Annotated in this window: 113 protein-coding genes, 3 tRNA genes and 1 pseudogene (2 of these 117 cut by a window edge); 73 read left to right on the top strand and 44 right to left on the bottom strand. The window is 36.2% G+C overall.

What is annotated here, in order from left to right:
- Both MLC52_RS07065 and istA (MLC52_RS07060) read right to left on the bottom strand, forming a co-directional pair.
- A protein-coding gene (locus MLC52_RS07065; RefSeq protein ID WP_434579788.1) for a Mu transposase domain-containing protein crosses the window boundary here: on the bottom strand, positions 1 to 313 show its 5' portion. 236 nt of this gene lie to the left of the window's left edge; 313 of the gene's 549 nt are visible here — the first part of the coding sequence; the start codon lies at positions 311 to 313; the stop codon falls past the left edge of the window.
- Positions 314 to 420: 107 nt separating this feature from the next.
- Positions 421 to 1305 carry an IS21 family transposase gene (gene istA, locus MLC52_RS07060; protein ID WP_434579786.1) on the bottom strand — a complete coding sequence of 295 codons (885 nt, stop codon included), beginning with the start codon at positions 1303 to 1305 and terminating at the stop codon, positions 421 to 423.
- A 369-nt stretch (positions 1306 to 1674) separates the two neighbouring features.
- Here istA (MLC52_RS07060) and MLC52_RS07055 point away from each other — a divergent pair, with 369 nt between their 5' ends.
- From MLC52_RS07055 to MLC52_RS07020, 8 genes are all read left to right on the top strand, one after another.
- Complete coding sequence (locus MLC52_RS07055; RefSeq protein WP_434581629.1) at positions 1675 to 2208, top strand: IS1634 family transposase; 534 nt, start codon at positions 1675 to 1677, stop codon at positions 2206 to 2208.
- A gap of 284 nt (positions 2209 to 2492) precedes the next feature.
- The gene (locus MLC52_RS07050) at positions 2493 to 2942 is read left to right on the top strand and encodes a hypothetical protein (RefSeq protein ID WP_434579784.1); all 450 of its coding nucleotides are present in this window, start codon (positions 2493 to 2495) and stop codon (positions 2940 to 2942) included.
- Positions 2932 to 3600, top strand: a complete 669-nt coding sequence (locus MLC52_RS07045; RefSeq protein WP_434579782.1) for a nucleotidyl transferase AbiEii/AbiGii toxin family protein — start codon at positions 2932 to 2934, stop codon at positions 3598 to 3600. Before MLC52_RS07050 ends, MLC52_RS07045 begins: the two co-directional genes overlap by 11 nt.
- Positions 3601 to 4164: 564 nt before the next feature.
- The gene (locus MLC52_RS07040; RefSeq protein WP_434579780.1) at positions 4165 to 5292 is read left to right on the top strand and encodes a tyrosine-type recombinase/integrase; all 1128 of its coding nucleotides are present in this window, start codon (positions 4165 to 4167) and stop codon (positions 5290 to 5292) included.
- A 13-nt stretch (positions 5293 to 5305) separates the two neighbouring features.
- The gene (locus MLC52_RS07035) at positions 5306 to 6088 is read left to right on the top strand and encodes a hypothetical protein (protein ID WP_434579778.1); all 783 of its coding nucleotides are present in this window, start codon (positions 5306 to 5308) and stop codon (positions 6086 to 6088) included.
- A gap of 219 nt (positions 6089 to 6307) precedes the next feature.
- Positions 6308 to 6514: a helix-turn-helix domain-containing protein gene (locus MLC52_RS07030; RefSeq protein ID WP_434579776.1), complete on the top strand. Its 207-nt coding sequence runs from the start codon at positions 6308 to 6310 to the stop codon at positions 6512 to 6514.
- Positions 6511 to 6711: a hypothetical protein gene (locus MLC52_RS07025; RefSeq protein WP_434579774.1), complete on the top strand. Its 201-nt coding sequence runs from the start codon at positions 6511 to 6513 to the stop codon at positions 6709 to 6711. The genes MLC52_RS07030 and MLC52_RS07025 overlap by 4 nt, the downstream gene beginning before the upstream one ends.
- Complete coding sequence (locus MLC52_RS07020) at positions 6693 to 8138, top strand: hypothetical protein (RefSeq protein WP_434579772.1); 1446 nt, start codon at positions 6693 to 6695, stop codon at positions 8136 to 8138. The genes MLC52_RS07025 and MLC52_RS07020 overlap by 19 nt, the downstream gene beginning before the upstream one ends.
- A gap of 226 nt (positions 8139 to 8364) precedes the next feature.
- On the opposite strand, the gene istB is transcribed toward MLC52_RS07020, so the two are convergent.
- The 9 genes from istB to MLC52_RS06975 form a co-directional block, all read right to left on the bottom strand.
- Complete coding sequence (gene istB / locus MLC52_RS07015) at positions 8365 to 9117, bottom strand: IS21-like element helper ATPase IstB (RefSeq protein WP_434579771.1); 753 nt, start codon at positions 9115 to 9117, stop codon at positions 8365 to 8367.
- A gap of 41 nt (positions 9118 to 9158) precedes the next feature.
- Positions 9159 to 10700 (bottom strand): IS21 family transposase, encoded by a 1542-nt coding sequence (gene istA / locus MLC52_RS07010; RefSeq protein WP_434579769.1) that lies wholly within the window; start codon positions 10698 to 10700, stop codon positions 9159 to 9161.
- Positions 10701 to 11030: 330 nt separating this feature from the next.
- Complete coding sequence (locus tag MLC52_RS07005) at positions 11031 to 13883, bottom strand: UvrD-helicase domain-containing protein (protein ID WP_434579767.1); 2853 nt, start codon at positions 13881 to 13883, stop codon at positions 11031 to 11033.
- Between the two features lie 2 nt (positions 13884 to 13885).
- On the bottom strand, positions 13886 to 14062 hold the full coding sequence (locus tag MLC52_RS07000; protein ID WP_434579765.1) for a hypothetical protein: 177 nt from the start codon (positions 14060 to 14062) through the stop codon (positions 13886 to 13888).
- 180 nt (positions 14063 to 14242) lie between these two features.
- Positions 14243 to 15064 (bottom strand): HNH endonuclease, encoded by an 822-nt coding sequence (locus MLC52_RS06995; protein ID WP_434579764.1) that lies wholly within the window; start codon positions 15062 to 15064, stop codon positions 14243 to 14245.
- A 3-nt stretch (positions 15065 to 15067) separates the two neighbouring features.
- Positions 15068 to 15733: a DNA/RNA non-specific endonuclease gene (locus MLC52_RS06990; protein WP_434579762.1), complete on the bottom strand. Its 666-nt coding sequence runs from the start codon at positions 15731 to 15733 to the stop codon at positions 15068 to 15070.
- Complete coding sequence (locus tag MLC52_RS06985; protein WP_434579760.1) at positions 15733 to 16074, bottom strand: hypothetical protein; 342 nt, start codon at positions 16072 to 16074, stop codon at positions 15733 to 15735. Before MLC52_RS06985 ends, MLC52_RS06990 begins: the two co-directional genes overlap by 1 nt.
- A 44-nt stretch (positions 16075 to 16118) precedes the next feature.
- Positions 16119 to 16442, bottom strand: a complete 324-nt coding sequence (locus MLC52_RS06980) for a hypothetical protein (protein ID WP_434579759.1) — start codon at positions 16440 to 16442, stop codon at positions 16119 to 16121.
- Between the two features lie 183 nt (positions 16443 to 16625).
- A complete protein-coding gene (locus MLC52_RS06975; protein ID WP_434579758.1) occupies positions 16626 to 16895 on the bottom strand; it encodes a hypothetical protein in 270 nt (89 codons plus the stop codon).
- A 94-nt stretch (positions 16896 to 16989) separates the two neighbouring features.
- Between MLC52_RS06975 and MLC52_RS06970 the strand changes: the two genes are divergently transcribed.
- From MLC52_RS06970 to MLC52_RS06955, 4 genes are all read left to right on the top strand, one after another.
- The gene (locus MLC52_RS06970) at positions 16990 to 17250 is read left to right on the top strand and encodes a helix-turn-helix domain-containing protein (protein ID WP_434579756.1); all 261 of its coding nucleotides are present in this window, start codon (positions 16990 to 16992) and stop codon (positions 17248 to 17250) included.
- Positions 17251 to 18304: 1054 nt separating this feature from the next.
- On the top strand, positions 18305 to 18841 hold the full coding sequence (locus MLC52_RS06965) for an antirestriction protein ArdA (protein WP_434579755.1): 537 nt from the start codon (positions 18305 to 18307) through the stop codon (positions 18839 to 18841).
- Positions 18842 to 19034: 193 nt separating this feature from the next.
- Entirely contained in the window at positions 19035 to 20147 is a 1113-nt protein-coding gene (locus MLC52_RS06960) for a leucine-rich repeat domain-containing protein (protein WP_434579753.1), read from the top strand.
- A gap of 91 nt (positions 20148 to 20238) precedes the next feature.
- On the top strand, positions 20239 to 20499 hold the full coding sequence (locus MLC52_RS06955; protein ID WP_434579751.1) for a hypothetical protein: 261 nt from the start codon (positions 20239 to 20241) through the stop codon (positions 20497 to 20499).
- Between the two features lie 130 nt (positions 20500 to 20629).
- Here MLC52_RS06955 and MLC52_RS06950 read toward each other — a convergent pair.
- Positions 20630 to 20704: transfer RNA gene (locus MLC52_RS06950), tRNA-Gln, on the bottom strand.
- 20 nt (positions 20705 to 20724) lie between these two features.
- Positions 20725 to 20801 (bottom strand) — tRNA-Met (locus tag MLC52_RS06945).
- A gap of 166 nt (positions 20802 to 20967) precedes the next feature.
- Here MLC52_RS06945 and MLC52_RS06940 point away from each other — a divergent pair.
- Entirely contained in the window at positions 20968 to 21996 is a 1029-nt protein-coding gene (locus MLC52_RS06940) for a bifunctional 3,4-dihydroxy-2-butanone 4-phosphate synthase/GTP cyclohydrolase II (protein WP_346388838.1), read from the top strand.
- A 3-nt stretch (positions 21997 to 21999) separates the two neighbouring features.
- Positions 22000 to 22932, top strand: coding sequence for an FAD:protein FMN transferase (locus MLC52_RS06935; protein WP_434579749.1), 933 nt, complete (start codon positions 22000 to 22002; stop codon positions 22930 to 22932).
- On the opposite strand, the gene MLC52_RS06930 is transcribed toward MLC52_RS06935, so the two are convergent.
- From MLC52_RS06930 to MLC52_RS06910, 5 genes are all read right to left on the bottom strand, one after another.
- A complete protein-coding gene (locus MLC52_RS06930) occupies positions 22922 to 24025 on the bottom strand; it encodes a multiheme c-type cytochrome (protein WP_434579747.1) in 1104 nt (367 codons plus the stop codon). The genes MLC52_RS06935 and MLC52_RS06930 overlap by 11 nt on opposite strands.
- A gap of 18 nt (positions 24026 to 24043) precedes the next feature.
- Entirely contained in the window at positions 24044 to 24490 is a 447-nt protein-coding gene (locus MLC52_RS06925; protein WP_434579745.1) for a hypothetical protein, read from the bottom strand.
- Complete coding sequence (locus MLC52_RS06920) at positions 24474 to 24956, bottom strand: hypothetical protein (RefSeq protein WP_434579744.1); 483 nt, start codon at positions 24954 to 24956, stop codon at positions 24474 to 24476. Before MLC52_RS06920 ends, MLC52_RS06925 begins: the two co-directional genes overlap by 17 nt.
- On the bottom strand, positions 24957 to 25478 hold the full coding sequence (locus MLC52_RS06915; RefSeq protein WP_151900178.1) for an FMN-binding protein: 522 nt from the start codon (positions 25476 to 25478) through the stop codon (positions 24957 to 24959).
- Positions 25479 to 25586: 108 nt separating this feature from the next.
- Positions 25587 to 26792 carry a porin gene (locus MLC52_RS06910; protein ID WP_151900179.1) on the bottom strand — a complete coding sequence of 402 codons (1206 nt, stop codon included), beginning with the start codon at positions 26790 to 26792 and terminating at the stop codon, positions 25587 to 25589.
- A gap of 157 nt (positions 26793 to 26949) precedes the next feature.
- On the opposite strand from MLC52_RS06910, the gene MLC52_RS06905 reads away from it, so the two are divergent.
- Genes MLC52_RS06905 through nspC form a run of 5 tightly spaced genes read left to right on the top strand, consistent with a single transcriptional unit; the run spans position 26950 to position 32183 of the window.
- Positions 26950 to 27672, top strand: coding sequence for a DUF695 domain-containing protein (locus tag MLC52_RS06905; RefSeq protein WP_434579742.1), 723 nt, complete (start codon positions 26950 to 26952; stop codon positions 27670 to 27672).
- Positions 27665 to 29494, top strand: coding sequence for an MFS transporter (locus tag MLC52_RS06900; RefSeq protein ID WP_151900181.1), 1830 nt, complete (start codon positions 27665 to 27667; stop codon positions 29492 to 29494). The genes MLC52_RS06905 and MLC52_RS06900 overlap by 8 nt, the downstream gene beginning before the upstream one ends.
- Entirely contained in the window at positions 29481 to 29846 is a 366-nt protein-coding gene (locus tag MLC52_RS06895) for a diacylglycerol kinase (protein ID WP_151900182.1), read from the top strand. Before MLC52_RS06900 ends, MLC52_RS06895 begins: the two co-directional genes overlap by 14 nt.
- An 11-nt stretch (positions 29847 to 29857) precedes the next feature.
- The gene (locus MLC52_RS06890) at positions 29858 to 31039 is read left to right on the top strand and encodes a saccharopine dehydrogenase family protein (RefSeq protein ID WP_151900183.1); all 1182 of its coding nucleotides are present in this window, start codon (positions 29858 to 29860) and stop codon (positions 31037 to 31039) included.
- 4 nt (positions 31040 to 31043) lie between these two features.
- The gene (gene nspC, locus MLC52_RS06885; RefSeq protein WP_434579740.1) at positions 31044 to 32183 is read left to right on the top strand and encodes a carboxynorspermidine decarboxylase; all 1140 of its coding nucleotides are present in this window, start codon (positions 31044 to 31046) and stop codon (positions 32181 to 32183) included.
- A 4-nt stretch (positions 32184 to 32187) separates the two neighbouring features.
- Here nspC and MLC52_RS06880 read toward each other — a convergent pair whose 3' ends face one another.
- Positions 32188 to 33144: a hypothetical protein gene (locus MLC52_RS06880; protein WP_434579738.1), complete on the bottom strand. Its 957-nt coding sequence runs from the start codon at positions 33142 to 33144 to the stop codon at positions 32188 to 32190.
- A gap of 130 nt (positions 33145 to 33274) precedes the next feature.
- Between MLC52_RS06880 and MLC52_RS06875 the strand changes: the two genes are divergently transcribed.
- Complete coding sequence (locus tag MLC52_RS06875; protein WP_151900188.1) at positions 33275 to 33829, top strand: class I SAM-dependent methyltransferase; 555 nt, start codon at positions 33275 to 33277, stop codon at positions 33827 to 33829.
- A gap of 34 nt (positions 33830 to 33863) precedes the next feature.
- On the top strand, positions 33864 to 34466 hold the full coding sequence (locus tag MLC52_RS06870) for a 3-methyladenine DNA glycosylase (protein ID WP_434579737.1): 603 nt from the start codon (positions 33864 to 33866) through the stop codon (positions 34464 to 34466).
- Here MLC52_RS06870 and recO read toward each other — a convergent pair.
- Positions 34461 to 35078 carry a recombination protein RecO gene (gene recO, locus MLC52_RS06865; protein WP_151900190.1) on the bottom strand — a complete coding sequence of 206 codons (618 nt, stop codon included), beginning with the start codon at positions 35076 to 35078 and terminating at the stop codon, positions 34461 to 34463. The two genes, MLC52_RS06870 and recO, sit on opposite strands and share 6 nt — an antisense overlap.
- 178 nt (positions 35079 to 35256) lie before the next feature.
- Here recO and gltB point away from each other — a divergent pair, with 178 nt between their 5' ends.
- From gltB to MLC52_RS06820, 9 genes are all read left to right on the top strand, one after another.
- Positions 35257 to 39696 (top strand): glutamate synthase large subunit, encoded by a 4440-nt coding sequence (gene gltB / locus MLC52_RS06860; RefSeq protein WP_151901508.1) that lies wholly within the window; start codon positions 35257 to 35259, stop codon positions 39694 to 39696.
- A gap of 1 nt (position 39697) precedes the next feature.
- Positions 39698 to 41083, top strand: a complete 1386-nt coding sequence (locus MLC52_RS06855; protein ID WP_151900191.1) for a glutamate synthase subunit beta — start codon at positions 39698 to 39700, stop codon at positions 41081 to 41083.
- A 130-nt stretch (positions 41084 to 41213) separates the two neighbouring features.
- Positions 41214 to 42059, top strand: a complete 846-nt coding sequence (accD, locus tag MLC52_RS06850) for an acetyl-CoA carboxylase, carboxyltransferase subunit beta (protein ID WP_151900192.1) — start codon at positions 41214 to 41216, stop codon at positions 42057 to 42059.
- A gap of 1 nt (position 42060) precedes the next feature.
- Complete coding sequence (locus MLC52_RS06845; RefSeq protein ID WP_434579734.1) at positions 42061 to 42624, top strand: thiamine phosphate synthase; 564 nt, start codon at positions 42061 to 42063, stop codon at positions 42622 to 42624.
- A complete protein-coding gene (locus tag MLC52_RS06840) occupies positions 42621 to 43079 on the top strand; it encodes a 23S rRNA (pseudouridine(1915)-N(3))-methyltransferase RlmH (RefSeq protein ID WP_151900194.1) in 459 nt (152 codons plus the stop codon). Before MLC52_RS06845 ends, MLC52_RS06840 begins: the two co-directional genes overlap by 4 nt.
- A 13-nt stretch (positions 43080 to 43092) precedes the next feature.
- Complete coding sequence (dksA, locus tag MLC52_RS06835; RefSeq protein WP_151900195.1) at positions 43093 to 43443, top strand: RNA polymerase-binding protein DksA; 351 nt, start codon at positions 43093 to 43095, stop codon at positions 43441 to 43443.
- An 11-nt stretch (positions 43444 to 43454) separates the two neighbouring features.
- Positions 43455 to 44474, top strand: a complete 1020-nt coding sequence (locus MLC52_RS06830) for a hypothetical protein (protein WP_151900196.1) — start codon at positions 43455 to 43457, stop codon at positions 44472 to 44474.
- A 2-nt stretch (positions 44475 to 44476) separates the two neighbouring features.
- On the top strand, positions 44477 to 45433 hold the full coding sequence (dusB, locus tag MLC52_RS06825; protein WP_434579732.1) for a tRNA dihydrouridine synthase DusB: 957 nt from the start codon (positions 44477 to 44479) through the stop codon (positions 45431 to 45433).
- On the top strand, positions 45433 to 46587 hold the full coding sequence (locus MLC52_RS06820; protein WP_434579730.1) for a hypothetical protein: 1155 nt from the start codon (positions 45433 to 45435) through the stop codon (positions 46585 to 46587). Before dusB ends, MLC52_RS06820 begins: the two co-directional genes overlap by 1 nt.
- Before the next feature lie 4 nt (positions 46588 to 46591).
- Here MLC52_RS06820 and MLC52_RS06815 read toward each other — a convergent pair whose 3' ends face one another.
- The 3 genes from MLC52_RS06815 to MLC52_RS06805 are packed head-to-tail and all read right to left on the bottom strand — an operon-like array spanning position 46592 to position 48223.
- Positions 46592 to 47494, bottom strand: coding sequence for a hypothetical protein (locus MLC52_RS06815; RefSeq protein WP_434579729.1), 903 nt, complete (start codon positions 47492 to 47494; stop codon positions 46592 to 46594).
- Complete coding sequence (gene fliN, locus MLC52_RS06810; protein WP_151900200.1) at positions 47491 to 47805, bottom strand: flagellar motor switch protein FliN; 315 nt, start codon at positions 47803 to 47805, stop codon at positions 47491 to 47493. Before fliN ends, MLC52_RS06815 begins: the two co-directional genes overlap by 4 nt.
- Entirely contained in the window at positions 47798 to 48223 is a 426-nt protein-coding gene (locus tag MLC52_RS06805; protein ID WP_346388824.1) for a chemotaxis protein CheX, read from the bottom strand. The genes fliN and MLC52_RS06805 overlap by 8 nt, the downstream gene beginning before the upstream one ends.
- A gap of 105 nt (positions 48224 to 48328) precedes the next feature.
- Between MLC52_RS06805 and MLC52_RS06800 the strand changes: the two genes are divergently transcribed.
- Genes MLC52_RS06800 through MLC52_RS06790 form a run of 3 tightly spaced genes read left to right on the top strand, consistent with a single transcriptional unit; the run spans position 48329 to position 52846 of the window.
- Positions 48329 to 49060: a sulfite exporter TauE/SafE family protein gene (locus tag MLC52_RS06800; RefSeq protein WP_151900202.1), complete on the top strand. Its 732-nt coding sequence runs from the start codon at positions 48329 to 48331 to the stop codon at positions 49058 to 49060.
- Between the two features lie 7 nt (positions 49061 to 49067).
- Complete coding sequence (gene uvrA, locus MLC52_RS06795; RefSeq protein ID WP_434579726.1) at positions 49068 to 51896, top strand: excinuclease ABC subunit UvrA; 2829 nt, start codon at positions 49068 to 49070, stop codon at positions 51894 to 51896.
- Between the two features lie 29 nt (positions 51897 to 51925).
- Positions 51926 to 52846 (top strand): manganese-dependent inorganic pyrophosphatase, encoded by a 921-nt coding sequence (locus MLC52_RS06790; RefSeq protein ID WP_434579724.1) that lies wholly within the window; start codon positions 51926 to 51928, stop codon positions 52844 to 52846.
- Here MLC52_RS06790 and MLC52_RS06785 read toward each other — a convergent pair.
- Positions 52843 to 53253 carry a hypothetical protein gene (locus MLC52_RS06785; RefSeq protein WP_230973317.1) on the bottom strand — a complete coding sequence of 137 codons (411 nt, stop codon included), beginning with the start codon at positions 53251 to 53253 and terminating at the stop codon, positions 52843 to 52845. The genes MLC52_RS06790 and MLC52_RS06785 overlap by 4 nt on opposite strands.
- A gap of 105 nt (positions 53254 to 53358) precedes the next feature.
- Positions 53359 to 55032, bottom strand: a complete 1674-nt coding sequence (locus MLC52_RS06780; RefSeq protein ID WP_434579722.1) for an AMP-binding protein — start codon at positions 55030 to 55032, stop codon at positions 53359 to 53361.
- 149 nt (positions 55033 to 55181) lie between these two features.
- On the opposite strand from MLC52_RS06780, the gene MLC52_RS06775 reads away from it, so the two are divergent.
- Positions 55182 to 55562, top strand: coding sequence for a DUF6394 family protein (locus tag MLC52_RS06775; protein WP_151900213.1), 381 nt, complete (start codon positions 55182 to 55184; stop codon positions 55560 to 55562).
- Positions 55563 to 55568: 6 nt separating this feature from the next.
- Complete coding sequence (locus MLC52_RS06770) at positions 55569 to 57221, top strand: NAD-binding protein (protein WP_151900214.1); 1653 nt, start codon at positions 55569 to 55571, stop codon at positions 57219 to 57221.
- Here MLC52_RS06770 and MLC52_RS06765 read toward each other — a convergent pair.
- Together MLC52_RS06765 and MLC52_RS06760 are read right to left on the bottom strand one after the other, a co-directional pair.
- Positions 57218 to 58279 (bottom strand): sensor histidine kinase, encoded by a 1062-nt coding sequence (locus MLC52_RS06765; RefSeq protein WP_434579720.1) that lies wholly within the window; start codon positions 58277 to 58279, stop codon positions 57218 to 57220. The genes MLC52_RS06770 and MLC52_RS06765 overlap by 4 nt on opposite strands.
- Positions 58266 to 58919 (bottom strand): response regulator transcription factor, encoded by a 654-nt coding sequence (locus MLC52_RS06760; RefSeq protein ID WP_418640371.1) that lies wholly within the window; start codon positions 58917 to 58919, stop codon positions 58266 to 58268. The genes MLC52_RS06765 and MLC52_RS06760 overlap by 14 nt, the downstream gene beginning before the upstream one ends.
- Before the next feature lie 207 nt (positions 58920 to 59126).
- Here MLC52_RS06760 and MLC52_RS06755 point away from each other — a divergent pair, with 207 nt between their 5' ends.
- Positions 59127 to 60815 (top strand): YgiQ family radical SAM protein, encoded by a 1689-nt coding sequence (locus MLC52_RS06755; protein ID WP_434581628.1) that lies wholly within the window; start codon positions 59127 to 59129, stop codon positions 60813 to 60815.
- Here the strand turns inward: MLC52_RS06755 and MLC52_RS06750 are convergent.
- The gene (locus tag MLC52_RS06750) at positions 60812 to 61753 is read right to left on the bottom strand and encodes a class I SAM-dependent methyltransferase (RefSeq protein ID WP_434579718.1); all 942 of its coding nucleotides are present in this window, start codon (positions 61751 to 61753) and stop codon (positions 60812 to 60814) included. The genes MLC52_RS06755 and MLC52_RS06750 overlap by 4 nt on opposite strands.
- 60 nt (positions 61754 to 61813) lie before the next feature.
- Here MLC52_RS06750 and MLC52_RS06745 point away from each other — a divergent pair, with 60 nt between their 5' ends.
- The 6 genes from MLC52_RS06745 (at position 61814) to MLC52_RS06720 (ending at position 67411) form a co-directional block, all read left to right on the top strand.
- Complete coding sequence (locus MLC52_RS06745) at positions 61814 to 63664, top strand: EAL domain-containing protein (RefSeq protein ID WP_434579717.1); 1851 nt, start codon at positions 61814 to 61816, stop codon at positions 63662 to 63664.
- 106 nt (positions 63665 to 63770) lie between these two features.
- A complete protein-coding gene (locus MLC52_RS06740) occupies positions 63771 to 64019 on the top strand; it encodes an RNA-binding S4 domain-containing protein (RefSeq protein WP_151900218.1) in 249 nt (82 codons plus the stop codon).
- Positions 64016 to 65002 carry an anthranilate phosphoribosyltransferase gene (gene trpD / locus MLC52_RS06735; RefSeq protein ID WP_434579716.1) on the top strand — a complete coding sequence of 329 codons (987 nt, stop codon included), beginning with the start codon at positions 64016 to 64018 and terminating at the stop codon, positions 65000 to 65002. Before MLC52_RS06740 ends, trpD begins: the two co-directional genes overlap by 4 nt.
- Entirely contained in the window at positions 64999 to 65415 is a 417-nt protein-coding gene (tsaE, locus tag MLC52_RS06730) for a tRNA (adenosine(37)-N6)-threonylcarbamoyltransferase complex ATPase subunit type 1 TsaE (RefSeq protein ID WP_151900220.1), read from the top strand. Before trpD ends, tsaE begins: the two co-directional genes overlap by 4 nt.
- Positions 65403 to 66125: an LPS export ABC transporter ATP-binding protein gene (gene lptB / locus MLC52_RS06725; RefSeq protein ID WP_434579715.1), complete on the top strand. Its 723-nt coding sequence runs from the start codon at positions 65403 to 65405 to the stop codon at positions 66123 to 66125. Before tsaE ends, lptB begins: the two co-directional genes overlap by 13 nt.
- Positions 66126 to 66139: 14 nt before the next feature.
- A complete protein-coding gene (locus MLC52_RS06720) occupies positions 66140 to 67411 on the top strand; it encodes an RNA polymerase factor sigma-54 (RefSeq protein ID WP_434579714.1) in 1272 nt (423 codons plus the stop codon).
- Between the two features lie 24 nt (positions 67412 to 67435).
- On the opposite strand, the gene MLC52_RS06715 is transcribed toward MLC52_RS06720, so the two are convergent.
- Positions 67436 to 67669: a hypothetical protein gene (locus MLC52_RS06715; protein ID WP_151900223.1), complete on the bottom strand. Its 234-nt coding sequence runs from the start codon at positions 67667 to 67669 to the stop codon at positions 67436 to 67438.
- A gap of 150 nt (positions 67670 to 67819) precedes the next feature.
- Between MLC52_RS06715 and MLC52_RS06710 the strand changes: the two genes are divergently transcribed.
- From MLC52_RS06710 to MLC52_RS06635, 16 genes are all read left to right on the top strand, one after another.
- Positions 67820 to 68107 (top strand): hypothetical protein, encoded by a 288-nt coding sequence (locus MLC52_RS06710; protein WP_434579713.1) that lies wholly within the window; start codon positions 67820 to 67822, stop codon positions 68105 to 68107.
- Complete coding sequence (locus MLC52_RS06705) at positions 68077 to 68850, top strand: patatin-like phospholipase family protein (RefSeq protein WP_346388815.1); 774 nt, start codon at positions 68077 to 68079, stop codon at positions 68848 to 68850. Before MLC52_RS06710 ends, MLC52_RS06705 begins: the two co-directional genes overlap by 31 nt.
- Positions 68847 to 69398, top strand: a complete 552-nt coding sequence (locus tag MLC52_RS06700) for a YqiA/YcfP family alpha/beta fold hydrolase (RefSeq protein ID WP_151900225.1) — start codon at positions 68847 to 68849, stop codon at positions 69396 to 69398. The genes MLC52_RS06705 and MLC52_RS06700 overlap by 4 nt, the downstream gene beginning before the upstream one ends.
- A gap of 83 nt (positions 69399 to 69481) precedes the next feature.
- Positions 69482 to 69913: a type II secretion system major pseudopilin GspG gene (gspG, locus tag MLC52_RS06695; protein ID WP_151900226.1), complete on the top strand. Its 432-nt coding sequence runs from the start codon at positions 69482 to 69484 to the stop codon at positions 69911 to 69913.
- 12 nt (positions 69914 to 69925) lie between these two features.
- Positions 69926 to 70444, top strand: coding sequence for a type II secretion system protein (locus tag MLC52_RS06690; protein WP_418640367.1), 519 nt, complete (start codon positions 69926 to 69928; stop codon positions 70442 to 70444).
- Positions 70441 to 71655, top strand: coding sequence for a type II secretion system F family protein (locus tag MLC52_RS06685; protein WP_418640366.1), 1215 nt, complete (start codon positions 70441 to 70443; stop codon positions 71653 to 71655). The genes MLC52_RS06690 and MLC52_RS06685 overlap by 4 nt, the downstream gene beginning before the upstream one ends.
- Complete coding sequence (locus MLC52_RS06680; protein WP_434579711.1) at positions 71656 to 72567, top strand: hypothetical protein; 912 nt, start codon at positions 71656 to 71658, stop codon at positions 72565 to 72567. It begins immediately after the preceding gene.
- Positions 72551 to 73474, top strand: coding sequence for a hypothetical protein (locus tag MLC52_RS06675; protein WP_434579709.1), 924 nt, complete (start codon positions 72551 to 72553; stop codon positions 73472 to 73474). Before MLC52_RS06680 ends, MLC52_RS06675 begins: the two co-directional genes overlap by 17 nt.
- A complete protein-coding gene (locus tag MLC52_RS06670; protein ID WP_151900231.1) occupies positions 73471 to 73878 on the top strand; it encodes a hypothetical protein in 408 nt (135 codons plus the stop codon). Before MLC52_RS06675 ends, MLC52_RS06670 begins: the two co-directional genes overlap by 4 nt.
- Positions 73872 to 74405 (top strand): hypothetical protein, encoded by a 534-nt coding sequence (locus tag MLC52_RS06665; RefSeq protein WP_346388809.1) that lies wholly within the window; start codon positions 73872 to 73874, stop codon positions 74403 to 74405. The genes MLC52_RS06670 and MLC52_RS06665 overlap by 7 nt, the downstream gene beginning before the upstream one ends.
- A complete protein-coding gene (locus MLC52_RS06660) occupies positions 74389 to 75201 on the top strand; it encodes a hypothetical protein (RefSeq protein ID WP_434579707.1) in 813 nt (270 codons plus the stop codon). Before MLC52_RS06665 ends, MLC52_RS06660 begins: the two co-directional genes overlap by 17 nt.
- The gene (locus MLC52_RS06655) at positions 75188 to 77044 is read left to right on the top strand and encodes a secretin N-terminal domain-containing protein (protein WP_434579705.1); all 1857 of its coding nucleotides are present in this window, start codon (positions 75188 to 75190) and stop codon (positions 77042 to 77044) included. The genes MLC52_RS06660 and MLC52_RS06655 overlap by 14 nt, the downstream gene beginning before the upstream one ends.
- Complete coding sequence (locus MLC52_RS06650; protein WP_151900235.1) at positions 77044 to 78552, top strand: GspE/PulE family protein; 1509 nt, start codon at positions 77044 to 77046, stop codon at positions 78550 to 78552. The genes MLC52_RS06655 and MLC52_RS06650 overlap by 1 nt, the downstream gene beginning before the upstream one ends.
- Positions 78527 to 79021 carry a type IV pilus modification PilV family protein gene (locus MLC52_RS06645; protein WP_418640361.1) on the top strand — a complete coding sequence of 165 codons (495 nt, stop codon included), beginning with the start codon at positions 78527 to 78529 and terminating at the stop codon, positions 79019 to 79021. The genes MLC52_RS06650 and MLC52_RS06645 overlap by 26 nt, the downstream gene beginning before the upstream one ends.
- The gene (locus tag MLC52_RS06640) at positions 79018 to 79521 is read left to right on the top strand and encodes a PulJ/GspJ family protein (protein ID WP_434579703.1); all 504 of its coding nucleotides are present in this window, start codon (positions 79018 to 79020) and stop codon (positions 79519 to 79521) included. The genes MLC52_RS06645 and MLC52_RS06640 overlap by 4 nt, the downstream gene beginning before the upstream one ends.
- A gap of 365 nt (positions 79522 to 79886) precedes the next feature.
- Positions 79887 to 80189, top strand: a complete 303-nt coding sequence (locus tag MLC52_RS06635; protein ID WP_151900238.1) for a nucleotidyltransferase family protein — start codon at positions 79887 to 79889, stop codon at positions 80187 to 80189.
- 62 nt (positions 80190 to 80251) lie between these two features.
- Here the strand turns inward: MLC52_RS06635 and MLC52_RS06630 are convergent.
- From MLC52_RS06630 to MLC52_RS06620, 3 genes and pseudogenes are all read right to left on the bottom strand, one after another.
- Positions 80252 to 80488, bottom strand: a pseudogene (locus MLC52_RS06630) (IS3 family transposase); the annotation flags it as partial.
- Positions 80457 to 80738 carry a phage integrase central domain-containing protein gene (locus MLC52_RS06625; RefSeq protein ID WP_434581627.1) on the bottom strand — a complete coding sequence of 94 codons (282 nt, stop codon included), beginning with the start codon at positions 80736 to 80738 and terminating at the stop codon, positions 80457 to 80459. The pseudogene MLC52_RS06630 and the gene MLC52_RS06625, both read right to left, overlap by 32 nt.
- Positions 80739 to 80751: 13 nt before the next feature.
- On the bottom strand, positions 80752 to 80964 hold the full coding sequence (locus MLC52_RS06620) for a hypothetical protein (protein ID WP_151900242.1): 213 nt from the start codon (positions 80962 to 80964) through the stop codon (positions 80752 to 80754).
- Between the two features lie 165 nt (positions 80965 to 81129).
- Here MLC52_RS06620 and MLC52_RS06615 point away from each other — a divergent pair, with 165 nt between their 5' ends.
- The 7 genes from MLC52_RS06615 (at position 81130) to MLC52_RS06585 (ending at position 88328) form a co-directional block, all read left to right on the top strand.
- A complete protein-coding gene (locus MLC52_RS06615; RefSeq protein ID WP_151901512.1) occupies positions 81130 to 81561 on the top strand; it encodes a CoA-binding protein in 432 nt (143 codons plus the stop codon).
- Positions 81562 to 81563: 2 nt separating this feature from the next.
- Complete coding sequence (gene ilvA / locus MLC52_RS06610; protein WP_346388804.1) at positions 81564 to 82766, top strand: threonine ammonia-lyase; 1203 nt, start codon at positions 81564 to 81566, stop codon at positions 82764 to 82766.
- A 2-nt stretch (positions 82767 to 82768) separates the two neighbouring features.
- The gene (locus tag MLC52_RS06605) at positions 82769 to 84895 is read left to right on the top strand and encodes a WD40 repeat domain-containing protein (protein WP_434579700.1); all 2127 of its coding nucleotides are present in this window, start codon (positions 82769 to 82771) and stop codon (positions 84893 to 84895) included.
- A gap of 80 nt (positions 84896 to 84975) precedes the next feature.
- Positions 84976 to 86673, top strand: a complete 1698-nt coding sequence (locus MLC52_RS06600; protein WP_346388802.1) for an acetolactate synthase large subunit — start codon at positions 84976 to 84978, stop codon at positions 86671 to 86673.
- Positions 86673 to 87149, top strand: coding sequence for an acetolactate synthase small subunit (ilvN, locus tag MLC52_RS06595; RefSeq protein WP_151900246.1), 477 nt, complete (start codon positions 86673 to 86675; stop codon positions 87147 to 87149). The genes MLC52_RS06600 and ilvN overlap by 1 nt, the downstream gene beginning before the upstream one ends.
- Positions 87150 to 87153: 4 nt before the next feature.
- Positions 87154 to 88104, top strand: a complete 951-nt coding sequence (gene lpxD, locus MLC52_RS06590) for a UDP-3-O-(3-hydroxymyristoyl)glucosamine N-acyltransferase (protein WP_346388801.1) — start codon at positions 87154 to 87156, stop codon at positions 88102 to 88104.
- A gap of 20 nt (positions 88105 to 88124) precedes the next feature.
- Complete coding sequence (locus tag MLC52_RS06585) at positions 88125 to 88328, top strand: hypothetical protein (protein ID WP_151900248.1); 204 nt, start codon at positions 88125 to 88127, stop codon at positions 88326 to 88328.
- 8 nt (positions 88329 to 88336) lie between these two features.
- Here the strand turns inward: MLC52_RS06585 and MLC52_RS06580 are convergent, their stop codons facing one another.
- From MLC52_RS06580 to MLC52_RS06535, 10 genes are all read right to left on the bottom strand, one after another.
- Positions 88337 to 89509, bottom strand: coding sequence for a pyridoxal phosphate-dependent aminotransferase (locus tag MLC52_RS06580; protein WP_434579697.1), 1173 nt, complete (start codon positions 89507 to 89509; stop codon positions 88337 to 88339).
- A gap of 77 nt (positions 89510 to 89586) precedes the next feature.
- Entirely contained in the window at positions 89587 to 90288 is a 702-nt protein-coding gene (gene cysE, locus MLC52_RS06575) for a serine O-acetyltransferase (RefSeq protein ID WP_151900250.1), read from the bottom strand.
- An 8-nt stretch (positions 90289 to 90296) separates the two neighbouring features.
- Complete coding sequence (gene speA / locus MLC52_RS06570) at positions 90297 to 92126, bottom strand: biosynthetic arginine decarboxylase (protein WP_151900251.1); 1830 nt, start codon at positions 92124 to 92126, stop codon at positions 90297 to 90299.
- An 8-nt stretch (positions 92127 to 92134) separates the two neighbouring features.
- Entirely contained in the window at positions 92135 to 93862 is a 1728-nt protein-coding gene (locus MLC52_RS06565; protein ID WP_434579695.1) for a glutamate synthase-related protein, read from the bottom strand.
- Positions 93863 to 95077, bottom strand: coding sequence for a histidine--tRNA ligase (gene hisS, locus MLC52_RS06560; RefSeq protein WP_434579694.1), 1215 nt, complete (start codon positions 95075 to 95077; stop codon positions 93863 to 93865).
- A gap of 6 nt (positions 95078 to 95083) precedes the next feature.
- Positions 95084 to 95677 carry a dTMP kinase gene (gene tmk, locus MLC52_RS06555; RefSeq protein WP_151900254.1) on the bottom strand — a complete coding sequence of 198 codons (594 nt, stop codon included), beginning with the start codon at positions 95675 to 95677 and terminating at the stop codon, positions 95084 to 95086.
- A complete protein-coding gene (coaD, locus tag MLC52_RS06550; protein WP_434579692.1) occupies positions 95677 to 96159 on the bottom strand; it encodes a pantetheine-phosphate adenylyltransferase in 483 nt (160 codons plus the stop codon). The genes tmk and coaD overlap by 1 nt, the downstream gene beginning before the upstream one ends.
- Positions 96146 to 96688: a UbiX family flavin prenyltransferase gene (locus tag MLC52_RS06545; RefSeq protein WP_151900256.1), complete on the bottom strand. Its 543-nt coding sequence runs from the start codon at positions 96686 to 96688 to the stop codon at positions 96146 to 96148. Before MLC52_RS06545 ends, coaD begins: the two co-directional genes overlap by 14 nt.
- Positions 96685 to 97560 (bottom strand): flagellar basal body P-ring formation chaperone FlgA, encoded by an 876-nt coding sequence (gene flgA / locus MLC52_RS06540; RefSeq protein ID WP_434579690.1) that lies wholly within the window; start codon positions 97558 to 97560, stop codon positions 96685 to 96687. Before flgA ends, MLC52_RS06545 begins: the two co-directional genes overlap by 4 nt.
- 38 nt (positions 97561 to 97598) lie before the next feature.
- Positions 97599 to 97682 (bottom strand) — tRNA-Leu (locus MLC52_RS06535).
- Between the two features lie 149 nt (positions 97683 to 97831).
- Here MLC52_RS06535 and MLC52_RS06530 point away from each other — a divergent pair.
- The 4 genes from MLC52_RS06530 to acnB all read left to right on the top strand — a co-directional run bounded on the left by MLC52_RS06530 (position 97832) and on the right by acnB (position 105185).
- Entirely contained in the window at positions 97832 to 99892 is a 2061-nt protein-coding gene (locus MLC52_RS06530) for a flagellar biosynthesis protein FlgL (RefSeq protein WP_434579689.1), read from the top strand.
- 51 nt (positions 99893 to 99943) lie between these two features.
- Positions 99944 to 102118 carry a DNA translocase FtsK gene (locus tag MLC52_RS06525; RefSeq protein WP_434579688.1) on the top strand — a complete coding sequence of 725 codons (2175 nt, stop codon included), beginning with the start codon at positions 99944 to 99946 and terminating at the stop codon, positions 102116 to 102118.
- The gene (locus MLC52_RS06520; protein ID WP_434579686.1) at positions 102118 to 102510 is read left to right on the top strand and encodes a putative quorum-sensing-regulated virulence factor; all 393 of its coding nucleotides are present in this window, start codon (positions 102118 to 102120) and stop codon (positions 102508 to 102510) included. Before MLC52_RS06525 ends, MLC52_RS06520 begins: the two co-directional genes overlap by 1 nt.
- A 125-nt stretch (positions 102511 to 102635) precedes the next feature.
- A complete protein-coding gene (acnB, locus tag MLC52_RS06515) occupies positions 102636 to 105185 on the top strand; it encodes a bifunctional aconitate hydratase 2/2-methylisocitrate dehydratase (RefSeq protein ID WP_151900261.1) in 2550 nt (849 codons plus the stop codon).
- Positions 105186 to 105320: 135 nt separating this feature from the next.
- Here the strand turns inward: acnB and lolA are convergent, their stop codons facing one another.
- The gene (gene lolA, locus MLC52_RS06510) at positions 105321 to 105836 is read right to left on the bottom strand and encodes a LolA-like outer membrane lipoprotein chaperone (RefSeq protein ID WP_151900262.1); all 516 of its coding nucleotides are present in this window, start codon (positions 105834 to 105836) and stop codon (positions 105321 to 105323) included.
- A 131-nt stretch (positions 105837 to 105967) separates the two neighbouring features.
- On the opposite strand from lolA, the gene secA reads away from it, so the two are divergent.
- Together secA and MLC52_RS06500 are read left to right on the top strand one after the other, a co-directional pair.
- Positions 105968 to 108559, top strand: a complete 2592-nt coding sequence (secA, locus tag MLC52_RS06505; RefSeq protein WP_418640353.1) for a preprotein translocase subunit SecA — start codon at positions 105968 to 105970, stop codon at positions 108557 to 108559.
- Positions 108556 to 109758: an FtsX-like permease family protein gene (locus MLC52_RS06500; RefSeq protein ID WP_434579684.1), complete on the top strand. Its 1203-nt coding sequence runs from the start codon at positions 108556 to 108558 to the stop codon at positions 109756 to 109758. Before secA ends, MLC52_RS06500 begins: the two co-directional genes overlap by 4 nt.
- Positions 109759 to 109767: 9 nt before the next feature.
- Here the strand turns inward: MLC52_RS06500 and MLC52_RS06495 are convergent, their stop codons facing one another.
- A complete protein-coding gene (locus MLC52_RS06495) occupies positions 109768 to 112911 on the bottom strand; it encodes a YhdP family protein (RefSeq protein WP_434579683.1) in 3144 nt (1047 codons plus the stop codon).
- Between MLC52_RS06495 and mltG the strand changes: the two genes are divergently transcribed.
- Positions 112841 to 113785 carry an endolytic transglycosylase MltG gene (gene mltG, locus MLC52_RS06490; protein WP_434579681.1) on the top strand — a complete coding sequence of 315 codons (945 nt, stop codon included), beginning with the start codon at positions 112841 to 112843 and terminating at the stop codon, positions 113783 to 113785. The genes MLC52_RS06495 and mltG overlap by 71 nt on opposite strands.
- 131 nt (positions 113786 to 113916) lie before the next feature.
- Positions 113917 to 115343, top strand: the 5' portion of a protein-coding gene (locus MLC52_RS06485; RefSeq protein WP_434579680.1) for an NADP-dependent isocitrate dehydrogenase. It continues 751 nt past the right edge of the window; only the first 1427 of its 2178 coding nucleotides appear in the window; it begins with the start codon at positions 113917 to 113919; its stop codon lies beyond the right edge, outside the window.

Genomic DNA, 115343 nt, shown 5'->3' with positions numbered 1-115343 from the left:
GTGGTGGATACTCTACTGATGCAAATACATCCTCCACAAACACACTACTGAATTCACCTATATTTTTTGCCCAAGAACGCACTCTTTGCGGATTCATACTCTCGTTTACATACTGATGTTTACTTGGCATATGTTCATGCAGTGTCGAACACTCACCAACTCTTCGCAGGCGTGGATGTGTAGCGATGAGTCTGTTCTTGTGGTAGATATAGACACTTTGTGTGGAGTATCGTACCTCTACCTCCTCTTTGATATATTTGTAAGGTACAGAGTAGTTGCATTTCTCAAGGCTTATATGGTAATCCTGATGCACTTTTGCGATCTTAAACTGTTTATAGGTATAGCTGTTTGCAGGCAGTGGATTAAGATAGGGTGCATCGAGCTCATTAAAGAGCTCTGTTCTACTCTTTTGGAGATGTTTTATAACTTATTATTGTATCTATCGAGCAACTCCGCTATAGCTTCGTTGAGCTCATCGACACTGAAAAACTTATGGTGACGAAAGCGTGCGAGAATGTAGCGTTGAATCGCTTGGACACCCTGTTCTGCTTTTGGCTTGTCTTTTGGCTTTCTTGGGCGTGCTGGATTTACTATGACGCCATAGTGACGATTGAGGTCTGCATAGCTCTCATTGACGACGATACCGTTTTTATTATTGGAGATGATGGCACTTTTGAGATTATCGGGAACTACCACTCTTGGCACTCCGCCAAAGAACCCATAGCACTTGACATGGGAGTAGATGAAGTCCTCCTGTTTTTGACTTGGGGTAGCATGAACAAAGGTGTATCCACTAGCCCCTAGTACGGCTATAAATATCTGTGCATACTCCACTTCACCGGTTCTTTGGTTGTGTATTGGCATAGTAACACCGCTGTAGTCTACAAACATCTTCTCACCCGCAAGGTGTGTCTGGCGCATGGAGGGGTTGAGTTTTTTGACGAAGCGGCGGTAGTATACGCGAAACTGGGTGTACTGATACCCATCCGGATTATCCTCTTTATACTCTTCCCACAACAGATAGAGGGTCACTTTGGTTTTTTTGCGCAGTTTGAGCTCTTGGTGGATATAGTTGAAGTTTGGCATCGCTTTGCGTGAGACAACGACACTGGCTACATCGGGGAAAAACTGTAGTTTGAGTGCATCATCATCTAAAACATCAATCTGCTCTATTGACAATCCAAGCTCTTTAAACCGTTTGATATAATCTGCAACGGTACTTTTGGCTACTCCTGTAGCGTCATGTATCTTTCTGATTGACAAGCCCATACTATGGTACTTTACAATATCACGAACTGATCTCATAGATATAATCCTCATTTTCAACACCCTTGTAAATAAATTTACAAAGAGTGTATTTGAATTTAGAAAATATCTCTTTCTTAAACGAATCTGTGTTGACGCTTTTTTAGTAAAAGTGTCCGAATCATTTCCGTCATCACTGTCCGATTTAAAACCGTCACGGGTGTCCGAACTAAAACGTTATGGGTGTCCGATTAGGTGCGTTTTTTGCACCAAACAACCCTTTTACTGTGAAGCTGATGCAAACAAGGCACTTCAAACATATCAAGAGAAGCTAACAACAGTTGCTATTGCAACAGCAAAGCTCTATCAAAAACCAAAATTTAATTCAAAAGGGAGACCAAAAAAAGATGCTGCAAAGATGCCAAACCTATAGGGTATGAATATTATTGGCACATTGCTATAGCAATGGATAAAGAGCAACTCAAACAAGAGATTGAAGCAGAGGCTGGAGTCTTTATTCTTACAACTAATGATCTTACACTCTCACCCAAAGAGCTTTTAGAAAACTATAAATCGCAACAAAGGGTTGAAAGAGGCTTTAAATTTTTAAAATCACCAGAGTTTTTAAGTGATGCTATGTTTTTAAAAAATCCAAAAAGGATAGAAGCAATGCTTATGATTATGACCCTCTCTTTGCTTGTTTATGCAGCACTTGAATACAAAATAAGAAAAGAGCTCAAATCTCAAAATAAAACCTTTCCAAATCAACTGGGTAAACCTATACAAAACCCAACGACACGATGGGTATTTGAGTGCTTCTTCTCAATTCATATCCTTCTTATGGAAAATCAAAAGATGGTAGTTGGTTTGGATCAAAACCATAGGTTGATTTTAGATCTATTAGGGGAGCGTTTTTGGGAGTTTTATAGGTTTAAAAATATTGGAAAAGTTACTGCGGAATGACGGATAATACTATTTTTCAATTAGATAGTAGTGAATATATTGTTAAATACAGTATCAAATAAGATTTATTTTTTCAATCTTTATCAAAAATATGCAAATTTCAAACCATTTGTTGTAAAAAATTGTTGTAAAACTTTAAAATTCCAAACCTTAAAGCCCTTAAATAAGGGCTAAACTAAAAAAGAAGAGACTAATCCAATAAGTCCTCCAAAGATTTATATATTACTATATTGACATTTAGGCGATATTCGCCTACAATATAAAAAACAAAAAAAGGTTTATCTATGACTCAACAGCAAATTAGCAGATTAATAGATGTACCAGATAGAACTCTGAGGGATTGGAAAAAAAATCGACATAGATTGTATAATCTCTTGGAATCCTTAGAGTATGATGAAGTAAAGCAAAAGATAGGTGCGGTAGATACTGATGATGTAGTTGTTTTTGACCCTAAAGCTTATTCTACTAATCTTTTTTGGCAGACAAACCAAACAAGTGAGCAAAAAGTATATGCTATCATTTCTAATTATCTATCCACTTTAAATAAAGATGATATAAAAATGTTGTGTGATCAGTTTGGTAAAAATTTGGTAAAGAGTGTTTTAGTAGATAAATATAAAAAGATCTATAAAAAAGGCTACCTATCTACAAGTGGTATAGATATACCTCTAAGTGGTGATTTTACCCAAAATGAGGGCTACAAACAAATATTAAGTATTATAAATGACTGTTAATGTAAAAAAAGCTCTCCAAAAGATTTGCGATAATGATATATTAGAAGATGAGTTGTACTTTGTAGGAGGTACAGCTCTTAGCTTCTATCTAAATCATAGAATTTCTGAAGATATCGACATAATATCGAGCAAAACATTAAACCATAAAAAAATTATACCAAGTATGAGTGTTTTGGGGGCAAAACAGCTTCAAGATGAAAATGTGACCGCTCTAAGAATGGCAGGACTTTTTCCTGATGAGTATATGATAAAATTTGTACTAGATAATGTCAAATTGGAGTTTTTTCAAGCTTCTAGACCTATTCAAAGAGAGATATTAAAAGATGCTACTTTTACCAATTTTGAAAACTCAAAACTAAAAATACTTGATCTAAAGTCTATCGCAAAATTAAAACTTGTTGCACTCATTATGAGGGATAAATCAAGAGATTTGTTTGACTTTAGCTCTATTTTGGAAAATAGTGTATTAAGCAATGAAGAGCTTATTGTATTGTTTAACAAGATTGATAATAAAATAAACTCTGTAGAGGATATTATAAATTTTATAAATAAAAAAGAAGAGTCAAAAGATGATGAAGCTGTTTATCTTAATGAAACAAATAGAATTGATTTAAGTTTTGAGGAGATTAAACATAGAGCAGTAGAATTACTACAATAAGCTCAATCTCGATTATTGTCTCACTCAAAGATGCTCTAGTAACTTTTTAAATTGCAATATTCTTATATCTATCTAACAAATCATTATACCACTGTATCATCTCTGCTCTCTCTTTTAGATACAAAGCTATATTGTAAGCCTGTGATACTTTTCCTACAGTATGAGCTAATTGAGTCTCTATTACATCATGGGAAAATACTCCAGCTTCATGAGCTATGGTAGAAAATATACTGTCTTATAACAGACCACGAAAAGCTCTTGGATCCTAAATTGCACTTGATATTAGAATTTGGAGGATAAATATTTAATCAGTTAGACCTAAAGTGAGACCTGATATAATCTTAAGTGATATATTGCCGTGAAATAGGGATTATTTGTGGATGGGGTAGAGGGATTCGAACATTGTAATTCTAGATTTCTTAAAATTCATATTAGTTCTTTTGAAGGCTATTTTAGGTACTATTAGAGAATTTAAAGTTCCTCTTAATTCTCGTTAATTGATTCAATTTGGACAAAAATTGGACAATTTGGACAGAAAATGGACAGGAATATCAAGGATTTAATATGAAGAATGACCTATCAAGTTATAAATTAGATGATTTTAAAGCAACAAAATCTAAAGGTATTAAGATACATAAAAGTGGTCTTGTATTTTTATTTGACTTTCGTGTTGATGGTAAAAGATACCGTATTAAATGGAAAGCAAATCCAAGCCATTCCCCATCTGATAAACTCAGGACTGCTCAGAGTCAATTTAATGAAGTGTATGAAGAGAAAAAACGAGAACACTCTATATCTGCTGATGTTAATGCAACAGTAGGAGACTATTGGGTAAAAGTCAAGAAGTTGAAAAATTGGAAGCCATATATGGTGGAAAAGTATAATTATTACTACAATAAGCACTTGATGAAGTTAGATCCTCTGAAAATTAAAGATGTAAAACCTGCCCACATCACAGAATTAAATATATCATTGCAACATCTGAAACCATCCACCATACAAAAAGCATATGAGATACTAAAACCAATTTTTAATTTAGCCATTGAAGATGAGATTATAGTTCGAATGCCAATCAAGGATTCACACCTTCCAAAGCGGAAACAGATAGAAGAAAAAAAGGTTATTACAGATGCTGTCAATAAATATAAAATAGTGCATGGAGCGATACACCGTTTATTTAACTCTAAAGAGATTGTTCAAGTTGGAGATAAAAAAATAAAATGCAGTGTCAATAAACATCACTTAGCACTATTTTTATTTGGTTTTCATGGTAGAAGACGGAATGAAACAACCAGTCTGCAATGGGAAGATATAGACTTTAATAATGATAAGTATATAGTAAGGGCTGAAACCTCTAAAATAAATACAGATATGGTTTTTTCTTTGCCAAGTGAAATAAAAGAGGCATTAAAGACTTTTCGAGATACCACAGGCAATGTTTTTAATGTAAAAAAAGTTTATAAGCATTATGATAAGATTAGGCTTTTAACGGGTATAGAGGAATTTAGCTATCATTGGATGCGAAATCTTGCAGTCTCTGCTTTAAGTAGTACAGGGGCTTCTTTAACAGATTTAACAGCAATGCTTGGTCATCAGGATAGCACAACTTTAAAGAAATATCTATCGTTACAGCGTGATGCAAGCACTAAAAGAACAGATATGTTATCCGCTCATATATTGAAACAAGCATAAAGGAGACAGACATATGGCTACGCCTCCTTTAACTAAAGAGCAAAAAAAATTAAATGATCTCATTAAAAGACGACATAGTGCTTTTAAAAAGTTTACATATTACGATTACAATAACAAGATTCAAGAAGCACAATATCTTCTTAAATTATACCATGAGTTTAAAAATTCTTCGGATAAAAATGATATTGGTAAATTATGGAAATTGCAGGCTACAATAGACACATACTTGGAACAATATTGTCCTTCGTACAAATATGAAATACCATCATCAGATTTTAGAGGTGACATAATAGCAGATAGACAGTCTTTAGAGAACAAGCTTGATGATTTTAATGAAGATTCCAATAGTGTACTACAATCGAATCCTTTGTATAAAATAACATTGGTGCAAATAAAAAAACTATTTGGCATAGATGATACATTAGCAACCAAATTACTTCATTCAGGCTACATGAGAACCACACAATATGAAAAGCAAATAGAAGAATGGTGTAGATACAGCCAGTTTGTCAGAAGGATCATAAAGTATATTAAAGAGAATCAACCTCGCTGGGAACACATGACTAAAAAAGAGAAGAAATCGGCAATCAGTGCATACGATATTTTACAAAGTAACTATTTTAGTGATAACGATGCTGAACTCCTCAAATATTATCCAGATTTTATAGACAAATATGGACTTAACAATAAAAATAAAGCTATTGCCGATAAGCTCTTCTCTTACAATTTCCCAAAAATGACACCACTAATCGCAAAACAAATCACAGAACAATCCACAAAAAATAAAAAAATTTAACTCTTTTTTTTAGCTAAATGGGAGTTTTTATCCCCTTTGGGGTATGGAAATACCGTACTCTTCTTATGTAATCTACATCATTTTTTACCTTTTTAGTTTTAAAGCAGGGATAGGTGTAAGATGAGATTATACTGTTAAGAATTAAAAAACAGTTCGACGGAACTTAATTCTGGTGCTAAGGCACCGAAGCGCGCTTCATAACATCATAAAAGGATTGTTATGAAAACAATACTTAACAAGAGATGGCTAACCCCATCAGAACTGGAAGCAGAGTATGGCTTTAGTAAAAGCACTCAGGCAAAGATGAGAATGGCGAGCAGTAGCTCTAACATCCCGTTTAGCAAGATTGGGAAATATGTCCGTTATGACCGATATGCGATAGATGCATGGCTAGAGGAACATCAGGTTCAAGGAATTGCTTCATGAAAGAAGAAGTGGCAACTAGACTTGCAGAGGTGATACATCTTCTTCACCTTGAAGACAACTACTTTTATACAAATGCTCAATTGGCAAATATAATAGGAGTGTCACTTTCAACTATAAAGAGATACAAGGAATATATCAGGCTATTGGATAAAGCCTTACAAATAAAGGAGAAGGAACTATGCAACAAGCACACATAAGTAATGAACCACAAAGGTGGGATCATATGAAGGGGGCTATATATTCCCGAAGTAGAGGTTCAAACCTCATATACAAGACCCCTCTCGAGTTAAAAGATGGGAGTATAATTTTTAACGACGAAGATACCTACATTACAGATTATAATGAGTCTTTTACTCTAAAGGGCAATATATTTACTTATAGAGGGTTATCTATTGCTCTGCCTGTAAATAGAAATATTACTCCTATTCAGCGAATCTATATGGCTCTTGGTTACTCATTTGATAAACACAGCGATTATGATATAGATATAGAAGAGGTAGATTTTAAATCTCTTCTTCATGTCCTTACTATGATGGCACTCAGAGATGAAAAATTTCTAAGGGGTAATTTTACCCAGCATAAGCAACTCCGCTATGGAGAGCATATTTTTGAGGCTTATGTAAAGGCTGTTTCAGGCTCAGGGAATATAAAAGCCAAAAATAAACACATTCGATGGCTCAATGAGCAGGATACGCTCCAGCTTAAGACAAAACTATTTGATACCGCGAATTATCAAGCTGGAGTGCACTCTATGAAATATACTCCTACTGTTATAATGGATAAAATTATAACAAAAGTTTATAAATATGTTAAACTTTTAAAATTTAAAGAACATAGTGTAAAACTACAGCCATTAGATTTTAAATTTAATCTCTCCAAAATAGACAAGATAAGAATGAGAGACGCCTTGCTTTTACTAAACAACAGTATCGGCTTTAGTGATGGCTCTTTTATTATAAGACCCACCCTGCAAGATACTCAGCACTCAAGGGTTTATAGTGTTTTTACAAGCATAAGCAGTGACACAAGGAAATTACTTGGATTTACAAATTATGATATAGGGTCAGCTCTTCAAACTATCTGCCTACAATTAGTGGATAACCCTAAAAACTTCCCGCTCCATAAAGAGCTTGCGGATAATAAAGTAGCTTTTAGAACAAAGGTAATGTCTGAAACTGATATGGATATGGAATGGGTAAAAAAAGAGTTATCAAAAATAGATAATCTTGATAACATGCCAAAGAAGTACAAACTGTACCCAACACTTGAAGCATACTATAAAGAGGCACTAAAGCTTAGAGTAGAGATCCTTGATAATACGGAAGAACTCACATATTCAAGGGCACATGAGTATGCAAAACCGAATTGGAAAGCTATCTGGAAAGTTGGTAAAAAAGAGCCTGATTTTGTTGAAGACGGCAAGAAAGAAGTAAGCATCTTTTTCTTTATATGGACTCAGTATGAGAGAGAGATACGAGAAGCTATGATGAGTTGTTTTAGTACTCCTGAAGCCTGTCATCAGGTGCATGACGCTGTATATTCTAAAGAAGATATTGATTCTAAAATTATAGAAGATTATGTACTGGATCAGACTGGATTTGAAGTGAAAATTAGTAAGAACTGAGTATAGAGCCATAAGGTGCAAAAAAAAATGCACCAAGGCTCATGCTGTACTTTAGACCGTTTATAAAATTCATTTATATAAAAACCTCTAAGAAACCCCTCACGCAAAGAAAAACATTAGCTGCATATGACGGAGCATCCGGCCACCCAACGCGTTTTAAATCGGACACCAAGAAAGGGAATATTTTCTGTAACGCCATTTTAGCATAAAGTGTCCGAATGATTTTTTAATATTCGTCAGTTTTGATGCTCGATTTGAGTTTTCGCATCGATGGACCACTCAGTTCTATCCTATGGGAGGAGTGAACAATTCTGTCTAAAATTGCATCTGCAATGGTGTTGTTGTTGAGATAGTTATACCACTCACTTACAGGAAGCTGTGAAGTGATAATTGTAGAATTAATCTGCGTTCTGTCCTCTATGATCTCAAAGAGATTCGTTGCATCATCTTCACCCATAGGTATCACACCGAAGTCATCAAGAATCAGCAGTTTAAATCTTGAATACTTTTTAAGCAGATTAGTATAAGTGCCATCCAACCTTGCAATTTTTATCTCCTCAAGCAATGAAGGGGTTCTTACATAGTAGGCTTTGTACCCATCAAATATAGCCTTATTGGCAAACGCTTGAGCGAGATAGCTTTTCCCAGTCCCAGTTTTACCGGTAATGATGATGTTCTGTCTGGCATCGATGAAGTTGAGTGAAGATAGTGATCTGATCTGTGCTTTGTTGATCCCTCTTTGTGGTGTGTAATCTATAGCATCGAGTGCTGCTTGCTTATCTTTGATTTTTGAGAGTCTGTGATTCATGATGATGCGTTTATTGCGTAAAAATATATCCTGCGCATCAAGAAGCTGATAGAGTCTTTCACTAAACCCCATAGAATCGTAGTTGATATCCTCCATCTGTTGCAAATATGCCTCTTTAAAGCCCTTATAACCAAGTTCTGTCAGTTTGTTGATAACGGTAGTGTGATTCATTCTTTTGTCCTTGTTTTCTTTTTATTATTTGATTATTATTTCTATTTGTACTCATCTGCACCGCGGATATTGGAGTGGTTGTTAAAAAGTGCGTAGTGTGATGATGGTTGCACATTATTGGCACTCTCACTCAGATAGAGCTTTTTATCGAGTATCGATCTGATCGACTTTGTGGTTGTGGTGTTGTGCTTTGTGGCATACATCAGCGCCAACTCCAGCTCTGTATTACCATAGAGTTTTGCCAACGATAAGATGGCTACTATTTTATTATACGCCTGTGGTGGATACTCTACTGATGCAAATACATCCTCCACAAACACACTACTGAATTCACCTATATTTTTTGCCCAAGAACGCACTCTTTGCGGATTCATACTCTCGTTTACATACTGATGTTTACTTGGCATATGTTCATGCAGTGTCGAACACTCACCAACTCTTCGCAGGCGTGGATGTGTAGCGATGAGTCTGTTCTTGTGGTAGATATAGACACTTTGTGTGGAGTATCGTACCTCTACCTCCTCTTTGATATATTTGTAAGGTACAGAGTAGTTGCATTTCTCAAGGCTTATATGGTAATCCTGATGCACTTTTGCGATCTTAAACTGTTTATAGGTATAGCTGTTTGCAGGCAGTGGATTAAGATAGGGTGCATCGAGCTCATTAAAGAGCTCTGTTCTACTCTTTTGGAGATGTTTTATAATCTTATTATTGTATCTATCGAGCAACTCCGCTATAGCTTCGTTGAGCTCATCGACACTGAAAAACTTATGGTGACGAAAGCGTGCGAGAATGTAGCGTTGAATCGCTTGGACACCCTGTTCTGCTTTTGGCTTGTCTTTTGGCTTTCTTGGGCGTGCTGGATTTACTATGACGCCATAGTGACGATTGAGGTCTGCATAGCTCTCATTGACGACGATACCGTTTTTATTATTGGAGATGATGGCACTTTTGAGATTATCGGGAACTACCACTCTTGGCACTCCGCCAAAGAACCCATAGCACTTGACATGGGAGTAGATGAAGTCCTCCTGTTTTTGACTTGGGGTAGCATGAACAAAGGTGTATCCACTAGCCCCTAGTACGGCTATAAATATCTGTGCATACTCCACTTCACCGGTTCTTTGGTTGTGTATTGGCATAGTAACACCGCTGTAGTCTACAAACATCTTCTCACCCGCAAGGTGTGTCTGGCGCATGGAGGGGTTGAGTTTTTTGACGAAGCGGCGGTAGTATACGCGAAACTGGGTGTACTGATACCCATCCGGATTATCCTCTTTATACTCTTCCCACAACAGATAGAGGGTCACTTTGGTTTTTTTGCGCAGTTTGAGCTCTTGGTGGATATAGTTGAAGTTTGGCATCGCTTTGCGTGAGACAACGACACTGGCTACATCGGGGAAAAACTGTAGTTTGAGTGCATCATCATCTAAAACATCAATCTGCTCTATTGACAATCCAAGCTCTTTAAACCGTTTGATATAATCTGCAACGGTACTTTTGGCTACTCCTGTAGCGTCATGTATCTTTCTGATTGACAAGCCCATACTATGGTACTTTACAATATCACGAACTGATCTCATAGATATAATCCTCATTTTCAACACCCTTGTAAATAAATTTACAAAGAGTGTATTTGAATTTAGAAAATATCTCTTTCTTAAACGAATCTGTGTTGACGCTTTTTTAGTAAAAGTGTCCGAATCATTTCCGTCATCACTGTCCGATTTAAAACCGTCACGGGTGTCCGAACTAAAACGTTATGGGTGTCCGATTAGGTGCGTTTTTTGCACATTAGCCTTACTTCTTTAATAATATTTTATTCTTTCGTTTGTCTAAATTCTTCAATTTTACTATAACAAATTCCATTTGTTATTCCTTGCTTTTATTACTGTCAATATATAACAATAATGTCAAATTTTCCATGTATTTTTACATTGATCACCTGGAATTCCATAGCCAGTACAACCCCAGAACTCTCCAAATCTACCATTCCTCCTTTTCATAGGTCTTCCACATTTGTCACAAATTTTTATGCTGTTGAGACAATTTGGGTTTTGGCATATACTCTCTTTTTCATAATCAATTGAAGGAGCACCACATTTTTCACATATTCGAGGTTTCGATTTACAAACTGCTCCAGAAGTACAACTATAAAAATTACCGTACTTCCCTTGTTTTAATTTATAATACCCATTTGTACATTTATTACATTTGAAAATTTCTCGATATCTTTGATTAAATGTTTCAGACACAACATCTATGTCAAATTTTGGGGCAAGTAATTCATTTATAAAGACAGATGTAGCTCTTGGATCTGCAACAAGATAGCATTTCTTTTTAGCTCTAGTAATCCCAACATATAAAAGTCTTCTCTCCTCTGAGTGTGGAAAAGTATCAAGGGAAGGAAGAAGTGCTTCTACAACAGCATCTTCTTTATTTTCATTAGGAAACCCTGTCTTACCTTGAAAAAAGCCAATTAAAATACAGTAATCAGCTTCTAAACCTTTAGAACTATGAAATGTCCAAAACTTAATACTAGAGTTTTTTATATGTTTATATACAACTTCTTTAGTATCTTTTAGTAGATATCTATATCGTGCAATAACAGCAATAGATGCTTTAGAGTTTTGTTTTAAAATCTCTTGAATAAGATGTAGGGTTTTTAATTCAAGATTTTCTTGATTATCTACTTGGCTATCATACAAATAAACTTGAGGTGAAGATACTTGTGTATGTGTAATAACCTTTTTAATATATTGTTCAGGGTTTTGCATGACAAACTCACCAGCTGTGTGTGCAATACTATTGTTATATCTAAATGTCTTTTGTAATATTGTTTGAGAAGAAGATCCAACTCGAGATTCAAATTGTGTTGTTAATTCAAGTTTACCACCTGAGAATCGATAAATAGATTGCCAATCATCTCCTACAACAGTCAATCGAGGATTCGGTCCATTTTTAATAAGAGCTTTTAAAAATTCCATTCTCGCAGCAGAAATATCTTGAAATTCATCCACAAGTATATAAGTCCATTTAGGTTTAAAAGAACCATCATCTACAGCTGTAATAGCTTTAATAATCATATCATCAAAATCAATGGCATTTTGTTTATTTAGCTCACCAATATAGGCTTTATGTAAGTCAGATAAAAGTTCTTGATACTGTTTAGAGTTTGCAATTTTATAGTCTTCTAAACGATTTAATATAGCATCATCTGATAGCCTCTCTACCCGTATTGCTTGGAGGCATTTTAAATATTTTTTTATTCCAGCAATTAAAAAGCCACTTTCATTGAGTTTTTGAAAAATCTCCTCGGATGATCTCTGTTTTATTGTAATATCATGATCTTTCATGTGTTGTAGTAAAGTATCTTCTAATTTACCTTCGACCCAATTATAATGATATGTTTCGATAAGAGTTGTGTTTTGCTCTTTATGTAGCTCTCTTTTTCTCTGTATTTCAAAATTATATTGTTGACTATCAATACCTACTCTAGTATTTCCTTTTCTGTCAATACCAAAATGTTCTAAATATATGTCTGCTGAACTCAAATAGAAGTCAGGTTTATAATCAAAACCTACTTCTAACCTTCGTTTAGTTACATAAGAGGGTTCATACTCATAATCTACACAGTTGAGATATAACCAGTTTGCTATGCATAGCTCTTGATAGCCTTTAACTACCTCATTTTGTAGTGTTCTATATTCATTATCTCTGATGTAGTTATCGTATTCCTCTTTTGTTTTAAAATCAAAAGGGTTAATAGGCTGGTAACTCAAATCGATAAATGTCTGCATAAACTTTGGATCAGACTGTATTTTATGTATAAACCATTCAGATATCCACATATCCAACTTTATTTGATCTTCACTAAAAACGGATATTGAAACAGATTGTTTGCCATCAAGAAGAATTTGTCTTCCAAGTGCATGAAAAGTTTTTACCTTTGGTCTATTATTTTTATCAATTGCAACAGCAGTACCTCTAATACTTAATCGTTTTTCAAGCTCCTTTGCCGCATCACGATTATAGGCAAGTATTAAAATCTCTTCAGGATTTGCTAATCCTCTATCTATTAAATCCAGAGCCTTTGCCACCATTACTGAAGTTTTTCCTGTTCCTGCTGCTGCAAGGACTAAGTTTCTATCATTATCACGGATTACAGCAAGTCTTTGTTCCTCTGTTAATGGGTTTGCTTCGATATTGTCATAAAATTTTGCTCGTGAAGAGAGGATAGTAGCTTCAAATTGCTTTCTCAAGATATTAATTATCTTATCTGTGAGAGGAATATAATCCGATAAAGTATCTAAAAATAAAAGAAGGTCTTTAGAAACATGTTCTTTCCATTCAGTAGTATTTGCTTCATATAACTTTAGTAAAGGAAGTATTTCATTATTTAAATAATTCACTTTTGAATCTCGTAAATATTCTAATTGTGTATATTGTTGAAAGATTTGTTGCTGAGATACAATTTTATTTTCTATGATAGGTTTGAGTATTTTATTAATTACTTGAATGTTATTCTTACATTCTAATGATTTTAAGAGTTTGATTTTTATTAGCTGAGAGTTAAATGAAAATTGAAGACTTGAACCAAATAAACCAGAAAAAATTACTGCAAAACTATCAGCATTAATCCAATTAAAGCTTTTTTCAAGACTACTTTTTTTAAATAAATATAGTTTTTCGTCATCATATTCTAATTTAGAATAATTACCGAAAAATTTACCAAAAAGAGAGGTTTCTATTGTTCCTTGAAACATCTTTATTGCACCTCTCTTTTTTCTTTCAAACTACTTGAACTTTTATTTCTACCATGATCCAAGACTTTTCTTTTTTCTGATAACATCCACTCCTCTAAAAATGGTATCTCTCTAGTTTGTGGGGAGTTGATTTTCTGAGAATTAAATATTTGAAACATCTTTGTAATCCAAGATAACATTATATACTACTCCTTCTTATTTTAACTATTACGGCTCTTCAGGTTTAAACAACATAAGTGCTTTAATGGTATTTTCTTTCTGATATACATACGGATTTCCATCGAGAAATGAAGGTGTTTCAAACTCTACTGTTTTTATTTTAGAGTTACTTTTTATACTCTTAGGTTCCTTTATTGTTATTAGATATTATATTTCTTCGGATTAGCAATCATATTTAACTTTTTAATATCAGAAGGTAAACTTAATGTATGCATTTTTCTATGGCAATTAGGGCATAACGCAACAGCATTATCAGTGGTATCTGGTCCTCCCTTTGCAAGTTGCTTTATATGATGCACTTCAAGATATGGTGTGCCATCTTTCTTTTTAAAAGGAGCTTCTAAGTCACATAGTTCACAGATACCTTGTGCTCTTCTCAAAACTACTTCAACAACATAAACTGAGCGTTGATAGCATTTAGCTTTTGTATATGAATATCCAGGTGTACTTTGTTCTGTTTGTTTTGCTTTATCATATACTTCCGCGTCCGTGAGTCTCTTAACCTTATTATACTTTTTCTTCTCTATGTTTTGTAATGCTTCCTGGTCATTAAGAGCAGCTATACGATCTTTGAGTTTTAATGGAAAAACATATACATTGCGAAAATTATCATCTTCGTCAGGTTGTCTTTCGATAAAAGGCTCATTGATTAATTCCACTTCACCTTTATATGTATACTCTGTCTTTGCAAACACTTCAAATAAAAAGACTGTTGTGTTAGATTGTTTAGATTTAAGTAAACGTCTATTCGCTCCGGTTAATGTTTGATTACCTTTCCTACCTTCACCAGTGTAATATAAAATATCTCCTTCTTGTTTATCTTCATAAATGCTTTTTACATGATTTCGAATCAGAACTAGTCTATTCGTATCCTTTTTATAGTTCATCCCTCGCATAACTGTACAGCTGAGTTCATCTTTAATATCCTGTTGCGAATATATCTTATTAATAATGAGTGCCATATTTTAGATTCCTTTGAGTAGTATGGAACAATCAACTAGATGGTTCTTTAATTTATCGCCTTTGCTATTGACATCTAAATCATTCTTGTAGTAAAAGCATTTTTTGTAATTTTTAATATCATTATATATTATTTTCCAGAATGCAGTAGGAACAGCTATTTTGTTTTTTCCTATTCGTTTAGGATTAGTTCCATAAACAACACCATTTATAACTGTAACGGAACCTAAACTAGATGCCACTTTTCTTTCTAGTTTTTCAGCTTTAATCCATGTTCTTCTGTTTACTTTTGGTGCTTGTGGAATAATATTCGCCATACTATAAGTTTTACGCAATGCTTTTTTACTATAATCGAAATCTGCATCATTAGCTAGATGGCCTCTATCATATCCAGAATGCACATAATCTTTAGATTTACTTCTGTATTTTACAGGTATTGTTTTCTCATTATAAAATCGTTCTCTTTTTTTAATATTTACAGCATTAACTTTATTTCCATCAAGTGTATAGGCTACATACTTTGCACCTTTCATTTTATAATCATAGCATATAGTAAATACTTGTTTGTCTATGATTTGGTTACAGTTGTTTTTATTGATATAGTCAGATAAATTTGTTGCTTGTAAGACTGTTGCAAATAATATAATAAAAAATTGTAATAGATTTATCATTATTCGTATAATTTTTGTCGTTCTTTGCGTAATCTTTCAGAATTGTCAGCACTAATAAAAGTTGTTCTATTTGCCTGATTTAATGTTAGTGTTGCAGTAACTTCTTCTCCATTAACTAACATCTCAACAGATAAACTTTCTCCACCATCATCCCATACTCGTATTTCTTCTCCACGTTTCTTTGCAAATCTTTTTGCATGAATCCATGGTATAGATGTTTGAAATATTTCTCCTTCATTTAAGTAAGCTTCACCTATTGCTTTTTTAATGTCATTACCACTGTCACTCTTAAAGAAACTCCATAAAACAATAACAACTATAATTCCTACAATAACTTCCATTTTACACTCTCCTATTGGCTTTAAACACATTCATATGATATATCCTAAAATGGAATCTCATCTTCATCAATATCGATTATAGGCACATTTACCTGTGATTTATTAGATATTTGTTCTTTTTTAAGGGCATCATATATATCTCTGATAGTTCTATTAAATGTTATCGAAATTTCTATATTTTTTGTATAATCCGACAAATCATATCCATCTGCTCTTAAAGCCAATATCAATAATCCTGCAATTCTTTCTTCTGCTTCTTCTTCACTTATACTGTTTAAATCTGAACCAACTGAAAATAGGGATGGACTTTTAAGGGCTTCAATCCTTACTTCCTGTAATATATATAGAATTTTTTTGCCTTTTGACATATGTTTTATTACGCCCCATACAAACCATATAATGATAATTCCTATTATTATTTCTATAATAAATTCCTATTAAAATTTAGTCTTACATAAACTTTTTTACTGCATAACACGGTACAAGTTTTATATTATGCAATGGTATTATTCATTAACTGTGAATCAACTAGTTTCTTTTTAATTAAATGCTTATCCAAATGGCTTTGGCATAGGTTTAGCACAAGTACAAGTTGGACTTAATGTACCATCGTTACATACAACTCTTCCACTACTTGAACAACCTGCTACACCTCCATGCCATGAGCAACACCCACTGCGCTGTACATCTAATGCTTTGCTGTTGTGACATACAGTTTTACTTTGAGATTCCTTGTTTTCTGCAATGTTTTTATCAACTGTATCAGATACACCAAAAGCCAATGAACTAAGTATTAATAACATCAATAATGTTTTTTTCATGATATACCCCTTTATTTAAACTAGTAAAGATTAGTTGATAGAAATATAATAACATCCTATCATTCAGTTAATCTTAAAAACTAGGTATAACTACTTGAGAAATGCTGATGAGCTACCATCTGAAACAATAGATAACTTCTATAAACAAATTGGATACAATGTTAAAAAACAACGAAAACTAAAAGGATATACACAACTTCAACTGGCTCAGGCACTTGGGCACAAATCTGTAGGTTTGGTTTCACAGGCAGAAATCTACCTAAAAAAACAACACTTCAATATCGAGCATCTCTATAAAATCGCCTATATTTTAGAGTGTGATTTATGTGACTTACTAAAAGATACAGATAATTGATAATTATTATTAATACCTCAATACAAATGAATCTCATTGTTTCATACTACCTCAAGCTATCTTCAAACCAAAAATCTTTATAGAGCGTCTCTATTTTTTTGCAAGAAGTCTTAGTTTTTAAATCCCCAAATACCGTTACATGTAATACCCCCGCCCATTAAAAAAACTACGAGGTATATTATAAGTGAACCACCTTTATGGGATCATATAGACACCCTCATATGTTACCGAGATTGTGGTTCATTCTACTATTACATTGCTTCACACTTTACACGTTACACCACACACCACTCCGTGAGCCACGGTCTCACTCCGTTCCTACAGCAGCCTTGGTCTGCTTTCGTTATTCGCCTACACGGTACGGCTCATATATTTTTTTATTATTTTCTTTGTTCTGCATGTTTATATTACTGCATTTCGTTTCTTTTTCTTCATTACATGTAAGCTCCGTTCGTTCCTCACTTCACTATTATTACACGGCTTGAAGCCTGTCATTCAAACGCCATTAAGGCTTACATCGGTATAGCTTTGGACGATTACTGACCTTGTCAACTATGAATGAGACGAGCAAGTTTATCTTCAGATAAATATGAAGCTAAAATTACTCCCTTACATTCACAGATGCCAAGCCAAGTAAATCTTTAGACATAACACACACTCTGTAAAAACTGAACTCTTCTCTGCGTTACGAGTAAAGTTTCCGCTACGCTTACAGAGTGTTGTGTTATGTTAACCATCCTACGGCACAGCTCTTATATCTATGTGACATCGTTCAATCGCCACAGGGCTCTCATCTAAGCAGTGACACTGCGTGTTTTTATTGTTTGTTTATCTTTTGTCACAACGCCTTTTAAATCCTTAGAGCATACACCACTATCTTCAAAATAAAATGAAAAGTAGTTCCAGTTTATTTTAAAGAGTAACAGTGCAAGCAGTCGGAAGTTAAAAGGCTTTTTGAGCCAAAAGAACTTGAATCTTAGAGGGATTTCAGTTTGAGAGTTTCGGTTAATACCGACAAATATTTTACGAAAACATTTGATAAAAGGATTAGATTATGCGAGTATATTTAACAGACCTACAGGCGTACAATGAAGGGCATTTAGTTGGAAAATGGCTAGAATTACCGATGAGTTCATTTGAACTTGCACAGGCTCTCTCAGAGGTGCTAAATGAGGGTGAAGCCGTTAGTGGCACAGATGGGCATGAAGAGCTTTTTATAACTGATTATGAAGCAGAAATAACTATAGATGAGTATGACGACATTTACAAGCTGAATGAGTTGGCAGAGGTACTTGATGCACTGCGTGAGGATGAGTTACTGAAACTAAAACTACTCTCACATGAGGGCTACAGTGAACGAGAAGTGTTACAAAACGGCATAGATAACTATGATGTTGATATTTATGATTATAGTAATGATGTCAGTTTTACTGATGTTTATGAGCTACTGGCATACGATATGGTGCAAGAGGGCTTATACGGTGCCATTCCCTCACATTTAGAAAACTATATAGATTATGGTGCTATCGGTAGAGATTTAAGTTATGATTATGTAGAATTTGAACATGGAGTTCTTGGAAGAGTAGCGTAAATGCTGCTCTTTTTTTTGCTTACATGTAAATAGGGCATGGCATTCTGTGCGGGATGGATTCAATCGTTGCCTCTGAACCCACCCACCCAGAACCTTCGCAGCATAGCTGCATCAGGACTGCCATAGCCCTTGGAATTGTTTCATCTTTAACTATAAAAATGATACTATTATAAAGACAGAGGGAGATAAAGTAATGAAAGCATCACACAACGAACAAACTTGGACAGAGAAGCTTTTAGCATGGGCAGACGAGTATAAAATAGATGACCTCATAGGCAAGAGTAAAGAGGAACTGCTCTCACTTGAAACTTTAAAGATCAGCTTTGAAGCATCAAAAAAACTAGACGGCTTTATAGCACCAGAGATAGAGTATCTGCAAAACCTCAAAGATCTGACACTTGATCATGTCTACACGCTAGAAGTTTTACCACTTGAAATAACAAGACTAAAAAATCTACAAAGTTTAAAACTTATATGGCTTCCTCTAAAAATAATTCCTAATGAAATTGCAGAATTACAAAATTTAAAAGAGTTAGTTATAGCTGTCTGTTCCAAGGTCAAGTCATTACCACTTAGTATTGTAGAAATGCCAAGTTTGGAAATACTTGTTATTGAGAACTGTTTAGCTCTTGAGGTTCTACCAATATCACAAAAACCGCTGCATAACCTTAAAAAGCTCGTTATACAATCTTTTAAAAGGCTTTGTATATTAGATTTTATCAAACAATTTCCGGAGCTTGAAGAGTTGGGCTTATGCAGAATACCTTTTGTGAATTTTCCAGTCTCATTGTGTAGTTTAAAAAATCTAAAAGACTTAACTATGCGTGATACAAAAATAAAACAACTGCCAGCAGAGATAGCAAATTTAAAACAATTGGAGATATTCATATGTGATTCTCTAACAGAGATATCAGAGGAGATATGTCACTTACCAAAGCTCAAAGAGTTTGATTATGGTGCTAGAGCGTTAAAGGATCTTCCACCATCAATAGATAAACTCATTGCTCATGGGTATATAAAGATAAAAAATTACGAAATTATAGAAACGATTGATACACTAAGAAATAAAGAGCTGTTAAAGAGAGGCTTTAAAATTGTTGATAGTTACGATGAATTTATACAAGAAATAAAAAATATGAAAATCATCACCCATCGCTATAAACAAGAGCCATTTGTCAAGTATGTTTCACATGAAGAGTTTGAACAAGAGTACAAAAAGATGGATAGATATATTGAGCAGGTTGTTAAAAAATTTCTGCATACTGACAAAGAAGAAGAGCTTGATGATTATAGAAGAGGATTATGACAAGGCAGAAGTGTTGCATGGGATGTTTGAATATGCTTAAAGAGGTATTTACCTTTGATACGAGATATGAAATTTATGAGGAGTTTATGAGATGATAGAGATTGATGAAAATGAACTTATAGAAAGTTTACAAGAGGGCTATGAACAACTGGAATTAGCTATAAAAAATAAATACAATAGAAAAGAGATAAGCAAATTAAAAAACTGGTGTGTATCTATGGAGATGATTATATTTACATTCGCACCTGAGTATAAACAGATAGTTTTAAATATGAGAAACAGAATTATTAAAAGTAAAAAAAAGAATACTATAGATGATAATTTAGATGTGCCTACTATTTTTAGAAAGTAGGTGCTGATTTCATATCGTGTCTTACATGTAAAAAACATCTTTGGTTGCCAATAGATAATAATAAATGGACAGAAATTGGACAAAATTTAAAAGCTTAAGTGATTTAGTGTTGTAAAATAGGGATTGTAGGTGGATGGGGTAGAGGGATTCGAACCCCCGAATGCCAGTACCAAAAACTGGTGCCTTACCGCTTGGCGATACCCCAATGCTTTGTAGATTAAAGATTGGTTGCGGAAACAGGATTTGAACCTGTGACCTTCGGGTTATGAGCCCGACGAGCTACCGAACTGCTCTATTCCGCGGTGTTTCAAACACTTTTACTCTGTGTTTGTGAGCGAAATTATAGACAAAAATTTCTTTTATGTCAAGAGTTTTTTATTAAAAGTATTAATTTTTTTTTTGAACTCTTTTTAATACTAATTTTCCTATAATAAAGAAAAGAAAAATATTAATAAATAAAGAGAAAATATGAAACCGATAGAAAGAGTTTTACAGGCTATAGAAGATATTAAAAAAGGTAAAATGGTTATTATGGTTGATGATGAAGACAGAGAAAACGAGGGCGATCTGGTCTATGCGGCCGCCTTTTCTACACCGGCACATGTAAACTTTATGGCAATGCACGCACGGGGGCTTATATGTGTTGCTCTTTCTAAGTCTATTGCCGACAGACTTGATTTGAATCCTATGGTGAGTTCAAATACTTCTTCGTATGAAACTGCCTTTACAGTCTCTGTTGATGCTAAAGATGCACTGACAGGAATTTCAGCTAAAGAGCGGGACGATACTATAAAAATATTAGCCAACCCCATTTCAAAGCCGGATGAACTGGTAAAACCGGGGCATATTTTTCCTCTCATTGCAAAAGAGGGCGGTACACTTGTAAGAACAGGCCATACGGAAGGCTCTGTTGATCTGTGCCGTTTGGCAGGGCTGAGTGAAGCGGGGGTAATTTGTGAAATAATTAAAGATAACGGTGAAATGGCCCGTCGCGATGATTTGGATATTTTTGCCAAAAAACATGATCTGCATACAGTATTTATTTCTGATATTGTTGAGTATAGACTTTCGAATGAAAGACTTGTAAAAGAGACAGAGGTGCAGGAGATAGAGTTTTTCGGTGTCAAAGTGCAGCAACATACATTTGAAGACCATGATGGTATAAAACATACAGCGATACTTTTTTACAATGCAGGTGAAGTTGCAAATGTACGGGTTCATAATGTAATTCCTGACTGTGAACTACTTTTGCAACAAGAGAAATACAATAATTTGATCAATTCTATAGAATATCTGAAGCAAAACAGCGGTTTGTTGGTTTTTATAAACAAAACACATCATCAGGACAATGCGGCCATAAAAGAGTTTGGAATAGGGGCGCAGATTATTAAATCATTTGGTATTTCAAAAATGAATCTTATTACTTCTATGAAAAAAACCGACTTTGTAGGACTGAGCGGATTTGGACTTGAAGTAAATGAGATTATTGATATTTAACTGATGTACAAATTTTTTCTTCTTGTCTCTGTATTTGTTACATGTAATGCAGATTCACAGATGATACAGCGTACAAAAGTATTGATGGGTACTTTTGTGTCAATATCTGTCGACAAGGAAGATAAAAAATTTCTTAAACCCTCTTTTGAGATTATCAAAAGGGTCGATAACTCGCTCTCTACCTATAAAAAGAATTCTCCAATATCTCAACTTAATCAAAACAGACATGCATCTTTAGACAAGTATTCTTATGAAGCTTTGACGCTTTCTTTAAAATACTATAAGCAAACACACGGGTACTTTAATATTGCGATAGGAACAATTACGAAAGATTTATACAGATTTGGTGCCAAAGAGCGTATTGCTTTGAAAAATGAACTTGAAAAAAGTTCTGTTTCTGTCAATGAGCTTAGATTTGATAAAGATGAGGCTTTTTTAGGCAATGCAGTAAAAATAGATCTTGGCGGTATGGGAAAGGGATTTGCAGCAGACAAAGTCAGTGAATTTTTACTGCAAAACAAGGTGAAAAAGGCAGTTGTTGCCCTGAGCGGAGACATTCGATGCATAGGCAGCTGTAAAATTGCCGTTAATAATCCTTTGGATGTGACACATCCTTTGGTTACATTTATAATACATAACAGCGGTGTAAGTACAAGCGGAAATTATAATCGTTATATAAAAAGCACAAAGTATAATCATCTCATTAATCCAAAAACAAAAGAATCAGAACAAAAATTTATCTCTATAACGCTTGTCTCAAAACTTCCATCAGCAACACTCGATGCATATGCAACGGCTGCGAGTGTTATGCCGATAAAAGAAACATATGCATTTTTAGATTCTAAGAAGATAGGCTACATTATTTTGCAAGCAGATAAAAAACTTGTTATAAGCAAAAATATAGCTGAATATACTGATATGTTTATTAAAAATTAAATGATTCAGTTTTTAGAATTCTTATTTTGGTAAGCTCTTTGTTATATTGCAGCTTTAACTCTTTTGCTGCTTTTTTTGAGATAAGCCGAAAACCAAGTGTTAGTACAATTTTATCACCTTTTTGCAGCTTTGTGTTGTAAATAATATTTTTTTTCGCATAAATAAGGGTATCTTTTAAAATATTCGTTGCTTCAAAAGGCATACTTTCTTTGTTGCCTTTTCCGAAAATACGTGTAAATATATAAGGTTCTTGAACTATTTTGTCTGCTCCGCGAATGATTGTAACATCGAGGACTCCTTCTCTGTAGGCCTGTCCGAACAGAGCATGATTGGCAAGATTTTCAATGCTTACCTGAAAGCCTTTTTCATGTTTTTGTACATGAAAATTGATATATTTTCCGAGACTTTTGCTGAGTTTGTGCAGACCTGCTATGCCATGATAGGCATGAGTCTTACTGTCGCTAAGTGTTGTTTTGCTGCCCATGGTTTGCGGCATATGACAGGATATACAGGTATTTTTGTCTTTTTTGTCAATATACGCATCAAGCATGATGATATCAAAATCATGCGCATTGTTTACATGTGAATGGCATCCCATGCAGACATTGCCGTTATAGTAGTTTTCATTGTTGTATTCAATTTGGTGATAAGGAGAATTTTTAGAGCGTTTGATAAGACCAAAAAAAGAAGTTGTTGTTTCATATGTAACTTTGGATCTGTTTCTTTTATCTTCTTGGGCACTAAAGAAGTCTTTTTTCTTTCCTGTTAAAATATTTTTGTTTGCTTCATCATATTTTTGAATATTTTTGATTGTATGGCAGTAGATACATGATATCGGTTCTTCTTTTTCCTGTTGCAGGTTTTTTGCGCTTGGTGCATGGCAGCTGTTGCATTTGCCTCTTTCTTTTTCTTTGTGTTCTTTCTCAAAGACCGCTCTATATATTGCATCATTAGCAAGCGATGACTTTCTGTGAATTGAATCATAATATTCTTTATAGATTAAAGGATGGCATTTTTGACACACTTTGTTGTCGTTTGCAAAGGAAGCATTACATGTAATAAGAAGTAATAAAAATAATAAAAGTGTTTTCATAACAAATATTGTAGCCAATTAATCATATAAAATACTTTTAAAGAGTATAAACAAAGTATACAATATGACAATTTCAAAGAAAAAAAATGAAAATATTTTTAAAAATGCAAGCGATTCAAAACCGTTTATAAGAGCAAATGGTGTAAAAATTTCTAAAAATGAGAGTATAAACAGAGCAGATGTAAGCAGTCGCAGTTCTTTTGTTCTTTTTTTGTGTGTAAAGAGCAAAAAGTGCACAGTAACCATTACGAAAAGTCCAAAGGCAAAAATATGCGGCAAGATGATTTTCAGTATGCCGCCTGGTGTTTTAGGTGCTATGAAAAGTGCTTCATTTCCAAGATAGTATGTTAATACACCTTCAGTCGTGAAGCCGATCTTGGATGCAAAAAGAATACTGTTGCTTATAAGAAGGAGTATTGAAAAGAGAATAAAGTAAAATATAGCAAAGTTATAGGCTTTTTGCAAAATTAAGGCTCCATAATGAATAAATAACCATGTAAAATGCACACAAATGCCATAAATAATATGTTACAAGATAAATATACACAAAAAAAGGATTTATATAATATGAAAGCGTAAGGGCAATGAGCATAATCAGTGCACTTGTCATCACACTGTTAAGACAAAAAAGTTTAAGAGTGTCATTTGCGGCTAAGCGGATAAATATAGCACTGAGTGTGAGAAGTATCATCATCATAAAAAATATTTTGGTATGAATATATTCCAAAAACGAGGCTTCGGAGATGGGTTCGAGGAAATTTTCTTCATTTCCAAAAAGTGTGAATTTTACCTGCTCATAAAAAAGACCAAAGTTGCTGGAATCTACAAAGACTTCAGCAGCAAAATACAAAAGCATGAAAACGAGCAAGCCGTTGAGCATAGGTTTGATCGATGAATCTTTCTTTAAGTCTTTTATAAGAGTAAAACGCAATTATTTATCCTTATAGAGCATATTGTATATGGCAAATGCTATACGCGAACCATCAGTAAGACTCTTTGCGCTCATTGTTGCACCTGAGATATTTGTTATTTCACGATTGAGTTTTAACAACTTGTCAGTTTTTTTGTTTTTAAACTGTTGCGTCCATCTTTTTGGCGGAAGATATTCCAATGTCTCATTAAATGCAATGACTTCTATCCCCTGTAAAACAGAGTCTTTGAAAAAATAGAGTGTTACTGCATTTTTGGAACGAACTTTTCTGTTAACAAGTATGCCGTATCCTAATATTTTTCCGTTTTTTTCGGCTATATATACTCTGTAGATTTTTGTAGTCAGTTTTACACCTGCATTTTTTTGTACTGTTTTAAATTTCTCATGGGTCAGAATAATATTCTTCTTGGTAATTGTTGCATTAAGATCAAAATTTTCTTTCATTGCATCAATAGGAGATACAAGGAGTTGGGCTGATAGCTGTTGTGTCAATAGCAGTATAAATAGTGAAATATATTTCATAGCTTAATTCTTTAAATATTTTATTTTTAAAATTCTAGCAAAATAATTGGGGTTTTGCAGTAAAATTGCTGCAAAACCTTATAAAGGAGAAAATATGTCCGAATGTTTTTAAAAAACAAAACCTAAAGATATGCCGGTAATGTTCCCTGTCGCCGCATTGTCTGAGACAACATACTCAGCTTTAAGGACTACCTGCTCATGTGGGAAAAAGTTAATCCCAAGTGTCACATCTGTTATGGCATCACCTGCAGTTCCGCCGTTGCTTACTTCTGATTGCGGGTTGTATCGTTCATATTGCACAAAAAGAGGTGTTTTTTTGTCTGTACCTATTAAAGAGGCAATATTGTAACTTGCATTTAAGAAACCGCCGTAATTTGCTGTAACCTGTTGACTTGCATTTGTATCAAGTCTTTTGTTTTGTGCATAGGTACCGTAAATTCTTGCTGCGCCTATTTTGTAGTCAAGATGAACATCTACCATAAGCAAATCTTTTGAAAAGTATGATGAAGCACCGATAAGCAAACCGCTTTTTCCGGTGTAGTCAACTCTTATCTGTCCTGCTGCATCCGGATTTTTCACTAAACGCCCGCTGCCGCGGCCGTTTCTTACCCACTTGTCCCCGGTATCCGTTATCTGCAGTGCTGTGACTATAGAGGCTTTATACTCTATGCCATCTGCAATTTCACCGTAAACCATTGCCCCTGAAGTATTCCATGTAGTCGGAATAATATACTTTGCTGTATTTGGACGCTGTATCGTTGTAAAGAGTGTCGGTTCGTGCTGTTCATTCATTAAACCCATCGGGAGCAAGAAGTTACCAAGACGTGCATTGAAGTTTTTGTTCCCGATGAAGTCAAGGTACATAAATTCAACAGCTACAGTATCACCGGTCGCACCTGTACTGGTAGCTTTTACTCCGCCGCCTTCATACTCAATTTCCGAGTTTAAAATGATATTGTCAGCAAACTTATATCCAAAATATGTTATAAATCTTTTTATCTGTGTTTCAGAACCAGCCTTTTGTGTACTTGAATAATACATTTCACCGTATCCGCCGATACTTAACGGTGATTTTGAGTAATAAACTTTAGAAGCAGCACTACCTAGACCGGTATAACGCTTTTTCTCATCAACTTTGGTATAATTAAAGCCGGTTTTTAAATCACTTGTTTCATCAACAAGAATCTGTGTCATTTCTTTGAGATCTTTCACTTCCTGTTGAAGCTTGAGAATATCTGTTTTGTCATCCCCGAAAGAGGCACTGCTTACCAGTAACATGCTTGCTAATACTAGTGATACGTTTGTTTTTTTCATTTTTTATCCTTTGTCTTGATTATGATATTTACTATCAAAATCTTTTTGATGCAGAAATTATATACTTTTTTTTTAAAAATATTCTTAATTTTAATAATTATTATCGATATTAAAGAATAATCTTTGATATAATAAAGAAAAAAAAGATTGAGAGTTTATGAGAGAAATATTTTTAAGAAATGAAGACGGTAATCAAGTGTCGATAGAAGTAGATTTAAATGCTTATGCATATAGTAACAAGTACGGATGGCTGCTTAGTGTATTTATAAAGTTTGATGCTTTGGATGAAAGCGCAGAGGGCTTTGAAGAGTTTTTGGATGTAAAAGAATCTTTGATTATAACTCTTGAACATGAAGACAAAGCAAAGTACGTCGGTTCAAGAGTTGTAGATGGATGGAGTGAGCTCTATTTTTACGCGGCTGACTCAAAAGGCTTGGATGCTGCAGTGGCAAATATGCTAAAACCAGCTCATTATATTTATGAAAGCAATGTAGTCCGTGATACAAAATGGGACTTTCATTATAAAAACCTTGCTCCAAATGAACTCGAACTGTGTCATATAGAGAGTGAAAAAATTATTTTTTTACTCAAAGAAGAAGGCGATAATTTAGAAATTCCAAGAGCAGTGGAACATTATGTTTCATTTACAACACCTACGCAAAAAAATAAATTTTTAAACTCTTTATCTCTTGAAGGCTTTAGTTTTAAAGACGAAATAAGCAGTGATGAATTTGAAAACGGTATTGCTCTTGTGAAAACACATGCAGTAACTACAGAGGAAGTAAGAAAAGTTGTTAATGAACTTTTTGAAGCAATAAAAAAAGAGCAGGGCTATTATGAAGGATGGAGTACGCTTTTAGCACAAGAAGAAAATGTTTAAAATAGCAGGTGTTATCAATTATCTTGCAGTGGTTTTTCTGAATGCTTTTACAGATCTCGGGCATAAAATCATTATACAAAACACGATATTTAAGGTTTATGACGGAAGTACACAAATTGTCTTGACGGCAATCGTTAATGCCTTGGTTTTACTTCCTTTTATTTTGATTTTTTCTCCTTCGGGTTTCTTGGCAGACAGATTTGCCAAAAACAAAATTATGGAGTATGCTGCTCTTTTTGCGGTGATTATTACCCTTGGTATTACCTATGCCTATTATCATGGGTATTTTGTTTTTGCTTTTATTTTAACCTTTTTGCTTGCCATGCAGAGTGCAATTTACGGCCCGGCGAAATACGGATATATAAAAGAGTTGGTTGGTGTGAAATTTCTCAGCAGTGCCAACAGTGCTGTTCAGGCAATCACAACCGTTGCGATCCTTGGCGGTATTATTTTTTATACGGTTTTATTTGAGGGAATGTACAGGGATACTTTGGTAACAGAGTCCCAAATTTTGCAAACTGTTGCGCCTCTGGGCTGGCTTTTGGTGATCGGTTCGATAATTGAGTGGTTTTTAGCCTCAAAACTGCCAAATAAAATGATAGAAGCGAGCAAACGGGATTTTCGCTTAAAAAAGTATGTGAGCGGTGTCTATTTGTTCAGAAACATTAAAACAGTCAGAAGAAACAGAGAAATCTTTGATGCGATTATCGCACTCAGTCTTTTCTGGTCAATATCACAGGTTGTTTTGGCTGTATTTGGCGAATATGCAAAAGATGAGCTACATGTAACCAACACTATTTATGTGCAAGGTGTGATGGCACTTGCAGGGATAGGCATTGTTGTCGGATCAGTTATGGTTGCAAAACTCTCAAGATTTTATATTAATGTCGGTTTGGCGGGGATAGGGGCAACCATTATAACGCTTATTGTTTTGAGTGTGCCGTTTTTGCATTCTATGACATTCATTGCAATTATGTTTACACTCTTTGGTATTTTTGCGGCATTTATTTTGGTACCGTTAAATGCAAGAATTCAGTATCTGGCTTCACGTGTACATCTTGGAATTATTTTGGCAGCAAATAATTTTATACAAAACATATTTATGTTTACTTTTTTATTGTTGACAACGGTATTCGCATATTTAGGGATGAATGCAGAACTGCTTTTTTATTTTATGGGGATGATAGGCATTTATCTGGTACGTAATTTATATAAAAGATATGTAGTAGAGATGTTTTTTTCACTTATGGGTCTTATTGCGGCATTGCGGCATAAATATATTTACATAGGATTAGAAAATATCCCGGAGGACAAAGCTGTTTTATTACTGGGAAATCATGTCAGCTGGCTTGACTGGATTTTATTGCAGTTGCCTATAGCAAGACGAATAAATTATATGATGGACAAAGATATTTATAACTGGAAATTTTTTCACGCTGTTTTTAAAAAGGGGGAAGCAATCCCGCTTTCGCCAAGAGCATTCAAAGATGCAATGAAAGAGGCACATAAAAGATTAAAAAAAGGCAGCATTGTCGCTTTGTTTCCCGAAGGCGAAATATCACAGGACGGAAATATACATGAGTTTAAGAGAGGGTATGAGCTGATTCCAAAAGATTATGAGGGTGTTATTGTTCCTTTTTATATAGATAAAGGTATATTTGGCAGTTCTTTTGCAAAATATAGGCCAAAAGGTGCCAAAAGGAATATTTTTAAGCGCAGAGTAGTTAAAATCTATTTTGGAAATCCTCTGCCGATTGATACAAAAGCAAAAGAGTTACGGGATATAATTTTACAAATGAGAGAAAAATATGAAGCTGAATAAACCAAAACATAATCTTTATAAAAATGGTATGTATGCAGTAGAGGGTTTTATAGATATAGTGAAAAATGAAACATCATTTAAGTGGCAGCTTTTTATGCTTGCGGTGATGGGTATTGTTGCCTGGAGTTTGCCGGTAGGTTTTGTACACTCAAGTATCCTTTTTATTTCACTGTTTATACCTGTTTTGGCAGAAGTTGCAAACAGTGCCATTGAAAGAGTTGTGGATTTGGTGACTAACGAGTATCATATTTTGGCAAAACAGGCAAAAGATGCCGGTGCGACTTTAGTTTTGTTAAGCTTATTGGTTACACTTTTGATATGGATTTTTACATTAGCTGACGCTTTAGTATAGGGAGAATTATAATGAATACAACGTTAATAATAGGTGCGGGCGGCGTAAGCCGTGTAGTTGTGCATAAATGTGTACAGAATGCAGAGGTATTTGGAAAAATAGTACTTGCAAGCAGAACAAAATCAAAATGCGATGATATTAAATCAGAACTGCCAGATGCAGATATAGAAACCTATGCGCTTGATGCCGACAATACGCAGGAGATAGCAGATTTGATAAATAAAGTGCAGGCGGATATTGTTATCAATGTGGCACTCCCTTACCAGGACCTAACAATTATGGACGCCTGTATTGCAACAAAAACAGATTATTTGGACACTGCAAACTATGAACATCCCGATGAGGCAAAATTTGAGTATAAACTGCAATGGGAAAAAGACGAAGCCTTCAAAGAAGCAGGTATTATGGGTTTGCTTGGCAGCGGTTTTGACCCGGGTGTGACAAATGTTTTTTGTGCCTATGCGCAAAAACACTATTTTGACGAAATTCATACTATTGATATTCTTGATTGCAATGCAGGTGATCACGGCTATCCTTTTGCAACAAACTTCAATCCTGAGATCAATCTTCGTGAAGTTTCTGCAAACGGGCGATACTGGGAAAACGGCAAATGGATAGAAACAGAGCCGATGGAGATAAAAATGGTCTGGGATTATCCTGAAATCGGACCTAAAGATTCTTATTTGCTTTATCATGAAGAGATGGAATCCCTTGTCAAGCATATAAAAGGGCTTAAGCGTATTCGGTTTTTTATGACCTTTGGCGAGAGTTATCTTACGCATATGAAGTGTCTTGAAAATGTAGGCATGCTGGGAATTGAGCCGATTGAGCATCAGGGGCAACAAATTGTTCCGATAGAGTTTTTAAAAACACTGCTCCCTGATCCGGCTTCTCTTGGTCCCCGTACAAAAGGAAAAACAAATATCGGTATTGTGGCAGAGGGCATAAAAGACGGCAAAAAGAAAAAAATCTATATTTATCAGGTAAGTGATCATGAAGCATGCTATAAAGAGGTGAACTCTCAGGCTGTCTCTTATACGACGGGAGTTCCTGCGATGATAGGTGCAAAGTTAATGCTTGAAAAAGTCTGGTACAAAACAGGGGTGCATAATATGGAAGAGTTTGATCCTGATCCGTTTATGGAAGAGCTCAATAAACAGGGATTGCCTTGGAAGATTCAAGAACTAGACTAAACAAATGAATCCAATTAAAACACCGTGTTATATATGCGAGGAAACCCTTTTAGAAAAGAATCTGCAAACTTTAGCGTATGTGCAAGAACAAAGCGGTGCCAAAATTATTTTGGCACTCAAGGGCTTTGCAATGTGGAGCACTTTTGAACTGGTGGCAAAATATTTAAAAGGCTGTACAGCCAGTGGTCTGTATGAGGCAAAACTTGCCCGTGAAGAATTTTGCAAATACAACCCGGATGCAGAAGTGCATACTTATTCTCCGGCATATAAAGATGATGAGATTGAAGAAATAGCCAAAATATCTGATCATATAGTCTTTAATTCCCCAAATCAATTGGAAAAATATATTTGGAAAGTCAAAGAAATCAATAAAAATATTCATGTTTCTCTGAGAATAAACCCTGAAGTCTCTTCTTCTCCAGTCGATATATACAACCCCTGCGGTTTGTACAGCAGACTGGGAACAACTCTGCAGAATTTTGATGAAAAACTGCTTGAAAAGATAGACGGACTCAATTTTCATGCGCTTTGTGAGCAAAATGCAGATGCGCTTGAACAGGTTTTAGCGGCTTTTGAAGATAAATTCGGAAGATATTTGAAAAATTTGCAATATATTAATTTTGGCGGAGGACATCACATAACCAAAAAAGGCTATGATATAGAGAAACTTGTTTGGTTAATCAAAGAATTTCGTAAAAAATATAATATTGATGTCTATTTGGAACCCGGAGAGGCCGTCGGTTGGGAAACAGGATATCTGCAGTCCACTGTTTTGGATGTTTTTCAAAACGGTATGAATATTGCCATTCTTGACACCTCTGCAGAAGCACATATGCCTGATACACTGGCAATGCCGTATCGTGCCCAAGTAAGAAATGCAGGCATGGCAAATGAAAAAAAATATACCTACCGTTTAGGCGGAAACACCTGTCTTGCAGGTGACATCATGGGGGATTACTCTTTTGATACACCTTTACATGTAGGAGACACTGTTATATTTGAAGATCAAATTCATTATACTTTTGTCAAAAATACCACTTTTAACGGTGTGAAACTTCCTTCTTTGGCGATAAAGCGCAAAAACGGAACAATTGAACTTGTAAAAGAGTTTGGATATGAAGATTACAAAAACAGACTTTCATGAACTTTTAGTCAAAATCGCCAAAATAAAGATTTATTAAAAATGCAATTGCATAATTTGCTTTGTAACTGTTTTCCTTGTGAAAGTTTACAGAGGGACTGATCTGATAAAAAAACCATTTTTTCCATATGTTTTTTCTAAAAGTCAAAACTGTAGCATAATTATTTATACCGCTGTACTTTTTAGAAGACTGTTCTGTTGTATATTCTGTATTACCGGAAAATATTTCAGATATACTTAGGATGTTTTTTTTGTTAAAGTTCCAATAGTATTGTGCCGAGATATCATAGTCCATTCCCTTTACCTTTGTTTTTGTTTCTCTGTGTAAGGTGAGCCTTAACAGTGATCTGTCTGTAAGTGTATTGTCGAAATAGATGAAAGTTCTTTCTGTAAAACTCTCTTTACTCGAATACTCAAAAATCTGCATTGGTTCGATTTTCCAGTTTTTTGCAATAAAAACTTTATAATATCGTGCTCTGACAAACGGATAAAAGCCTCTGATTCCAATGGAATACCTGCTTTGGATCTCGTAACTGTCTGATCTGAAATAGTTGAGACCAAGTTCTGTGGCAGCATTTTTGTCTATTATGTTTTTCTTTTCATTGATGCCTGAGATAAAAAGATTAAGCTTCTGATTTGTTCTTTTGAGGGCAATGTTGGCATTTATGTTCAGGGTACTTTTTTCTTTGTATTTTGACTGAAATTGTGTATTTAGATTTACACTGACAAATGATTTTTCTGTTTCATTGAAATATTTTTCATTTTTAAAAAAATCATCATAGCTATTTTGTGCTTTTTTTCCTGTAAACAGTTTGCTGATCGTCTGATCAAGGGTGTCTGAATAGCCTGTGACTTTGTCAGAAATTATTTTATGCGCAGTATCAAGATACGATGAATTTGTATCTGTGGATTTGGCACGGAGCACACAAAGTAAGAAAACAAATAAAAATAAAAAAAATTTCATACTAAAGCTTCCTGAAAATAATGTATGTTTGTTTTATCGGTTCAAGGTGTATACAAAAAAATTTCAATATAATAGCATATAAAGTTTATGCTGAGTAACTCCGAAACTCTTAAGATAAGAAAGGTTGAGAATGATAGAAGATAAAGAACGTTGGAATATTCGCCATGTAGAGAAGCCGATGCGAAAAAATGTAGAACCGATAGTTGAAAAGTATATAGATTGTGCAGCAGGAGACAGAGCCTTGGATATTGCCTGCGGAATTGGCAGAAATACGCACTTTTTAGCAGAAAAAGGTTTTGAAGTTGATGCTGTGGATTTTAGTGATTATGCACTTTCTCAGATAAAAGATGATGAGAAAATAAATAAAATAGAAGCTGACCTGGACAGTTATAATTTAGAGAAAAATACGTACGATCTCATTATCAATATTAACTATTTGAGCAGAAGGTTGTTGCCGCAGATAAAAGAAGCTCTCAAGCCAAACGGCCTGTTGATTTTTGAAACTTTTATTGTGGCACACGGTGATTTTAATCAGCCGGCAAACCCTGAATACCTTTTGCGTACAAATGAATTGCTGCATGCTTTTATCGGCCTTGATATTATCTACTATGAAGAAAAAGACGAAGTGAATCTGCGAGGCGAAGATACCCGTGTAGCCTCTCTTGTGGCAAGAAAGAGATGTTAGGTTTTTAGAAGTACCCATTTAGATAAAGGTTTACATGTACACAAATTCTCTGCAGATATATGAATTTTTAGAAGCAAAAAACCTGTTGCAGTATTCGCCGAAATTGTGGTGGCCCAATGCGGGAACCTTTGAAGTTGTTGCAGGTGCTGTATTGACGCAAAACACAACATGGAAAAATGTTGAAAAGTCTTTAAAGAATTTAGACATGTTTTTGGATTTGAACAGTTTTGCCGCTTTGGATGCAGACGTCTTAAAAGAGAAGATTCGTCCAAGCGGATTCTATAACCAAAAAGCACCAAGGCTTTTACAGCTTGCAAAAAACATTCAAAATGAATTTGGTGATTTTGAATCTTTTCAAAAAGAGGTAAGCAGAGAGTGGCTTTTGCTGCAAAAAGGCATCGGGCAGGAGAGTGCGGACGCTATTCTCTGTTATGCCTGTTTTAGAGATGAGATGGTTGTAGACAGTTATACAAAAAGGCTGTTAAAGAGTTTTGACATAGAGTTTAAAAATTATATGCAGTATAAAGAATTTTTGGAATCAGGCATAAAAGAGGCCTTTACATGTAAAGATTTAAACCTTATATATGCCCGATATCATGGCATGATAGTAGAATACAACAAAATATATAAATTATAAACCTTCAAGCAGAACATTCCAGAGCCGATTTACTTCCTGGTTGCCTAAAAAAAGAGAAGATTTGTTTTCAAAGAGTTCTTTTAGTCCTTTTTTGTTGATTGCCAGCGTATGCGAACACTGTTCATGCGTTGGAAGATATGCACGCAAGAGCGAGACATCCCCATCAATTTTTTTGGAACATAAAAAGCAGTGCATATCTTTATGCAGCCGTCCTTCATGCTCCAAAAGTTTGGTATAGGCTTCAATAGCTACGCGTTTGGGGTTTTGTCTGTTCCAGTTTTGTGAAGCTTCCTCAATTAAATCAAAATAAAAAGAACCAATATCTTCAGAGTCTTTCAAGTGCTTATAGAAAAGCCCTAAAAAATCCTGCCATAATCGCAAAAGATTATAATCATTTATCCAGCTGTATCCAATGTGTATAACATCTTTAAGTCTTGATATAGTGGATTTTGCCGAGTTTTCGACTTCATAATCAATTTTAAAACCTATATTTATTACACCGTGACGTGCACCGTAGAATCTGTAAAGGGTATCTAAGCTGTTTTGAGATAAAATATTTACTATTAAATCTTCGTCTTTGACGCGATTTAAATTAATGATAAAACCTTGCACCTAATTGCTTCCTATATACACACTTTTTAATTTTTTTTAAAATATTTTACACTTATTATGCTTATTTAAACCAAAAGAAAGTATAATTTACATGCTTTGTCTAAATAGACTAAGTTTCTTTAAAAAGAGATTAAATTTATATGTTTTGCATATAAAATTTACAAATTTGGGAGTTGAAATGGTTGAACATCATGATTTATTAAGATCATTTAAGGATAATTGCGGTTTTGGTCTTGTCGCCAACATCAAAAACAAACCTTCACACAAAGTGCTCAATGATGCAGTGACTGCGCTTGAACGCATGATGCACCGTGGTGCTGTTGCTGCAGATGGAAAAACGGGGGACGGAAGCGGTTTACTGCTTTCCATGCCGACTGATTTTCTTAAAAATGAAGCAAAAGAAAAAGGTATAGAATTACCGTCTCAGTTTGCAGTAGCTGTAGTTTTTACCAAAGAAAAAAAGCATTTGCAGACACTGGAATCTATTTGTAACAACAATGATTTAAAAGTGGTTTTACACCGTGATGTTCCAATTGACACCAATGCTCTAGGAGATCAGGCACTGGCTTCACTGCCTCACATCGTACAGCTTTTCATTGTTCCTAATTCAATCATGGCCACAAACAGATTTGATGCACTTTTATATCTTTCACGCAAAGAAGCAGAACATGAAATGATTTCTGAAAGAGATTTCTATATAGCATCTATGAGTTCTAAAGTGCTATCGTATAAAGGGCTTGTTATGCCTACGCATATCAAAGAATTTTACAAAGATCTGCAGAATGAAAATTTTAAAATCTCTTTTTCACTTTTTCATCAAAGATTTTCAACAAATACACTCCCTGAATGGCGTCTTGCACAGCCGTTTCGTGCTGTAGCGCATAATGGAGAAATCAACTCTGTTGAAGCCAACCGCATTAATGTGGCTATAAAATCTGAATCAATAAAAAGCGAAGTATTCAGCGACGAAGAAATTAAAAGACTGCTTCCTATCCTGCAGCCCGGTGCTTCTGACAGTGCTTCAGCCGATAACTTTTTTGAATTTTTAATTGTAAACGGTATGGACTTTTTCAAAGCTGTCCGTGCAGTGATTCCTCCGGCATGGCAGAACGCACCGCATATGGATCCTGAATTACGAGCTTTTTATGAATATCATTCAACTGTATTTGAAGCATGGGACGGTCCGGCTGCATTTTCAGTAACAGACGGACGATATATAGGCTGTGTACTTGACAGAAACGGTTTGCGTCCATCAAAATACATCGTAACAAAAGATGACAACCTTCTGATAGCTTCCGAGTACGGTGTTGTAGATATTCCCGAAGAAGAGATCAAAGAGCGTGGACGTCTGCAGTCAGGGGAAATGATAGGACTTGATCTGAAATTTGGCAAGCTTCTGAAGAGTCAGGAAATTGATGATTATTTAAAAGGTTCCAATCCGTATATGAAGTGGCTGAATGAACATATGATTTATTTGCAGGAACATGTGGAAGAGCAGTATGTTGTATGCAGAGAAGTTGATGAGGCAGATTTGATTGCCAAACAAAGATATTTTAATGTTACGCAGGAAGTTATTGAACAGGTAATCGAACCAATGGTAAAAGAGGCAAAAGAAGCCGTGGGTTCTATGGGTGATGACACACCTCTTGCAGCTTTTTCTAAAAAACAGCGTAATTTTACTGATTTTTTCAAGCAAAAATTTGCACAGGTTACCAATCCGCCAATTGATCCTATTCGTGAAAAAGTTGTAATGAGCTTAAATACCGGTTTTGGTGAAGTGCATAATATTCTGGATGAAATTCCGTCACATGCGCACAGGCTGAAGTCTATTTCTCCGATAATAACGACTGAAAAGTTGGAAGTGCTCAAGTCTTTTGGCAATGATTCCTCTCCAAGATATCAGGAATTTTATAAAAATGCCACATTTTCAACCACCTATATAAGCGATTTGAAAGCCTCTTTGGAAGCATTGGTTCAAAAAGTCATAGCATCGGTTAAAAATGAAGGAACACGCATTGTCATTTTGGATGACAGCGGATTTGACAAGGACAACAAAGTTATTCCGATGGCAATGGCCATAGGCCGTTTGAACTTTGCTTTACTGAACGAAAAGATTCGTCATTTGGTTTCTATTATCGCTACAACGGGAGAAGTCATTGATTCGCACAGTGCTGCAGTACTCCTTGGATATGGTGCTTCGGCAATCCATCCTTATGTATTGTTCGCAACAGTGGCAAACCAGCTTGAAAAATCAAAAGCGTTAAATATGACATTTTCTGAAGCCTATAAATCTGTACACACTGCACTCAACAGCGGACTCTTGAAAATTATGTCCAAAATGGGAATTGCAACAATTGCCTCTTACAGAAATTCCGGTCTTTTTGATGTAATGGGACTGGATAAAACCATAGTAAAAGAGTGTTTTGCAACATCGCACTGTACGCTCAGCGGACTCACCTATGAAGATATAGACGAAAGACTGCAAAAAGCCCATAAAGATGCTTTTAAAACAAACGGTTTTAACAAAATATTTCCTTTGAATATCGGTGGCTACTATAAGTTTTATACAAATCAGGAACATCATGATTTCGGTCCTGCTGTCATTCATGCAATTCATGCTGTTTCAAAACACCCTACACAGGAAAATTTTGATACGTTGAAAAACCTTGTGAACAAGCGCGGATTGAAATTTATTCGTGATTTCTTTGACTTGAAATCAGACAGAAAACCGATTGATATATCAGAAGTTGAACCGAAAGAAGCGATTTTCAAACGTTTTGCATCCGCTGCTATGAGTCTCGGTTCCATTTCTCCTGAAGCCCATGAAACAATTGCCATTGCAATGAACAGAATCGGAGCACAGTCAAACTCAGGAGAAGGCGGAGAGGACAAAGCAAGATACAACACAGAGAGAGTTTCCAAAATCAAACAGGTCGCCTCAGGCCGTTTTGGTGTTACTCCGGCGTATCTGAGAAGTGCAGAGGAGATTCAGATTAAAGTTGCACAGGGTGCAAAACCGGGTGAAGGCGGACAGCTTCCGGGGCATAAAGTGACTGCCCTTATCGGAAAGCTTCGTCATACTGTTCCCGGCGTGACACTCATATCACCGCCGCCGCACCATGATATTTATTCTATTGAAGATTTGGCACAGTTGATTTTTGATTTGAAGCAGGTCAATCCTGCGGCAAGAATCGCTGTCAAGCTTGTATCTACTGTCGGAGTAGGCACCATTGCTGCGGGTGTGGCAAAAGCCTATGCTGATAAAATTATTATTTCAGGAGGAGACGGTGGTACCGGTGCCGCTCCGCTTACATCCATTAAGTTTGCAGGGAATCCTTGGGAACTCGGATTGTCTGAAGCACATAATGCACTCAAGGCAAATAATCTGCGTGGACTTGTAGAATTACAGACAGACGGTGGGCTAAAAACAGGACTTGATGTTGTCAAAGCTGCTTTGCTGGGTGCGGAGTCTTTTGCTTTCGGTACAGGTGTTTTGACTATTGTAGGCTGTAAAATGCTTCGTATTTGTCATGTTAATAAATGTTCTGTAGGTATTGCAACACAAAACGAAAAACTTCGTGAAGAGTTCTTTAAAGGACATGTTGATCAGGTAATCAATTATTTTACATATTTGGCCGAAGATATCAGAGCCATTATGGCAGAACTTGGGTACAGAACCATGGAGGAAATGATAGGCCGTGTGGACCTGCTGAGTGTCAAAGACGATGAATTTGCCAAGAAATTTGATTTCTCGGCAATCCTGCACAGAGAAGAGGGTGTCAATACGCATCAACAGCCGTTTAATCCGCCTTTTGATGATAACAAATTTGAAAAAGATGTTCTCAAAGAGGCGATGAATGCGATTAAACATCCTGAATACCCGATACGCATCAAAAGAGAAATCCAAAATATCCACAGAAGTTTTGGTGCTTTGATATCCGGAGAAATTGCGAAATACTACGGGGATGAAGGACTGAAGCCGGATACAATCAAAATGAATCTCAGCGGTGTAGCCGGACAGGCACTTGGTGCGTTTTTAATTCCGGGTGTTTCGATTTATCTTGACGGCGTTGCAAATGATTATATAGGCAAAGGTATGCACGGAGGAAAAATCATTATTACTTCCAAAAATGAAGGCGAAGAATTTTCAGCAGGCGGTAACACCTGTCTTTATGGTGCTACCGGCGGAAAACTTTATATTTCAGGCAGTGTCGGAGAGCGTTTTGCAGTACGTAATTCCGGAGCCTTTGCTATTGTTGAGGGGACCGGAGACAATGCCTGTGAATATATGACAGGCGGCGTTGTTGTCATTTTGGGACGTACCGGTATTAATTTTGGTGCAGGAATGACAGGAGGCGTGAGCTTTGTCTATGATGAAGATCATGATTTTATTGAAAATGTAAACAGTGAACTTGTGGAAGCTGTAAGAATTGACACAGATGAGGGAGATGAGGCACGACACTACCTCAAACGCCTGCTCAAAGATTATGTAGTAGAAACAAAGAGCAAAAAAGCTGAAGATTTACTGGAAAACTTTAGAGTGGAAGTACGAAACTTCTGGCTGGTAAAACCTAAAAATTTAACAAAATTACCTCTTAATCTAGAGAACGGAGACTAAAATGCGCGAATACCTAAAAACTGAGAGAATTGACCCGGCAAAAAGACTGGTTGTTGACAGAACAAAAGATTTTGGTGAAATTTACGAAGTCTTTGATAAAGATGAGGCAGCAACACAGAGTGACAGATGTATTCAGTGCGGCGATCCGTTTTGTTTAAACAAATGTCCTTTGCACAATTATATTCCTCAATGGCTCAAATCTATTGCCGAAAAAGATTTGGAATTTGCTTTTAAACTCTCCAATGAACCTTCTCCTTTCCCTGAAGTCATGGGAAGAGTATGCCCGCATGACAGACTCTGTGAAGGGGATTGTACATTAAATGACGGGCACGGGGCGATTACCATCGGTTCTGTTGAAACACACATTACTGAAGCAGGATTTAAAGCAGGATATACACCGGATTTTCCTGGAATAACAACAGATAAAAAAGTGGCTGTTATCGGAAGCGGTCCAGCAGGACTCTCTGCTGCTACCTATCTTTTGCGTTCAGGCATTGCTGTAACCATGTATGAAAAAAGTGACCGTGCAGGCGGTCTTTTGACATACGGTATTCCAAATTTCAAACTCGATAAAAAAGTAGTTGAGAGACGTGTGAAACTTTTGGAAGAGGCCGGATTGACACTTGTGCTCAACAGTGAAGTGGGACGCGATATAGAGTTTGAAACTATTGCAAACGAACATGATGCAATGTTTATAGGCGTTGGTGCAACAAAAGCAAAAAGTGCGGGTATCGCAGGTGAAAATGCACCAAATGTTTACAAGGCAATGGATTATCTTACAAACATACAAAGAAAGAATTTTAAACAGCCGTATGATAAAAAATTTGATTTTAAAGATTTAAATGTTGTGGTCATCGGTGGAGGTGATACGGCGATGGATTGTTTAAGAACTGCAAAACGGGAAGGTGCAAAATCTGTTACATGTTTGTATCGCAGAGATGAAAAAAACATGCCGGGCAGTAAAAAAGAATATAAAAATGCGATGGAAGAGGGTGTTGATTTTACATTTCTTGTAGCACCCAAAGAGATTATATTAAATGAGGAAGGACGTGCAGTAGCGGTAGAAGTTGTAAAAACAACTCTGGGTGCCAAAGATGCTTCAGGCCGCCAACGCATGGAAGAGGTAAAAGGTTCACAATTCAGAGTGAATGCAGATGTGGTTATAATGTCACTTGGATTTGATCCTGTTGTGCCGTCGTTTTTAGCTGAAAACGGCATAGAGACAAATTCATGGGGTGGGATTATTGTGAATGAAGAGACATACGAAACAACAACACCCGGTATATATGCCGGAGGCGATTGTTTTCGTGGTGCCGACTTAGTTGTAACTGCGGCTTTTGACGGTCGTGAGGCAGCAAGAAGCATTATAGACTCTTTGTTGCAATAAATTCAAGCAGATTTACTTGTTTTTGATGAGTAAATCTGCCTTTCTTCTGAAAAAAATATTTTCAAAAATTCTTTAAAATCAACATTAATTTGCTATAATAGAGTCTATTTATATAATTTAAGGATTTTTTTTGAATTTACTAAACCTTTTTACAAAAACATTTGACAATAAACAACCGGAAAAAGCCGAAGCAGGATCTCATTGGATTAAATGCAAATCATGTCACTCTCTTATGTACTACAAAGAAGTTGAGAACCAAAACTATGTATGTCCAAAATGTGGGTATCATATCCGTATAGGTGTAAAAGAGAGACTCAACATGCTTGCAGACGAGGGAACATTTGTAGAGTATGATGCTTCATTGGAACCTGTGGATCCGTTGAAGTTTGTTGACAAAAAACCTTATAAAAAACGTCTTGAAGAAGCCTATGCAAAAACAGGAAGAAAATCATCAGTAGTAAGCGGTGAATGTAAAATGAACGGGGTTGATGTACAGCTTGTCATTTTTGATTTTGCTTTTATGGGCGGTTCTTTGGGCTCAGTTGAGGGTGAAAAAATTGTTCGCGCGGCTGAGAGAGCTATTGAGAAAAAGCAGGGTTTGATCATACTCAGTGCCTCAGGTGGTGCAAGAATGCAGGAATCAACCTTTTCACTGCTGCAGATGAGTAAAACTTCGGCGGCACTGGCAAAACTTTCCAATCACAAACTGCCTTTTATCTCTGTGCTTACGGACCCGACGATGGGTGGGGTGAGTGCCTCTTTTGCCAACCTTGGTGACATTATTATAGCTGAACCGGGAGCGTTGATCGGTTTTGCAGGACAGAGAGTTATTGAGCAGACTATTGGTTCAGAATTGCCTGAGGGATTTCAAAGAGCTGAATTTTTACTAGAACACGGTTCCATTGATATGATTGTCAATCGAAACAAGTTGAAAAAAACCCTCTCTGATATGCTGACTTTACTGAAAAAAGACTGATATGAGACTCTATGCGTTATGTGATCAGGACATGCTTGATAAAAAAGGAATTTCTTTAGAATCCTTTATAGGTATTGCAAAAAAGAAGAATGCTGAAATTATACAATATCGAAATAAAAATGCAGACATCGCTTTTATTAAAGCACAATTGATAAAAATCAGAAAACTTTATGACGGTTTTTTGATAGTGAATGATGCCTATGAGCTTGTTGAATTCTGCGATGGTGTGCATGTAGGGCAGGAAGATCTTAAAGCTATAGATACAGATGTATTCAAGGCAGTCAAAATTTTACGAAGTGTTATAAATGAAGACAAAATTTTAGGTATTTCAACGCATAATGAAGAAGAAGTTTTGCAGGCAAATGCAATGGATTTAAACTATATCGGACTTGGCGCATACAGAAATACTGATACAAAAAAAGATGTATCAAGCCTTCTTGGAGATACCCTGGATACCATTGCCTCAAAATCCAGACACCATGTCGCTGCTATAGGCGGTGTGAAATTTAATGATTCATTTGAACATGTAACATACAATGTAATCGGGAGCGGCTTACTCCAATGAATATAGAAATCGTCTCTATAGCAAAAAGAGAAAAAACACTTTACGATCCGCTGTATAAAGAGTTGACAAAAATGATATCAAGGTTTGCAACTGTAAAAGATACGGAGATTTTTTCAAAAGATGTAACAAAAGCACACACAATTTCCCCACAGGCCGCTCAAAAAGCATATACCAAAGCTTTAGAAGCTTATATTGGGAAAGATTTCTGTATAACTTTGCATCCAGATGGAAAACTAGTAGACAGTTTTGAATTTAGTAAGCTTCTAAATGATAAAATGTCCGTAAAATTTTTTATAGGCGGAGCATATGGTTTTGAAAAAGATTTTTTAGACCAAAGCAATGCTGTTGTCAGTTTAGGCAAAATAACAATGAGTCATAAAATTGCCAAGGCGGTTTTATTGGAACAGATCTATAGAGGTTTTGCTATACTGAGCAATCATCCATATCATAAATAAAAGGGAAATATAAGTGCAAGCAAGTGAGTTAAAATATTTTAAAGAGTTACTACTGAGTCGAAAAGAACAGATAGAGAAAAACATTCAGGGTGTCCGAACAGAACTAAGTGAACTGAGTTCGTTAGATTTAAATGATGAAGGCGATCATGCTTCGGCAAATAACAATTCTATGGTAGAAGGTGCTATAATAGAGCAGCAAAAGCAGGAATTGGATGAGATTGAAAAAATACTCTCTAAAATTAAAAACGGTGGTTATGGTGTTTGTGAAATGTGTGAAGATGAAATAGGATTTCAAAGACTGAAAGTAAAACCGCATGCTGCATACTGCATTGACTGTAGAGAAATAGTAGAGAAATCTAAATAAAGGATTGGAGAATGTATATTAAAAGGTACACAGTAGCTGCATTGGTTTGGATGGGACTTGTCGGTTGGTATGTTTATGCATATGTAACACAGGAAAGCATGAGTATAGATCTGTTTGGCATTCCTATGCCGTCACTCTCTATTGCTTTATGGGTAATCATACCGATATTTATCCTATACCTTGCAAGCGTGGCACATATGACATTCTATTCAATTATCGGTAATTTTCGATTACGTAAATATGAAAAAGATTATGAAAAACTTATTAATGCTGTTATTGATGCCTACCTGGGAAAAAAAGAGAGAAACTATACATTTAAAACCGATAGATATACTCTATTGGGAACACTTTTGCAAAATAGTGAGATGCACCCGGTCGGAGAGATTATAGGAAAAATAAATAACGAAAAAATTGAAAAAGTACTGCGTATTATTCAAGATGTCAAAAACGGTGAAGTTGTGGATCTTAAACCGTACAATTTACCGTCTGACAATGAACTTGTGATACAAAACGAAAGAAACAGATACAAAAAAGGTCAGATAAGTGCAGAAAATATTCTGGCAAACTGTACCAAATATGATGACAGTATATGTAAAGAGGTTTATGTGGATTATGTCAAAACCGCACCATTGAGCGGTATTGAAAAATATAAATCCTTTTTAACAAAAGAGGCTTTACATGTAATCCTTTCAAGAATTAATGCTGATGAAAATATTTTGAAAATCAGCAATGAAGTACTTATAGATTTATTTAAAAAACTTGATCTCAGCAAGAAAGACTATATTGAAATTTCTTCGATTCTATCTAAAGGCGGTATGATTCCGGAACAGAGAATAAAACTTTTTGAAATATTGTCTGAAGAAGATGAAGATGCTGTGGATGCGTATCTCTATACGCTTTATGACCTTGAAATGATAGCACCGGCCAATGCTATTCTTGACAATTCTCAGCCTGATGAGTATCAGAACTTTAAAGCCTATCGTGCGCTTAAAGAGTGTGGACAAAACTTTAGTATAGATATGTTTCTGTAATAATGAAAAAAACAAAACTCTCCTTTGACAAGCCATTATATGTATTAGCCCCATTGGCGGGTTTTACGGATCTTCCTTTTAGAAGTGTGGTGAAAAAATTTGGAGCAGATTTGACTGTCAGTGAAATGTTGAGTTCAAATGCTCTGGCTCACGGTTCACAAAAAACACTGCATATGCTGGAAAAATCTTCTTTGGAAGATCCGTATTCTGTACAAATTGCAGGTGCTGATGTTGATATTGTACGTCGTGCGGTTGAAATACTAAACGAACAGGATGGAATTGACATTATTGATCTGAACTGTGGTTGTCCTGTACCCAAAGTTGTGGGTCACGGCAGTGGCAGTTCTCTCCTTTTGGACCTTCCTCTGATGGGAGATATAATAAAAACTATTAAAAATACTTCCAATAAAAATATGACCAGTGTTAAAATAAGATTGGGCTTTGAAAAGAAAAATCACGTAGATATTGCAAAAGTTGTGCAGGACAGCGGTGCAGATTTTATTGCAGTGCATGGAAGAACACGAACCGGCAAGTTTAAAGCAGCTGTTGATTATGATGCAATAAGAGAGATAAAAGAGGCTGTAGATATCCCGGTGATTGCCAACGGAGATATAGATTCTTATGAAAAAGCCAAATGGGTGCTTGAGCATACTGGTGCTGACGGGGTTATGATAGGTCGCGGTGCAGTAGGGGCTCCGTGGATATTTCATCAGCTTAAAACTGGTACAGAATCTATCGAACAGAGTCTTAAACATGAAATTATTATGGAACATTTTGACAAAATGATAGAGTTTTACGGACAGCATGGTGTTGCAATGTTTAGAAAGCATACCCATACCTATTCAAAAGGCTATCGAGGTGCATCAGTTTTGAGAAATGAAGTAAACTCAATTGATGATATAGCAACATACCGTTCAGTCATAGATGACTTCTTTAAAAACAGTGAGATGACAGTCTGATGTTAGAAATTTCTCCGGCAATTAAAAATTTAGAAAAAGAAGACATAGCGGATAATCTACTCCATTATGTTTATAATACAAAACATTTACTCTCTTTAATTAAAAAAGGCATTGAACTGGATGATCCTTCCTATTTGAGTTCCTACCGTTCCTTTGAAGGGGAAGTGTATGAAAATTTTATTTATGAGAAGCTTTTGCGTTACGCCCAGGAGAATGACTATATAACAAAATTTGTACTCAAGGGTTTTCATCAGGGAAAATGTAAAGCCTATGCAAATACTCTTTCCATCAGCGAGAAAGAACAGATTGTCTACAGAACAAAAAGCCGTGAAATCAGTGAATTTGATGCAATGTTTTTGACAAAAAACAATGAACTCTATTTTGTTGAAATGACACTGGTAAAGTCTGTATTGAAATTGCGTCGCAGACTGAGAAAGAAAAAAGCACTTTTGGAAATTATCTTTCCAAACTACACAATCAAATCATTAATTATCTTAAATGAAGGTGCCACAGGTGCCAAGCAGTTTCCGTCATACTGTAAAGTATGGTTTACAAAAGAGTTCTCGGCTGCAGAAGTTTTAGAATATATTACAAAACTCGACAAACAAAAACTTTTGCCAAAAGACAAAATAAATTCCAAGAAAATGATAGAAGCACACATGCTGAAACTTCATCCGTTCAGGTATTATAATACCATGAGCTGGATTACCAAAACAATACGTGCAAATAAAAAATATGTCATAGATATGAATTTCTTGATGACTGAAAAAGTACAAAGATATCATGATTTATACAATAAATTTTATGTCGGTTTTTTGACTGTAAAAGATATGAAAAACATACTGCAGTTAAAAGAGGGTGAATATTCGCAAGAACAACGGGTAGTTGTTGCATTGGAAAAGAAACATTCTGATGAGATTGTAGTGACGTACTACATACAGACAACCCGTAAGAATCTTTATCTGTACAGTTTTAATGACGGGAAAGTTGTGAAAGAAAAAAAAGATCCTTACGGAATTACTGTAACAGAAGTGTTTCATATCAATAAATTGATGAATGAGAGCTATTTGTTAAGTATATCTCAAGTCAATACAATTAAAAAACTACTGAAAGAACGTTTTAAAAGAGAGAGTCAAAAACCAAACGCAAACTAGTTTTTTACTGCATTTCATAGGCTATGTTTGCAGCTCTTTCTTTGTATGCCTGAAGAGGTTCCTGCTTTTGTGATGTTTGCGATTTACCTAAAAATTTTTCTAAATCTTCATGTCTGCTTTGTAAAATCTCATCAAACTCCTTTTGGGATGCCGGCTTGTTATCTGTAAATTTGTCCAGAAGTATATTGCCGTTACCCATCAGAACCAGGTAGCTTTGATTGCCAAAGTCAAGCATAACAACACTGTTCTTCTCATCTATGGCTTTTTGAAACCGTATACTGACATTTTGTTCTGTCATGTCAGTGTTGTCATTTTGTAAAGGGGATTTTTTTGTGTCTTTAAAGAGCCAGTTGTTATTTGATGTTTCCGTATTAGCAGGGAGAGGTTTCATTTTTTTCTTGATATATAAAAGTATAAGAATTCCAAGGATTAAAATCGCAACCACAATATAATAACTTGAAGACATTGTATCATCTTTTTTTGTCGGCAGTGCACTGAGTGAATTTACAGAAGAGGATGGTGCTTTTTTAAAAGTTGATGATTTTACAGCTGTTTTGTTTGTAAAGCGCAATCTCAATCCATAGCCGTCAGATGTTTTTGAGGCAATAAGTTTTGTTGATGGAGATATAGAAGCAACAATCAGGGTTTCACTGTTAAGAGGGGTGATAGTCAATGAGTGTAAATACCGGGAAGAGACTTTTTTTATTTTTGGTGATTCTATCGTGGCATCTTCAAGTTTTATGATGATTTTTGATTTACTGATACTCTGCTTTATCTGCCCGGTGTAAGGTGTGTCAAAAGTAATCATGACATCGGCTCTGTCAGTTCTTTCATAAATATTATAGCTTAAAATTTTTGAAGCATACAGGGAAAACGGCAGGATAAAAAGTAATAAAATTTTAATCATAATCTCTCTTTTGACAGGTAGTAGAGTACAGCACTTGAATCCAGCACTTCATTGATACGGATAGCGAGGTTTTTTTCGTAAACCATCACTTCTCCTTTTCCTATAATACGTCCGTTGACATAAGACTCAACACTCTCTCCTGCCGGTTTTTTTAAATCGATAATAGATCCTTTTTCAAGCTTTAAAACTTCTGCAACACTCAACTCGGTCTCTCCCAGATCAGCAATAAATTCAACTTCCATGTCTAAAATACCGGAGTAGTCCATCCATGAAAGTTCTTCTTGCAGGTCAAATTTTTTTGTATCAGGCATCTAATTCCTTAATGGCAATAATGAGTTCGGCATTGTCTATATGAACGACTTTTCGCTCATCAAAGCTAAAGTCAAATTCTCCGACTTTTGCAAAATGAGGCGTTCCCATTGTATATGAGATTCCAAGTTCTTCAGCAATGACTTTGGCGCTTCCTATAATAAGATTGGCAGTTTCAAGTGTCATCTCTTTGAGCGTCTCTTCATCACTTTTTTCTTCTTCTAAAAACAGTTTTGAAACTTTCTGCATAAAATCATTGTCAGAAGCTATATAAACTCTGTAGCGTTTCTGGTCTTGAGTTTGTACATCTATGTAAGCAATAAGTGTTCTCTTGTTTGTCGGGGCATCTTTTATTTCGCATGAAGCGCCGATTTGATGTATGCAAAAGTTTTCTGCTGCTTCTTTTAAGCTCTCTAGCATTATCTACCTTTCTTATAATTCATAGATTATACTTGAATGAAACACAAAGTAAAATTAAACTATTATTTATATTGGGGTATAATTCCAAAAAAGTTATGGATAATAATGATTGAATTAATCTTGCTTGGTACTTTTGTCGGTTTGCTGTCCGGGCTTTTTGGAATAGGCGGTGGAACAATTCTGGTGCCACTGCTGCTATTGCTTGGGTATGAAACAAAAATTGCCATAGGCATTTCGGTTATTCAGATGGTTTTCAGCTCTGTTTACGGCAGCTATCTGAATAATAAAAAAGGAACACTTGATGTCCTGATGGTTGTTATTATTGGACTTGGCGGTTTTACCGGTGCCCTTTTAAGCGGTAATATTACGGCAAGTTTCAGTGACCAGACCTTGGAAATGGTCTTTTTGGCATTTGCTGCATTTGCACTTATTCGCCTTTTTATGAAAACACATGACTATAAACACGAAAAGAAAGTAAACAAGGCAGTGCTTTTTGTCACAGGTTTTGTCATAGGGGCAATAAGCATGTCCATAGGGGTAGGCGGGAGTCTGATTCTTGTCCCTATCCTTGTTGGGTTTTTACATGTACCTTTGAAAAAAGCTACATCAGCAGGACTGTTCTTTGTTGTTTTTTCATCTGTTTCGGGGTTGATATCGCATACACTGCATGGGCATGTTGATTATACAAGTGGAATCATTATAGGGTTGGCATCATTGGCAGGTGTGTATGCAGGCATACATTTAAAGCATCATATCTTAAATGTATCTCTGCAAAAAAAACTCTTAACTGTTCTTTATCTGATTATTGTAATATATTTGCTCTATAGAATTTTTTGAGGTATAAATGAAAAAAAAAGATGTAATTAAAATCACCGGCGCGCGCGAAAACAATTTAAAAAATATCAATTTGACAATTCCTAAAAATGAATTGATTGTGATGACTGGACTCAGTGGAAGCGGGAAGTCTACTCTGGCTTTTGATACGCTCTATGCAGAGGGTCAGCGCCGCTACATGGAATCACTCTCTTCGTATGCAAGACAGTTTTTAGACCGTGTAGGCAAGCCTGATGTTGACAAAATAGAGGGGCTCACACCTGCTATAGCCATAGATCAGAAAACAACCTCAAAAAATCCGCGTTCAACTGTCGGAACAATTACGGAAATATATGATTATTTTCGACTGCTGTATGCCCGTGTCGGTATTCAGTACTGTCATAAATGCGGCAAAAAGATTTCTCAAATGTCGGCTTCGGATATAATTGGCGAAGTTGCAAAGCTGCCTGAGGGAGCAAAACTTGTCCTGATGGCACCGCTTGTAAGAGAGAACAAAGGTGCCTACGCAGACCTGATTGAGTCACTTGTGCATAAAGGCTATGTCCGTGCTCAGATTGACGGTGTTATGGTACGTCTGGATGAAGAGATAGAACTCTCAAAAACAAAAAAGCATACGATTAAAGTAGTTGTTGACAGAGTGATTGTCAAAGAAGAGAACAAAGAACGAATCGCATCAGATGTGGAAAAAGCGCTCAAAGAAAGCTACGGCGAACTGGAAGTGGAAATACTCAACTATGAAGAACTCGGCTGCCCTCAGCATATTCACTATTCGGAACATAACGCCTGTTTTGACTGTAAAATAAGCTTTGAACCGCTTGAACCTTTGAGCTTCTCTTTTAACTCTCCAAAAGGCGCCTGTTCTGAATGTGACGGTCTTGGCATACGTTATGCACTTGATATTGACAAGATTATTGACAGTGATCTGAGTATTGAAAAAGGTGCTGTTAAAATTGTTTACGGTTTTAACAAAGGTTACTATTTTACCTTTTTAAAGGGTTTTTGTGCACATAATGACATTGACGTTACCGTACCGTATTCTGAATTGCCATTGCACCAGCAAAAAGCGATTTTACACGGCAATATAGATGAAGTAGAGTTTTTGTGGAAAAACCATAAAGTAAAAAGAATATTCCCGGGTATTATCCGTATAGCCTATGATATGCTTAAAGACGAAAAAGAACTTGCAGACTATATGAGTGAAAAGGTCTGTGATGTCTGTGGCGGGCACAGGCTCAAACGCGAATCTTTGGCAGTGAAAGTGGCTGATACAAAAATAGCACAGCTTCTCGAAATGCCGATTGCCAAAACCTATGAATTTTTTGCCAATGATGAGAACTTTTCCTATTTCGACACAGAGTCAAGAATGATAGCAGAGCCTATTTTAAACGAAATCAAAGAACGACTTTTCTTTCTTTATGATGTAGGACTTGGCTACATTACTTTGGGTCGTGATGCCAGAACCATAAGCGGCGGAGAAGCGCAAAGAATTCGTATTGCCTCACAAATCGGTTCGGGACTTACAGGTGTTATGTATGTACTTGATGAACCTAGTATTGGACTTCATGAGAGAGACACCTTGAAACTTATCCGAACACTCAGAAGCCTGCAGGAAAAAGGAAACACCGTTATCGTGGTTGAGCATGACAGAGAGACCATAGAAAATGCAGACTTTATAGTAGACATAGGAAGCGGTGCGGGAAAATTCGGCGGAGAAGTTGTTTTCAGCGGAACACTGGAAAAATTGAAAAAAGCAAAAACACTTACGGCTGACTACCTTTACGGACGTAAAAAAATCGAGTATTTTTACAGACGTCCGCAGGAAAAATGGATAGAAATCAAAAATGTCACTATTAACAATATTGAAAACCTGAGTGCGAAAATTCCGCTTAACAACTTTGTCTGCATCACAGGAGTCAGCGGCAGCGGAAAAAGTTCTCTGATGCTTCAGACACTTCTTCCGACGGCAAGAGAGTTGCTAAATCATGCACGTAAGGTCAATAAAGTTGCCGGTGTAGAAATAAACGGACTCGAACATGTAGACAAGGTTATTTATCTTGATCAAAGCCCGATAGGGCGTACTCCAAGGAGTAATCCGGCAACCTATACCGGTGTTATGGATGAAATCCGCAACCTTTTTGCTCAGACAAAAGAGAGTCAGATTCGCGGATATACGGCATCAAGATTCTCTTTTAATGTCAAAGGCGGTCGGTGTGAAAAGTGTCAGGGAGAGGGTGAAAACAAGATAGAAATGCACTTTTTGCCTGACATTATGGTCAAATGCGATGCCTGTGGCGGGAAACGCTATAACCAGCAGACTTTGGAAGTTTTTTACAAAGGCAAAACCATCGCCGATGTGCTTGCCATGAGCGTGGATGAGGCATTTGAGTTTTTTAAACCTATTCCTAAGATACACCAAAAAATGAAAACACTTGTAGATGTAGGACTTGGCTATATAACTTTGGGTCAAAATGCCGTAACGCTCTCAGGCGGAGAAGCGCAGAGAATCAAACTCTCAAAAGAGCTCAGCCGTAAAGATACAGGAAAAACGCTTTATATTCTGGATGAACCGACAACAGGTTTGCATTTTGCCGACGTTGACAGATTGACAAATGTACTGCATAAGTTTGTCGAACTCGGTAACTCTATGCTCATCATTGAGCATAATCTTGATATGATAAAAAATGCCGATTATATTATAGATATGGGTCCTGAAGGCGGCAGCGGCGGGGGACTCATAATAGCGGAAGGTTCCCCGGAAGTGTTGGCAAAGAACCATAAAAAAACAGGCTCTTACACCGGTGAATATCTTGAAAAAGAGTTAAAGTTACATAAAATATAGTATAATTCGCAAAAAAATAAAGGCTTAAAATGTCAGTATATGTTTTTGGACATAAAAATCCCGATAGTGACTCTATTGTTGGTGCTATCTCATTATCTTATTTAAAAAACCAAGTTGAAAAGGAAGAATATATTCCTGCCCGTCAGGGTGAGATTACCGCAGAAACTGAATTTATTTTAGATAAATTCGGCGGTACTCTGCCAATGCTCAAAACATCAGTGGCAGGTGAGAGAGTTTTTATAGTTGATTCTACCGACAAAGCACATTTTCAGGACGATATTGATGAAGCAACTATAATAGGTATTGCAGATCATCATAAACTGGGTGATTTGACTACGGATACGCCTCTTGAAGCATGGATTCGACCGATTGGGTGTTCTAACACGGTAATTTATGAAATGTACAGATGTTACGGTGTGGAAGTGCCAAAAGAGATTGCAGGTTTAATGATGATGGCAATTTTAAGCGATACGGTTATATTTAAATCTCCTACATGTACCAAAGTCGATACCAAAGCGGTCAAAGAACTAGCAGCGATTGCCGGAGTAACAGACTATAAAAAACTTGCAATGGAGATGTTTGTAGTAAAATCTGCTGTTGACGGTGCAAGTGCCCGTGATTTAAATACACGGGATTATAAAGAGTTTAATATGAACGGCACAAAAGTCGGTATCGGGCAGCTTGAAATGGTCGATATTTCAGTCTTGGAGCCTCGTGAAGAGGAACTGCTTGAAGATATGAAAAAGATGAAAGAAGAGGGCGGACTGCATACTGTTTTGATTCTTTTGACAGACATCATGAAAGAGGGTTCAAAACTTTTGGTTGTGAGTGATGATGAGTCAAAAATAGAAAAAGCATTTGACATTAAACTCCAAGACCATAAAGCATGGCTCGATGGCGTACTGAGCCGTAAAAAGCAGGTAGTGCCTTTTGTGCAGCCTCAGTTTTAACTCTTTTTAGACTTGTTTGAATAGTGCGTCGCACTGACAATATCACCGATGATGGCGCGGTGATAGAGGTAGGGCTGTTTTATATTGCTTATAACATACCTGCCGCCGGATGTCGTGATTACTTCCAGTGTTCCAACATCAATTATTTTGCCAAATCTTTTACTGAAAGGCTTAATATAGATAGTTCTGATCTCTTCAAGGTTAATCGGAAAAATCTCTTTTTGTACCCGGCCCTTGAGAATAATAAGCCTTTTTTGTGTGAGCAGACAGTTGTAGGATTTTTTTTCTTTTATTTCATCCAGATGGACAAAAAAAGTGCGAATCATTAAAACAATACCAATCACACCTATTTCGTACTCATATCCTATAAACAGCAGAAGAGATCCCAGGGCATAGAGTTTTATCATAGGCAAATAAAACGTTTTTGATATTTCTGCCCGTACCAAAACCGATTCATCTTTGTGCAGAACCTTTTTAAAATTTTCTATGATATTTTCCTTTTGCGTTATTGTCTATTCTGTATAAAGGTATCTTTTTATTTTTTTTGTCGGTGTTTTTACAAAAGGCTCAATCTGTTCTATAAATTTTTGAATTTTTGAAAATGAGGCCAACTGTGCATTGACCTCTATTCTCATATTTTCCAGGTAATCTGCAATTTTTTCTCTGACTTCATTTTCCGGCATATTATGAGCATTAAACATTTTATCTATAAGTTCATAGTCCAAGTGTACTCTTGCAACCAGTTTTCCGTCTTTTTCCATCACAAGGGAATCAAGAACCGCCTCATGTTGATTGATGATAGCCTCTATCTGTTCCGGATATATGTTTTCTCCACCGGGACCGATAATGACATTTTTACTTCTTCCGCTGATAAAGAGATACCCGTCTTCATCTATGTAACCCAAGTCTCCGGTATAAAACCAGCCATCTTTGATAACCTCTTTTGTCTGCTCTTCATCTTTGTAATAGCCTATCATTACACTGGGTGATCTGGTTATAATCTCCCCTTCACCGTTTTGCGGGTTGGGATCTTTTATCTGCACTTCGACTCCGACCATCGGCAAGCCGGTAGAGCCTATCTTGATCGGGTAGCCGATTCTCCCTCCCGCTATAAGCGGAGATGTTTCGGTGAGTCCATAGCCTACAATGTATGGAAAGTTGGCTTCTGCCAAAAATTTTTCCACATAGGGAGAGAGTGCTGCACCGCCTATGCCGAAAAATTTGATCCGGCCTCCGAATGTTTCGATTAGTTTTTTTCCGGCAACTTTATTGAGCAGTTTGCGTATAAAAGGAATGGAGTAGAGTGTTTTTATAATAAACGAACCGGTAAATTTTGGCAATATTTTATTTTTGTATATTTTTTCTATGATTAGAGGCACACTGAGCATCATAGTCGGTCTGACGCTGGCGAATGCCTTGATAAGAACGTTGGGTGTAGGTGCTTTGTCGAGATATACAATGTCTGCACCATGTAAAATCGGCAGTATCATACCGACAGTACACTCGAGAGTATGTGCCAAAGGTAAAATGGAAAGAAAAGTATCTTCGGGTAAAATAGTTACATTTTTATAGGCACTCATTGCATTGGTAACAAGGTTTTTGTGTGAGAGCATCACCCCTTTTGAGTGTCCTGTCGTGCCTGACGTATACAAAAGTGCCGCCATATCATCTTCTTTTGGTCTTGGAAGTTCTTTGGAAGCCATTTTCTGTGTCAGTTTTGCGATGTAACTGTGATTTGTCAATTCATCTATGAGTGTTAAATCATCAAGTTTTATAACAAACTTCATATTGGAATTATCCAGCTCTTCTATGGTTTGAAGATGCTTTTGTGATACAAAAACAGCTTTTGCCTCAGAGTGTCTGATAATGTGCTGGACATCAGAGGGATGAAAATCAGGAAGTATGGGAACAATGACACCGCCAAAATAGGTAACAGAAAAATATGCAACAGCCCAGTTAGGCATATTTTCACTCAGCAGGGCAACTTTATCGCCTTTTCTGACACCGTTTTTCTTTAAAAGTTTGATCATGGCATGTACATTTTCATGTAACTCTTCATAGCTCATAGGGTCCTGGTCAACTTTAGACAATACTTTTTTCGGTCCGTACAGCTCAACTGACCGTTTTAGCAAACTTGGCAGTGTGTAGTCCTGCATATTTTCATAAGGGTAGGTAATATCTGTCATAGTTCATCTTTTATCTTTATTTGTTATTTTATTATACAGAGTATTTCTTTAATGTAAAATGTAGAGTGATTAAATATACAATTAATTTTAATAAGAGTAGAATTTTAGAAGCACGCTTAGGTGTCTTTTTTATTTTGGAGAATAAAGCAATGAATATGCATAAAATTATATCCGGGTCATTTTTTATCTTGGCCATGACGGTCAATTTCGGTTTTTTTTACGGAGAGCCTACAGTACTTGAACAGCACAGTTCTTACGAGCTTTTTGCTGCGATTATTGTCAACCTGATAGCCACAGTACTTAAACTGGGGGACAGAACACAGCTGGGGGCGGTTTTACTGGCAACAAGTATTGTAGCAGATATTCAGCTTATCGCATCTGCGACTGTCTGGGCTTTTGCAATATATGTAATTGGTGATGTGAATATAGAGGCCGCAACAGCGATTGTCTCGCTCTCAGGCGGAGCACTCCTGGCAAATATAGTCTCGGTTATACTTTTTGTCGGCGATACACTCAAATCCAAAAGATAGCAAGATATGAATGAACAGATTGTATGGATTGTTCTTAAAAGGTTAAGGACACCTTTTTTGGTCATTATCATTACTTTTGCCATATCCATACTCGGGTTAGTGCTGATTCAGGGGACAGACAACAACGGCGACCCTTATCAGATGACTTTTTTTGATGCCTTTTATTTTGTAACCTATATGGCAAGTACTATCGGTTTTGGAGAGGCTCCGTATACTTTCAACTACGAACAGCGAATGTGGGTGAGTTTTTCTATCTATTTTACAGTGATAGGATGGTTTTACGGGATAGGAGCGATAGTTTCTCTGATACAGGATGAGGCACTGAAAAAAGCATTAAACAGGAACTCGTTCAGAAATCATGTAAGAAATATCAACAAACCCTTTTATATTATTCTCGGATATAACGGGATAACAAAAAGTATTATTGACAGACTCAACGGACATGACTACAGGCTCGTTGTTTTAGATAAAGACGAAGAGAAGATAGACGAGTTGATATTGGAAAATTTTTATCCAAATGTTCCTGGATTTGTAGGCGATGCAACAAATCAAAAAATGCTTAAAATTGCAGGAATCCATCAAAAAAACTGTGCAGGTATAATCTCTCTTTTTGAAGATGATATGGTAAATTCAAAAATAGCCACCATCAGCAAACTGCTCAATAAAAAAATTGATATTATTGTCAAGGCAACTTCAAAGGCTCAGCTTGAACACTTTCGAAGTATGAATTTGAAACATGTGAAAAATCCTTTTGATATTATATCAAAACGCATCTACTATGGTATAACAGCACCCTATATCTGGCTTTTGGAGATGTGGATGTACGGACACATACTCAAACTGAAAAAAAGAGACCAGTTTCCTCTTGGAAAATACATTATATACGGTAAAGGAAGAATGGGCAAAGCGATTCAAGAAGGATTGCAAAAGGCCGGTATAGAGTATGTGATTGAAGATTTTGATTCACAGCGCTACATAGAAGAGAAAAATACAACCATTTTCGGGGATGATGAAGATATACACAGACTGATTGAACTCGGTGTCAAAGAGAGTGCCTGCATCATAGCCGCAACACAAAATGATTTGCTGAACCTTACTATTTTAAACAAGGCGAAACAGTTGAATCCGAAAATATTTACAATGGCCCGTGAAAATTCCTTAGACGATTTAAATATATTTCAGGCATCTAAAATCAATAAAATATATATTGTAGAGAAGATACTGGCTGATGCAACATACAGCTATATAGCAAGACCTCTGGCCGACCTGTTTATACAAGAAGCACGCAAAAAAGATGATGAATGGGCAAGAATCATTGTCTATATGCTTAATAATATCACAGGGATGAATCCAATGTACTTTGAAACTGTACTGAATGATGCAAATGCGTATGCGCTGACATTAAGGCTTGAAAAAGGTGAAAATATAAGCCTTGCAGATTTAAGAAGATCCCGTGCTGACAGAAATGAGATGTTACATGTAGTTTTTTTGCTGCTCAAAAGAGGGGATAACATATACTTGATGCCTGATGCAAGAATGAATCTGCAAATCGGTGATGAACTGCTGATAGTCTCAGATGAGGAAAATTACAGTGATTTTGAGTATATTGTCAATAACATATATGAACTGGAGTATGTTTTAGGATATACAAGTTCTTAAGGCAGAGTTAAAACAAAGCGTGTACCTGCAGGCTCGTTTTTTTGCACAACTATTTTTATATCCATAGCATATGCCAGTCTTTTTACGATATCAAGCCCGAGACCACTGCTGTTTTCATCACTGTAGGAGCGTTCAAATATTTTTTCCGGTTCTTTGATTCCTTTTCCGCTATCCTCTATATATAAAGCATTCTTATTGTTATAAATCTTTATATATCCATTAGAACTGTTGTATTTACAGGCATTTGAAATAATGTTTTGCAGAATTTGCTTCATAGCCTGTTTATTTATTTTTGCTTTGAGTATGTTGCATTGAATGTGAAAAGCGATATGGGGATAAAGGGTTTTTTGGATTTCAATAACTTCTTGAATAATAGGGCATATATTTTGATTTTGTATCTGAAAAGTTTCTTCCTGAAGCAGTATTGTTAGGTTTTCATGGAGTTCTGAAATATTGTTGATACTCTTTTTTAACCTTATTAGTGCTTTTGTATTTTGTAATTGCGGAATTTTTTCGATGAGTTTCATATTGAGTTGCATAGAGGTGACAGGCGTATTTAAGTCATGAATTAAATCTTTTGCAAATTTATCAAGAGTTATGATACTTTCGCGTAAAGGCTTTAAAGCATTTTTTGCAAGCTTGTAGCTAATATATGCAAAAATAAGAAGCAATACAAACTGTATGGACAGAACTTTTTTTTTGAAGTTGGATAATCTTTGATCAAAGCTGTGTTTTGACTTAAATACTTGTAGATATTTTCCACGCCTGTTCATAGGCAGCAGTTTGGAAAATTCTTTTTCTCCTATAGTGAAATTTCTAATATCAACATGTTTGGGTACTTTGACAAAAGCATGATGAAAATCTTTGTTGTATTCATCTATTGAAGTACCCATTTTAATATGTCTGGCGTACTCAATAAGTGAAAATTCCTCTTCTTTTAAAAAATGGTTTTTTGTCTGTTGAAAATAAAAATATCCGGCAATTAAAATAAGCAGGGCAGTGCTGATAAAGTAAATAAGAAAAAATTTTAAAAATGCCAGTTTTTCATGATGATGCAAGACGGTATCCTATCCCTTTTATCGTTGTAATTGGGAGGCCGATTTTGCGAAGTTTGTTAATGTGTACACGCAAGGCTCCCTCGCTCATCTCTTTGTTCCCATTGAGTGCTTCGAGTATAAGCTCTTTTTGGACTGTTTTGTTGAGGTTTTGAAAAAACAGCTTTGTAATCTGCAGTTCATAAGGAGAAAGCGGTATGAATTTTGATTGATTGTAAAGTTCGTCTTTGTCGATTACAAAGCGAAAGTCATTGACCCGTAATTCATTCTGATAGGTATGATAGGCTTTTTTCAAAAGAGCATGTATGCGTATGAGGAGTTCATCAAAATCAAAGGGCTTTTTGATGTAGTCATCCGCACCGACATCAAAGCCGTTTGCCAAAGAGGCGACATCACTTAAAGAAGTAAGAAAAATGGTTGGTGTCATGTCACCGCTTTGGCGTAAACTTTTTAAAAGTTCAAATCCGTTAAGCAAGGGGACATTGACATCCAAAAGCATCAGTGTAAACCTGTTTTCAAATGTAGCATCAAGAGCCGCTTCCCCGTCCTTTACATGTAACACTTCAAATGCTTCATTTTCCAACAGTTCAATTAAGGTTTCAGATAATACTTCATCATCTTCTAATAATAATATTTTTGTCATAGGCAAAGTATATACTAAAGTGCATTAGCGTAATGTTAATAGCGCATAATCTGTTCTTTTGTGTAAATAGTGTATTATTAGTATAATACTTCAGATTTTAAAGGGCTATATATTTTGAGCAGGCGACATAAAAACAGACAAAATAATCCAAAAAGAGATACCGTCACTTTCAGCGAAAAAGATTTTCTGCCGACAACACGGGCTGAAATGGATGCCAAAGGCTGGGATTATTGTGATGTTATTTTAGTCAGCGGGGATGCCTATATAGATTCGCCGTTTATCGGTGTTGCTATGGTCGGGCGTATGCTTGAGAGAATGGGCTACAGAGTCGGAATGATAGGACAGCCGGACATTGACAGACCTGATGATATTATGCGTTTGGGTGAGCCTCGTTTGTACTGGGGTGTCAGTGGTGGCAGCGTCGACAGTATGGTTTCAAACTATACAGCCACCAAAAAGTTTCGAAATTCCGATGATTATACTCCGGGTGGAAAAAACAACAAAAGACCTGACAGAGCAGTTTTGGTTTATACAAATCTGATACGGCGTTATTTTAAAAATACTGTGCCTATCGTTTTGGGAGGTATTGAAGCCTCTTTGCGACGTGTAAGTCATTATGATTACTGGTCCAACAAACTCAAAAAGCCTGTTTTGTTTGATTCTAAGGCGGATGTGATGATTTACGGTATGGGGGAAATTGCACTGGAGCAGTTAACCCGTGCCATAGATGAAAAGAGGGATTACAGAGATATACGGGGTATCTGTTATATATCCAAAGAGCCGGTTTATGAGTTTATTCAGCTTCCTTCGCACCAAGAGTGTTTGGATGACAAAGAGAAATATATAGACCTTTTTGATCTCTTTTATGACAATAATGACCCTATAGCGGCAAAAGGACTCTGTCAGCCGGTAGACAGCCGGTACCTCATTCAAAACCCTCCCTGTGACTACCTGAATGAAGAGGAGATGGATGCAAACTCCAACCTGCCTTTTACAAGAGAGCTGCACCCTTACTATGCCAAAGAAGGGAAAGTGAAATGTCTGGAGACGATTAAGTTTTCCATCATGACGCATCACGGCTGTTGGGGAGAGTGCAACTTTTGTGCCATAGGGGTGCATCAGGGAAGAACTATCAGAACGCGTTCGGAAAACAATATTTTATCAGAAGCCCAAGAGTTCAATAAATACAAAGACTATAAGGGCATTATTTCCGATGTCGGCGGTCCTACGGCAAATATGTACGGATATGAGTGCAATAAAAAGCTCAAACTCGGTACCTGTGACCATCAGCGTTGTGTTGATGCAAGCCATTTATGCAAGTCGATGAAGGTTGACCACTCCCGCAACATAAATCTTTTACGCCAGGTTCGTCAGGTGGAGGGTGTGCGAAAAGCGTTTGTGGCTTCGGGTGTCCGATATGATTTGATTACAGAGGATAAACAGCACGGATACAGTTACCTCAAAGAGATGGTAGAACATCATATATCAGGACAGATGAAAGTAGCTCCGGAACATACGCAGCAGCATGTACTTGAACTCATGGGAAAACCGGGAAAACAGACGCTTATAGATTTTAAAAAACTCTACGACAAACTCAACAAAGAGTCTGGAAAGAAACAGTTTTTGACCTATTATCTCATTGCAGCCCATCCGGGATGTGAGGAGAAAGACATGCACGAGTTGAAGCGTTTTACCACAGAAGAGTTGCAAATGAATCCTGAACAGGCACAGGTCTTTACTCCGACTCCAGGTACCTATTCTGCTGTAATGTATTATACTGAACTGGACCCTAAAACACGCAAGAAAATTTTTGTAGAAAAAGATACAAAACGCAAAGAGCGGCAAAAACAGATAGTGGTTGCAAAAGATACCTTTGCATCAGGATTTGCTTCTTAATCTTTACGAATGGATGTAGCCGTTACAAATATATAGTCTTTGCCCGTAACAGTGACGCGAAACTTTTTTTGCTGCAGGTATTTTTTTGCAAAGATGACATCCTTGTAAAGCAGTCCCATTTCTGAAAAAGCATAGTTTTTGACTCTGGCCCCATAAATCATTTCCCCGTCTATCCAGCGGCAGTTTGGAAAACCGAGTATCATAGCTCCCTCTTTTTTGAGATGGTTTTGGACTATGGACATGAGTGTTTTGTTAAACTCCAAATTTGAGCTTTGCAGTGTGCCTATACTGATGATGAGGTCAAATTTTTCCAAATCAAGTGAGTTTAACTCATTTATATCGCTTACATGTAAAGAGATATTGGGCATATCTTCAAACTTTTTTTTGGCTGCTGCTATGGCTGATTCACAGTAGTCGATACCGACAAGGTCAAGCTCTGCAAAGTTGTCTGCCAAAGAGGCGATAACTTCAAACTCGTCTCCACTGTTGACCCCGAGATTCAAAATACGTTTTCTTTTGTTCAGATGTACATTTTTTAATGCCTGTGTGTAACTGTAAATAAAAGAAGCCTCTTCATTTTTGTGAATTTTTCCGAAAATGGAATTTTCTCCGTATTTTTCTTCTTTGTCTGTGATGTTTTTATGAAAGGTGCTGTCTTCATCAAGTTTTTCATAACGCATAATTACGGTGTGTTCATCAGCAATTTTCGGTGTCAGCATTCTGCATTTAAGCAAATGTGCCAAATCAATCCAGCTTTTATAGCCACGGTAAATATACTCTTGTCCGTTACATGTAATGCGTGTGCCGTTATACAACGAAGTCGCAATGTCAGGATTAAGTATTTGAAATGAAATTATCTCTTTTCCCCGCATTGTATTGATGTAATTTTGTAATACTTTTGTGATTTGTGTCATAGTTTGATGTGTAAAGGTTAGCATTCTTGAATTATACACTTTTATTAGATAAAATGATAAGAAACCTGCAAAGAGAGATATGTTTTGACAACGAATGATAATATTAGTTTTTATAATTTTATGCATAAGCAGATACTTGTTGTTATTTTATTGTTTTTAGGAACAGGTCCCGGATATATAGTCATGGGATATCTTTACTCTTCAATTATTGTCGAAATACTTTGGTTTGTTCTTTTTTTACTGCTTTCAGTCTGGGGATGGAAGCTGTATAGAAATTATTCGAGAAAGATGACTATATCACAAAAAGACAGATGGCTTGAAAAAGTAAAATATTTTATGTTTATATATTTTTCCTTATGGACAATAATGTTTTTATACTATATTTCAAAAGATGCTATCAGTGCACATTATATAGCTATTGCAACACAACTCGGCAGTGCGGTAGTCGCGGCAACTATTTTAGCTTCACAGAAAAAGCTGGTAGTAGCAACAGTTTCGTTTTTAATGCTTCCGCTTGTTGTCTATTTCATAGCAATTGGAGAACTTTATTCGTATATTCTTGCATTTTTCACTGTTGTGTTGAGTATGGTTCTTTTATATGCTGCAAAAAATACACATGCCTATTTGTTAAAAAGCAGGTTTCAGGCATATCATGATTATTTGACAGGACTTGGAAACAGACGTTATTTTATAGAGTATCTGGACAGTTCTGTTAGGGAGAACAAAAACAGATATACCTATTTGCTTTTAATAGATTTGGATTATTTTAAAACAATCAACGATACCCTTGGACATGATGTCGGAGATAAACTTCTTGTTGAAGTTTCAGAGCGTTTGACACAATTGGCTGACAAATACAGTAACATCGTTGCCAGATTGGGTGGAGATGAATTTTGTATTTTAAGCGATGCACTTGAGACGAAAGAGAAATGCCTTGCGCAGGCAAAAGAATTTTCAAATAAAATTCTACACACAATAAAAGAGACCTATTTTATAGAAGACAGCACGCTTCACATTAGTGCAAGTATAGGGGTGAGTATCATAAACAACCCAAAACTCAATGCCCATGATTTTTTAAAAGAAGCAGACATTGCAATGTATGAAGTTAAAAGTGCGGGCAGAGATGATGTTGTCATATTTAATGATGCACTGTGTAAAATTATAGAAAATAAATTACATGTAGAAAGACTGCTGCATTTTGCCATAGAAAAAAATGAAATATATCTGCAATACCAACCCCAAATAAGCTGTAAAAATAAAATTATCGGCTGTGAAGTGCTTGCAAGGTGGAAAAGTGCCACACTCGGTCAGGTGAGTCCTGAAGTGTTTATCGGCGTTGCTGAGAGTACCGGTTATATTATAGAGTTAGGAGAATATATTTTGGAAGAAGCTATAAAAACTCTGCAAAGATGGGAAAGTATCGGAATGCATCTGCATCAAATGTCGATTAACATTAGTGTAAGGCAGCTTTTAAACAAAGATTTTATTTCTATAGTTGAACGTCTTCTTCGTCAGTACAATGTGTCCGGCTTTCATACAAAACTGATTTTTGAAATTACCGAAACGAGTACATCTCAGGACTTAAAAAGACTGATTGTCACAATCAATGCGCTCAAAAAACACAATATCCATTTTTCTATAGATGATTTTGGTACGGGTTATTCATCATTAAGCTATATCCGTGATATTCCCGTAACTGAGTTAAAAATAGATCAGTCTTTTATAGCAGAACTTGACAACAGGCAACAGGCATCTTTAGTGAAGAGTATTATTGATATTTCAAAAAATCTGCATCTCACAACAGTAGCCGAAGGTGTTGAAACACAGGAACAAAGAGACTTTTTGGAAAAAATAGAGTGTGATTTGTATCAGGGATATCTTTTTTCCAAACCGCTGTTAAGCGAAGATTTTGAAAAACTGATGCGAAATAATTAATAATGCAAAAAATGTTCCAACTTCTTTCTTCTCTTACATTATTTTCAGTTTGATTTGTCTACAATAAACAAACTATAAATGAGTAAAAAAACAATAAAGATAAAAAATGAGAATAGATAAATTTTTAAATTCGGTAAATATTACAAAAAGACGTTCTGTTGCACAGGATATGATTAGTAACGGAGTAGTAGAGATAAACGGTGTGGTTGCAAAGGCGAGTAAAAATGTGGAAGTCGGCAGCATTATTACTGTAAACTATCTTAATGAATCAAAAAAGTATGAAGTGCTGCAAATTCCTACAACAAAATCAACGCCAAAATCTCTGCAAGATCAGTATATAAAGGAGATTTCATGACATATGAGGAAGCTTTAGTAAAATTTACTTCACTTTTTCAACATGAAATGAGTGATGCACAGATGCGTGAGTTTTTACTCAGTATACGACTTGATGCAAGTACTCCTGTGGAAGTGATTGCCGCTGCTGCACAGGTTATGCGCAGTTTTGCCGTTGCTTTGCCTGTTTCTGATGAACTCAGAGAAAATGCGCTTGATATTGTCGGAACAGGCGGTGATAAAATAGGCAGTTTCAACATCTCCTCAACAGTAGCGCTGCTTGCTGCTTCTTGCGGGGCAACCGTTGCAAAGCACGGAAGTCGTTCTATCACTTCAAAAAGCGGCAGTGCCGATATGTTTGAAGCACTGGGTGTTCGGCTTGACTTGAGTATTGAGCAGAGTGCAAAACTTCTTGAAGAGACAGGTTTTACTTTTATGTTTGCACAAAATCATCATCCGGCCATGAAATTCATCGTACCGGTACGTAAAAGCATCCCTGATAAAACCATATTTAACATACTCGGACCTTTGACAAACCCTGCCGGTGTGAAAAAATCAATGCTGGGTGTATTTGACAAAGCTTTTGTACCAAAAATGGCAGAAGCACTTCAGATAAACGGAGCTACATCGGCTTTGGTTGTCAGCTCAAACGAAGGAATGGACGAAATAAGCATCAGTGATGTGACCTATACGGCTTTACTGCAAGACGGCAAGACACGAGAGTTTATTATTGATCCGCAGGAGTATGGTATTAAAAAAGCACCGCTAGAAGCCATAATGGGTGGCGATGCACTCAAAAATGCAAATATTTTACGAGCTGTTTTTGATGAAAAAGCAACAGATGCCCAGCGTGATATAGTGCTTATAAATACTGCAGCATCGTTGATGGTAGGAGATTTGGCTCGAGATATACAAGATGGACTGGAAATGGCAAGAGAAGCCCTTGCAAAAGCAAGACCGAAAGTAAAATTAAAACAAATCATAGAAACATCAAACAAGTTATGAAAAAAACATATACATATAGACTGGAAGAGTTAGACTCTTTGGCAGACAGAATTATGAGTCAACTACAAGAAGGTGTTATTATTTTAAAAGGCGATTTGGCTGCAGGCAAAACGACTTTGGTAAAAAATATAGCAAAAAAACTCGGATTGAGTGAAGATGTGACATCACCTACTTTTTCACTGCAGCAATGTTATGGGGAAAAACTATTTCATTATGATATTTACAATCACGGGCTTGATCATTTTATCTCTTTGGGAATGCTTGAAGAGTTGGAAAAACCGGGTCTGCATTTTATAGAGTGGGGAAGTGATGAATTGGTGGATATTTTAGTCTCTGCCGGCATTGAAACAGTGACAATAGAGATAGAAAAAATTTCAGATGATGCAAGAGAGTATACAATATGCACACATTAAAAGCAACAGACTTAAAAAAGAAAATTAAAGATTTGGAAATAGTAAAAAGTATAAGTCTTGAAGTCAACAGTGGTGAGGTTGTAGGACTGCTTGGACCGAACGGAGCAGGAAAGACAACCACTTTTTATATGATTTGCGGTTTGGTAGAAGCAACAGAGGGGAAAGTCTATTTTGACGGAGAAGATCTTATCGGGATGCCCTTACATGAAAGAGCACTCAAAGGTATAGGTTATTTACCGCAGGAAGCTTCGATTTTTAAAGATTTGAGTGTTGAAGACAACTTAATGATAGCCGCTGAAGTCGGTATAAAAGATAAAGCAGAACAAGAAGCACGCATTGTGGAACTGCTTGATATGTTCAATATTGAGCCTATACGATACAGAAAGGGAATCAGTCTCAGCGGCGGGGAACGTCGCCGTGTTGAAATTGCCCGTGCGCTTGTAAACAAACCAAAGTTTTTGTTGCTGGATGAACCTTTTGCCGGAGTTGATCCTATTGCCGTTATGGATATACAAAAAGTGATACATCAGCTTGTATCATATGACATAGGTGTATTGATAACAGACCATAATGTGCGTGAAACACTGGATGTTTGCGACAGAGTCTATGTTATAAAATCGGGAGAGCTTCTTGCGCAGGGAACCAGTGATGAAATCGGACAAAATGAAGATGTCCGTACGCATTACCTCGGTGAAAGCTTCAAACTTTAGGAATTCATGAAAATATGGGAGCATTAAGACAGACACAGGGAGTTGAAACAAAACACAAGCTCTCAAATACCCTGCGTAACTGGCTTCCCATATTGCATTCAAGTCTTTCTGATTTGGGTGAAGCTATGACTCCTTTTGTCGAAGCCAATCCTGTTATAGAAGTGAAATCAGGCTTTGAAGAAGATTTTGAAAAAAAGATTCCAAGAAAAATAATTTCCCGCGGAGTGAGCAACTCCAGAACAGAGCAGATAGAAGCGCTGACTATTCAAAGTCGAACACTTTATGATGTTTTAGATGAGCAAATAGGTGCGCCGCTGTTTCCTACACCCGTTTCACAAAAAGTAGCTTTGTTTGTCATCGAAAATTTGGACGAATATGGCTATTACGACGGTAACACAGAAGAATTTTGCCAAAAAAACAGTATAGACAGAGAAACTTTTGAAAAGATTCGTCTGCGCTTTTTACATGTAGAACCCGTAGGCATAGGTGCTAAAGATTTGGCTGAGTCATTTTTGTTTCAACTAGACAACAGTGAAATCAGTGACCAGGCATATAGTCTGGCCGTAAAAATCATTAATGACATGCAAAATATTCATGCCTACTCCAAAGAAGAGTCTTTTAACGAGGTTATGCATGTATTGTCAACATTCAAAAATCCGCCAAATATCGAATATCAGGAAGATTCCGCGCAGATCATTCCTGATTTGATGATATATTTTAATGATGAACAGCAGATAGAAGTCAAACTCAATGATGCCTACTATCCTGTGATAAACATAGACACCTCTTATGGCGTTGAGCATGAATTTGTAAGACAAAAAATCAAAGAGGCAAAAAGTTTGGTGGATGCGCTTGATATGAGAAAAGCAACACTTTACAAAGTAGGTTTGATGATCGTCGAATACCAGTATGATTTTTTTACAGGCGGACAAATCATGCCATTGACACTCAAAACTCTGGCTGATGAATTTGGACACAATCCCTCAACTATTTCGCGAGCCATTGCAAACAAATATATAGCATGTGACAGAGGTGTTTTGGCTATGAAAGAGTTTTTTACAACTGCCATTGATGAAGATGTCAGTAATGCTGCCATCAAAGAGTTTCTCATTGAACTTATTAAGAATGAAAACCATGAAAAGCCTTTGAGTGACATGAAGCTTTTAGCCCTGATAGAAAAAAAATTCAAAGTAAAAATGGTCAGACGTACGATAGCAAAATACAGAAAACAGCTCAATATCGCAGGTTCAAGTGAGAGAAAGAAACTCTACAAACTGGGTATTTGATATATCTCAAAAAAAGAGATATTATTACTCTTTTTCCAAGAAAAGTCTGTACCCGTTTGTTTCATGGGAAGGAACAACTTCTATTAATCTCCATCCTTCTTTATACAAGGCAGACAGTGTTGTCTTAGAGTTTTGAATCTGTGAAATCACATCCGGGTTTTTATCTTCTTTGCTTGCCTGCTGTTTAATATCTGATATCTGAATTATTTCAGAATCCTCGTTGTATAAAACTGCGCAAAAATATATTCGAATTTCCATGGTATTAAACCTCTCTTCTTTTTAGATGAAAATATTATAGCAAAATTTTACGGATCTGCGTTGAAAAAAAGATTTTGGCTCTCTTGTGACCATTTTGTAATATAAAATGATTATACTTGCACAGAGAGATAACAAAGGTTGTATTTGAAAATGCACGAAACTACTACTGTTGCTGTACGGTCTATATTTATTTCGGATATACATCTGGGAACACGTTTTTCAAAAGCAGAGGCTTTATTGAATTATGGAGCTGTTTTGGCGCAACACGCAAAACACAATAACTATGATGGTGTAATTTGCGGCCATATACACAAAGCGGAGATGCGTTATATAAAAGGCATCAGGTATTTAAATTGCGGTGACTGGGTTGAGAGCTGTACTGCGATTTTAGAAACATTGGAGGGTGAATGGAAAATTGTCAGTTTCCGCGAGAAATAACTCTTTGTTTGTCCGGAGGTGCAGGTCGCGGAGCATACCATTTGGGCATAGTTTCCGTACTGCAGGAGAACGGTGTCAAGATTAAAGCTGTCAGCGGTACAAGCGCAGGTGCTCTGATCGGAGCATCCCTTGCCTGCGGCAAGAGTGCCGCATACATTTTTGAGGTGATACAATCAAAAGAGTTCCGCTCTGTTTTTAAGATCTCTTTGGGTAACGGCTATCTTTTTAAACTTGATCATAATGCGGCAGTTGTTGACAAACTTATAGACAAAGAAAGTTTTGAAACACTTGAGATACCGTTACATGTAACGGCATGTGATGTAGAAAAGGAGCAAGCGATTTATTATGACAGTGGCAAAATTCTTAAAGAAGCAGTTTTGGCATCCTGCTCTATTGCACCCTTGTTCGCTCCGGTGTATGTCAACAAAACACTTGTCGTAGACGGCGGGCTTGTAGACAATTTCCCGGTTGAGAGGCTGCAGCAGTACAATTATCCTATCATCGGAATAAATCTTTTTCCAAAATATAAAAAAGTGCCAAAAACCATACTGGGGTGGATTAAAAAGAATATACATACAGCATGGCAGTCAAAATATGTCAGCAAAAAAGAGCTTTGTTACATGTATCTGTGTAATGAAAAACTGTTGGATATCAAAGTTTTTTCATTTCGGGATATTGGCAAAGCTTATGCAATGGGAAGAGAAGAGATGCAAAAAATTATAAAAGAGAGTAACAAAGTATGATTATTTATATACACGGTTTTGCAAGCAGCGGAGAAGGGTATAAAGCAAAACTTTTTAGAGAATATTTTATAAACAAAAATGAAAAATTTATGGCGCCATCATTGTCATATATCCCTGAATTGGCTATACAGACACTGGAAGAAATTATAAAAAATTCACAAGAAAAAGTCAGTCTGATGGGTTCGTCTTTGGGAGGGTACTATGCAACATATCTTGCGCATAAATATAATCTTAAAGCAGTACTGATAAATCCTTCAACCTATCCGTATAGTACACTGCAAAAAACACTTGGTTTTATGCAGAGTTTTTATGACGGCAGTTGTTTTGAATGGAGAGAATCTCATCTGCAAATGCTCAAAAAGTATGAAGTACAAGAACCAAAACAGGAGAACTTTATGCTTTTGCTCCAAAAGGGAGATGAAACACTCAACTACAAAGAAGCGGCAGATAAGTTTGATAAAGCAACACTGATGATAGAAGAGGGCGGAAGCCACAGTTTTGACAATATTGAACGCTATTTTGAAAAAACGGAAACGTTTTTACGATAAAAGAGCAACAGTGTCAAAGAGGGCAAAAAGTTAATACATTTTTTTGCTATAATAAATAATTAAAAAGAACAAGGTAATAAAGCATGAAAAACAGATCAAAGAGTGGTTTTACGCTCATAGAATTAATGATAGTTATCGTCATCCTGGGACTTTTGGCAGCCATGATAATGCCAAGTCTTACTGGAAAAGGCGAAGAGGCAAAAAGAAAACTGGTGTGTGTACAAATGAAGAGTATTTACAATGGTGCCCTTGATATGTTTAAAATTGACAACAGCAGGTATCCTACTACAGATGAAGGGCTTGAAGCCCTTGTAAAAAACCCGGATCCGCAAAAATATCCCAACTACTCACCGAGTGGGTATTTTAAAGACAATGAGATTCCAAAAGACTCATGGGGGAGAAATTTTATCTATATGAACAATGACGGCAAAGTGGAACTGGTCTCTCTTGGTGCAGATGCAAAAGAGGGCGGAACAAAAGAAGCTGCAGACATAAAACTCAGTCAGTGTAAATAAGAGATACTGTTTTTGAAAAAAGCTTTTACTCTCATTGAACTTATGATAGTCATAGTGATAATGGGAGTTGTTTATACTTTGGTCATAGGCAGTTTTAAAAAGCTCAGTGAAAAAAGTACAAATTTGTCACTTAAAAATTTAAAAGAGTTTTTACAATCTTATCCGCATAAAGAGAGTGCAAAGTTTGTTTGTTTGGATAAGTGCAAGAATTGTTTTGTACTGATAGATGGAAAAAAGCAGGATATAAAGATAAAAAATTTCCTTGATGAGAGTGTACAGGTCTATCGCTATGACTTTGATCTTGGTGCGATGCAAAAAGAGAATACAGGCTATTTTAATCAGGAGAATATTGAAGAAAATGTCTGCTTTTCATATGAAGTGGATGGTGACGGAGTCGGTGATCAGGTACTGGTAGAGTATAAAAACAATGTATATGATTTTACACCCTATTTTGAACCTCCGCAAGTGTACAGCAGTGTAGAAGAAGCAGTAAATGCAAAACAAGATTTAATGACAAAGATAATACAATGATATTTAAGTACAGCGGAATTGACGAGTTTGGTAAAAAAGTATCTGACAAGATTGAAGCTTCTGATTTGGCAGAGGCCAAGAGTAAGATTAAAGCCAAAAAGATTATTTATCAAAAAATCAGTGAAGAAGCCCCGTCATTTTTTGACTCCCTACATTTTTCAAGAAAATACCGAATAAGTACAAAAGAGTTGTCCGGACTTTCCCGTGAACTTGCCATGTATATCCGTTCCGGTATCAGTATAGTGTCTGCACTGAAAATTGTGCAGACACATTATGAAAACAACAAAAAGATGAAACTCTTTTTATCTACAGTGAGTACACATCTGAATGAGGGAAAAGATTTTTACTCAGCACTTGAAGCGCAAAAGGTAGTGGTGCTTCCGGAATTTTTCAAGTACTCGATAAAAGTCAGTGAAAACGGGGGTGTTTTGGATGAAGTGCTTTTGGAACTTTCAAAATTTTTAAAAGAACAGGAACGCATTAAAAAAGAGATAAAAAGTGCTTTTGCCTACCCTTCTTTTATGATAATTGTTTCTTTGCTTATGATTGCTTTTATGCTGACCTTTGTGGTGCCGCAGATTACAGGAATATTTGTCAATATGCATCAGGAACTGCCTACACCTACAAAAGTAGTCATTGCAGCAGGAACATTTTTTCAAAATAATTTTAAAATCATTTTGGCATCACTGTTTGCCGGTATTGTCATATTTATATCTGCACGCAAGAAAAGCCGCTCTTTTGCGTACGGGGTCGATAAACTGCTGTTAAAACTTCCGTATTTCGGAGAGATTATACAAAAAAGCGAATTGGCACGCTTCTCTTATATGGCATCTTTGCTGGTCCGATCGGGTGTCCCTTTTGTGCGTACTATAAATCTCGGGACAAATATTTTAAACAATCTTGTGCTCAAAGAGCTGTTTACAACTGCTTCAAAGAAAGTGGTAGAAGGAAAACTGCTTTCAAATGCACTCAATGAATCAGATATAAAGATTGATTATGCTTTTATCCAGTCTATAGCTTTGGGAGAAGAGACGTCAGAACTTGAAACAATTTTGCATAATGTTTCAGAACTCTATTTTGAAGAGAATCGTGACAAAATTTCTCTGCTGTTAACTTTGCTTGAACCTGCTCTTATGCTCTTTGTCGGTGGATCTATCGGATTTATAGTTTCTGCTATGCTGTTGCCAATTTTTTCTATGAGTATTCAGTAAATGTTTAAAAAAAATGCAATAGCCCTTTTGATAACGATGTTTTTCATTATGGCAATTACAGTTACAATAGGGGTCTCACTCGGACATATCAACAGTGCAAAAGAGAATCTTTCCTCTGAGAAATTTTTACTGCAAACTACTGCTGTTTTGGATGATATGCTGAAAATTTTAAAAGAGACTCCCGAACTTGATGATATAAACGACACACAGACTTTTCGTGCATTTTTATTGCAATACAGCACAGTTGTCCCGTTAAGTACGGATATAATGGTAGAGGTAAAGCTGGAGAGTGCCCGATCTAAATTTAATTTTAATGCACTTAAAAAGAACACAGCTGAAGGGGAGAGTGCACTAAAGAATGCACTTATCGGTTATTTTAATGCAAAAATGATCAACAGTGAGTATCTTTATCTCCTTGAAGATTTAACAGGCGGTATAAAAGAAGACGGAATGTATAACAGTGCTCTGTTTGATGATAATCCTTATCTTTTTAGAGACTATATAAGTTCTGACGAACAGATAAAAGAGTTAAATGAGTATTATAAAAAAACCTATCATGATAACAGCGTTGAACACATAGATCTGCATAAAATCTTTACTTTTGGAAATTATAAAAATTCTTCTTATGTGATTGATTTAAACTTTGTAAACAGGGATGTTTTTAATATAATGTCAGGGAACTATTATGAGCAGGAAAACACTGCTGCAGAAGATGATAATTTTTTTGTGGACTGTGACAAATTGACGGCAGAAGAGAAAGAAGACCTGAAAAGAAAATTTAATGCAAGTTGTGATTTGCAAAAAATTATAACAGTGACGCTTTTGGTCACACAGGGCAAACAAAATGCTGAAATAAAATTTGAATACAATATAAAAACCAAAAAAGGATCAAACTTTGTTTACAAAATTTAAAAATAATTACAAAACAATTTTGTTGGATCCTTTCATGGAACCAGTGCAGACTGAAGAAAAAATAAATGTTGTTTTATCTCCGTCTTTATACTGGGTAAAGAAAATTTCTTTACCTGTGAAATATATAAGAGAAGTAAAAAAACTGCTTCCTTCCATTTTTGAAGATATTCTGCCTGAGGGTCACTACAGCTACTATGCCTATAAAGAAAATGACGAGTATATAGTTTTTGCCTATGAAGATAAAATGATTCTGGAGCTGATGGCACAAAAAGAAATATCTCCTTCAAATGTTGTCAATATCTATTTTGCGCAGAGTGAATTTTCTTCCTTGGAAGGAGCCTGTAGAGTAAATGAAAAACAGGCACTTGTAGTGAAAAACGGTATAGTGATTCTTGTACCGGATTTTTGGATAAAAGAAGCAGATATCCTTAAACCGGATGATTTTAAACCATCCGGTCATGCTATAGTTTTACAGCAGTTTAATCATATTCTCAAAAAGTCCAGTTTTTATAAGATTGGTTTTGTTCTGTTGTTTATCACAGGTATAGTTTTCGGAGAATGGCTTATTACCATGGATAAGGCAGCCACGCTTGAAGATCAAAGGAGTGCCGTATTTGCAAAATATAATTTAAAGCCTACCATGATGCAAAATCAGGCTATTCATGCAGAACTGAATAAAATATACGAAAAACAGATGAAACTGAGAGAATATATAGGATATTTTCTCAAAATGCATCTTGCAAAAAATGAAAAAATTTCTTACATAGGATTTGATTCCAAAGTGTTAACAGTGATTATAAAAGATGTTACACAGAGTAAAAAAATTATAGAAGCATTGAAACGTAAAGGTATTCATGCTAAAACCCAATTAAAAAATTCAGTACTGACTTTGGAGATAACTTTATGAACCGCTTAAATCCTCTTTACGTTGGCATCTTTTTACTTTTGCTTTTACTGTTTTTTGTTTTGAAGCTCATAGATGCAAAAAAAGAGCTCCATCAGGAAAAAATTCTCTATGAAAAAACACTGAAAGTTTCTTTAGACACGAGTGCTTTAAAAAAAGCATTTGCCAACAAAGAAAAAGAGAAAAAGGAGATTCTGCATATATTGTCAAATCCTGTTTTAAAGAGTTCCAAGATAAAAAAAGAGATAACAAATTCAGGAATACACATCAGTTCTCAAAATATGGATATAAAAGCTTTGAATTTTTTAATGGGTAAAATTCTCAATACAACATTTAACATAACAATGCTGAAAATAAAAAGAATCAGCGAGAGCAAATCAACGCTGGAGGTGAAGATAAAATGGTAAAAAAACTGGTTTTATTCCTGTTGTATGTCCTGTTTTTTATGATGGCATTTATCTATTTTTCTCCCAAAGTAAATATATACTATTTTGCTGAAGAGCAACTGCAAAAAAAAGGTATTGTTTTGAATGATGAGACTCTCAGTGATGAAGGTTTTACGCTTGAAATAAAAAATGCTGTTTTATATGTTAAAACACTCGAAACTGCAAAAATACAAAAGATAAAACTGAATCTTTTTCTTTTGTATAACAGTGTAGAGGTTGAAGGTTTGGTCTTATCCGATATGGCATCAGGATTTATACCTTTACATGTAAAGAGTCTGTATCTTGTCTATACTGTATTTGATCCTTTACATGTAACGGGAAAATGCAGTGGTGAGTTTGGAGAGGCTGATATTGATATCGACCTTGTCAAGAGAACTTTGCAGGTTTTGATAAAACCTTCCAAAAAAATGTTGACTCATTATCGTACAACACTGCGAAATTTGAAAAAAGATAAAAACGGAGGCTTCATTTATGAACAAAGTCTCTAATTCCAAGATGTTGCAAATCATTACAAAATTGTTGATTTTAATAGCTCTTTCCAAACTGCTTGCGCTCGTGCTGTTATGGTATTTGCCAAGCAATGGTATAGATGTAAAGATAAAAAAGAATTATCGTCCGGCATATCAAAGAGTAAATTTTACAAATATGCTTACTCCTTTGCATACAAATACCAAGGGGTATAAAAAAACAAATGAAACGGGTGCGCACAGAAGTATTACCGATATGACTCTGATCGGTCTTTATGGTTCTAAAAATTATGGATATGCCATAGTGGCAATGAAATCGAATTTGAAAAAAACTTCAATTATCGGAGTGGGTGAAACGTATAATGGCTATATTTTGAAAGAAATCAATAACGATAATGTTGTTTTTACAAAAGACGGCAAAAACTATATACTCTATTTTGTCAAACAAAAAATTAAAGATGTAAGTATAAACCGGGTCACGCATAATGAAACAGATAATGGTGTGACAAATATATCAAGGCAGGATATAAAGTTTTTTGAAAAAAATCCTCAAAAGATTTGGAAACAAATTGCCATAAAGGAAGTCATGGAAGATGGAAAAATTAAAGGTTTTAAGATAATGAAAATAAATAAAAATTCAAAATTTGCAGCACTCGGGTTGCAAAAAGGTGATATTGTCATTAAAGCAAACAATATTGATTTGACATCATATAAAGCAGTGATGAATATATATAAAAATGTAAACAAATTAAGCGAAATAAGCTTGGTTGTTTTAAGAAATAACACAGAAAAGGAATTGATATATGAAATTCATTAAGCACATAGGATTGATACTACTTTTAACATTCTCTCTTCAGGCAAGAGAACAGGTGAATGTTAACTTTTCAAATTTGGCCATTGATGATTTTGTAAAACTGGTAGCAAAAATTACACATAAAAATATTTTAATGAATTATAAAATAAACGGAAGTGTGAATCTTGTAAGTTCTGCACCTATCTATGATGATGAATTGATGGGGATGCTGGTTTCTGTTTTACAGTCAAAAGGCTACTCTTTGGCACGTAATGGGTCTTATTATGAAATTGTCCGCTCTTCTGAGGTTGCAAGATCTAATGCGGATGTTGTCAAACCAAACCAAAAAGTATCCGGATCTTTAATGGTAACCCAGGCTGTTAAAGTAGAGGGTGAAAATGTAGATATTATAGCGGCAAAGATTCGTTATCTTATTTCGAAAACTGCAAAACTGATGACATTAAAAGAGAGCAATACGATCTTGATAACTGATTATCCAAAAAATATAGAAACCATTAAAAAAATAATCAAAGATATTCAAATAACAAACAACTCTATTGTAAAACTGGTATATATAAAACATGCAGATGCCGGAAAACTTCAGGCTCGTTTGTTGGATATAAGCAAGTCAATATTTAATCCTAAAGTCGTTTCGGACAAAGTCAATATCATTTTTGATGAAAATATAAACGGTTTGATTGTTATCGGAAATAAAAAGAATGTAGCAAAAATTGAAGATTTGGCGAAAAAACTTGATGTAGAGTCAAACATTAGCCGGTCAGTTGAAATTTACAGTCTTAAAAACTCTGATGCAAAGAATGTTATCAAAACCCTCAAGGAAATTATTTCTGATAAAACATATCAAGGGCTTACCACAAAACCGAATATTTCTTCGAGCGAAGAGATCAATGCCATCATCGCAGTTGCTGATCCTGAGATACTCAAAGGAATCAAGGTTATTATTGATGCACTGGACAAGGAAAAATACCAGGTATATGTTCAGGCAAGAATTATTAATATCAATAAAAACAATGCCGAAAGTTTAGGAATGAAATATGGTTTTGCAGCAGGAGATGTTTCAGCATCCGGACTTTATGCAATGAGTGCAAATTTTGGTGATGCTAATTTGCAAAATCTGGCATCAACACAGATTATCAATTATCTCGGTGCTATTGGCTCTGGCGCAAAAAGCGCATTGGCCCTTGGGGCAACACTTGATTTTTTACAAAGTCACGGCGCATCAAAAACAATATCAAATCCTTCAATTCTCTGTGTCAACAATAAACAATCTTCCATCTATGTCGGTAAAACCATCTCTATAATATCCGGTGCAACAACAAATGCTGTTTCGGGGGTGACAAACAACTATAAAAGAGAAAATATCGGTCTGACATTACGAATCAAACCCAGAGTATCCTCAAACGACAAGGTAACTTTGGATGTTGAAGCGTCTTTGGAAAATATTTTAAGCTCTGATGCAGCGGGACAGCCTGTTACGTCAAAGCAAGAGGTGAAGACACAGGCGATTTTAAGAAGCGGCGAAAGCATTATCATCGGCGGTCTTGTAAAATCCCTTGACAGAAAAACAAAAACAAAAGTTCCTCTGCTGGGTGATATTCCAATGATAGGAGAGTATCTTTTTTCATCTACTGAAACAATTAAAGAACAGGATAACTTAGTAGTCATTCTGACTCCTTATGTCATAGACAAAAGTGAAGAACTTTCAAAACTGCAAAGAGACCTGGGTGTTCTTTCAAGTGTGCAAAAAGAGTATAATGAAAAAATCTTTAAAAAGATAATGAGTAAAAAAAATGAAAAGATACAAAAGAATACAGAACCTGCAGTGCATGTCAAAGGTGTCTATTAATGCTCAATACAGAAGTGCTTCATGATTTACATTTACAGGTATGTGAACCTGAGGGTATACCAACGGAGATCAGTGTTAAAAACTATCTTCTTTTTAGTAAAACAGAAGAAGAAGTCATTGCATGTGTCTGTGAAAGATATTTGGTTGAAGCGAGTAACTATTATACAAAACTAGAAATCAAATATCCTCTCAAGATGCTTGATGAAGATTCGTATGACAGGCTTTACAACCGTTTTTTGGAACTTCGAACAGACAAAGCAATAGAGACAATGCAGGAAGATTCTTCAGAAGAGAATGAACAAGAAGACATCTCTCTGACCGATTTTTTAAGAACGTCGAGTGACATTTTAACGAGTGAAGAATCAGCACCCATTATCAAGTTTGTCAATGCACTTTTTTATCAGGCTGTCAAAAAAAGAGCTTCGGATATCCATATAGAGGTCAAAGAGAAGAGCGGTGAAGTCCGATTTCGTATAGACGGAATGCTGAGTAAAAATGCAGATTTGGACAAAAAAGTTGTCAGTCTTATCATCAGCCGTATTAAAGTTATTTCAAATTTGGATATTTCGGAGAAACGTATTCCCCAAGACGGAAGAACACAGATAAAAATTGCAGGCGAGATATTGGATATCAGGGTTTCGGTACTGCCTACTTTTTATGGAGAAAGAGTTGTTATGCGTATTTTAATGCAAAGTTCACAAATACCGCAGATAACAGAGCTTGGATTTCATCAGGATATGATTGAAAAGATCAAAAGTCTGTTACGCCTTTCACACGGAATTATTTTAGTGACCGGACCGACAGGGAGTGGTAAAACAACATCTTTGCACTCTTTCCTGCGAGAAGTGGAATCTCCTGAAAAAAATCTTATAACTGTTGAAGATCCTGTGGAATATAAATCAGAAAGCATATCGCAGATTCAAGTGAATGAAAAAGTAGGACTCACTTTTGCAAGTGCTCTGCGTTCAATTTTACGCCAGGATCCTGATGTCATAATGATAGGAGAAATCAGAGATGAAGAGACAGCATCTATTGCGGTGCGTGCAGCACTGACAGGGCATCTGGTTTTTTCTACAATTCACACAAATTCTGCATCTGCTACGATATCAAGATTGGTTGATATGGGAATTGCACCGTTTTTAATATCCTCTTCTATTTTAGGTATTTTGGCGCAAAGGCTGGTCCGCGTATTATGCCCTGAGTGCAAAGAAGAAGATGTCATAGCTGAAAATTTTGCCGATGACTACAATATCCCAAAAGAGAGCAAAATTTTTAAGGCAAAAGGGTGCCCCGCATGCAATTACAGTGGCTACACAGGCAGAAGATCGATAGGAGAACTTTTGATTATGAATGACAAGGTAAAAGATCTTTTAAAAACTACAGCGGATGAGCACAGTATCAAAGAAGCACTGGAAGCTGACGGTTTGCAAAGTATCTCTTTTCAACTCTCCAACATGGTTTTAAATGGAGAAACTTCGCTGGATGAAGCAATCCGTATCGGATTATAAAATGTTTTGTACTGCTACATGTAATCTTCACAGGAGAGCTTTTACACTGATAGAGGTAATGGTAGCAGTGATGATTATTTCAGTGGTAATTATGGCGTTACTGCAAATAAATGCCAACAATACACATATATTTTCTCAGGTGAAAAATCAGGAAACGGCTACGCAATATCTTTCATTGCTTGTAGGAACAAAATATGGCTTTGAAAATGAAAAGATATCTTTAGAAGAGTTGGTTTCAGACTTTGATTTGGATGATGATTTTAGAAGAGAACTCAAACATACAGATATAGAAATAGTGTATCAAACACTGCAGAGTATTGACACAAGCATGTTTGATGAATCCGCAAACGAGGAAGAAGACAACGATCCAAATAAAAAAAACAGTGCAGGAACTATCTACGAAACAGGAAGAAGTACATTGAAAACTAAGAACTACTCCTCATCACTGTTACGGTTAAGAATACGATGAAAAAAGCTTTTACATTGATAGAAATGATGATATCTATAACTATTTTATCTATTATGATGGTTTATTTGTACAGAGTCAATGCTTCTGTAAACAAAAGTAATACATTTTATGAAAAACAGGTCAACGGATTTAATTCCCTGAGTCTAAAAAAGAGAGTACTTTTCCTGGACTTGTCTTTAATGCTTTATCAGCAAAACAGTATCGTGCATAATGACAAAAATGAAGATGTCCTCTTTTTGCAAACAACACACTCCCTTCACAGAAGAGTAAACCCTTATGTGACCTATATAGTCAAAAATAAAAAACTTTACAGACTGGAATCATTACAAAAACCTGTTTATCCGTTATCAGAAGCCGATAAATTTAATGCAGACTGTCTTGGCAGTGTTGATGTCTTCAGAGTTTATAAACAAAAGGATAAAGCAGTTTTTTTAGTCAATTTGAAGTTTGAAGATTCTGACCGTATATTGATGAAAATAAATGCTTTAAATGAATATTAAGTTTGTTTGAGAACTTTCAAAAAGACTTTATTCACAACTATATACTTTTTCGATCGCCAATTCTAATATCAAGTGCAATTTCCACCTAATTTAACTAGCTAACTTTTTACTCATTTCACTAAAAAAGGACGAAAATGGAGTGTGAATCTCTCCACAACTAATTCTTTTAAAGTCCCAAGAAATAGGGTATTAATAGCCTAAAATAAAGCCTTGCATTTTTACCAAGTCCCACAAAAGTCCAAATGAAATGATATGATTTGATAAGGTTTGAAACTAAGCCTATGTCATGGCAATATGCTAAAATTATGTCAGTGCATATGAGTTGTATGTTATAATCTATAAAATAATATATTTTGGAGTTAACAATGAATAAAGCGACTATTTTACAATACCTCAAAAATAAAAAAAATGAGTTTAAAAAGCTTTATGGTATAAATACATTGGGACTCTATGGTAGTTATGCAAGAGATGAAGCTAAATCTACAAGTGATATAGATATATTTTATACAAGAGACAGAAATTTTGAATTAAAGAGTGGTATTGAATTTTTAAAAATTCAAGATACGATTGCCTCAGAGCTTAATGTAGAAAAAGTAGATTTTGTTTCTTTAGATTTTATGAATCCGATAATAAAACATTATGCAAAAAAAGATTTTATCTATGTATGATGAAAAAAACTTGATTCATATTTTGATGTGTCAACCCTATTTCATACTTATCCATAAAGATTCTAAGCTGCTGTTTCAACTTGTAACATCATTTTTTCTTCAAACTCTACAGGTGATAAATTACCATTTGCAGAGTGCATTCTTTGTCGGCTATAATAAACCTCAATATACTCAAATATAGCTTGATTGGCTTGTGCTTTTGTCTCAAAAATCTCATGATAAATGAGTTCCGTTTTGAGTGTATGAAAAAAGCTCTCTGCCACCGCGTTATCCCAACAGTTTCCTTTGCGTGGCATACTTAAAAATTGTTCCAATTAAAAAGATGAGATGGTTAGTTGTTCTTGGAGAGAATCTCTTTTTGAAGTTTGTCTGCATTTTTAAGAGTTGATCAGAAGAGATATTTTCTGGAAGCATGTGTTCGATATCTTTTTGGATATGATTTATATATCTTGCTTTCTCTTTGTTTGCTTCTTTGGTTGTGTGCGTTTTATCAGCAAAATATTTTTCTGCTAAGTCATCAAAAGTGAGTTTGGATTTTCTTTTTGCAATATGGGGTAGATCCTCACCAAGTTTTAATTTCGCTCAGTTTTGCTTTACAACAAGCTTCTGTAATCCCATCTGATTTTTTCCCTATAGTTTTTAATCTTTGTTTATTATTTGCATCGGTATATCGGATTAAAAAGATTTTATCTATTATTTTATTATTTTTCGATACAATTTCCTTATAAAAAACCCCTGCTGTGTTGGTAGGAATGCGTTTTAAAAGTGTTTTCATAGCTGGCTCCTTGGATTGATTTGAGTCCCAAAATAGTCCAAATGATATGAGTAAATTGGACTTTTTTTGCAAAGGTATGATAACATAGAAAATGCTTGAACACCCCTTAAATGGGGAAATTTAAGCGATTTGATGAGAAATGATAAAATTTAAAAAAGGACGAAAATGGAGTGCGAATTTCCTACAGTTAATTCAAATATGGATGAAGTAAAAGAGATTTTTGAGAGTGTTAAAACGATTGCAGTTTTGGGGCTTTCTCCTGATGAGAGCAAAGACAGTCACAGGGTTGCCAAATATCTTCAGGATCAGGGGTATAAAATAATTCCTGTTTATCCAAAAGGAGAGACGATTCTTGGAGAAAAAGTTTATAACTCTTTGGCTGAAATTCCTTTTGCAGTTGACATGGTTGATATTTTCAGAAAACCCGCAGCACTTGATGCCATTGCCGATGCCTGCATAAAACGTGGTGATGTAAAAGTTTTTTGGGCACAAAAAGGTATAGTAAACAATGAAGCCGCTAAAAAAGCACAGGATGCAGGAATGAAAGTTGTACAAAACCAGTGCACTATGGTTGATCATCGAAATCTACAGGGCTGATTTTGATTCCTTTACAAAAAATAAAAGATGCGCATAAACGTATAGAAGAAGTTGTTGTCAACACTCCTTTTTCATATGCTCCATATCTGAGTGAAATTTCCGGATGCAAGGTATATTTGAAAAAAGAGAACCTGCAAATAACAGGAGCATTTAAACTTCGCGGTGCATATAATAAAATAGCTACTTTGACACCACAGCAAAGAGAATGCGGTGTTGTCGCAGCAAGTGCCGGCAATCATGCCCAGGGGGTGGCCTACTCCGCTGCCGCTTTTGATACAAAAGCAGTGATAGTAATGCCGGAATCGACACCGCTTACAAAGATAGACGGAGTAAAACATTTCGGTGCAGAGGTGATTCTTGCTGGCACAAACTATGATGAAGCCTATGCCTATGCAAAGGAGTATGGCGAAAAAAATCATTTGACTTTTGTGCATCCTTTTGAAGATGAAGAGGTGATGGCAGGACAGGGTACTGTAGCCTTGGAAATTCTTGAAAAATGCCAAGAACTTGACGCTGTCCTCATTCCTGTCGGCGGCGGTGGACTTATTGCCGGTATGGCCAGTGCTCTCAAAGCTGTCAACCCCGCTGTAAAAGTAATTGGTGTGAGTGCCAAAGGTGCACCTGCATTTAAAAATTCCTATGATTTAAAAAGAGCTGTTGATTCTACAAGCGTAAGAACGATAGCCGACGGGATAGCAGTACGCGACACTTCTGTGGTTACTCTCAAACATGCCCTTGAGTGTGTGGACGAGATAATAAGTGTAGATGATGAGGAGATAGCAAGTGCCATTTTGTTTTTACTTGAGAAACAAAAACTGGTGGTTGAAGGAGCCGGATCTGTCGGTGTTGCGGCACTACTGCATCATAAACTGGATTATCTAAAAGACAAAAATGTTGCAGTTGTTCTGAGCGGGGGAAATATGGATGTTACGCTCCTTTCTGTCATTATAGAAAAGGGTCTTCTGAAGTCTCATCGCAAAATGAAAATTACCGTCACATTGGTTGACAAGCCGGGTTCTTTGATGCGTTTTACGCAGATACTCCAAGAGTTAAATGCAAATATTGTGCATATTTCTTATGACAGAACGTCCGTATCGCTGGATTACGGAGATGCTAATGTGACCGTGCATATGGAGACAAAAGGAAAGCAGCATCAGGAAGAAATTAAAGAGGCTCTTGTAAAAGAGGGTTATTTGAGAGACTGAAAATGAAAACTGTTAAAAGTCAAAGTATTGTATATCCTGTAATCTTGATAAAAATTTTAAAAGACAAGCGTCTTGTTGTTATAGACTCTAAAACTACTGTAAGGTTTTACGACAAAGACAGCCTGAAAGTGCAAAGCGGATTTAAAGTTAATATTGAACACAAATATTATAAAAATAATGTGGTGGATTACAGCTATGACGGCAATTATTTTGCAACAATGTCAGCAGATGCAAAAGAGTCAAGACTCTATAATGCCCAAACAAAAAAAGCGATTGCCAGAGTTACCAGACACCAGGGGGAAGTTTCCTGTGTCGGTATAGACCCGCTCTCCAGGTATATGTTCTCATGCGGAGAAGACGGCAAAACTTTTGCATTGGATGTTAAAAGCGGAAAGATTGTGTTTACACTTCCCCATCATGCCGATACCATTAATGATGTCTCTTTTTCAAAAAACGGAAACTGGGTAGCTATAGCGAGTTATGACAGAAAAATCACACTGTTTAATCTGGTAACAATGACTCCGAAAGAAAAGTTAAAAGCCCACTCTGCACCAGTTATGAAACTAAAATTTTTTGGCAGAAACAAACTGGTGAGTATTGATAAAAATTCAAAAGCGATTATCTGGAATATATACAGTGGTAAGGTTATTCAAAGATTAGAAGGTATTCATGATGATGTAACCCAGCTTGTAATCAGCGGAGATGAAAAATTTCTGTTTTTAAGTACGAAGTTGGGATATATTTTAGTATATGATTTAAATACATATGAGTTGATAGCACCGAGATTTATAAAGATTACTTCGCCTATTGTCAGTTTGGCTTTTGATGATGAGCATAATCACCTTATTGTTGGAACAGAAGATGGATTCCTGATGTATTATGACATATTTGAAAAAGTTGATACATTAAAAAATCTTTTAATGAAACAGGACATAGACGCAATTGAAGAAGAGGTAAAAAAGAATCCTATTTTACGTTATACGGATATATATAATTTAGTTTCAAACCTATGGGAAAACACATTGGAAAAGGCAAAAAAAGCTTTCCAAAACGGGAAAAAAGAACAGGCATTGTTAATGCTCAAAAATTTCATGAAGATTCCCAGCAAAAACAGAGTTATACAAAAACTTGTAAGTGATTATGCTGAGTATGATAAATTTGTACAACTCGCAAAAAACGGAAAACTGGCACTGGCATACAGCCTGGCAAACCAATATCCGGTTTACAAAGAATCAAAAATATATAAACTTTTAGAAGACAGATGGAAAAAGGATTTGTTTCAGGCACTGAAATATGCTTTGCAGCCAAATCAGATGGAACGTGCCAAAGAGATTTTGGCTCCCTATAGAGGTATCAGCAATAAAACAACTTTTATTCAGGATGTTTTAACAAAGGGTGCAATCTATAAAAGATTCAGAAATGCTCTTGGCAAAAAAGATTTTAAACTGGCATCTGCTCTTGTTCATCAGAACCCTTTTTTAAAGGAGTTTCCGGAGTATGACTCGATGATAAAATATGCCGACACTATCTATATGAAAATCCAAAAACTAATATATGAAGGTGAAAATATAGCTGCTATGAAACTGATGAATCTGCTCAGTACATTTACAGATTTTAAAGATGAAGTTGAGCTTATGTTCAAAGAGATACAAAACAAGCAGAAATTTTATGATGCTGTAGAGAATGGTGATTATCAAACGGCATATAATATGATGGCAGAATATGAAGAACTCCAAGAAACCAAAGCAGGAGAAAAGCTTCAAAATGAATGGGATGCTGATCTAATCAAAGCAAACAGTTTTGCAGCTGTCGGTGATGTAAACGGGGTAAAAAACATTTTACATAAATATTTTGATATCAGTTCAAAAACGACAGCCCTGGCAACTATATTTGCCTGGACGTATATAAATCAACTCGAAACAGCCATAAGAGAAAAAAGAGATCGCAAAGAGATAGAAAACGGCATTAAAAATTATATTTTAAATTTTGGCATTGACGACCAAATAGAAATATTATTTGAAATATTTAAAAAAAGATACAAAGATACAAAATTGGATATAGAACAGTTAAAAAAAGGTTCGCTCTCTATGTGGCGGCCTTCAATGATTGTAAAATCAATTTTAGATTAATGCTTTAACCTCAATTATAGCTCTCCTGAAGTATAATTAGCGAATTTTTAAAATTATATATTATACAGAGGAGACTTTTCATGCAAATTAGTGGCGCACAGATGGTCATTGAAGCTTTAATTGCAGAAGGCGTAGATACAGTTTTTGGCTACCCTGGCGGAGCAATTATGAATGTCTATGACGAAATCTACAAACAAGACAAATTTCAACATATATTAACTCGTCACGAGCAGGCAGCCGTTCATGCTGCAGAGGGTTATTCAAAAGCCAGCGGAAAAGTCGGGGTATCTATGATAACAAGCGGTCCTGGGTTCACAAACGCTGTAACAGGTTTAGCAGATGCATACATGGATTCTATTCCTTTGGTGGTTATCTCAGGACAGGTTCCAATGAGTTTAATCGGAACAGATGCCTTTCAAGAGATTGATGCGGTTGGAATAAGCCGTTCCTGTACAAAACACAATTATCTTGTTACAGATGCAAAAGATCTGCCGCGTATACTAAAAGAGGCTTTTTATATAGCACGAACAGGCCGTCCAGGCCCGGTTCATGTTGATATACCAAAAGATGTGACTGCACAGGTTGCAGAATTTGATTATGATGTGGAGCTGGATTTAGAAACATACAAACCGCATGTCAAAGGCAATCCCCGTCAAATCAAAAAAGCTATGGAGGCGATAGCAAATGCAAAACGTCCTTTGTTTTACCTCGGCGGCGGAATTATTAATTCAAATGCAGCGTATGAAGTAAGAGATCTGGTACATACGACCGGTATTCCAGCGGTTGAGACATTTATGGCTCGCGGCACATTGTCTTATGATGATGACCTGCTTATAGGGATGCTAGGAATGCATGGTTCCTATGCGGCAAATATGGCGATGAGCGAAACAGATCTGGTCATTGCCCTCGGTGCCAGATTTGATGACCGTGTTACCGGAAAATTAAGTGAATTTGCAAAAAATGCTGCGGTTATACATGTAGATATAGATCCTGCAAGTATTTCAAAGCTTGTCAATGCAAACTATCCTATAGTAGGTGATGTAAAAAATGTTGTCAATGAGATGCTTAAACTCACTTCCATGGTAAACAGTGATAACTATGAACAGTGGAGAGAAACGATAGAAAATTTTGCAGAGTTGCATCCACTGACATTTCATGAAGATACAGAAAATATCAAGCCACAGTGGGTAGTAAAACGTGTAGGTGAGCTTCTAGGTGATGATGCAAATATTTCAACAGATGTCGGACAGCATCAAATGTGGGCGGCACAGTTTTATCCGTTTACGAGACCCCGTCAGTTTATAAGTTCCGGTGGACTCGGAACTATGGGCTTTGGTTTTCCGGCTGCTATGGGTGTCAAAGCGGCTGTTCCTGAAAAAACGAGTATCAACTTTACCGGAGACGGCTCTATTTTGATGAATTGCCAGGAGTTGATGACAGCCGTTGAGAAAAAACTACCGGTAATCAATATTATTCTGAATAATAATTTTTTGGGTATGGTTCGCCAATGGCAGACACTCTTTTATGACAAACGCCACAGTGAAACAGATCTTTCTGTACAGCCGGATTTTGTGAAACTTGCGGAAGCTTTTGGCGGAATAGGGTACAGAGTTACTACAAAAGAGGAATTTGATGCCGCTTTAAAAGAGGCTGTAGAAAAGAATATTGTTGCATTTATTGATGTTAAAGTTGAACGGTTTGAAAATGTTATGCCAATGGTTCCATCAGGCGGAAGCCTGTTTAATATGATGTTATTAGAGAAAAAGGAGAGTAAATAATGACTGACAATACAGAAAGAAGAGTAGTTTCCGTTATCGTTGTGAATGAAGCGAGTGTATTGTCCCGAATTACCGATCTTTTTTCCGGACGTGGCTACAACATTACATCCTTGACTGTTGCCCCAATTCCTGAGAGTAAATATTCCCGTTTGACAATTGTCACATCAGGTTCGGTGCGTGTGATTGAGCAGATAACAAAACAGTTGCACAAACTCATTCCTGTTTTACGGGTTTATGAACATGCAGATTTGGTTGAAAAAGAGATGGCACTGGTCAAATTTCCTATTACAGAAAATATAAGTGATATCAGCGCTATCTGTAATGCTTACAATGGAAAAATAGTCAATGTTGGCAATGATGTCATTATAACCATGGTTGCTGACGAGCCCAAAAGAGTCGATCACTATCTTCAGGCGATTAAAAAATATAATCCAAAAGAGATAGTCAGAAGCGGCGCTGTTGCTTTAGAGAGATAAAAAGATGAAGCTGAGTAAAATAGCTTCAACATTAGAGTGTAGTATTGTCGACAATGATATTGATATTGTAGGAATAAATACTCTTAAAGATGCAAAAGAGAATGAAGTCTCTTTTGTGTCCAACTCAAAATATGTAAAAGATCTCGAAAATACAAAAGCTGCAGCAGTTATAATTTCCGAAAAATTAGCTTCAAAACTCCCTGCAAACTGTATTCCTTTGGTAACAAAAAATCCTTATTGGTCCATGGCCATACTCTCAAAATATTTTGCACCGCCTGTAGAAGATGAGAGACTTCCTCTCCCGCAGATTGGGAAAAATTCAAAAATTTCTCCCAAGGCTGAAATAGCAAATGGTGCGGTAATCGGTGATAACTGTATAGTTTTGGCACATGTTTATATAGGTGCAAAAAGTGTTATAGGAAACAATACAGTTATTTATCCAAGTGTGACAATATACAGAGACTGTCAAATCGGCAATGACTGTATAATCCATGCAAACACAGTTATAGGTTCTGACGGATTCGGATTTGCGACAAATGAAAAAGGTGAGCATAAAAAGATTTATCAAAATGGGAATGTAGTTGTAGAAGATGATGTTGAAATTGGAAGCAATACCAGTATTGACAGAGCTGTTTTTGGCTCTACTTTGATAAAAAAAGGAACACGCATTGACAATCTTGTGCAGATTGGACATAACTGTGAAATCGGTGAGTATTGTGTTATGGTTTCTCAGTCTGGTCTTGCAGGTTCAACAAAACTTGGCAGAAATGTTGTTATGGGCGGGCAGGCTGCCGCAGCCGGTCACCTGGAGGTTGCCCCTTTTTCAACTTTTGCTGCACGAAGCGGAATAACAAACTCTGTAAAAGAACCCGGAAAGACATATGCAGGTTTTCCTTTGATGGGGCACAGACAATGGCTTAAACTTCAGGCAAAACTTGCTAGACTTATCAAGTAAAAACACAACAAGGAGTTAGTATGTCAAAAACAATCCCGTTAAGTGGAACAAAAAACGGTGTTATATCGGTAACAAAACTTGAGGAACCATATGGTGAGGGAAGCGGTACTGTAGCGAGTATAGGAATTTCACTCTCAGGTGATGCCCAAAATCCGGAATGGAAAGTGCATATTCCATTGGATAACCTGGATGAAGTAATAAAAGCTTTATCTGAGCTAAAGTAGGTTTTTGCCTACTTTGCTTTGAGTTCCTGCACAAACTCATCAATTCTTTTAATACCTTCTCTGATAGTTGCAATTCCCGTAGCAAAACTGAATCTGAAATACCCTTCGCTTCCAAAACCAACACCAGGAACAACGGCTACACCTTTGGCTGCTAAAAGTTCTTTTGCAAAGCCTAGTGAATCATTACTGACTTCTTGAATATTGACAAAAAGATAAAAAGCACCATCCGGTTTTAAAACACTGAGTCCGTCGATTTTATTAAAAAGTTCTACAGCTTCATCACGACGCTTGATAAACTCTTTTCGCATCATTTCTATATCTTCATCTGCACTGCCGTCAAGTCCTGCAATAGCAGCATACTGTGTCATGGTATTGACATTGGATGTGCTTTGTGACTGCAGTTTTTTTGTTGCTTTGATAATTTCGGTATGGTGCGATGCCATATATCCGAAACGCCAGCCTGTCATGGCAACTGACTTGCTTAAACCATTGATGGTGATTGTTCTTTTAAACATGTCTTCACTGACTGCTGCTGCTGAAGTAAAATCCCCGTCATATATCAGTTTTTCATACATTTCATCGCTGGCTACAAGAACATCCGTCCCTTCAAGCACTTTTGCCAAAGCAGTGAGTTCTTCTTTGGAATAAACTGCACCGGTAGGATTTGACGGTGTTGTAAGAATCAGCATTTTTGTATTTGGTGTCAATGCTTTTTTGAGCTGTTGGGGAGTGATTTTAAAGGCAGTCGCATCACTTGTCTGAATTTCTACGACAGTCCCGTCAAAATATTTCACAAGTTCAGGGTAGGTTACCCAGTATGGCGCAGGAATAATAACCTCATCGCCTTTTTCAATTGTTACAGAAAAAAGATTAAACAAGGAATGCTTTGCGCCATTGTTAATGATAATCTGGTTAGGGTCATATGTTAAACCGTTATCTCTTTTGAGTTTGGCAGCGACTGCTTCTTTGATGGCCGGAATCCCATCTACTGCGGTATATTTTGTAAAACCGTTGTTGATTGCATCTATAGCCGCGTCTTTGATAACTCTTGGTGTATCAAAATCCGGTTCTCCGGCTGAAAAACTGAGAATGTCTTTACCCTCTGCTTTTAACTCTTGTGCAAGCGCTGTAATTGCTATTGTAATTGATTCAGATAGTTTATCTATGCGTTTTGCTAGCATTTGAACCCTTTTTTATAATATATTTGATAAATTATACTAAAAAAAAGATGTATATTTGTTGAGAAAAGAGCGAAAAATTAATTTTTCATTGATTTTATAAAAGATTCATATATATGTTCAAGTTCAAGGTCTTGATCTAGAAGATCTTTATTTTCTTTTACTAAAATATGTTCAAGTATAGCCACACGCTTGAGAAGGTATTCAAACATCTCTTTGTTTATATCAGGGAGCATATTGTGCATAAAAGGATCTTTACATCTCCCTTTTTCAATGATATGTGCAGGCAAACCGACTGCTGTGGAACAATCAGGAACTTCTTTGACGACAACCGAGTTGGCACCGATTTTTGCATATTCGCCTATTGTGATGTTTCCCAGTATCTTTGCGCCGGCTCCGATTACCGCTCCCTTTTTGATAGTCGGATGTCGTTTGCCGTGAGTTAAAGAAACACCACCGAGTGTTACACCCTGATATATGAGCACATCATCTTCAATGATGGCAGTCTCTCCGATTACAACTCCAAAACCGTGGTCAATAAAGACACGCTTACCAATACTCGCGGCAGGGTGGATGTCAATATTTGTAAGTATTTGGGTTATTCCCATGATTGCCCTTGCTGTACGGGTAAAGTTGTTTGTATAAAGTTTGTGCGCTATTCTGTACCATGCAACTGCCCATACACCAGGGTAATTAAATAAAAAATCAATTTTTGAATTTAATGCAGGATCATTTCTGTACGCATTTGAAAAGTCTTCCTTGATATCGGCAAATATTCCCATGCTCATCCTTAATTTGTTGTTCTTAAATAGCCATTTTGATATAAAAATCTTTCTAGCTGCAGCAGTGTATCATTTTTTTCTTTTTCTGTAATAAAGCTGGCATTTGAGAGTTTGTTTTTAACTTGATTTAATATTTCATGTTTGTCATATCCTATTGATTCAAGTATCTCCAAAATACTTTTTGATTCTACTGCATTTGTTATATTGTATCCGGAGTCATTGATTGAAATTGTATACTCACTGGGGTGTGTAAAAAGATTATGGTTCATTCCCAGTGTCTCCTGATAGGCACCAATATTGAAAAAAGCCAAAAAATAATCTTCTTCATCAATATTAACGTCATGGAGATATAAAGGTTTGTCCGGATCAAAGCCTATTTCTCCGTCACTGTCACAGGTAATATCCCAAAGAGATGCTGCTCTGAGCGGTGTTGTGTTTAAATGATGAATGGGCATCACAGGAAAATGCTGTCCCAGTCCCCAGTAATCAGGCAGACTCTGAAAAACAGAAGCATTAATAAGATAGCGTTCCTGGAGCTTGATCTGGAGCTGTTCGAGTTCATTGGTCGGATTGGCTGATTTAAGATAGAGTGCTTTTTTTATAATATTATGCACCAGAATTTCTGCGTTTGAACGGTCCTGCAGATCAATATAGCCTAAATCAAAAAGTGTGAAAAGTGATTCCATATGGTCAAGCGCATCATGAAGATATTCTATACAGTTGGCATTGTTAAGAAGTCTGTTCAATTCTATAAGTTCTTCAACCAAAGGCGGATTTGACTCTTTAAAATTTAAAAGTTTTTCTTGATAATCCTGAGTGAAAAGTTCTAAAACAGGTGTGATTAATACAGCATGTGAAGCAACTATAAAACGTCCTGATTCCGTAAATATATCCGGATGTGCAACATTTTTGCTGTCCATGATTTCACCAAGTAAAAAAACAACAGAACTTGAAAATTCATCTATTGAGTAGTTACGTGCATGTGATTTTTCATGTTGGTCATATTCTACAGCCAAACCGCCGCCGATGTTGATACTTGAAAGTGCATCAGCACCCATTTTTTTCAGTTCCGCATAGATATTTCCGGCTTCACGGAGTGCTTTTTTCAGCGGAGCAATGTCTGCTATCTGTGAGCCGATATGAAAATGAATCATTGTCAGTTTCTCAAGCAGATTCGCATCTTTGAGGAGTTTTATTGCCTCAATGATTTCTGTTGAAGTCAGTCCGAATTTTGCATCCATTCCACCGCTTTTTGCCCATATGCCGCTGCCTGCACTGTGCAGCCTGACACGTATGCCGATATTTGGAACTTTTAAATTGGATTTGGAAGCTACATCAATGATGGTTTCAAGTTCATTGAGCCCTTCTATGGTGATGGTGATATTTTGACCACTGTGTGCTGCTATAAATCCCAGCGTAAGCATCTCTTCGTCTTTGAATCCGTTGACAGTAATGTTGGCTCCGTCAAGCACTTTGCTCATTGCCAAAATAAGTTCAGCCTTGCTTCCGGCTTCAAGTCCGTAGTTATACTTTGCGCCCTGTGATGTAATTGCCTCAACAGCTGCCGGAAACTGGTTTACTTTGAGCGGAAAAACAGCTTTAAACTTTCCTTTATAGTTGTTTTCTTCAATAGCTTTTTCAAAATAGTTGTAGAGTGTTTTAATCTGTCTTTTGACCAAATGAGGAAATCGTAAAAGGAGAGGTCCCTTAACATCTTTTGCCCGTATATTGTTGACTATATCAAGCAGAGAAGGCATAGATTTGTAATTAAGTTTGATTTCACCGTCTTCTATAATAAAGTTTTTGTTTGCCCAGATATCAAGGCCGAAATTATTCATCATTTATCCTAAATTTTAAATTTTTGCTGAAAATATTTGTCAATATCAAAATATATTTCACCACTTCTGTTTTTATAGGTAAGGAGGCTTTTGTTTAAGTCTTTAATGCTTTTTATACCCATTACTGCCATGACAGTCTTCATACTTTTAAGAAGATTTTTATGATAGTGTCCAATTTGTATGCCTTTTTTTATTACAAGATAGGAGGCTCTTTTTTTTGGATCCTGTGTTGCCATGCCGACCGGGCAGACATGTGTTCCAAAACCAGAACACATTTTTGCCCGGATACACCCGCCACTCATCATAAATGCACGTGCAATGCCTACAGCATCAGCACCCATACACAAGGTGATGACAGCATCATCGGGTGTTAGAATTTTTCCACTGGCAATTATTTTGACATCTTCTCTGATATTATATTTTTTTAAAAGCATATCCAGAATATAAAGTGAGTTGTTTGTTGTGAGGCCTACTGATTCCATTAGCTCAAGCGGAGCAGTTGCGCTGCCACCCTCACCGCTGTCCACTGTGATGAAATCTGGTATAAATTCACCATAATTTTTTCTTTTGGCAAGTTTTTGTACCAGTGTTTCTACAGAGGCTATGTCTGAAATGACTATTTTGAATCCAACCGGTTTTTCTGAGAGTCTTTGCAGTTTTTCAATAAAATTTAAAAGATCCTCTATTGTATCTGCATAAGGGAACCTGTTGGGAGAAATGATGTCTTTTCCCTCTTTAACACCACGGTAGTAGGCTATGTCCGCTGTTACTTTTGAACCTGCGAGTTTTCCGCCTGTCTGTTTTGCTCCCTGGGCTATTTTAATTTCAGTCATTTTGCAAAATTTCATTATTTTTTTATATTTTTCTTTATCAAAATTGCCGTTTTTGTCTCTGACACCGTACAAACCAGAACTGATTTGAAAAATCATATCCGGCAGCTCCTTTGGAACTTCCCGCGGAAAATATTCTATGGCTGCTTCCCAGTTCACACGAAAAAGAAGGTGGCTGGAGGTATCATAAATATAGGTATTTTGGGTTTTTTCATTCAGTAAAATATCTCTGTACCATTTCAGCGCTACTTTTTTATTAAAGAAAAAATCTCCGATTTTAAAAGCAAGTTCTGCAAAAGGGGTACTTTTGACAACTTCAAGATATTTTGAATTGTTCGGATCTATTTTGAGGGTAAAAAGATGGTTGGAAGTAAGTGAGCCTTCTCCTGTATTGATTGTCAGGTTGGAATCTCTTCCCGCTAAGCTAAAGGCTCTTACTGCTTCGGGAGACAGGGCACCGTCACTCATAGCAGAACGGATAATCGGTGTTTGCGATACAAAAGGGTATTTTCTGTTCTTTCCAAAAACTACCTGCATGTTTTGATCAACTTCCTCATCGTTTAAAACACTTGTAGCATGTTTTAAGATAAATCTTGATCCTGAAAAGGGCTGGCTTACGGAAAATGACTGGTAGTTTGGTTTGTTCTTGGCTGCTGTATACACCCAGTCAACCTTGTCTTTGGAGTCATAAAAAGATTCTTCTGCAAAATATTGACGCAGTGGTTCACGGAGGGCCTCAAAAAAATAACGAAATCTTCCTATAATCGGGTAGTTTACAAGAAGAGCATGCTGTCTTTGCACATATCTGTCGTATATGTAAAGAGCGATGACTGCTATTATGATGAGCACGGCAAAATATTCTACAAATTCGTCTAAAAAGTGCCATAAACCATGAACCCACTCCATCTAAAATTCTTTGAGCGGAATTGTCTTTTCAATTTTATTTTCTAAATCTTTAACCCAAATTGTTCCGTTGCTCATTTCATTTGTACCAATAACGCAGCAGTATTTTGCATTCATTTTATCCGCACTTTTGAGATGATTTTTGAGGTTTTTCGCCTTATAATCGCAAACTGCTTTGTCTGTAGCCCTTTTTTTATGTGTCAGCGTGATTATTGTATCTATGGCTTCTTCGTCCATAGCACCAAGATAATAGCCTTCTCTTAATTCCTGTGGCATTTGTATGAGTTCCAACAGTCTTTCAATACCCATCGCAAAACCTACAGCAGGGGTAGGGCGACCGTCTAAAAACTCTACAAGTCTGTCATATCTTCCACCACCGGCAATAGCACTTTGACTGCCTATATTGTCACTGACAAATTCAAAAGCGGTTTTGGAGTAGTAGTCAAGTCCTCGTACAAGATTTGTATCTACTTCATAGCTGATGTCATTTGCATCAAGTATTTTTTTCAGTTTTTCAAAGTCACTGTCACAGTTTTCGCACAGTGAATGTAAAAGTTTTGGAGCATTTTCGTACAAAGATTGACACTTTTCATTTTTACAGTCAAGAACACGGATGGGGTTCGTACTTTTTCTTCGTTTACAGTCTTCACAAATTTCATCCTCAATACTTTCTATAAAAGAGACAAGGGTGTCACGGTACTCAGGCATGCAGTTGTTGTCACCGAGTGAATTGATCTGCAACCTGTAGCCGATACCAAGCTCTTTGAGTATATCACTGACCATCATGATCATATTTGCATCTTCATACACACTCTCAATACCGAAACTTTCAACTCCAAACTGATGAAACTCTCTCAAACGTCCTTTCTGTGGTCTTTCATAACGAAACATAGGACCATGATAAAAAAATCTGTGAATCCCGCCTGCTTTGTCTAATTTTTTTTGAATAAAAGCCCGTACAACACCGGCTGTTCCCTCAGGGCGCAGACATACATCATTGTCTCCTTTGTCCGTAAACTGGTACATCTCTTTGCCGACAATGTCACTGCTCTCTCCGACACTGCGTTTAAAAAGTGCCGTCTCTTCTAAAAGTGGTGTTTCTATATAGTGAAAACCATATCTTCTGGCAATGTTTTGTGCCACATCCAAAAAATAAGTAAATCGTTTTGATTCGTTTTCATCAAGTATATCATTCATACCTCTTAGTGATTTAATCATAATTCTTTATCCTTTTAGCATTGTTTCATTTTTAATATTATCTAATATTTCTTTTGTGATTTCATCTCTGTTTTTTGTGGCATCAATTTCAATCAACGGCACACCCAGAAGAAGACTTGCTTCTTTGATACTCTCTTGAATCTTTAACAAATATTCACTGCCTCTGAGTTCAATGCCGTCAAGTTTTTTTTGCGAAAGTCTGTATTTGAGTTCCTGTTTTGTCAGACGCAGTAAAAAAATTGCCTGGGGATATATTTTTTTTGTTGCGAAATCATTCAAACTGATCAAATCTTTTTTACTGATACTTCCCTGGGTGAGTGCATAGGCGACACCACTTACAGCACTTCTGTCTGAAATAATCATTTTATGCAGATTTGGTTCTATTACCTCTTTTATATGTTCTGCTCTGTCTGCAAGAAAAAGAAGAAACTCTGCTCTTTTGCTTTTTGTTTTTGCACTCAAAACAAGTCTGCGAATTTCTTGTCCTATAGCAGTTCCACCGGGTTCTTTTGTAATGACTGCATCAGGAAAGTACTTTTTCAGTGCTTCTATCTGTGTACTTTTCCCGGCTGTATCAATACCTTCTATTGCAATATACATCAGTGCAGACTCCTTATAACCTGCTGTACCTCTTTTGGTAAGAGGTGATCTGTTTTTCCGTTAAACTTTAAAAGATTCCTGACAATAGAAGAACTGATAAAAGCATGTTTGAGTTTTGGCATCAAATAGACCGTTTCTATGTTTTCATCAAGGGAGTTGTTGAGATAGCCGAGTTGCAACTCGTATTCAAAGTCACTTACAGCACGAAGCCCTCGTATAAGCACCCTTGCATCATGTTCGTGTGCCAGATCTATAGTAAGGTTGTTAAAACCTGTAACACGGACATCTTTGATGTCTTTGACGGCAATTTCGACCATTTTTATTCTTTGCTCGAGGCTAAACATGGGATTTTTGTCTTTTGACTGAGCAACAGCGACAATCACTTCATCAAATAAATTTTTTGCACGTTCGATAATATCAAAATGTCCATTTGTTATCGGATCAAATGTTCCCGGGTATAAAGCGATTTTACGACTCTTCAATTTGCCACCTTTTATATAAACTGTTTTCAATTTCCAGTAGATCAAACCATTTGCCAATGAGAAAATTTTCCATTTCATCAAGTGTCTGCTGCTTTGAATAATATGCCATAACAGGCGGCGCAATAATTATACCCAGGCTTGCAAGTTTATGCATATTCTCTAAATTAATGGCAGAAAAAGGCATCTCTCTCGGTGCTAAAATAAGCTTTTTCTGTTCTTTGATTACAACTGCAGCGCACCGTGTAATCAAGTTGTCCGAAATTCCACAGGCTATTTTTGCCAGTGTATTCATAGAACACGGTGCGATAATCATAGCATCAACCCCAAAAGAGCCTGATGCAACAGAGGCTGCAATGTTTTTATTATTATGGGCAGTGACATTACTCATTTCATGTACAAGTACTTTTTCTGAATTTTCTGTCATGATAAAATGTTTTTCAACAGATTCAGGAAGAAGTTGAATGATTTTCAGACCAAGGTTCACACCACTGGCCCCACTGCTTGCAACTACTATTTTTCTTTTTTTCATTGTACCTCTGCTTTGTTCTTTCCGGTTATAACAACTCTTATTTTTTTTCCATTTCTCTTTATAACACTGACAGTGTCTCCAAGTCTTCCGTTTTGAAGTGCTTTTGCAGAAAAATAGATATGTATTGCATTGTTGTTAAAATTAACACTGACACTCGAGCCGCGTTTGACTAAAAACAAACCGACAACATCTCTTTTTGTTATAATATTACCTGCTTTAATGTTGTGCTTACTTTGGTAGTGCTTTACATGTAAACCCTCTAAAGGCATCGCTTTGAATTTATCCAGTATTATACTCTTTTTTTGTGTATTTATATTGGTGAGTTCATTATCTTTTTTGATGTTTTTTCTGGCAAACAAAATGGAAACAGTGGCTAAAATTTTATATTTAAAAAATATTTTTTTATTATCATCTGTTTTTATATATAAAATGCCCTTGTTGGACAAGTGTGCTTTGGTGCTAAAATGAACAGTGTAGCGTTTTGGGAGTTCTTCCATATAATGTGTGGGAAAGAGTGTTATTGTAGATATTTTTATATTTTTATATTTTTCTTTATAGTGCTTTTTTATACTGTTTTTTATATACGTTGTATTGATAGGGCTTTTTTTTGTGAACTGTATGTAACTGTGTTTTGAAGTAAAGTTGTCAAAGCCGCTTTTGTGAAGTATTTTTAAAAGTTCTTTTTTTTGTATACGTTTTGAATGTCTGTTTTTGTCTATATCAAAAAGTTTTCTGTCATTTTTTTTACTTACAGGTACAATATCTGAAAGCATAATAAAATCATTTTGTATATAATAATTGCTTCGAAGAGTGTTGGCAGCGAAAATAGTTGAAAAAGAGATGAGTAGAAGAATTATTTTTAGAAATAACATAAGTATCTCTCATTTTGAGAACTAACAACTGTAAAAAGTGGTACCAGAGAGGGGATTTGAACCCCTAAGCCGTGAGGCGGCGGATTTTGAATCCGCTATGTATACCGTTCCATCACTCTGGCAAATCAGCTGTTGAAGTTGGAATGATAGTAGGAATTTACTTAAAAGTAAATAATATTTGGCCGATAATACCATTAAATGGAACTTTTATTGCTATACTTTGCCAATAATTGCCAGAAACCAAACAATATTTTGAAAACGGAGAGATATTATGCGTGTAACATCAAGTATGTATTACAACAGTCTGTATGCTACAAATAATTTAAAAATAAACAATGAACTTTTTGATGTAAATAAGCAGATTGCCTCAGGATTGAAAATTCAATATGCCAAAGATGATGTAAGAACATTTACAGAAACTATGCGGCTTGACAATGAGCTCGTTACAATAGGGCAGGTGAAAAAGAGTACAGAAAGCGGGTATAAAATTTCAAATCAGACAGATGTTGTTCTCAATGAGTTTGAAACTTCACTTGACAGAATGAAGACTCTGCTTATAAATGCCGCAAACGGCACACACAGCCCTGACTCTCTTGATGCCATAGCCGGAGAGCTTCGGGGTTTGGAAAAACATTTTAAAAACCTGGCAAACACTTCGATTAACGGGCAGTTTTTATTTTCTGGTTCTGCTGTCAATACAAAACCGATAGATGCAAACGGAATATATCAGGGGAATGATGCAGGAATGAACTCTGTGCTTGGTTCAAATTCCACACAAAAGTATAATCTCACCGGAGCAGAACTTTTTTTAGGCGAAGAACAAAATACAAAAAGAGAAATCACAACAAATGTAATCAACAATGATTTGATTAACGGTGGAATAATTACTGCAGACAGCAGCATTAGAGATTTGATGGGTGATATAGATGATGATACAACTACAGTCAACAAAAATTATTTTTACATCAGAGGGACCAGAAGTGACGGCACCGCCTTTAAAGTCAGAAAAGAGTTTGACGATACGGCAAAAGTAAGTGATTTACTGGATGAAATAGGCAAAGCATACGGAAACAACGGCAGTATAAACGTGGTAAATGTGAGCCTGAATGCAAACGGACAGATTGTTGTCCAAGACAAACAGAAAGGTTCAAGCAAACTGGATTTTCATATGGTGGGGGCGGTTGATTTTGATTTGACAACAGATGAAAACGGTGATACCCAAAACAATGATGCACTCGTAAATGATATAGATTTGCTGGATGTCGGTGAAAAAGATTATGCAAAAATAAAAGACGGAACCGCTACATCAAGCCTCTATGTCAAAGAGTTTATCCAGTCAGGTTTCATACCGGCTGCCGGTGCAGCCAGCAATATAGAAGGGATAGTGTATGACAGAACACAATTTTCCAAAAGCGGTGCAGAACTCACATCAAATGTCCCTCAGATTCTAAAAGAGACAAATGCCTTTGCCTCTCCATCTGCAAAAATTTCCGAAGTAGCTGATCTGTCTCAGGGAACACCCGGTACGCTTGATGCAACCGTATTGAATCTGGAAGGAAATGATATTAACGGTAATCCTTATACCGCAACAATAAATTTAGATTCCGCAGGTTCAACTTTTACAATTGGTGGAAATACTTATGATATTTTTAATATGCAGACTCCAAGAACAGCAACAGCTGCAGATAATGTAACCTATCAGCAACTGATGGATGTTGTCAATATGATTGTTACCAATAACCTACCTGCCGGAACTGCAGCAAATGACTATGATAATGCAATAATAGCTTCAAACACACAGGGAAACACTTCTTTAACCTATGACGGAAAGTTGAAATTCACTGACTTGACTGCTACTCAGACACAATCGACAATAGCACTTTATGATGCTAACAGTGATAATTTTACAGCAGATGCTTCTGTTATGACCTTTAATGCAAACAACGCTTTAACTATTGTTGATCCAAAAACAGATTTTTTTAAAAATCTTGATGAAGCCATTAGTGCTGTAGAAGATCATAAACTTTATCCGGACAGTTCCAGCGGAAATATGCGAAATCAAGGAATAGAAAATGCGCTTGCAGCAATAGACAAACTGCAGTCACATGTCTCCAGAAGCCATTCGGTTGTTGGTGCACAGTCAAATACCTTAAACACTTCACTCGAAAGAACAAGTCTGCTGGAAGTCAGTACAATGACCCTGCGCTCTGAAGTAATAGATACAGACATTGCAGAGGCCTCTTTGCGTTTGTCTCAACTTAACTTAAACTATCAGGCGATGCTCTCAACTGTGGGAAAAATTTCGCAATTAAGTCTGGTAAATTATTTATAGGATATACTTTTATATATTATTTATCCCTTCTTACTATAAAGGTTTTCTAGCTTGAAAGATACTCTGTTTATTATCATTTTTGGTGTATTAATTTATCTCGGTTTTTCAACTCTTTTTGGTCCAACTGGGCTTATGGGCAGTTATGGTGCTACTTTTTCTTCTTACAATCAGCTTTATTTTGGTTATATATCGTTTGTATATCTCTTTGTGCTGCTCTTTCCTTTGTATTTTCTGTATAAAGATACATCTTTTGGTTTTAGAAAGTTAGAACTGGGTGTTGCTTCTTTTTTGCTTTTATGCTCTTTTCTTATCGCACAGGCCCTGCTCATAACAAATGAATACAGAGGAAAATTCGGTGCAGATTTTGTAGACTTTTTATCTCCCTATATAGGTGTTTTCGGATTATGGGTATTTTGGTTTATTATTACGGCGGTTGCCATGGTGATTCTTTTTGATAAAAGCAGTTCGGAGATCTTACATGTAGTCATATCTTCACTCAAATCCAATAAACCGAAGAATGCAGCAACTTTTGTTGAAAAGGAACAGAGTGAGACCTTGCAACAAGATGAAATCATGCAAAAAGAAGAGAACAAAGAGACAGAGTATGTTGAACAAACCCAAGACGAAGAAATAGACAAACCGGCATATCTAAGAAAAGAAAAAAAGCATACAGCGGCAGAAGAAACAAGTGAGACAAAAAAAACTATTTTAGATATTGCCGCGGATGTAAAAGAGCATAAAAATACTGTTATCGTTGATGAGCTTGAAGAAAATGCAAAACTCTTGGCTAATATTGAAAAAGGGAAGGTAGAAAAACCCAAAAACTTTAAGCTGCCTTCTGTAGATTTTTTGCAAAAGCCGAATAAAACAACACATAATGTGGATGAAAAAGAGCTTGATGACAAGATACGCTATCTTATTGAAAAGCTGGCACATTTTAAAATTGACGGAGATGTTGTGCGTACCTATGCAGGTCCTGTAGTTTCTACCTTTGAGTTTAAACCGGCAGCCAATGTGAAAGTGAGTAAAATACTTAACCTCCAAGATGATTTGGCGATGGCGCTTTCAGCGGAGACTATTCGTATTCAGGCACCTATCCCGGGAAAAGATGTTGTCGGAATAGAGATTCCAAATGAAGCAGTAGATACCATTTATCTGCGTGAGCTTTTAGATGACAAACTCTTTAAAGACTCGGCCTCACCACTTACTATAGCGCTTGGAAAAGACATTGTCGGCAAGCCTTTTATTACTGATTTAAAAAAGTTGCCGCATTTGCTTATAGCAGGTACAACAGGAAGCGGGAAAAGTGTCGGGATCAATGCTATGATACTCTCACTTTTATATAAAAATTCTCCTGATCAGCTGCGTCTTTTGATGATTGACCCGAAAATGCTTGAGTTTTCCATATATAATGATATCCCGCATCTGCTTACTCCTGTCATTACAAAGCCAAAACAGGCTATTGTCTCACTTAACAATATGGTCGGTGAAATGGAACGGCGTTACGAACTCATGGCTGAGAGTCGTACAAAAAATATTGAAAATTATAATGAAAAAGTAAAAAAAGAGGGTGGTGAACATTTCCCTTATATAGTGGTAATTATTGATGAGTTGGCTGACCTGATGATGACAAGCGGTAAAGATGTTGAACTCTCCATCGCAAGACTTGCGCAAAAATCACGTGCCTGTGGAATTCATCTTATCATCGCGACACAAAGACCGTCTGTAGATGTTGTTACGGGACTTATTAAAGCCAACCTGCCTTCACGCATATCCTACAGAGTGGGACAAAAGATTGATTCAAAAATCATTTTAGACCAAATGGGTGCAGAATCACTTCTGGGGCGTGGAGATATGCTTTTTACGCCTCCGGGTTCGCCGGCTTTGGTACGCCTGCATGCTCCGTGGGCTACAGAAGAAGAGATAGAGAAGATAGTAGATTTTATTAAAGCGCAGCGAGAACCAAATTATGACAAAAGCTTTTTGATAGAAGAGACGAATGCCGAAGGTGGTTCTGCTTCAGGCTCTAATGAAAGCTATGAAGAACTTGATCCTTTGTACGAAGAGGCGAAAAATGTAGTTTTAACTGACAGAAAAACATCTATTTCTTATCTGCAAAGAAAACTACAGATTGGATATAACCGTTCTGCAAGAGTGATAGAACAGCTTGAAAATGAAGGAGTTCTCTCTTCTCCAAATGCCAAGGGTGTCAGAGAGATATTGTAATGCCAAAACCGCATTTTATATTTATGAAACAAAAAGATTCTTTTTGTGTACATGTAAAGAATCTGGAAAAATTACGTGTTGAACAGATACAGGAAATAGAAGCATTTGTTGCGCAAAGAAAAGGGTACTTTGATTTTACTGCCTACACATTCAGTATTGGAAAAAAACTTGAATATCGGGAATTTGTAAAACTTCTTGATATGTTACATGTAGAAGCCTTGGTTGAGGAAGCTGTTTGTGCTCCGCAAACCAGCGCCAGAATTTCTTTTGGGCAATACAAAGGAATGCTTTACAATGAACTGCCTGATTCTTATCTGTTATGGCTCAAAAACAACTATATTGGCAGTGACAGAGAAATTATCTGCACTGAAATTGCAAAACGCAGACTCTAGTGTTACTTTTCTATACAATGAAGTAATTTTACGCAATATAGATGTATAGATTCGTAACACTGTCGATATGATTACTTTTCTTTTAGCTATAATGTCCCCAAATTAAATTTACAATAGGAAGTATTATGGGATTTAGAGAAGACTATAAAGCACATGTAGAAGAAAGAGCGGCACTTGGTGTCCCTCCATTACCTCTTACTGCTGAACAGACAGTAGAAGTTATCGAGTTTATTAAAACAGGTGAATATGTTGAAGAGATGCTGGATCTTTTAGAAAATCGTGTATCTCCGGGTGTAGATGATGCAGCCTATGTCAAAGCAGCATTTTTAAACGAATTGGCAAGTGAAGAACATCATGTGGCAGCTATTCCACCTGAAAAAGCTGTCCAAATGCTTGGTATGATGCTTGGCGGATACAATGTGAAACCATTAATTGATGCTTTAACGTCAAAAAATGTAAAAGTTGTTGCAGCAGCTATTGAAGCACTTTCCAGTACATTATTGGTATATGATGCGTTCAATGATGTTGAAGAGTTGCACAAAAAAGGTGTGACTGCAGCAACTCACGTTTTAAATGCATGGGCAGATGCTGACTGGTTTACAAAAAAACCTGAACTTCCTGAAAAATTAACTGTTACCGTATTTAAAGTTCCTGGTGAAACAAACACTGATGATTTGTCTCCTGCTTCTGAAGCATTTACACGTTCAGACATTCCTTTGCATGCAAACTCTATGCTTGCTGCAAAAATGGAAGATCCTATCGGAACTATTAACAGACTGAAAGAGCTTGGTCATCCTGTTGCTTATGTTGGTGATGTTGTAGGTACCGGTTCAAGCCGTAAATCAGGTATCAACTCTGTACAGTGGCATATGGGAGAGGATATTCCGGGTGTTCCAAACAAACGTACCGGCGGTGTAGTTCTTGGCGGAACAATCGCACCTATTTTCTTTGCAACAGCAGAAGACTCGGGAGCACTTCCAATCGAACTTGATGTTTCCCAAATGGAAACAGGTGATGTTATTGACATCTATCCGTATAAAGGTGAAGCACATAAAGACGGTAAATGCATCGCTACATTTACATTAAAACCAAATACTATTACTGATGAAGTACGTGCAGGCGGTCGTATTCCACTTATTATCGGTCGTGGGCTTACAAACAAAGCACGCAGTGTTTTAGGAAAAGCTCCGGCTGATATTTTCTTAACACCTGATCAGCCTGAAGATACTGGTAAAGGGTATACTTTAGCACAAAAAATGGTTGGTAAAGCATGTGGAATGGATGGTGTTCGTCCGGGTATGTATTGTGAGCCTGAAATGAGTACAGTCGGTTCTCAAGACACAACAGGTCCTATGACAAGAGATGAGATCAAAGAACTTGCTGCGCTTGGGTTCAATGCTGATTTGGTATTACAGACTTTCTGTCATACATCTGCGTATCCAAAACCGTCAGATATTAAGATGTTCCATACATTACCTGACTTTATTGCAAACCGTTCAGGTGTTGCTCTTCGTCCTGGTGACGGTATTATCCACTCATGGCTAAACAGAATGGTTCTTCCGGATACTGTAGGTACGGGTGCAGATTCACATACTCGTTTTCCTATCGGTATCTCTTTTCCAGGCGGTTCCGGAATCGTTGCATTTGCAGCAGTTACAGGTTCTATGCCTTTGACTATGCCGGAATCAGTTCTTGTAAAATTTAAAGGAAAAATGCAACCGGGAATCACATTACGTGACTTGGTTAATGCTATTCCTCATCAGGCTATAAAAGAAGGTCTTTTGACAGTTGAGAAAAAAGGAAAGAAAAATATTTTTGCCGGGCGTATTTTGGAAATTCAGGGCTTGCCTGATCTGAAAGCCGAACAGGCATTTGAGTTGTCAGATGCATCAGCAGAACGTTCTGCTGCAGCATGTACAGTTCAGTTAGACAAAGAACCAATTATTGAGTACTTAAAATCTAATATTACACTTTTAAATTCTATGATTGATGCAGGATATGAAGACCATCGTACATTGGCACGTCGTATTGTGAAAATGGAAGAGTGGTTGGAAAAACCTGAACTGATGAAAGCGGATGAAGATGCAGAATATGCGGCAGTACTTGAGATTGATTTGGATCAAATCACAGAGCCTATTTTGGCATGCCCGAATGATCCGGATGATGTTGCTACACTTTCAGAGATTTTAGCTGACCCTAAACGTCCGCATAAAATTGATGAAGTATTTGTCGGTTCATGTATGACAAATATCGGTCACTACCGTGCACTTGGTGAAGTATTAAAAGGCGAAGGTGCTGTTCCTACCCGTTTATGGGTTTGCCCTCCGACAAAAATGGATGAGAAACAACTTGTAGAAGATGGCTACTATGCAATCTTTGGTGCTGCAGGTGCAAGAACAGAAGTTCCGGGATGTTCATTATGTATGGGGAATCAGGCACGTGTATCAGATGGTGCAGTAGTGTTTTCAACATCAACACGTAACTTTGACAACCGTTTAGGAAAAGAAGCACAGGTTTATCTTGGTTCTGCTGAACTTGCAGCGGTATGTTCACTTCTTGGAAAAATTCCGACAAAAGAAGAGTACTTGGAGTTAACGAAAAAAATAGAAGGGAAAGAAGATGATATCTATAAATATCTAAACTTCAACCTAATCAAAGATTATAAGCTTAACTAGCTGTATGCAGAATGAAACTAAATTTCATTCTGCCAAGTTGAACTAAATTCACAGTGCAATAAATGGACTAAATCCATTTTTGCCAAGCTTAACTAGCTGTATGCAAAAACGGACTAAATCCGTTTTTGTTACATATTACTCACTGACTATATCATATTCATCCGGAATATCCGGTACATATTTATCTTGCGATATTTTTTTATTTACTTCTTGGTTTTTAAATACAATCTTTATATCATTTTCAAGTTCATCTTTGTATGAAATAGATTTAATGATGGAATTTTCTGTTTTTATGATGTATTCTTTATTCTGAAAATTCGCTAAATAACTCCCTTTTGCGATCTCTTTTGCATTGTGAATAATTTTAAAAAGATCAAAATCTCCATTAAGATGTTTAATGATGACCTGTTCTAACTCCGGTTCAATAACTACAATTTTATTTTGTAAAATATAAACACTTTTCTGCACAGGTTTTGTATACTGCCAAAGAGCATAACGAGGTTTAGAAGCTGTTACATGCCCCGTATATGTTATCTTCACACCTTTGTCATCTACTATTTTTTGTAAAAAATCTGCTTCAAAACTGTTTATATTTTTTATACTTGCATAGCCAGATGTTATCAACAATGCAGCTAAAATTATTCTTTTCATTTTTCTCCTTTAAAAAGAAATTATAGCAAATTATTCATTTATACTATTTATTAGATTTAATGTGATAAAATAAGAACAATTTCAGCGATTACTATATAGTAAAATATATAGTAACGATAATAAGGTTGCAAATGCTACAAGCATTCATGGGTAAGGTATTTGGTACTGCAAATGACCGAGAATTAAAAAAATATACTAAAAAAGTTAAAAAGATTAATGAACTTGAAAGCAAATATGAAGTTTTAAGTGATGATGCACTCAAAAATGCTTTTGAAGATTTGAAACAAAGTGTACAGAGCGGCGAGAAAACTCTGGATGATGTGCTGTATGATTCTTTTGCCATAACAAGAGAAGCTGCAAAACGTGTTTTGAATATGCGCCATTTTGATGTTCAGCTTATTGGCGGTATGGTTTTACATGAGGGTAGAATTGCCGAAATGAAAACCGGTGAGGGAAAAACTCTTGTGGCTACACTTGCCATTACTCTCAATGCAATGACAGGCAAGGGTGTTCATTTGGTAACAGTGAATGATTATCTGGCTTCCCGTGATGCAAAAGAGATGGGTGTGCTGTACAATTTTCTGGGCTACAGTGTAGGCACGATTCTCGAAGACATGCATGATCCTGTAGAGAAAAAAGCTGCTTATGATGCAGATATTACCTACGGTACAAACAATGAGTTCGGCTTTGACTATTTGCGTGACAATATGAGTTATTCAAAAGACCAGATGGTCCAGCGTGGACACAATTTCGTAATTGTCGATGAAGTGGATTCTATTTTAATTGATGAAGCGAGAACGCCTTTGATAATTTCAGGGCCCACAAACAGAAATATGCAGGATTATCTCAAAGCAAACAGAGTTGCTTTGGAATTGAATAAAGAGGAACATTTTACTGTTGATGAAAAAGACAAAGTGATACTGATTACAGAAGAGGGTATTACAAAAGCGGAAGAACTTTTTGGTGTCGAAAATCTTTACAGTGCAGAGAATGCTTCTTTACCGCATATGCTTGACCAGGCTTTAAAGGCAAATTACCTTTTTGAAAAAGATGTTGATTATGTTGTCAATGACGGGGAGGTGGTTATTGTTGACGAATTTACGGGCCGATTAAGCGAAGGACGTCGTTTTTCTGAAGGACTGCATCAGGCACTTGAAGCCAAAGAGGGCGTGGAGATAAAAGAAGAAACACAAACGCTTGCAGATATTACTTTTCAAAATTACTTCAGAATGTATGACAAACTTGCGGGAATGACAGGTACTGCCGAAACAGAGGCAACAGAATTTGCACAGATTTATAATTTGGATGTTGTTTCCATTCCTACAAATATTCCGATTGCAAGAAAAGATTTGAATGATTTAATATATAAAACAGAAGAAGAGAAATTTACAGCTGTTATTGAGACCATTAAAAAACTGAGCAAATCAGGACAACCTATTTTAATAGGGACGGCTTCTATTGAAAAATCTGAAGTTTTACATGAAATACTGAAGAAGGAAAAAATTGCCCATACTGTTTTAAATGCAAAAAACCATGCACAAGAGAGTGAAATCATTAAACATGCCGGAGCAAAGGGTGCTGTAACCATTGCGACAAATATGGCAGGACGCGGTGTTGACATTAAGGTAAGTGATGAAGTAAAAGAACTTGGCGGTTTGTATATCATCGGAACCGAGAGACATGAAAACCGCCGTATTGACAACCAGCTGCGCGGACGTTCCGGGCGTCAGGGTGATCCCGGAACAACACAGTTTTATCTTTCACTTGAAGACAATCTTTTACGAATATTCGGCAGTGATAAAATCAAGTCCATCATGGAAAGACTCGGTGTTGAAGACGGCGAATATATAGAATCAAGAATGGTCACCCGTGCAGTTGAAAAAGCACAGAAAAAAGTTGAAAATATGCACTATGAAGGGCGTAAGCAAATTGTTGAGTATGATGATGTTGCAAATGAGCAAAGAAAAATCGTTTATAAATTCAGAAATCAACTTTTAAGTGATGATTATGATATTGCTGGTAAAATCGATGAAATCAGAGAAGAATATGTTGCAAATCTTTTAGCCCGCTCGGATATATTTGCCGGTGCAGACAAAGAAGATTTTAATCTTGAAAAACTCTCTCAGCTTCTTAAGGAAGAGATGAATTTTGATTTGGATATCGAGCAGTTAAAAGAGCTTGAATACGAAGAGTTGTATGCCAAAGTTACAGAACTGTTAAAAACGGCTTATGATGAAAAGATGGGCGTGTTGGATGAGCAGACAAGACAGGATATAGAAAAAGAGTTTTATCTCAAAGAGTTGGATAATGCCTGGAGAGAACATCTTTATGCAATGGACAATATGAAAACCGGTATTCGTTTGCGTGCATATAATCAAAAAGATCCTCTTGTTGAGTACAAAAAAGAGAGTTTTGGTCTTTTTGGCGAATTAATTAATGATATTAAATTCAATACAATCAAAACCTTGCAGATTATACAGTTCCAGATGGAATCTCCGGAAGAAGAAGCTGCCAGAATTTCCAAACAGCTTGAAGAAGAGAAAAAAGCACAAGAAGCATTGATGCGGCTTAACCATCATGACAATGTGGATATTGATGCCGAAGATGATTTTGTTGTGAGTAAAAAAATAGCAAGAAATGATCCCTGTCCGTGCGGAAGCGGAAAAAAATACAAGCAGTGCTGTGGAAAAAGCGGTCCGAAAAAAGGTGTTTTTGCTTCTTGAAAAAATCAATAGTTTCTTACCTTGTGAAAAGATTTTTACGCTTTGACAAGGAGCAGCCTTTTATCTTTATATCTGCACTTTTAGCCTTTATAGGAATTACGCTCGGTGTCATGGTACTTCTTATTGCCATGGCACTTATGAATGGTTTTGACAAAGAGTTTAAAGACAAACTGACTGTTATGAACTACCCTTTAACCATTATTCCAAAGTTTTACGGTGCTGTAAACAGCAATCTGCTTATGGATTTGGAAGAGAAATTTCCTTATTTGCAGTTTAGCCCTTACATTCAGTCTTCTGTGATGGCCAGAAGCGGTTCAAGACTTGAAGGCGGGTATCTCTTTGGCGTAAACTTTGAGGATGAAGTGAAAGTCAATTCGGTACTTGCAAAAGCAATTACCGGGCATACTTTTAAAAAATTTGATGTTGTTGTAGGAAAAACTCTTAAAGAAGAATTTAATTTACATGTAAATGATAAACTGATGTATATTTTTACAAATGTGGAACCGGGCGGACTCTCTGTTACTCCAAAAATAAAGCGCTTTCAAATCAAGTCATTTTTTGATTCAGGGCTTTCTGCTTATGATAAAGCATACTCCTACACAACACTGGAGGCTATGCAGACCATAGAACATATGGCCGCAAATGAATATGACGGTATTCATATATATTCCAAAGATCCACGAAAAGATATAGAAAAAATAAAAAAAGTGCTGCCAATCAGTGTAACAGTAAAAGGCTGGTGGGAAGACAATATGAATTTTTTTGCTGCCTTGGAGATGGAAAAAACTTCTCTTTTTATTGTCCTGATGCTTATTATTCTTATTGCTTCTATCAATATTATATCTTCTCTTTTAATGACTGTAATGAACAGAAGAGGGGAAATAGCACTTTTGCTCTCTTTGGGTGCAACGACATCTGAAATTAAAAAAGTATTTTTGTATTTGGGAATTGTTATAGGAATTACCGGTATTTTAGCCGGTATTGTCTTTGGACTGAGTGGTATATGGCTACTCAGTACTTTTGATATTGTCTCTTTGCCAAAAGATGTTTATCCTACTTCGAGACTTCCCCTGGACTTGACACTTCATGATTTCATTTTTATTGTCGCAGGTGCTTTTGGTATCGTTGTAGCTTCCTCTTATTATCCTGCCAAAAAGGCAAGTGAAGTAGATATACTGACTGTTCTTCGAAATGAGTAGTAAAAATTCCTAAAAGAGTTTTTGAAGCACTTTAAAAGGAAAGGTAAGCGTTCTCTTGATAATATTGAGCGGTGCTACAATAATATCTTTGGCAACCATGGTACTTATAGTAGGATCGCTGAGCTTCCCTGTAACTTTGAGTGTGGTTGATATACTTTTTCCATCAAAAATAATATAACCGACAAGTGGTACTTTTGAGAGATTACTTCCCAGATCTGTTTTTAAATTTAAAACCAAATTGATACTGTTCTTGTTGATATCCGCACTCCCTTTTCCGAGTATTGTCAATTCTTTGGATTCAAGATAAATATCTGAAATATCAAAGACACCTTTTTTTGCATGAAATTTTACATAGGCATTCTTTACATGTAAACCTTTTTTACTGTAACCCGGCAGTGAAAAAGTAACAAGAGAGGGTATTGTATTGACAAAAGCCAGGACATTATTGAGAAGTTTATAGTCAATCATTACAGTATCATGCATGTAAAAAACACCCTTGTAGTCTTCAAGTGTTCCATTCATAGAAAAGTCCAGACTCCCACCACTGAATTTAGACGGGGCAAAGAGTTTTTCCATGAATTTATCATTAAAGTTTTCTCCATAAAGATGAAAAGTATTGTTTTCAAGCTTAAATCCTGCGTTTCCTTTTTTGTGAATCAGTTGTGCTGTTAGGATATTATTGTAATATTGCAGATGCATTGTATCTGAAACAGCGTATCGGTTGTTGCCAAGATAAAGATAGGAATCTATCGCATCTGCGGAAAGCTTAAAGTTGCTTGTTTTTGCATTTGACTGTGTTGCTATTTGTTTTGCAAGTTTGACAATAGCATCTATATTCAGACCGGCATCATGTATTTTGATTGCAACATCTTTATCTATTTTAATGTGCATTTTCTTGTTTACGTTGAGATAAATTTTTTGTTTTTTTGTAATTTCTCCTCTTACAGTGTAGGTGCTGATTTCCTTGTTTTTGTTGACTAGTAAATGATAAGGATAGTGTAAAGTTGCGCTAAACTGAGTATAGGGGGCATCGCTTTTTTTATAAAAACTGATTTTTCCTTCATTGAGTTTATATTTTTGTAAAAAAAGTGATTTTTTTGCAAGAATCTCAAGAGCATTAAGTGTTAATTTCCATTGTTTTTCATTGGAAACAAAAGAAGCATCAAGTTCTCGTGAATCTATTGTAATATTTTCACCGTCAATATATCCGCCTAGCATTATTTTATTGTTTTTATAGAGTATGGCATCTGTTTTTGGGTTTTTCAATACAAAGTCATTTAAACTTATATGTGCTTTTTTTGAATCAAAATCATAATAAGCATAGACTTTTGTACTGATATAATCACTGATTTGTAAAAATGTATGTTTTAAATATATACTTTGTTTATCAAAATTTATATAAAAATTGCTTGCTTTGTATTGCGATCCGTTAACATTGAAAAATATATCTTCCTGTGAAGAGACAGATAAAACCTTGTCGTATTGTATGTGTAACGGTGTTACTGTTTGTGTGAGTTCTATACCGCTGTACTGTAGCTTTAAGAGATCTACATCAAGATTTGTTTTAGATGCTTTGAGGTCTATTGTTCCATTGACATATCCATTTGTCATTTTCCAGATATTAAAATACGTTGCGGGTATATTTGCCTGCAGTTTTTTCAGATCAAAATCTACTGAGAGTTTCTCTAACGTAATAATTTTGTTTTTGTATTGCCATTTTGAAGAATCTATATCTATTGTGTCCTGCTTTGGATTAATACGGTAGGCTACATGCAAAGGTCCTTTTTGTGTATCAAGAGAGAGACCCTGTGTCTCTATTTTGTGAAAGTTTAAATTTATTGTTCCTTCTGATTTCTTTGCATTAAAGCTTACATATACATTCGCCGCAGCAATCTCTTTGTATTTTGCCTGCATTTTATCTATCAGCACATCATAATTATCAAGATGTATATGTGTATTGAAAATATCTATATTCAGTCCAAGGTAGTCAAAGTTTGCTTTTTTGGTATAAAAGTCTCCTTTGGCATCTACATCAATTGTATGCAGGTTGACCTCTATCGTTAAATCTGTATTGACTGTTCCTTTTCTTTGTAAAAAAGGCAGTTTTATTTTGTAGGTGTTCAATACATGTAACATGTCTTTGTTAAGCATACCCTCAAACAGCAAATGCAGTGTTAAAAGTTCTTCTTTTTTATTGAAGTCAATTTTAAGCCAGCTTTTTCCTAAATGCATGCCATACGTCAAAGCATTTTGAGGTTTTATATATAAAACACCCTTTTTAAATTCAAGGTTTGTCTGCTTGCTTTTTACAGCCTCAAGTTTTGGATTGTATGTATAGATGAGTTTTTGTGCAACTGCCTGTATATATATGTTTTTATAAGCATTTTGCAAATTATTATAATCAATAAAACCATGAAATTTTTGAATATCAAGATATTGCATTTTAATGGCAGTATATGCCCAGTATATTACTTCTTTTGGCAAATGTGCGATTTTTACAAGGTGGGAAATATCAGTTATGTGTTTGTTGCTGACAACATTGTAGATGAGTTGTTTCGCATCTGCAATTGCATAAACAGTAAGGTTTGCATCATTATGAATATCAAGGTCAATTTTTGTGTATACTTTTTGTGCCTGTGTATCAAAAATAACACTGCCTTTTATAGAGACAGCCCTTTTTTTGTCTTGAAACTTTTTTATTGAGACTGTAAGCAGATCTGTTTTTGCATAAATCTTCGATTTAAAATCAAAATCGGGAGATTGAAAAACAAAAAAGCCCTGATCACTACTCGTGTATTTAAAAGAGCCTGTGGCATTTCCAAATACTATGTTGCTGACAACAAGAGAGCGAAACCAGTGTGTTGTTTGCGTAACAATTTTAAGATATTTACTGAATTCTTTAAAACTGACATTGTTCGCAGTTTTGTTTTTTTGTCTGTCAATTTTTAAGGTTTTAACAGAAACAGTAAGTCTGTCATCCCATTTGATATAAACATTTTTTGCATGAATATTTGATATAGAAACATTATCAAGATATAATCCATTTTGTAAAACTATAAACAAACCAACAAGAAGAAGAAACATGAAAGTAAAAAAAACAGCTATACTCGTGTATGTTTTCGCAATAATCTTCGTGATTGCATTATCTTTCATGTATTACCTTAATAAACCTATTTATACGCCCAAAGTCCTCTATATTCCTGCAGGCTCTATTAATAAAATTATAACACAATTGCAGTCTGAAAATTATGATGTCTGTAAAATCGATTCTTTTCTTTTACGGATGATTGGCTCCCCTCAAAGCGGATGGATAAATTTACAGACAAGGGCTAATACCAAAGCGGATTTTTTATATAAACTGACAAGATCCAAAGCAGCTTTGCAAAATGTTACACTTATTCCGGGAGAGACTACCTATATATTTTTAAATCAACTGGCAAGTAATTTGCATCTCAACAGACAAAAATTACAAAATGAATTCGACAAGTATGCTCCAATAAAAGAGGGCGTTTTTATTCCTGATACTTACAGACTTCCTTTGGGTATTACGGAAAAAGAGCTTATAAAAGTGTTACTAAACAGCTCACACAGAAAAATGAAAGAACTCTCTCTAAAGTTTTTCGGCAATTATAATGAAAAGAAATGGTTTCGATATGTAGCAATAGCTTCAATAATTCAAAAAGAATCAGCCAGTGTAAAAGAGATGCCTTTGGTGAGTTCTGTTATATACAACAGAATAAACAAAGGAATGAAACTGCAAATGGACGGAACGCTTAACTACGGAAAGTATTCGCACCAAAAGGTCACACCCTACCGAATTAAAAATGATACTACAACATACAATACATACAGACATGCAGGGCTCCCAACTGCTCCTGTTTGCAATGTAAGTATTGATGCCATACGGGCTGCGGTATTTCCGAAAAAAACCAAGTATCTCTATTTTATGAAATCCAAAAACGGAACACATGACTTTACATGTAACTATTCTACACATTTACGCAACATAAAGCGTGCTACAAAATGAAACAAAAAAGAAAGATAATGTGAACTTTTTCCTGTCAATGCCCTGTTTGTTTCTCTTAAGTGTTATTATTTAATTCGTAAAGTTCATAAATATATAATTTATGAATAAATATTAACTCAGAAGGACAGAACATGTCAAAAATTATTTGGTCAAAAATTGATGAAGCTCCGGCTTTAGCAACATATTCTTTATTACCAATCGTAAATGCTTTTACAAAAGAAGCAGGTGTAGAAGTTGTAACTAGTGATATTTCACTTGCAGGGAGAGTTTTAGCAGCAATGGGTCTTGCAGAAGACGAGTTGTCTAAGCTTGGTGAACTTGTGCAAAAACCGGAAGCGAACATTATTAAGCTTCCAAATATTTCTGCTTCAGTTGGTCAATTAAAAGATTGTATTGCGGAACTTCAGTCTCAAGGGTATGATATTCCGAACTACCCGGAAAATCCTGCAAATGCCCAAGAGGAAGCTATCCAGGCTAAATACAGTACTTGTCTCGGTTCTGCAGTCAATCCTGTCCTTCGTGAAGGAAACTCTGACAGACGTGCAGCACATGCAGTTAAAAAATATGCACAAAAACATCCACACAGACTGAAGCCTTTTGCTGAAAACTCAAAAGCTTATGTTGCTCACATGAACGGTGACGGTGATTTTTATGCAAATGAACAGTCAGTAACTATGGACAAAGCGCAAAAAGTGACAATTGCATTAAACGGCAAAGAGTTAAAAACTATTGATGCTCTTGAGAAAGAAATTCTTGACGGTACATTTATGTCAGTGAAAAAGTTAAGAGCATTTATCCAAAAAAGTATTGATGAGGCAAAAGAGAAAGGTGTTATATGGTCTATTCACCTCAAAGCCACAATGATGAAAATCTCTGATCCGATTATGTTTGGTCATGCATTCCAGGTTTTCTTCAAAGAAGTTTTTGACAAATACGCAGATTTATTCGCTGAATTAGGTGTTAATCCAAATCTTGGTATGAGTGATTTGGAGAAAAAAATTGCCGGTCACCCAAAAGAAGCAGAAATCAAAGCTGCTTTCCAAGCAGTAGTTGATGCTGATGCACCGAGAATTGCTATGGTTGACTCTGACAAAGGGACAACAAACTTCAATGCTTCAAATGATGTAATTATTGATGCGTCTATGCCTGTTGTTGTACGTGAAGGCGGTAAGCAGTGGGACAGAACAGGTGCGGCTGATGAGTGTGTTGCTGTTATTCCTGACAGTACCTATGCAATGTTTCACCAAGAGATGGTAGCTGACTGTGTGAAAAACGGCCAATATGATGTAACTACTATGGGTAATGTTGCAAATGTCGGACTTATGGCACAAAAAGCAGAAGAGTATGGTTCTCACCCGACAACTTTTGAGCTTGAAGAAGACGGCACAGTGACAGTAACGGCTGAAGACGGTACAGAACTTATGAAATTTGAGTGTGAAAAAGGTGATATCTGGAGAATGTCCCGTGTGAAAGATATTCCGATTCAAGACTGGGTACGCTTGGCGGTTGAACGTGCAAGAATTACAGGAAATCCTGCCGTATTCTGGTTGGATGAAGA

It is taken from the genome of Sulfurimonas sp. NW15 (genome assembly GCF_051132285.1).
Lineage (GTDB): Bacteria > Campylobacterota > Campylobacteria > Campylobacterales > Sulfurimonadaceae > Sulfurimonas > Sulfurimonas hydrogeniphila.
This window is presented reverse-complemented; position numbering and strand designations above follow the sequence as displayed.

Coding starts and splice junctions, on each gene's coding strand:
- istA (WP_434579786.1), bottom strand. CDS start 1,305: ATGAGATCAGTTCGTGATATTGTAAAGTACCATAGTATGGGCTTGTCA.
- MLC52_RS07050 (WP_434579784.1), top strand. CDS start 2,493: ATGACTCAACAGCAAATTAGCAGATTAATAGATGTACCAGATAGAACT.
- MLC52_RS07045 (WP_434579782.1), top strand. CDS start 2,932: ATGACTGTTAATGTAAAAAAAGCTCTCCAAAAGATTTGCGATAATGAT.
- MLC52_RS07040 (WP_434579780.1), top strand. CDS start 4,165: ATGAAGAATGACCTATCAAGTTATAAATTAGATGATTTTAAAGCAACA.
- MLC52_RS07035 (WP_434579778.1), top strand. CDS start 5,306: ATGGCTACGCCTCCTTTAACTAAAGAGCAAAAAAAATTAAATGATCTC.
- MLC52_RS07030 (WP_434579776.1), top strand. CDS start 6,308: ATGAAAACAATACTTAACAAGAGATGGCTAACCCCATCAGAACTGGAA.
- MLC52_RS07025 (WP_434579774.1), top strand. CDS start 6,511: ATGAAAGAAGAAGTGGCAACTAGACTTGCAGAGGTGATACATCTTCTT.
- MLC52_RS07020 (WP_434579772.1), top strand. CDS start 6,693: ATGCAACAAGCACACATAAGTAATGAACCACAAAGGTGGGATCATATG.
- istB (WP_434579771.1), bottom strand. CDS start 9,117: ATGAATCACACTACCGTTATCAACAAACTGACAGAACTTGGTTATAAG.
- istA (WP_434579769.1), bottom strand. CDS start 10,700: ATGAGATCAGTTCGTGATATTGTAAAGTACCATAGTATGGGCTTGTCA.
- MLC52_RS07005 (WP_434579767.1), bottom strand. CDS start 13,883: ATGTTTCAAGGAACAATAGAAACCTCTCTTTTTGGTAAATTTTTCGGT.
- MLC52_RS07000 (WP_434579765.1), bottom strand. CDS start 14,062: ATGTTATCTTGGATTACAAAGATGTTTCAAATATTTAATTCTCAGAAA.
- MLC52_RS06995 (WP_434579764.1), bottom strand. CDS start 15,064: ATGGCACTCATTATTAATAAGATATATTCGCAACAGGATATTAAAGAT.
- MLC52_RS06990 (WP_434579762.1), bottom strand. CDS start 15,733: ATGATAAATCTATTACAATTTTTTATTATATTATTTGCAACAGTCTTA.
- MLC52_RS06985 (WP_434579760.1), bottom strand. CDS start 16,074: ATGGAAGTTATTGTAGGAATTATAGTTGTTATTGTTTTATGGAGTTTC.
- MLC52_RS06980 (WP_434579759.1), bottom strand. CDS start 16,442: ATGTCAAAAGGCAAAAAAATTCTATATATATTACAGGAAGTAAGGATT.
- MLC52_RS06975 (WP_434579758.1), bottom strand. CDS start 16,895: ATGAAAAAAACATTATTGATGTTATTAATACTTAGTTCATTGGCTTTT.
- MLC52_RS06965 (WP_434579755.1), top strand. CDS start 18,305: ATGCGAGTATATTTAACAGACCTACAGGCGTACAATGAAGGGCATTTA.
- MLC52_RS06960 (WP_434579753.1), top strand. CDS start 19,035: ATGAAAGCATCACACAACGAACAAACTTGGACAGAGAAGCTTTTAGCA.
- MLC52_RS06955 (WP_434579751.1), top strand. CDS start 20,239: ATGATAGAGATTGATGAAAATGAACTTATAGAAAGTTTACAAGAGGGC.
- MLC52_RS06940 (WP_346388838.1), top strand. CDS start 20,968: ATGAAACCGATAGAAAGAGTTTTACAGGCTATAGAAGATATTAAAAAA.
- MLC52_RS06935 (WP_434579749.1), top strand. CDS start 22,000: ATGTACAAATTTTTTCTTCTTGTCTCTGTATTTGTTACATGTAATGCA.
- MLC52_RS06930 (WP_434579747.1), bottom strand. CDS start 24,025: ATGAAAACACTTTTATTATTTTTATTACTTCTTATTACATGTAATGCT.
- MLC52_RS06915 (WP_151900178.1), bottom strand. CDS start 25,478: ATGAAATATATTTCACTATTTATACTGCTATTGACACAACAGCTATCA.
- MLC52_RS06910 (WP_151900179.1), bottom strand. CDS start 26,792: ATGAAAAAAACAAACGTATCACTAGTATTAGCAAGCATGTTACTGGTA.
- MLC52_RS06905 (WP_434579742.1), top strand. CDS start 26,950: ATGAGAGAAATATTTTTAAGAAATGAAGACGGTAATCAAGTGTCGATA.
- MLC52_RS06900 (WP_151900181.1), top strand. CDS start 27,665: ATGTTTAAAATAGCAGGTGTTATCAATTATCTTGCAGTGGTTTTTCTG.
- MLC52_RS06895 (WP_151900182.1), top strand. CDS start 29,481: ATGAAGCTGAATAAACCAAAACATAATCTTTATAAAAATGGTATGTAT.
- MLC52_RS06890 (WP_151900183.1), top strand. CDS start 29,858: ATGAATACAACGTTAATAATAGGTGCGGGCGGCGTAAGCCGTGTAGTT.
- nspC (WP_434579740.1), top strand. CDS start 31,044: ATGAATCCAATTAAAACACCGTGTTATATATGCGAGGAAACCCTTTTA.
- MLC52_RS06880 (WP_434579738.1), bottom strand. CDS start 33,144: ATGAAATTTTTTTTATTTTTATTTGTTTTCTTACTTTGTGTGCTCCGT.
- MLC52_RS06875 (WP_151900188.1), top strand. CDS start 33,275: ATGATAGAAGATAAAGAACGTTGGAATATTCGCCATGTAGAGAAGCCG.
- MLC52_RS06870 (WP_434579737.1), top strand. CDS start 33,864: ATGTACACAAATTCTCTGCAGATATATGAATTTTTAGAAGCAAAAAAC.
- gltB (WP_151901508.1), top strand. CDS start 35,257: ATGGTTGAACATCATGATTTATTAAGATCATTTAAGGATAATTGCGGT.
- MLC52_RS06855 (WP_151900191.1), top strand. CDS start 39,698: ATGCGCGAATACCTAAAAACTGAGAGAATTGACCCGGCAAAAAGACTG.
- MLC52_RS06845 (WP_434579734.1), top strand. CDS start 42,061: ATGAGACTCTATGCGTTATGTGATCAGGACATGCTTGATAAAAAAGGA.
- MLC52_RS06840 (WP_151900194.1), top strand. CDS start 42,621: ATGAATATAGAAATCGTCTCTATAGCAAAAAGAGAAAAAACACTTTAC.
- MLC52_RS06830 (WP_151900196.1), top strand. CDS start 43,455: ATGTATATTAAAAGGTACACAGTAGCTGCATTGGTTTGGATGGGACTT.
- dusB (WP_434579732.1), top strand. CDS start 44,477: ATGAAAAAAACAAAACTCTCCTTTGACAAGCCATTATATGTATTAGCC.
- MLC52_RS06820 (WP_434579730.1), top strand. CDS start 45,433: ATGTTAGAAATTTCTCCGGCAATTAAAAATTTAGAAAAAGAAGACATA.
- MLC52_RS06815 (WP_434579729.1), bottom strand. CDS start 47,494: ATGATTAAAATTTTATTACTTTTTATCCTGCCGTTTTCCCTGTATGCT.
- fliN (WP_151900200.1), bottom strand. CDS start 47,805: ATGCCTGATACAAAAAAATTTGACCTGCAAGAAGAACTTTCATGGATG.
- MLC52_RS06805 (WP_346388824.1), bottom strand. CDS start 48,223: ATGCTAGAGAGCTTAAAAGAAGCAGCAGAAAACTTTTGCATACATCAA.
- MLC52_RS06800 (WP_151900202.1), top strand. CDS start 48,329: ATGATTGAATTAATCTTGCTTGGTACTTTTGTCGGTTTGCTGTCCGGG.
- uvrA (WP_434579726.1), top strand. CDS start 49,068: ATGAAAAAAAAAGATGTAATTAAAATCACCGGCGCGCGCGAAAACAAT.
- MLC52_RS06790 (WP_434579724.1), top strand. CDS start 51,926: ATGTCAGTATATGTTTTTGGACATAAAAATCCCGATAGTGACTCTATT.
- MLC52_RS06785 (WP_230973317.1), bottom strand. CDS start 53,253: ATGATAAAACTCTATGCCCTGGGATCTCTTCTGCTGTTTATAGGATAT.
- MLC52_RS06780 (WP_434579722.1), bottom strand. CDS start 55,032: ATGACAGATATTACCTACCCTTATGAAAATATGCAGGACTACACACTG.
- MLC52_RS06775 (WP_151900213.1), top strand. CDS start 55,182: ATGAATATGCATAAAATTATATCCGGGTCATTTTTTATCTTGGCCATG.
- MLC52_RS06770 (WP_151900214.1), top strand. CDS start 55,569: ATGAATGAACAGATTGTATGGATTGTTCTTAAAAGGTTAAGGACACCT.
- MLC52_RS06760 (WP_418640371.1), bottom strand. CDS start 58,919: ATGACAAAAATATTATTATTAGAAGATGATGAAGTATTATCTGAAACC.
- MLC52_RS06755 (WP_434581628.1), top strand. CDS start 59,127: ATGGATGCCAAAGGCTGGGATTATTGTGATGTTATTTTAGTCAGCGGG.
- MLC52_RS06750 (WP_434579718.1), bottom strand. CDS start 61,753: ATGCTAACCTTTACACATCAAACTATGACACAAATCACAAAAGTATTA.
- MLC52_RS06740 (WP_151900218.1), top strand. CDS start 63,771: ATGAGAATAGATAAATTTTTAAATTCGGTAAATATTACAAAAAGACGT.
- trpD (WP_434579716.1), top strand. CDS start 64,016: ATGACATATGAGGAAGCTTTAGTAAAATTTACTTCACTTTTTCAACAT.
- tsaE (WP_151900220.1), top strand. CDS start 64,999: ATGAAAAAAACATATACATATAGACTGGAAGAGTTAGACTCTTTGGCA.
- lptB (WP_434579715.1), top strand. CDS start 65,403: ATGCACACATTAAAAGCAACAGACTTAAAAAAGAAAATTAAAGATTTG.
- MLC52_RS06720 (WP_434579714.1), top strand. CDS start 66,140: ATGGGAGCATTAAGACAGACACAGGGAGTTGAAACAAAACACAAGCTC.
- MLC52_RS06715 (WP_151900223.1), bottom strand. CDS start 67,669: ATGGAAATTCGAATATATTTTTGCGCAGTTTTATACAACGAGGATTCT.
- MLC52_RS06710 (WP_434579713.1), top strand. CDS start 67,820: ATGCACGAAACTACTACTGTTGCTGTACGGTCTATATTTATTTCGGAT.
- MLC52_RS06705 (WP_346388815.1), top strand. CDS start 68,077: ATGGAAAATTGTCAGTTTCCGCGAGAAATAACTCTTTGTTTGTCCGGA.
- MLC52_RS06700 (WP_151900225.1), top strand. CDS start 68,847: ATGATTATTTATATACACGGTTTTGCAAGCAGCGGAGAAGGGTATAAA.
- gspG (WP_151900226.1), top strand. CDS start 69,482: ATGAAAAACAGATCAAAGAGTGGTTTTACGCTCATAGAATTAATGATA.
- MLC52_RS06685 (WP_418640366.1), top strand. CDS start 70,441: ATGATATTTAAGTACAGCGGAATTGACGAGTTTGGTAAAAAAGTATCT.
- MLC52_RS06680 (WP_434579711.1), top strand. CDS start 71,656: ATGTTTAAAAAAAATGCAATAGCCCTTTTGATAACGATGTTTTTCATT.
- MLC52_RS06670 (WP_151900231.1), top strand. CDS start 73,471: ATGAACCGCTTAAATCCTCTTTACGTTGGCATCTTTTTACTTTTGCTT.
- MLC52_RS06665 (WP_346388809.1), top strand. CDS start 73,872: ATGGTAAAAAAACTGGTTTTATTCCTGTTGTATGTCCTGTTTTTTATG.
- MLC52_RS06660 (WP_434579707.1), top strand. CDS start 74,389: ATGAACAAAGTCTCTAATTCCAAGATGTTGCAAATCATTACAAAATTG.
- MLC52_RS06655 (WP_434579705.1), top strand. CDS start 75,188: ATGAAATTCATTAAGCACATAGGATTGATACTACTTTTAACATTCTCT.
- MLC52_RS06650 (WP_151900235.1), top strand. CDS start 77,044: ATGCTCAATACAGAAGTGCTTCATGATTTACATTTACAGGTATGTGAA.
- MLC52_RS06645 (WP_418640361.1), top strand. CDS start 78,527: ATGAAGCAATCCGTATCGGATTATAAAATGTTTTGTACTGCTACATGT.
- MLC52_RS06640 (WP_434579703.1), top strand. CDS start 79,018: ATGAAAAAAGCTTTTACATTGATAGAAATGATGATATCTATAACTATT.
- MLC52_RS06635 (WP_151900238.1), top strand. CDS start 79,887: ATGAATAAAGCGACTATTTTACAATACCTCAAAAATAAAAAAAATGAG.
- MLC52_RS06620 (WP_151900242.1), bottom strand. CDS start 80,964: ATGAAAACACTTTTAAAACGCATTCCTACCAACACAGCAGGGGTTTTT.
- MLC52_RS06615 (WP_151901512.1), top strand. CDS start 81,130: ATGGAGTGCGAATTTCCTACAGTTAATTCAAATATGGATGAAGTAAAA.
- MLC52_RS06605 (WP_434579700.1), top strand. CDS start 82,769: ATGAAAACTGTTAAAAGTCAAAGTATTGTATATCCTGTAATCTTGATA.
- MLC52_RS06600 (WP_346388802.1), top strand. CDS start 84,976: ATGCAAATTAGTGGCGCACAGATGGTCATTGAAGCTTTAATTGCAGAA.
- ilvN (WP_151900246.1), top strand. CDS start 86,673: ATGACTGACAATACAGAAAGAAGAGTAGTTTCCGTTATCGTTGTGAAT.
- lpxD (WP_346388801.1), top strand. CDS start 87,154: ATGAAGCTGAGTAAAATAGCTTCAACATTAGAGTGTAGTATTGTCGAC.
- MLC52_RS06585 (WP_151900248.1), top strand. CDS start 88,125: ATGTCAAAAACAATCCCGTTAAGTGGAACAAAAAACGGTGTTATATCG.
- MLC52_RS06580 (WP_434579697.1), bottom strand. CDS start 89,509: ATGCTAGCAAAACGCATAGATAAACTATCTGAATCAATTACAATAGCA.
- cysE (WP_151900250.1), bottom strand. CDS start 90,288: ATGGGAATATTTGCCGATATCAAGGAAGACTTTTCAAATGCGTACAGA.
- speA (WP_151900251.1), bottom strand. CDS start 92,126: ATGAATAATTTCGGCCTTGATATCTGGGCAAACAAAAACTTTATTATA.
- MLC52_RS06565 (WP_434579695.1), bottom strand. CDS start 93,862: ATGGAGTGGGTTCATGGTTTATGGCACTTTTTAGACGAATTTGTAGAA.
- hisS (WP_434579694.1), bottom strand. CDS start 95,077: ATGATTAAATCACTAAGAGGTATGAATGATATACTTGATGAAAACGAA.
- tmk (WP_151900254.1), bottom strand. CDS start 95,677: ATGTATATTGCAATAGAAGGTATTGATACAGCCGGGAAAAGTACACAG.
- MLC52_RS06545 (WP_151900256.1), bottom strand. CDS start 96,688: ATGAAAAAAAGAAAAATAGTAGTTGCAAGCAGTGGGGCCAGTGGTGTG.
- flgA (WP_434579690.1), bottom strand. CDS start 97,560: ATGTTATTTCTAAAAATAATTCTTCTACTCATCTCTTTTTCAACTATT.
- MLC52_RS06530 (WP_434579689.1), top strand. CDS start 97,832: ATGCGTGTAACATCAAGTATGTATTACAACAGTCTGTATGCTACAAAT.
- MLC52_RS06520 (WP_434579686.1), top strand. CDS start 102,118: ATGCCAAAACCGCATTTTATATTTATGAAACAAAAAGATTCTTTTTGT.
- acnB (WP_151900261.1), top strand. CDS start 102,636: ATGGGATTTAGAGAAGACTATAAAGCACATGTAGAAGAAAGAGCGGCA.
- lolA (WP_151900262.1), bottom strand. CDS start 105,836: ATGAAAAGAATAATTTTAGCTGCATTGTTGATAACATCTGGCTATGCA.
- secA (WP_418640353.1), top strand. CDS start 105,968: ATGCTACAAGCATTCATGGGTAAGGTATTTGGTACTGCAAATGACCGA.
- mltG (WP_434579681.1), top strand. CDS start 112,841: ATGAAAGTAAAAAAAACAGCTATACTCGTGTATGTTTTCGCAATAATC.
- MLC52_RS06495 (WP_434579683.1), bottom strand. CDS start 112,911: ATGAAAGATAATGCAATCACGAAGATTATTGCGAAAACATACACGAGT.